105 protein-coding genes and 1 tRNA gene (1 of these 106 running past the window's edge) are annotated in these 115,343 nt (G+C 37.5%); 69 read left to right on the top strand and 37 right to left on the bottom strand.

The genetic code is table 11. From position 1 onward, the window contains the following. The 6 genes in view from DK857_RS13345 to DK857_RS13320 are tightly spaced (at most 51 nt apart) and all read right to left on the bottom strand, a layout consistent with a single transcriptional unit that may run on beyond the window. Nucleotides 1-52, bottom strand: the beginning of a protein-coding gene (locus tag DK857_RS13345; RefSeq protein ID WP_109402433.1) for a type III secretion protein. The gene continues 644 nt to the left of window position 1, outside the view; 52 of the gene's 696 nt are visible here — the first part of the coding sequence; it begins with the start codon at nt 50-52; its stop codon lies beyond the left edge, outside the window. After that, on the bottom strand, nt 33-596 hold the full coding sequence (locus tag DK857_RS13340; RefSeq protein WP_109402432.1) for a type III secretion protein: 564 nt from the start codon (nt 594-596) through the stop codon (nt 33-35). The genes DK857_RS13345 and DK857_RS13340 overlap by 20 nt, the downstream gene beginning before the upstream one ends. After that, nucleotides 577-1,338 (bottom strand): type III secretion system inner membrane ring lipoprotein SctJ, encoded by a 762-nt coding sequence (gene sctJ, locus DK857_RS13335; protein WP_109402431.1) that lies wholly within the window; start codon nt 1,336-1,338, stop codon nt 577-579. Before sctJ ends, DK857_RS13340 begins: the two co-directional genes overlap by 20 nt. Nucleotides 1,339-1,340: 2 nt before the next feature. Further along, nucleotides 1,341-1,625 (bottom strand): type III secretion system inner rod subunit SctI, encoded by a 285-nt coding sequence (sctI, locus tag DK857_RS13330; RefSeq protein WP_109402430.1) that lies wholly within the window; start codon nt 1,623-1,625, stop codon nt 1,341-1,343. Between the two features lie 24 nt (nt 1,626-1,649). Then, nucleotides 1,650-1,904 (bottom strand): EscF/YscF/HrpA family type III secretion system needle major subunit, encoded by a 255-nt coding sequence (locus DK857_RS13325; protein WP_109402429.1) that lies wholly within the window; start codon nt 1,902-1,904, stop codon nt 1,650-1,652. Nucleotides 1,905-1,955: 51 nt separating this feature from the next. Next, complete coding sequence (locus tag DK857_RS13320; RefSeq protein ID WP_109402428.1) at nt 1,956-3,032, bottom strand: hypothetical protein; 1,077 nt, start codon at nt 3,030-3,032, stop codon at nt 1,956-1,958. A 295-nt stretch (nt 3,033-3,327) separates the two neighbouring features. Between DK857_RS13320 and DK857_RS13315 the strand changes: the two genes are divergently transcribed. The 19 genes from DK857_RS13315 to DK857_RS13225 all read left to right on the top strand — a co-directional run bounded on the left by DK857_RS13315 (nt 3,328) and on the right by DK857_RS13225 (nt 22,148). Beyond that, nucleotides 3,328-4,083 (top strand): helix-turn-helix domain-containing protein, encoded by a 756-nt coding sequence (locus tag DK857_RS13315; RefSeq protein WP_109402427.1) that lies wholly within the window; start codon nt 3,328-3,330, stop codon nt 4,081-4,083. Further along, complete coding sequence (sctC, locus tag DK857_RS13310) at nt 4,067-5,779, top strand: type III secretion system outer membrane ring subunit SctC (RefSeq protein WP_109402426.1); 1,713 nt, start codon at nt 4,067-4,069, stop codon at nt 5,777-5,779. The genes DK857_RS13315 and sctC overlap by 17 nt, the downstream gene beginning before the upstream one ends. A gap of 4 nt (nt 5,780-5,783) precedes the next feature. Beyond that, nucleotides 5,784-6,860, top strand: a complete 1,077-nt coding sequence (gene sctW / locus DK857_RS13305) for a type III secretion system gatekeeper subunit SctW (RefSeq protein WP_109402425.1) — start codon at nt 5,784-5,786, stop codon at nt 6,858-6,860. Between the two features lie 16 nt (nt 6,861-6,876). Next, on the top strand, nt 6,877-8,982 hold the full coding sequence (locus DK857_RS13300; protein ID WP_109402424.1) for an EscV/YscV/HrcV family type III secretion system export apparatus protein: 2,106 nt from the start codon (nt 6,877-6,879) through the stop codon (nt 8,980-8,982). An 8-nt stretch (nt 8,983-8,990) separates the two neighbouring features. Next, the gene (locus tag DK857_RS13295; protein WP_109402423.1) at nt 8,991-9,404 is read left to right on the top strand and encodes an InvB/SpaK family type III secretion system chaperone; all 414 of its coding nucleotides are present in this window, start codon (nt 8,991-8,993) and stop codon (nt 9,402-9,404) included. Between the two features lie 3 nt (nt 9,405-9,407). Then, on the top strand, nt 9,408-10,709 hold the full coding sequence (gene sctN / locus DK857_RS13290; protein ID WP_109402422.1) for a type III secretion system ATPase SctN: 1,302 nt from the start codon (nt 9,408-9,410) through the stop codon (nt 10,707-10,709). Then, nucleotides 10,693-11,157 (top strand): type III secretion protein, encoded by a 465-nt coding sequence (locus DK857_RS13285; RefSeq protein ID WP_109402421.1) that lies wholly within the window; start codon nt 10,693-10,695, stop codon nt 11,155-11,157. Before sctN ends, DK857_RS13285 begins: the two co-directional genes overlap by 17 nt. Then, nucleotides 11,135-12,343 carry a synaptonemal complex protein 1 gene (locus DK857_RS13280; RefSeq protein ID WP_109402420.1) on the top strand — a complete coding sequence of 403 codons (1,209 nt, stop codon included), beginning with the start codon at nt 11,135-11,137 and terminating at the stop codon, nt 12,341-12,343. Before DK857_RS13285 ends, DK857_RS13280 begins: the two co-directional genes overlap by 23 nt. After that, nucleotides 12,340-13,257, top strand: a complete 918-nt coding sequence (locus DK857_RS13275) for a FliM/FliN family flagellar motor switch protein (protein WP_109402419.1) — start codon at nt 12,340-12,342, stop codon at nt 13,255-13,257. The genes DK857_RS13280 and DK857_RS13275 overlap by 4 nt, the downstream gene beginning before the upstream one ends. A gap of 4 nt (nt 13,258-13,261) precedes the next feature. Then, nucleotides 13,262-13,921, top strand: a complete 660-nt coding sequence (locus tag DK857_RS13270) for an EscR/YscR/HrcR family type III secretion system export apparatus protein (protein WP_109402418.1) — start codon at nt 13,262-13,264, stop codon at nt 13,919-13,921. Then, nucleotides 13,921-14,175, top strand: coding sequence for a type III secretion system export apparatus subunit SctS (sctS, locus tag DK857_RS13265; RefSeq protein WP_036934456.1), 255 nt, complete (start codon nt 13,921-13,923; stop codon nt 14,173-14,175). Before DK857_RS13270 ends, sctS begins: the two co-directional genes overlap by 1 nt. A 5-nt stretch (nt 14,176-14,180) precedes the next feature. After that, nucleotides 14,181-14,954, top strand: coding sequence for a type III secretion system export apparatus subunit SctT (sctT, locus tag DK857_RS13260; RefSeq protein WP_109402417.1), 774 nt, complete (start codon nt 14,181-14,183; stop codon nt 14,952-14,954). Beyond that, nucleotides 14,947-16,011: an EscU/YscU/HrcU family type III secretion system export apparatus switch protein gene (locus tag DK857_RS13255; RefSeq protein WP_109402416.1), complete on the top strand. Its 1,065-nt coding sequence runs from the start codon at nt 14,947-14,949 to the stop codon at nt 16,009-16,011. Before sctT ends, DK857_RS13255 begins: the two co-directional genes overlap by 8 nt. A 146-nt stretch (nt 16,012-16,157) precedes the next feature. Further along, nucleotides 16,158-16,664 carry a SycD/LcrH family type III secretion system chaperone gene (locus tag DK857_RS13250; RefSeq protein ID WP_109402415.1) on the top strand — a complete coding sequence of 169 codons (507 nt, stop codon included), beginning with the start codon at nt 16,158-16,160 and terminating at the stop codon, nt 16,662-16,664. 1 nt (nt 16,665) lies between these two features. After that, the gene (sctE, locus tag DK857_RS13245) at nt 16,666-18,864 is read left to right on the top strand and encodes a type III secretion system translocon subunit SctE (RefSeq protein ID WP_109402414.1); all 2,199 of its coding nucleotides are present in this window, start codon (nt 16,666-16,668) and stop codon (nt 18,862-18,864) included. 27 nt (nt 18,865-18,891) lie between these two features. Further along, nucleotides 18,892-19,719, top strand: a complete 828-nt coding sequence (locus tag DK857_RS13240; protein ID WP_109402413.1) for a type III secretion protein — start codon at nt 18,892-18,894, stop codon at nt 19,717-19,719. A 12-nt stretch (nt 19,720-19,731) separates the two neighbouring features. Further along, a complete protein-coding gene (locus DK857_RS13235; RefSeq protein ID WP_109402412.1) occupies nt 19,732-19,962 on the top strand; it encodes a hypothetical protein in 231 nt (76 codons plus the stop codon). A gap of 37 nt (nt 19,963-19,999) precedes the next feature. Beyond that, nucleotides 20,000-20,977, top strand: a complete 978-nt coding sequence (locus DK857_RS19265; RefSeq protein WP_109402411.1) for an IpaD/SipD/SspD family type III secretion system needle tip protein — start codon at nt 20,000-20,002, stop codon at nt 20,975-20,977. Nucleotides 20,978-21,107: 130 nt separating this feature from the next. After that, complete coding sequence (locus tag DK857_RS13225; protein WP_109402410.1) at nt 21,108-22,148, top strand: IpaD/SipD/SspD family type III secretion system needle tip protein; 1,041 nt, start codon at nt 21,108-21,110, stop codon at nt 22,146-22,148. Between the two features lie 103 nt (nt 22,149-22,251). On the opposite strand, the gene DK857_RS13220 is transcribed toward DK857_RS13225, so the two are convergent. The 6 genes from DK857_RS13220 to DK857_RS13195 all read right to left on the bottom strand — a co-directional run bounded on the left by DK857_RS13220 (nt 22,252) and on the right by DK857_RS13195 (nt 28,953). Further along, the gene (locus DK857_RS13220; RefSeq protein ID WP_109402451.1) at nt 22,252-24,204 is read right to left on the bottom strand and encodes a TonB-dependent receptor plug domain-containing protein; all 1,953 of its coding nucleotides are present in this window, start codon (nt 24,202-24,204) and stop codon (nt 22,252-22,254) included. Between the two features lie 275 nt (nt 24,205-24,479). Continuing rightward, nucleotides 24,480-25,328 (bottom strand): ModD protein, encoded by an 849-nt coding sequence (modD, locus tag DK857_RS13215; RefSeq protein ID WP_109402409.1) that lies wholly within the window; start codon nt 25,326-25,328, stop codon nt 24,480-24,482. After that, nucleotides 25,325-26,149, bottom strand: a complete 825-nt coding sequence (locus tag DK857_RS13210; RefSeq protein ID WP_109402408.1) for a class I SAM-dependent methyltransferase — start codon at nt 26,147-26,149, stop codon at nt 25,325-25,327. The genes modD and DK857_RS13210 overlap by 4 nt, the downstream gene beginning before the upstream one ends. Further along, nucleotides 26,136-26,930, bottom strand: a complete 795-nt coding sequence (locus tag DK857_RS13205; protein WP_109402407.1) for an ABC transporter ATP-binding protein — start codon at nt 26,928-26,930, stop codon at nt 26,136-26,138. Before DK857_RS13205 ends, DK857_RS13210 begins: the two co-directional genes overlap by 14 nt. Then, on the bottom strand, nt 26,930-27,925 hold the full coding sequence (locus DK857_RS13200; protein WP_109402406.1) for a FecCD family ABC transporter permease: 996 nt from the start codon (nt 27,923-27,925) through the stop codon (nt 26,930-26,932). Before DK857_RS13200 ends, DK857_RS13205 begins: the two co-directional genes overlap by 1 nt. Further along, entirely contained in the window at nt 27,922-28,953 is a 1,032-nt protein-coding gene (locus tag DK857_RS13195; RefSeq protein ID WP_109402405.1) for an iron ABC transporter substrate-binding protein, read from the bottom strand. The genes DK857_RS13200 and DK857_RS13195 overlap by 4 nt, the downstream gene beginning before the upstream one ends. Nucleotides 28,954-29,184: 231 nt before the next feature. On the opposite strand from DK857_RS13195, the gene gntR reads away from it, so the two are divergent. The 4 genes from gntR to DK857_RS13175 all read left to right on the top strand — a co-directional run bounded on the left by gntR (nt 29,185) and on the right by DK857_RS13175 (nt 33,481). Beyond that, complete coding sequence (gene gntR, locus DK857_RS13190; RefSeq protein WP_109402404.1) at nt 29,185-30,180, top strand: gluconate operon transcriptional repressor GntR; 996 nt, start codon at nt 29,185-29,187, stop codon at nt 30,178-30,180. Between the two features lie 323 nt (nt 30,181-30,503). Further along, nucleotides 30,504-31,058, top strand: a complete 555-nt coding sequence (gene gntK / locus DK857_RS13185; protein ID WP_109402403.1) for a gluconokinase — start codon at nt 30,504-30,506, stop codon at nt 31,056-31,058. Further along, nucleotides 31,055-32,392: a gluconate transporter gene (gene gntU / locus DK857_RS13180; protein WP_109394911.1), complete on the top strand. Its 1,338-nt coding sequence runs from the start codon at nt 31,055-31,057 to the stop codon at nt 32,390-32,392. The genes gntK and gntU overlap by 4 nt, the downstream gene beginning before the upstream one ends. A gap of 150 nt (nt 32,393-32,542) precedes the next feature. Continuing rightward, nucleotides 32,543-33,481: a methyl-accepting chemotaxis protein gene (locus tag DK857_RS13175; protein WP_109402402.1), complete on the top strand. Its 939-nt coding sequence runs from the start codon at nt 32,543-32,545 to the stop codon at nt 33,479-33,481. A 69-nt stretch (nt 33,482-33,550) separates the two neighbouring features. Here DK857_RS13175 and DK857_RS13170 read toward each other — a convergent pair whose 3' ends face one another. The 7 genes from DK857_RS13170 to DK857_RS13140 form a co-directional block, all read right to left on the bottom strand. After that, nucleotides 33,551-34,783, bottom strand: coding sequence for an SGNH/GDSL hydrolase family protein (locus tag DK857_RS13170; protein ID WP_109402401.1), 1,233 nt, complete (start codon nt 34,781-34,783; stop codon nt 33,551-33,553). Beyond that, nucleotides 34,758-35,960, bottom strand: coding sequence for an SGNH/GDSL hydrolase family protein (locus DK857_RS13165; protein ID WP_098941820.1), 1,203 nt, complete (start codon nt 35,958-35,960; stop codon nt 34,758-34,760). The genes DK857_RS13170 and DK857_RS13165 overlap by 26 nt, the downstream gene beginning before the upstream one ends. Next, a complete protein-coding gene (locus DK857_RS13160) occupies nt 35,947-37,365 on the bottom strand; it encodes an MBOAT family O-acyltransferase (RefSeq protein ID WP_109402400.1) in 1,419 nt (472 codons plus the stop codon). The genes DK857_RS13165 and DK857_RS13160 overlap by 14 nt, the downstream gene beginning before the upstream one ends. Nucleotides 37,366-37,528: 163 nt before the next feature. Next, nucleotides 37,529-38,323 carry a protein bax gene (locus DK857_RS13155; RefSeq protein ID WP_109394918.1) on the bottom strand — a complete coding sequence of 265 codons (795 nt, stop codon included), beginning with the start codon at nt 38,321-38,323 and terminating at the stop codon, nt 37,529-37,531. A 275-nt stretch (nt 38,324-38,598) separates the two neighbouring features. Then, entirely contained in the window at nt 38,599-39,753 is a 1,155-nt protein-coding gene (locus DK857_RS13150) for a DUF4056 domain-containing protein (protein WP_109394920.1), read from the bottom strand. Next, on the bottom strand, nt 39,753-40,895 hold the full coding sequence (locus DK857_RS13145; RefSeq protein WP_109402399.1) for a BamA/TamA family outer membrane protein: 1,143 nt from the start codon (nt 40,893-40,895) through the stop codon (nt 39,753-39,755). Before DK857_RS13145 ends, DK857_RS13150 begins: the two co-directional genes overlap by 1 nt. After that, nucleotides 40,895-41,878 carry a hypothetical protein gene (locus tag DK857_RS13140; RefSeq protein WP_109402398.1) on the bottom strand — a complete coding sequence of 328 codons (984 nt, stop codon included), beginning with the start codon at nt 41,876-41,878 and terminating at the stop codon, nt 40,895-40,897. The genes DK857_RS13145 and DK857_RS13140 overlap by 1 nt, the downstream gene beginning before the upstream one ends. A 357-nt stretch (nt 41,879-42,235) precedes the next feature. Between DK857_RS13140 and DK857_RS13135 the strand changes: the two genes are divergently transcribed. The 4 genes from DK857_RS13135 (at nt 42,236) to caiF (ending at nt 45,969) form a co-directional block, all read left to right on the top strand. After that, nucleotides 42,236-42,691 carry a regulatory protein RecX gene (locus tag DK857_RS13135; RefSeq protein WP_109402397.1) on the top strand — a complete coding sequence of 152 codons (456 nt, stop codon included), beginning with the start codon at nt 42,236-42,238 and terminating at the stop codon, nt 42,689-42,691. 502 nt (nt 42,692-43,193) lie between these two features. After that, a complete protein-coding gene (locus DK857_RS13130; protein WP_109394928.1) occupies nt 43,194-43,805 on the top strand; it encodes a lytic polysaccharide monooxygenase in 612 nt (203 codons plus the stop codon). A gap of 291 nt (nt 43,806-44,096) precedes the next feature. After that, nucleotides 44,097-44,759 carry a fructose-6-phosphate aldolase gene (fsa, locus tag DK857_RS13125; protein WP_109394930.1) on the top strand — a complete coding sequence of 221 codons (663 nt, stop codon included), beginning with the start codon at nt 44,097-44,099 and terminating at the stop codon, nt 44,757-44,759. An 817-nt stretch (nt 44,760-45,576) separates the two neighbouring features. Continuing rightward, nucleotides 45,577-45,969 carry a carnitine metabolism transcriptional regulator CaiF gene (gene caiF / locus DK857_RS13120; protein WP_088494508.1) on the top strand — a complete coding sequence of 131 codons (393 nt, stop codon included), beginning with the start codon at nt 45,577-45,579 and terminating at the stop codon, nt 45,967-45,969. A gap of 73 nt (nt 45,970-46,042) precedes the next feature. On the opposite strand, the gene caiE is transcribed toward caiF, so the two are convergent. The 6 genes from caiE to caiT form a co-directional block, all read right to left on the bottom strand. Beyond that, nucleotides 46,043-46,636, bottom strand: coding sequence for a carnitine operon protein CaiE (gene caiE / locus DK857_RS13115; protein ID WP_109402396.1), 594 nt, complete (start codon nt 46,634-46,636; stop codon nt 46,043-46,045). 39 nt (nt 46,637-46,675) lie between these two features. Then, complete coding sequence (caiD, locus tag DK857_RS13110) at nt 46,676-47,461, bottom strand: crotonobetainyl-CoA hydratase (protein WP_098941836.1); 786 nt, start codon at nt 47,459-47,461, stop codon at nt 46,676-46,678. Between the two features lie 76 nt (nt 47,462-47,537). Further along, nucleotides 47,538-49,094 (bottom strand): crotonobetaine/carnitine-CoA ligase, encoded by a 1,557-nt coding sequence (gene caiC, locus DK857_RS13105; RefSeq protein WP_109402395.1) that lies wholly within the window; start codon nt 49,092-49,094, stop codon nt 47,538-47,540. Between the two features lie 73 nt (nt 49,095-49,167). Next, on the bottom strand, nt 49,168-50,388 hold the full coding sequence (gene caiB, locus DK857_RS13100) for an L-carnitine CoA-transferase (protein ID WP_109402394.1): 1,221 nt from the start codon (nt 50,386-50,388) through the stop codon (nt 49,168-49,170). Nucleotides 50,389-50,457: 69 nt separating this feature from the next. Further along, nucleotides 50,458-51,600 carry a crotonobetainyl-CoA dehydrogenase gene (gene caiA / locus DK857_RS13095; RefSeq protein WP_023582983.1) on the bottom strand — a complete coding sequence of 381 codons (1,143 nt, stop codon included), beginning with the start codon at nt 51,598-51,600 and terminating at the stop codon, nt 50,458-50,460. A gap of 41 nt (nt 51,601-51,641) precedes the next feature. Beyond that, nucleotides 51,642-53,156, bottom strand: a complete 1,515-nt coding sequence (caiT, locus tag DK857_RS13090; RefSeq protein WP_098941839.1) for an L-carnitine/gamma-butyrobetaine antiporter — start codon at nt 53,154-53,156, stop codon at nt 51,642-51,644. 600 nt (nt 53,157-53,756) lie between these two features. Between caiT and DK857_RS13085 the strand changes: the two genes are divergently transcribed. The 16 genes from DK857_RS13085 to DK857_RS13010 all read left to right on the top strand — a co-directional run bounded on the left by DK857_RS13085 (nt 53,757) and on the right by DK857_RS13010 (nt 71,212). Next, nucleotides 53,757-54,530 (top strand): electron transfer flavoprotein FixA, encoded by a 774-nt coding sequence (locus DK857_RS13085; RefSeq protein WP_109402393.1) that lies wholly within the window; start codon nt 53,757-53,759, stop codon nt 54,528-54,530. Nucleotides 54,531-54,541: 11 nt separating this feature from the next. After that, nucleotides 54,542-55,480, top strand: coding sequence for an FAD-binding protein (locus DK857_RS13080; RefSeq protein ID WP_109402392.1), 939 nt, complete (start codon nt 54,542-54,544; stop codon nt 55,478-55,480). 57 nt (nt 55,481-55,537) lie between these two features. Beyond that, nucleotides 55,538-56,830 (top strand): FAD-dependent oxidoreductase FixC, encoded by a 1,293-nt coding sequence (fixC, locus tag DK857_RS13075; RefSeq protein WP_109402391.1) that lies wholly within the window; start codon nt 55,538-55,540, stop codon nt 56,828-56,830. Beyond that, nucleotides 56,827-57,114 (top strand): ferredoxin-like protein FixX, encoded by a 288-nt coding sequence (fixX, locus tag DK857_RS13070; protein ID WP_023582978.1) that lies wholly within the window; start codon nt 56,827-56,829, stop codon nt 57,112-57,114. Before fixC ends, fixX begins: the two co-directional genes overlap by 4 nt. A gap of 85 nt (nt 57,115-57,199) precedes the next feature. Beyond that, nucleotides 57,200-58,522: an MFS transporter gene (locus DK857_RS13065; RefSeq protein WP_098941843.1), complete on the top strand. Its 1,323-nt coding sequence runs from the start codon at nt 57,200-57,202 to the stop codon at nt 58,520-58,522. 471 nt (nt 58,523-58,993) lie between these two features. Further along, nucleotides 58,994-60,631, top strand: coding sequence for an AMP-binding protein (locus DK857_RS13060; RefSeq protein ID WP_109402390.1), 1,638 nt, complete (start codon nt 58,994-58,996; stop codon nt 60,629-60,631). Between the two features lie 66 nt (nt 60,632-60,697). Continuing rightward, complete coding sequence (locus DK857_RS13055; protein WP_109402389.1) at nt 60,698-61,933, top strand: CaiB/BaiF CoA transferase family protein; 1,236 nt, start codon at nt 60,698-60,700, stop codon at nt 61,931-61,933. Between the two features lie 36 nt (nt 61,934-61,969). Continuing rightward, nucleotides 61,970-62,797, top strand: a complete 828-nt coding sequence (locus tag DK857_RS13050; protein ID WP_109402388.1) for an acyl-CoA dehydratase activase — start codon at nt 61,970-61,972, stop codon at nt 62,795-62,797. After that, nucleotides 62,794-64,035, top strand: a complete 1,242-nt coding sequence (locus tag DK857_RS13045) for a 2-hydroxyacyl-CoA dehydratase subunit D (protein ID WP_109394952.1) — start codon at nt 62,794-62,796, stop codon at nt 64,033-64,035. The genes DK857_RS13050 and DK857_RS13045 overlap by 4 nt, the downstream gene beginning before the upstream one ends. Continuing rightward, a complete protein-coding gene (locus DK857_RS13040) occupies nt 64,035-65,168 on the top strand; it encodes a 2-hydroxyacyl-CoA dehydratase subunit D (RefSeq protein WP_109394954.1) in 1,134 nt (377 codons plus the stop codon). The genes DK857_RS13045 and DK857_RS13040 overlap by 1 nt, the downstream gene beginning before the upstream one ends. An 80-nt stretch (nt 65,169-65,248) precedes the next feature. Then, nucleotides 65,249-66,568: a GntP family permease gene (locus tag DK857_RS13035; protein ID WP_072069069.1), complete on the top strand. Its 1,320-nt coding sequence runs from the start codon at nt 65,249-65,251 to the stop codon at nt 66,566-66,568. A 90-nt stretch (nt 66,569-66,658) separates the two neighbouring features. Continuing rightward, on the top strand, nt 66,659-67,798 hold the full coding sequence (locus tag DK857_RS13030) for an acyl-CoA dehydrogenase family protein (RefSeq protein ID WP_109402387.1): 1,140 nt from the start codon (nt 66,659-66,661) through the stop codon (nt 67,796-67,798). Between the two features lie 53 nt (nt 67,799-67,851). Beyond that, nucleotides 67,852-68,628: a putative electron transfer flavoprotein FixA gene (gene fixA, locus DK857_RS13025; RefSeq protein ID WP_109402386.1), complete on the top strand. Its 777-nt coding sequence runs from the start codon at nt 67,852-67,854 to the stop codon at nt 68,626-68,628. 11 nt (nt 68,629-68,639) lie between these two features. Beyond that, nucleotides 68,640-69,581: an FAD-binding protein gene (locus DK857_RS13020; RefSeq protein ID WP_109402385.1), complete on the top strand. Its 942-nt coding sequence runs from the start codon at nt 68,640-68,642 to the stop codon at nt 69,579-69,581. A gap of 63 nt (nt 69,582-69,644) precedes the next feature. After that, nucleotides 69,645-70,931, top strand: a complete 1,287-nt coding sequence (locus tag DK857_RS13015; protein ID WP_109402384.1) for an FAD-dependent oxidoreductase — start codon at nt 69,645-69,647, stop codon at nt 70,929-70,931. Then, a complete protein-coding gene (locus tag DK857_RS13010) occupies nt 70,928-71,212 on the top strand; it encodes a ferredoxin family protein (protein WP_075673872.1) in 285 nt (94 codons plus the stop codon). Before DK857_RS13015 ends, DK857_RS13010 begins: the two co-directional genes overlap by 4 nt. 73 nt (nt 71,213-71,285) lie before the next feature. Here the strand turns inward: DK857_RS13010 and DK857_RS13005 are convergent, their stop codons facing one another. From DK857_RS13005 to DK857_RS12985, 5 genes are all read right to left on the bottom strand, one after another. Then, nucleotides 71,286-72,251, bottom strand: a complete 966-nt coding sequence (locus tag DK857_RS13005; RefSeq protein WP_109402383.1) for a helix-turn-helix domain-containing protein — start codon at nt 72,249-72,251, stop codon at nt 71,286-71,288. A 708-nt stretch (nt 72,252-72,959) separates the two neighbouring features. Beyond that, nucleotides 72,960-77,894, bottom strand: coding sequence for a DNA repair ATPase (locus DK857_RS13000; protein WP_109402382.1), 4,935 nt, complete (start codon nt 77,892-77,894; stop codon nt 72,960-72,962). Between the two features lie 91 nt (nt 77,895-77,985). Continuing rightward, the gene (locus DK857_RS12995) at nt 77,986-80,181 is read right to left on the bottom strand and encodes a flotillin family protein (protein WP_109402381.1); all 2,196 of its coding nucleotides are present in this window, start codon (nt 80,179-80,181) and stop codon (nt 77,986-77,988) included. Between the two features lie 87 nt (nt 80,182-80,268). After that, on the bottom strand, nt 80,269-80,904 hold the full coding sequence (locus DK857_RS12990; RefSeq protein ID WP_109402380.1) for an OB-fold-containig protein: 636 nt from the start codon (nt 80,902-80,904) through the stop codon (nt 80,269-80,271). Nucleotides 80,905-81,193: 289 nt separating this feature from the next. Next, nucleotides 81,194-81,841 (bottom strand): CPBP family intramembrane glutamic endopeptidase, encoded by a 648-nt coding sequence (locus tag DK857_RS12985; protein ID WP_109394968.1) that lies wholly within the window; start codon nt 81,839-81,841, stop codon nt 81,194-81,196. Between the two features lie 26 nt (nt 81,842-81,867). Between DK857_RS12985 and DK857_RS12980 the strand changes: the two genes are divergently transcribed. Beyond that, nucleotides 81,868-82,203 carry a DUF4225 domain-containing protein gene (locus DK857_RS12980; protein WP_109394969.1) on the top strand — a complete coding sequence of 112 codons (336 nt, stop codon included), beginning with the start codon at nt 81,868-81,870 and terminating at the stop codon, nt 82,201-82,203. A 400-nt stretch (nt 82,204-82,603) separates the two neighbouring features. Here the strand turns inward: DK857_RS12980 and DK857_RS12975 are convergent. From DK857_RS12975 to aspA, 4 genes are all read right to left on the bottom strand, one after another. Continuing rightward, nucleotides 82,604-82,679 (bottom strand) — tRNA-Phe (locus DK857_RS12975). A 296-nt stretch (nt 82,680-82,975) separates the two neighbouring features. Further along, nucleotides 82,976-83,548 carry a division control transcriptional repressor DicD gene (dicD, locus tag DK857_RS12970; protein ID WP_109394970.1) on the bottom strand — a complete coding sequence of 191 codons (573 nt, stop codon included), beginning with the start codon at nt 83,546-83,548 and terminating at the stop codon, nt 82,976-82,978. A 184-nt stretch (nt 83,549-83,732) separates the two neighbouring features. Next, the gene (locus DK857_RS12965) at nt 83,733-85,058 is read right to left on the bottom strand and encodes an anaerobic C4-dicarboxylate transporter (RefSeq protein ID WP_109394971.1); all 1,326 of its coding nucleotides are present in this window, start codon (nt 85,056-85,058) and stop codon (nt 83,733-83,735) included. A 158-nt stretch (nt 85,059-85,216) separates the two neighbouring features. Then, a complete protein-coding gene (aspA, locus tag DK857_RS12960) occupies nt 85,217-86,641 on the bottom strand; it encodes an aspartate ammonia-lyase (RefSeq protein ID WP_109394972.1) in 1,425 nt (474 codons plus the stop codon). A gap of 374 nt (nt 86,642-87,015) precedes the next feature. Here aspA and DK857_RS12955 point away from each other — a divergent pair, with 374 nt between their 5' ends. From DK857_RS12955 to DK857_RS12935, 5 genes are all read left to right on the top strand, one after another. Beyond that, entirely contained in the window at nt 87,016-87,522 is a 507-nt protein-coding gene (locus DK857_RS12955) for an FxsA family protein (protein WP_109394973.1), read from the top strand. Nucleotides 87,523-87,691: 169 nt separating this feature from the next. After that, on the top strand, nt 87,692-87,985 hold the full coding sequence (locus DK857_RS12950; protein ID WP_036914050.1) for a co-chaperone GroES: 294 nt from the start codon (nt 87,692-87,694) through the stop codon (nt 87,983-87,985). Between the two features lie 52 nt (nt 87,986-88,037). Next, on the top strand, nt 88,038-89,684 hold the full coding sequence (gene groL, locus DK857_RS12945; protein ID WP_036934353.1) for a chaperonin GroEL: 1,647 nt from the start codon (nt 88,038-88,040) through the stop codon (nt 89,682-89,684). Nucleotides 89,685-89,995: 311 nt separating this feature from the next. Beyond that, nucleotides 89,996-90,346 (top strand): hypothetical protein, encoded by a 351-nt coding sequence (locus tag DK857_RS12940; protein ID WP_109402379.1) that lies wholly within the window; start codon nt 89,996-89,998, stop codon nt 90,344-90,346. A gap of 324 nt (nt 90,347-90,670) precedes the next feature. Then, nucleotides 90,671-91,015 carry a DUF4156 domain-containing protein gene (locus tag DK857_RS12935; RefSeq protein WP_023582946.1) on the top strand — a complete coding sequence of 115 codons (345 nt, stop codon included), beginning with the start codon at nt 90,671-90,673 and terminating at the stop codon, nt 91,013-91,015. A 104-nt stretch (nt 91,016-91,119) separates the two neighbouring features. On the opposite strand, the gene DK857_RS12930 is transcribed toward DK857_RS12935, so the two are convergent. Beyond that, complete coding sequence (locus tag DK857_RS12930) at nt 91,120-91,758, bottom strand: NAD(P)H-binding protein (protein ID WP_109402378.1); 639 nt, start codon at nt 91,756-91,758, stop codon at nt 91,120-91,122. 223 nt (nt 91,759-91,981) lie between these two features. Next, nucleotides 91,982-93,010: an EF-P beta-lysylation protein EpmB gene (gene epmB / locus DK857_RS12925; RefSeq protein ID WP_109402377.1), complete on the bottom strand. Its 1,029-nt coding sequence runs from the start codon at nt 93,008-93,010 to the stop codon at nt 91,982-91,984. A 44-nt stretch (nt 93,011-93,054) separates the two neighbouring features. On the opposite strand from epmB, the gene efp reads away from it, so the two are divergent. The 20 genes from efp to DK857_RS12825 all read left to right on the top strand — a co-directional run bounded on the left by efp (nt 93,055) and on the right by DK857_RS12825 (nt 114,121). Then, nucleotides 93,055-93,621 carry an elongation factor P gene (gene efp, locus DK857_RS12920; protein ID WP_006536168.1) on the top strand — a complete coding sequence of 189 codons (567 nt, stop codon included), beginning with the start codon at nt 93,055-93,057 and terminating at the stop codon, nt 93,619-93,621. 728 nt (nt 93,622-94,349) lie between these two features. Continuing rightward, nucleotides 94,350-94,826: an RpiB/LacA/LacB family sugar-phosphate isomerase gene (locus DK857_RS12915; RefSeq protein ID WP_109394978.1), complete on the top strand. Its 477-nt coding sequence runs from the start codon at nt 94,350-94,352 to the stop codon at nt 94,824-94,826. A 159-nt stretch (nt 94,827-94,985) separates the two neighbouring features. Beyond that, complete coding sequence (locus DK857_RS12910) at nt 94,986-95,882, top strand: pirin family protein (RefSeq protein WP_109402376.1); 897 nt, start codon at nt 94,986-94,988, stop codon at nt 95,880-95,882. A 319-nt stretch (nt 95,883-96,201) separates the two neighbouring features. After that, a complete protein-coding gene (locus tag DK857_RS12905; protein ID WP_109402375.1) occupies nt 96,202-96,822 on the top strand; it encodes a 4Fe-4S dicluster domain-containing protein in 621 nt (206 codons plus the stop codon). A 1-nt stretch (nt 96,823) separates the two neighbouring features. Then, nucleotides 96,824-98,839 (top strand): hydrogenase 4 subunit B, encoded by a 2,016-nt coding sequence (gene hyfB, locus DK857_RS12900; RefSeq protein ID WP_109402374.1) that lies wholly within the window; start codon nt 96,824-96,826, stop codon nt 98,837-98,839. Nucleotides 98,840-98,851: 12 nt separating this feature from the next. Further along, the gene (locus tag DK857_RS12895; RefSeq protein WP_109394981.1) at nt 98,852-99,802 is read left to right on the top strand and encodes a respiratory chain complex I subunit 1 family protein; all 951 of its coding nucleotides are present in this window, start codon (nt 98,852-98,854) and stop codon (nt 99,800-99,802) included. 6 nt (nt 99,803-99,808) lie between these two features. Then, nucleotides 99,809-101,260: a hydrogenase 4 subunit D gene (locus tag DK857_RS12890; RefSeq protein WP_075673439.1), complete on the top strand. Its 1,452-nt coding sequence runs from the start codon at nt 99,809-99,811 to the stop codon at nt 101,258-101,260. A gap of 12 nt (nt 101,261-101,272) precedes the next feature. Continuing rightward, nucleotides 101,273-101,923, top strand: coding sequence for a hydrogenase 4 membrane subunit (hyfE, locus tag DK857_RS12885; protein ID WP_036934333.1), 651 nt, complete (start codon nt 101,273-101,275; stop codon nt 101,921-101,923). A gap of 4 nt (nt 101,924-101,927) precedes the next feature. Then, on the top strand, nt 101,928-103,496 hold the full coding sequence (locus DK857_RS12880) for a hydrogenase 4 subunit F (RefSeq protein ID WP_109402373.1): 1,569 nt from the start codon (nt 101,928-101,930) through the stop codon (nt 103,494-103,496). A gap of 1 nt (nt 103,497) precedes the next feature. Then, entirely contained in the window at nt 103,498-105,231 is a 1,734-nt protein-coding gene (locus DK857_RS12875) for a hydrogenase large subunit (RefSeq protein WP_075673441.1), read from the top strand. Between the two features lie 11 nt (nt 105,232-105,242). Further along, nucleotides 105,243-105,797 carry a hydrogenase 4 subunit H gene (hyfH, locus tag DK857_RS12870; protein ID WP_075673442.1) on the top strand — a complete coding sequence of 185 codons (555 nt, stop codon included), beginning with the start codon at nt 105,243-105,245 and terminating at the stop codon, nt 105,795-105,797. Then, complete coding sequence (locus tag DK857_RS12865) at nt 105,794-106,576, top strand: NADH-quinone oxidoreductase subunit B family protein (protein ID WP_109402372.1); 783 nt, start codon at nt 105,794-105,796, stop codon at nt 106,574-106,576. The genes hyfH and DK857_RS12865 overlap by 4 nt, the downstream gene beginning before the upstream one ends. Beyond that, nucleotides 106,569-106,979 (top strand): formate hydrogenlyase maturation HycH family protein, encoded by a 411-nt coding sequence (locus tag DK857_RS12860; RefSeq protein WP_088494545.1) that lies wholly within the window; start codon nt 106,569-106,571, stop codon nt 106,977-106,979. Before DK857_RS12865 ends, DK857_RS12860 begins: the two co-directional genes overlap by 8 nt. Beyond that, nucleotides 106,976-107,476, top strand: coding sequence for a hydrogenase maturation peptidase HycI (gene hycI, locus DK857_RS12855; RefSeq protein ID WP_109394985.1), 501 nt, complete (start codon nt 106,976-106,978; stop codon nt 107,474-107,476). Before DK857_RS12860 ends, hycI begins: the two co-directional genes overlap by 4 nt. Before the next feature lie 389 nt (nt 107,477-107,865). Next, complete coding sequence (locus DK857_RS12850) at nt 107,866-108,855, top strand: glycosyltransferase (RefSeq protein ID WP_109402371.1); 990 nt, start codon at nt 107,866-107,868, stop codon at nt 108,853-108,855. A 410-nt stretch (nt 108,856-109,265) separates the two neighbouring features. Beyond that, complete coding sequence (locus DK857_RS12845) at nt 109,266-110,849, top strand: ABC transporter substrate-binding protein (RefSeq protein WP_109402370.1); 1,584 nt, start codon at nt 109,266-109,268, stop codon at nt 110,847-110,849. Beyond that, nucleotides 110,834-111,817 carry an ABC transporter permease gene (locus tag DK857_RS12840; protein ID WP_109394988.1) on the top strand — a complete coding sequence of 328 codons (984 nt, stop codon included), beginning with the start codon at nt 110,834-110,836 and terminating at the stop codon, nt 111,815-111,817. Before DK857_RS12845 ends, DK857_RS12840 begins: the two co-directional genes overlap by 16 nt. Continuing rightward, nucleotides 111,814-112,626, top strand: coding sequence for an ABC transporter permease (locus DK857_RS12835; protein ID WP_109394989.1), 813 nt, complete (start codon nt 111,814-111,816; stop codon nt 112,624-112,626). Before DK857_RS12840 ends, DK857_RS12835 begins: the two co-directional genes overlap by 4 nt. Beyond that, nucleotides 112,620-113,417: an ATP-binding cassette domain-containing protein gene (locus DK857_RS12830; protein ID WP_075673451.1), complete on the top strand. Its 798-nt coding sequence runs from the start codon at nt 112,620-112,622 to the stop codon at nt 113,415-113,417. The genes DK857_RS12835 and DK857_RS12830 overlap by 7 nt, the downstream gene beginning before the upstream one ends. A 59-nt stretch (nt 113,418-113,476) precedes the next feature. Continuing rightward, the gene (locus DK857_RS12825; protein WP_109402369.1) at nt 113,477-114,121 is read left to right on the top strand and encodes an ATP-binding cassette domain-containing protein; all 645 of its coding nucleotides are present in this window, start codon (nt 113,477-113,479) and stop codon (nt 114,119-114,121) included. 79 nt (nt 114,122-114,200) lie between these two features. Here DK857_RS12825 and DK857_RS12820 read toward each other — a convergent pair. Beyond that, the coding region (locus DK857_RS12820) for an autotransporter outer membrane beta-barrel domain-containing protein (protein WP_227003171.1) at nt 114,201-115,343 on the bottom strand (1,143 nt) is incomplete at its 5' end.

Below are 115,343 nucleotides of genomic sequence, written 5' to 3'. Positions count from 1 at the left end.
ATACACCTTCACAAGTGTATGTTAAAAGATCTTTAGGCAGAGAGCGCAGCATAATCTAATACCAAAAGGAAAAGTGAACGAGATAAAAAAAGCGATTGAGGTAGTTCAACTGATAAGGGTTGTGGTGCAAAAAGTAGTGTAAAGCGTTGAGAAAGTGCAATTGAAATTGAATTAATAAAATCAAATAGCAATTGATAGCCGATATTTATTGGTGCGATATTTTTCTGTAGGGTAATTATCTTTTTATCTATATTTAAAACAGGGTAGAGTGATAAAAACGCTTTTAATTGTGGCTCTAGTTGATAGTAATCATCCGATAACAAAAGTGTTTCTCTAGAGTGCAAATAACCTAAAAATAGAGCACAACGAGGAAGTAATGCCCAATGGGTAAAAATTTTTTCTACAATGATATCGATATCACAATCAAGCTGATTAATAAGTTGATATTGCTGAATTAACTGGCGATTAGCTAATTTCTGCCAGATTACACTTTCTTCTTTTGAAGCCAATACTTTGTAATCTGCATGGAGATAACTAAGGGGGTCATACATCACATTAGATATCATTTCGAATTGTTCAGACGTCAGATTTGTCATTATTCTCTTCTTTCAGTGCTTTTTTGCGTCGAAATATTATCAATGAAACTGTAATGATAGCGACGATCACAGCCAATACTAAGCTTAGAAATAACCAAGAATTAAAGAATGAATCAGAATTATTTTGATAATTCTGATTGTTTATCATATTGAATTTATTTATGTTTCTTGGGTATAACAAAACGGTAATATTATCCTCATTCATATCGTTAAAGGCATTATGAATAAAAGCACGAACATCGTCAGTTAGCTGGTTATTATCAAGCATACCCTCTTCATAAAAAACCAATGCTGAAGCATGAGGTGTTGGAATAATACGTTCAGTAGGAGAGATGGGATAACTCACATGAACTCTAGCATCAATAATATGATCAATAGTGAGTAATGATTGTTCTAATCGTTGCTCAATGGCTGAAATTAAACGTGCTTTTTCGGCTTGTGGCGATGATACTAATGCGTCTGATGGAAATAGCTGTGTGACTTCAATTCGAGATAGTGTGGGCAATTGATATTCTTCTAGAATTTGAATTGCAATTCCCATATCTTCTTTTTTAACAGAAACATCAAATAATCCTTTTCCTAATGCTTTACGCGTGCTGGTTATTTGGTGCTTCTGTAAAACAGCTTGAATTTCTGTTGCTTGCCTCTGATCCAAATTAGTGAGTAGTGATTGATCTTTACAACCACTTAATAATGGAAATAGGCAACATAATAATGCCAATAACAAATATCGCATTTTCATTACTATTGAGCCTTGAGTAATGTTTCAACAATATTCAGTGATTTTCTGGCTAAAGTACTCGCTAAATTCATTGTAATTGTATAGTTATTAAGCTTGGTTTGTAGCAGGGTATAACTTTGAACATCATTTAATTGACTTAATATCTTTAGCTTTTCTTGGGTCTGTTTTTCATACTGAAAGCTACTTGTAATCGTATTTATCATCATTGAAGATAAATTATCATCACTATTATTGTTATCATTTGCTAATGTTGTTAAATTCACAGGAACAACAGGGGTAATTGCCATATATTATCTCCATTATATAAAAAATTAACGCATATTCCCGATAATGCTCATTGCTAAATCTTTCACAACTTTGATCGATGTGGATTGAGCATTACGTGTAATATTATATTCAGCAAGCTTGGCTTGATAATCAGCCAATGCAGCAGCATTTGATGTATCTGCTTTCAATGCATCTAGTGCAACTTTTAGTGCATCACTTTGGTTTTTAACTGGCTCTTGAAAATAGTCATCAATCTTATCAATAGAGCTTACATCGTCGGCAACAGGATAGGCTGGCATAATATTATTCCTCTAATTTCAATTTTAAGTTATTGCTTACAATTATCACTATTAACCTTGAGGGAAATAGCGATGTTGATTATCAAGAAAGATATATCCATTATCTTCTTGTAAGGTTGCTTTATTTTTCAATATTGGATTACTTATATTTTCACGGTAAAAGAGAAACTTTCTTCCAAAAATGGCCGTTTGTTTTTTGATATAAGTATCAAGTTTTCCTTTGTTATTTCTGTCTAATACATCATCAAAAATAAAGATTAAACCATTGTTTTTTTCTTCAATGGTATAACCTATTGTTTTTGTTAACTCTAGCGTGTTTATATCATTAATGATGTTTGGAATCGAAATTTCTTTAATTGTAGGATAACAATTTTTAGAAAAATGACTATTTATTGCATCAATGATTTTTAATTTCTCATTATCATTATAGTAAATAAAGTTGATAATGGGTTTAGCTTTATCTTTTAAAATTAAATGTATCTTTTTATTATTATTTCCAATTGCTAAATTTTCTATTTTTCTTTTATCTATATAAAAAACTTTATTTTCTGAGTCACTATTCACTTTGGATGTAACGTATGAATCATCAAAAATACAATAATATCCATTTTCTCCTTGAAAACCTTTAAAATTTAAACTTTTTGATATGATGGGAGTGGTTGACTTTGCTATTGGTTTATTTATATAAAATATAAATACCATGAAAAATGGAATCAATAATGCCAATGATATAAGTATTTTTTTGCTAGTAATCCATCTCTTTTTATTATTTTTAAAATGAGATGGTTCAAGTGGAAAATCACTTTTATTACTGACTAAAAAGATAGGAATATCATTGGAATACACCGGTGTGTTTAGAGGTAATAAATATTCTTTACCGACTTCTTCTGGTATGAAGCTATGCTCAATTATATATTTATTATTTTCACTACTATTTTCATCAAGTATAATAGCGAGCTTTTTTTTACACACCTTATTATCACAAGGAATATAAATTACCATTTTTTCATTTTCTTCTTTCTTATCATTGATTTCTTCATTTTGTAAAAAAAATGAATAGTGATTAGGCGGTAAAGGAACAATGGCTCCTTTTAATGGACCAGAAAGAATATAAATGTAATACAGCATAGATTTAGCCTAATGATAAAATGTTATTAATTCATAATGTAAATATAGTTTAGTAAAATAGTCATTAAATTTCTTTTAAAAAAAAGCACATGTTTTTTATTTGATAGTGGGTATTAATATATTACTAGTACTTTTTTTAAATAATAAACCGAAAAAATTTGTTATTTATCTTTATAGTTAATAATTAGTAATATTATTGTAGTGTTATATAAGATGAAAACATAAGAATAAGTTTGTTGATAGTTTACTATCTTTAACTTTTTATTATTTAACAAGATAAGATGAGGTATTTTTTATGTTAATAAATGATATAAAAATAAGCGGTGATAAAAATATATTACTGGGGAATTCATTATTCTTTTGCATTCCTCTGAAGGATGATTATCCAGTCAAGATATATGATAAAAAAAAGACTAAAATTATAAAAGGAAAGGCTTTTATTTATAATTCAAAAAATGAAGATGTTATTTTTCAATCTGAAAATCAGTCATGGAAAATTGAGAAACGATCATTTTTTATTTGTGCAAGATTATTAGCATTTATTGATTATGCACGCGATTTTTCCAAAATGACGGCAATAGGATCAGAATTTGATATTAATCAGCAGATTTTTTATATAGAAGATACTAATAAATCCCTAGAATACGTATTAATAAATGAAGCAATAAAAGCAGAAAGCCAATTAGAACCTCTATTTGTCACAATAAGACATAGTGAAAGTTATTGGCTTATTTTACATCTTATTAGTTATTTAGATGAGAAGAAAAGTAATATTGCACAAATTGGAGAGCGCTATGGGGTATCAGGTACACATTTTAGACGACTATGTAAACGCTATTTAGGTAATTGTGGAAAAAGTCAATTACGTTCATGGCGTGCGGCATCTTCCATTTTAACCACGCTATCAACTGATGAATCATTAACACAAATTGCCGTCGATAATGGATTTAGCTCAGCGTCTCATTTCTCAAATGAAATCAAGACGCTATTTGGTATTACACCAACAGAATTTCGTCGAATTGGTCAGCATCTTTATGAAAATAAAAAATAAGATTTATTGTGTCATTGGGCTAGTACTTTGTTGTGGTTTTTCTTTTCAAATCCAAGCTGCGCAAGGAAAGGTTATCTATACACATCAGGTAAAAAAACCTGATGTGTTTATCGCTGTTGATACTCGAGTAGAACAGTTCTTTCTTGTGTTATCAGATAAATTAAATAAACCTTTTATTCTGAGTAGTGCTGTAAAAAAGGAGAGAGTAACTGGAAATTTTGATATTTCTTCACCAGAAGAAGCATTTGAATTGATGGTGAAACGTTTGTCATTACTCTATTTTAATGATGGAAAATCAATCTATATCTATGAGAGTAGTGAGATTTTACAAGAACTCTTTCAAGTAAAAAATATAAGCTTAGTCGAGTTAAAAGAGTATTTACAAGATGTGGGATTATATGATCCCCGTTATCCGTTACGTGCTGGGCGAGACCAACGTACTTTCTATATTTCTGGTCCTCCTGTTTATATTAAATTAGTCAAAGCTGCCGCTGAATTTTTAGATAATGATGTACAAGAGCAAATTAATGAAAATACAAATAACCAAGTACCAGTGGGAAGTTCTCGTTATGGTGATGAATTTGTACAGATATTTCCATTAAAAAATACTTTTGTACAAGACAGAACTTATACCTTACGTGATGATAAAGTGGTACTGCCAGGAATTACTACTGTTTTACAGCAGTTATTTATGTCTTCTAGAGAAATAAAAAGAACAACCGTAGAGCCTCGTGAAACCCCAGAAAGTAACGATAGCCAGAAATACGATGAAGAGATAAATGATATTGAAGAAACTAATGCTCCTATTATCACTAAAGTAGGGCAATATAACGTCGAATTAGTGCCTTTACCGGGTTCAAATAGCCTTTTAGTGAAAACAAGTCGGGAAGGTTTGGCATTAATAGGTTCACTTATTGCTCAATTAGATAAACCTAAAAGACAAGTTGAATTGTCATTATGGATAATCGATATCTCTAAAAATAAAGCAGATAGTCTAGGTGTTAATTGGCAAGCAAGTTATGGATCTGGTAAAGGCAGTTTCTTTTTTAATACAGCAAGTTTAAGTGCTGCATCTGGTTTTAACTTTTTAGGCAAAATTAAAGCATTGAGTGAAGATGGCGAAGCTCAAATGGTCTCTCGTCCGATCTTATTAACACAAGAAAATACTCCCGCTATTTTTGATAACAACACGACTTTTTATACTCAAATAAAAGGTGAACGAGTTGCTTCATTAGAATCAACAACATTTGGCACGATGATCAGTGTATTACCGCGTATCGGTAACTCAAATAAAGATATTGAGATGATCATTAATCTTGAAGATGGTGCAGAAAAAAAAGATGACAGCGGTGCTGATGAAAATGTTGAAAAACTACCAGTGATTAATCGTACCAATATTAGCACTGTTGCTCGTGTATCAGAGGGAGGAAGCTTATTAATTGGTGGATATACACGAGAAGATAATGTGAAAGCAGAAAGTAAAGTTCCTTTTCTTAGCGCTATCCCTTTAATAGGCGGAGCATTCAAATATGAATCTGACAATAATAAAAAGATGATACGTATTTTTATGCTACAACCCCGTTTATTAGAAAAAACACAAACTGAATTGTTAGGCTCTATCACTGAAAATCCATTTGAACCGATGGACAACAAAACATCTCAGGCATTAAAACAACTTCAGGCTTTTATGAGGTAATATCATGATTGCACCAATTAATACCTCTACTTTGACACATTCAACACCTAGTAGTATTGGTAAAAAAAGCCAACAAGAAACTGAGTACAAACAACCTAAAGTTAATGAAAATCAAAATTATCAAAATCAATTAATAGAGATATCTGACGATATGTCTATGGTTGCTACTCTTTTTTCTCAACGTTTTGGTCAACTATTAGATAAAAAAGCAAATAGAGGGCAAAGTACATTATATATTGCAGAAGAGGGCGCCGATAAAAAACTTGATAAAGTTATGATGTTATTTAGAAAATCAGGACGAAGTTTGCAAGAATTGCTTCAATATTTACGTAAAATGTTCCCTGATGAAAGTGATCTCGTTATGGTTTTACGAGAATTACTCAGGAAAAAAAAATTAGGGGCGCAATTAGATGCAGGAATTGAGAATGAGATAAATCATCTTCTTGAGGGAGAAAATGGGAAGCAAATTAGAGCCGGCATTAATATTGCTTTGCAAGCAAAAGCATTTGCTAAATTACTTTCTCTCGATGCTTCAACATTAAGAAATCTTTATCGTAGCTATATTAATCTTGATCTTGAGCCTATCTATTTTTTTAAAATGTGGATTGAAGATTATGACCTTAAACAATGTACTATTATTTTAAGTTTTCTAACACAAAGCTTAATTTGTGATATGCAATCACTTATGCCAAGTTGTTCTCAAAGTTCGGAGTTTGGTTATTTTCTTAATAGAGTTAATAAATTACGTATTTTATATAGCTTTATAGAAATAAATATAAAGAGATTAGAAACAAAAGATTTAAAAAATACAATAACTGAAAAAGATCTTTATCAATTGATTTTTTATGGTATGACATTTCCTGATGAAATGGAAAAGTACCTAATTTCTCTTTTAGAAAATGAATGGCTTAATTATTTAGTTAATATAAAAATGAAGTTATTGCAAGGGCTAAAAACAATGTTTAATAAATACCCTGAATCATTGTATTTATCTGATGATTTTAGAGATGAATGCCAAATAATTATACAGAAGTTTATAGATAATTATCTTCGACTAGAACAGTATCAACAAAGAAAATAATTTACGGATAATTTCTATGATTTATAGATTTCTATTGGCAATAAAAAATAGACCAGAGTTAATCGTATTGTCGGTTATGATTTTGGTTATTATTATGTTAATCATACCTTTGCCGACTTATATTGTAGACTTTCTTATTGGGCTGAATATTACTATTTCTTTACTTATTTTCATGAGTTCATTTTATATTACTCGAATATTGAACTTTATGACCTTTCCTGCATTATTACTGATCACAACACTTTTTCGACTTGCTCTTTCTATTAGTACAAGTCGATTAATATTATTAGATGCAGATGCAGGTGAGATAATTACTTCATTTGGTGAGTTTGTTATCGGTGAAAATTTAGTTGTTGGTTTCGTTGTTTTCTCTATTGTCACCATAGTGCAATTTTTGGTTATTACTAAAGGTTCAGAGCGAGTTGCAGAAGTTGCTGCTCGTTTTTCTTTGGATGGAATGCCCGGAAAACAGATGAGTATCGATGCTGATTTAAAGTCTGGCATTATTAATAACGAAGAAGTGAAAATAAGAAGAAAAGAATTAGGACAAGAAAGTCAGTTATATGGTTCTTTTGATGGTGCAATGAAGTTTATTAAAGGTGATGCAATTGCTGGCATTGTGATTATCTTTGTTAACTTAATTGGAGGGATCTCTGTTGGTATGGCTCAAATGGACCTCTCAATTTCACAGGCACTACATACTTATACACTTTTAACCATTGGTGATGGGCTTGTTGCACAAATTCCAGCATTGCTGATTTCTATTAGTGCTGGCTTTATTGTCACTCGTGTTGGCGGTGAAAATAATAATCTTGGTTTTAGCATTATGAACGAGCTACTTGCACAAGATTTTGCTCTATTAGTAACTGCAATCCTCGCTTTTGTCATCGGATTTTTGCCTGGATTCCCAACCCCCGTATTTCTTATCTTATCTGTGATATTGGGTGGATATTTCTTTAAAAAACAATGGAAAAGTAGGAGAAAAGAAACGATAACAGATAATAAAAAAGATAAGAATGAAGATAATGATTCAGATACTGATGGTAAAAAAGGGCTTATTTCAAATTTGTTTTCAAATAAAAATGAGTCAGAAGATGAAAATAGTTTATTAAAAGAGAATATCACATTATCTCAAGCAGAAACATTGCCCTTAATTATTACGATTTCTTCTAAAAAGAAAGCATATCTTTCAAAGCTCGTTTTTGAAAAATGGTTAAAGAAAGAATTTATTTTACAATATGGTGTATTGCTTCCTGATATTATTATTCATTATTCAGATAAAATTGATGATAATAAAATAATTATTTTAATAAATGAAGTTAAGGCAGATGAATTTTATTGTCCTTTCCCATTTATTCATATTGCAAATCCTAATGATGAATTTTTTTCTTTAGGTTTTAAATCGATAAGGATAGAGGATAATAATATTGAACATTATTGGGTTAATAAAAATGATAAAGAAAAGTTAGAATTAATAGGTTATCAATTAGAACTAGCAGAAGATTACTTTTATAAAAAATTCTCTAATTTGATTACGTTGAATATTGTTGAGTTTTTAGGTATACAAGAAACAAAAAATATTCTTGATAAAATAGAAGAGAATTCTCCAGAGCTTTTAAAAGAGTGTTATAGACAAGTTTCTATTCAACGAATTAATGATGTTTTACAACGTTTAGTGCAAGAAAAAATCCCTATTAGGAATATAAAAACTATTATAGGTGGTTTAGTACAGTGGGGAAGTAAAGAGAAGGATCCAATGCTTTTAACAGAACATATTCGTGCTCTACTTTCGCGTTATATTAGTTATTTTTTTTCAAACGATGGCAGACTTAATGCAATTATTTTATCTCATAATGTAGAAGAGATAATTCGAGGTGGAATAAGACAAAGTTCTTCAGGAACCTTTTTAAATTTAGAACCTGCTGAACTTGATATGATCATAGAAAAAATATCTACAGCTGTTGATGAAATTAAATATGTACAAAGTTATATATTTTTAACAGCAATAGATATAAGGCGATTTGTTAAAAAACTAATAGAAACACAATATCCACAATTATCTGTTTTATCTTATGATGAAATTACATCAGATATTGAAATTAACGTTTTACAATCTATTTAGGAGAAGTTATGTCTTTTGATCTAGCAAGTTTAATTATGGATGCTATGAATGTAATTGGGAGAAATGATTTATTCTCAGAAGGGAAATCTGTTGATAATCATTCAACAATCACAATTAGCTTGGGAGATATGCCGGATATAAATTTATTAGTTGTTGATGAAGTTCCGATGGTCTGGTCTGTCCTTGGTGAATATAATGAAAATTTGTTATCACAATGTAGTGCGCCATTATTATTAACTAGCATTAATAATCAAACGGAAAGCTTTTATCCTGGTCAACCTGCTTTAGTGAAAGTTGAATCTGAATTAGAGTTGCGAGCTTCATTTATGCCTATTGCTTTGCAAAATGGTGAGTCAATGGCAAAAGCAATAGATGAGTATTTTCAAATGATGAATACCATCCACCAACAATTCATTAATTAAAAAATGAATAACGTATTTTCAATATTTCATCATGCAGCTCATCCTATACGAATACAAGGCAATATTCTTGAAGTGATGTTGCATGGTGTATTTATTGGAGAAATTTGCCTATTAAAAGATTCTATTATTAATGGGGAAATCGTTGGTGAAGCGATTGTAATTGGCTTTCGCAACGGTATTACGATTTTAAGTATGATGGGAAGCTCACAAGGTTATTCTTTGCAAATAATCGTAGTACCAACTGGTAATGCATTTTCTGTCGCTTTAAGCCCTAATATTTTAGGGAGTATGATTGATATAAAAGGTAATTATTTATTACGCTTCAATGATAAAAAAATGGTAGAGGAAAACTTCTATTCATATTTGCCTATTGATGGTCATCCTCCCTCATTTAGTGATCGTCGCCCTATCACAGAAATATTTGAATCTGGTGTTCGAGCAGTTGATGGTTTATTAAGCTGTGGATTAGGACAGAGAATGGGGATCTTTGCCAGTGCAGGAACAGGTAAGACTATGTTGATGAACATGTTTATCCGTTTCTCTCAGGCTGATATTTTTGTTATTGGACTTATTGGTGAAAGAGGCCGAGAAGTTACCGAATTCGTCGAGGAATTAAAAAAAGACAAACGATGTGAAAAAACGGTATTAATTTGTTCTACCTCCGATCAACCTGCAATAGAACGTTGTAATGCGGCATTAGTTGCCACTACGGTTGCTGAATATTTCAGAGAACAAGGTAAAAACGTCGTATTATTTATTGATTCTATGACGCGTTACTGTAGAGCATTAAGAGATGTAGCTCTTACAGCGGGCGAACTTCCTGTTCGTAAAGGTTATCCTGCTTCTGTCTTTGATAAATTACCCGCAATTTTAGAAAGACCAGGCGTGACTCATCAAGGCTCCATTACGGCATTTTATACTGTCTTGCTCGAAAGTGATGATGAACCAGATGCCATCGGTGAGGAAATCCGTTCTATCCTTGATGGACATATCTATCTTTCACGAAAAATAGCTGCTTCAGGCCATTATCCAGCTATTGATATTTTAGGAAGTGTAAGTCGTATTTTTCAGCAAATAACGGATACTGAACAACAAAAAGCCGCATTAAAAATAAGACAAATATTGATGCGTTTGCAGGATATTAAATTATTACAAGAATTGGGCGAATATCGTGTAGGTGAGAATGAGTTAAATGATATGGCCGTCAATAAGCAATCAGCAATAGAGGCTTTTCTTATTCAGTCATTTAAAGAAAAGGCAGAATATCAACAAACACTAAAGCAACTTTATGCGCTTACCTCTTAATCAGCAATATTTGATAAATGCCATTGCAAAGCGCCAGCAAAGAATAGAGAAAGAACAACAAAAGTATCAAAAATTAATAAAAGAAGCAGAAATTAAAAAAGAAGAACAAGCCTCACTGGCATCGGCATTAGAAAAAGAGATCCCATTTTATGAAAAAGCAGGAAGTTATTCGACGCTCTCTTTAAATCAACAGAAACGTAAACAAGCGATTGTACTAGCTTCGTTAAATATATCTATTACGCAAATTAAAGAAATAGAGCATCAATTAGAAAAGCTAAAAAAAGGGAGTTTATTTTTAAAAAAAGAAAGAGAAGTGGTAATCAAAAAACAAAATAAAATGAAGCGTTATCTTGAAAGAAAAGCATTAGAAAAAGAGTTATATATTGAAAGATTAGAAAAAAATGAAATTCAGGAGATGGTGTTGTATGATATTCATAAAGACAGATAATTTAATATTAAATAGATGTTTAATAAATGAACAAAGTAATGAGGTTAAATCTACTTTTTCTAAAAAATCATCACCATTCTCTATAGTTGTTGAGTTGTTGAATATTGAAAAAGAGAAATTTTCCTCTGAAGAGTTTAGTAAAATAAAACAAAAACTAGATTTTTTTCATAATCTTAATTATAAGAGAACTACTGATATAAAAGAAATTTCAAAAATAAACTCTAATAAATCAGTTGATGAATTAGAAGATAAAAAAGAAAAAAGAGAAGAAAGTGAATATTTGAATATAGAGGGGTTATTATTAACTCAAAGAAAGATATATTCACAAATTTGCTCCTTTGAAAAAGGATGTAAAATAGAAAAAAAAAGCTTATTTCATTATGGAAATAAACCAAATCATGTCGCTAATAATGTTATAATTGAAAATGATTTAAATCTACCGATAAGTTTAAAATCTAAGCAAGAAAAAAAAACTGATATTTCTGCAGATAAAAACGAATTAAAAATAAATCCTAATAATTTAACTCATAGAGCAAAGGACGAAAAAGTTAATCAAAAAGCAGAGAAGCAAAACGAGACTAATAAAATTAATGAGCATATTGAAAATGAACGTTATCCTAATGAATTAAAAACGAAAAAAATTAAGAATAAAATCACATTAAAAATTGAAGAGAATAAATTAAATACTAAAAATGATTTAATTGTTGAAAATAACAATCTCTTTGAAAAAGATAACTATCAGAATAATAAAGAAATAAATAACAAATCCATTAAAAAAGATGTTGAAAATAGAAATTCAAATGTAGAAAATCTAAGTGGCATTCTCCCAGCTAGTTACATAAAACCTGAATTTCAACAAGCTTCATCAGGATCATCATCTTTTAAAAGAATACTTGATATACCCGCCTTTAGTATTCTTTATAAAAAAGTATCCGTAGTATCTCAGCCTCCTAGTATTACTTATGTTTTTAAAAAATGGGGAAGTGAATTTCATCAAATGAAAGTGAATTTTGATATTGACAAAAAGATCCAATTAATTGCTTCTACTGGGCGAGTTTATCAATCTTCTTTAGAAAATTTTAACCAATATCAAGGTCGATTATCTCTTTTATTAGAGAATGATAATAGTCACTGGCATATTAATGCGATAGATCCTTCTTCTGAAAATAAAGAAGATGATAAATGATAAAGTTAGATCTTAAAAATAGTATTAACAAGAAAGAAGATAGCTATTTAATGAATATTTTATCATCTTTATATACATCTCAGTTACCTATTTCTTCGGCTCATTACTTTAAAATAAAGGGTAATAATACATTAGGTTCATTTACAGGTATTGTCGAAGTTAGTCAAGTAATGGATAAAGTTTATCCGGAGAAGAAAATAGATTGGGAGCTTATTCCGGAAGCTTATCTCTATACACTGTTCTCACAAAAATGTTCACAAATATTGTTTCCTTTTTCGAAAGAGCCTGTGTCATTAATCGTTGATAATATCTGTTTAGGAGATCAAGAAAAATCTAGCTATCCCGTTATTAATACTGAAATTGGTGACATATTTATTAGTTCCTTTGATCAATATTATGAATGGATATTGTCATCAAAAAATAAAGTTAGTGCTATTGCTCAATATCAGTTTGGCAAAAGCACAATGTCATTTTCATTATTAAAAACGCTCTCTTTGGGCGATATCGTGCTGATTGATAGCGTGGATTTTTCACTCATTATTGGTGAAAAAAAATGGATGCGTTATCGGTGGCAAGAAGGAGAAAATACTGTGACTTTAGATGAAAAGTTATTTGCTAATGAAGCAGAACATGAAGAGTTAGTTGAAGATACGGAAATTACATTACAAAAAAATATAGAGCTAAAAGCGATTAAATCTATTCCAGTGACTCTCTCTTTTTTGCTTGCAAGTAAAATGATGTTACTTGAACAAATTGAAGAATTAACACCGGGACAACAAATTATTTTACCTGATAATGCATTACGTCATATTACATTAATTGCTAATGGCGTTGCTATTGCTCAAGGGGAATTAATTAAAGTTGGTGAGCGATTTGCTGTTGAAATTCAACGTGCTTATTTAAAGCAAGATTAAAGATATGGAAAGTTCAACAACACTCATTTTAACATTAGCATTAGCCACATTAGCACCTTTCATCATTGCTGCTGGGACTTGCTATTTAAAATTTTCTATTGTGCTTGTTATGACTCGTAACGCTTTAGGGGTTCAACAAGTACCTTCAAATATGGTGCTTAATGCGATTGCATTAATGATGGCTCTATTTGTGATGACGCCAATAGCAAAAAATACCTATCAATATCTTATTGAAAATCCAATTGATATAACTTCTCCGAATTCATTTGAACAATTTTCAGATGATGCGTTAGTGGAATACAAGCGATATTTATACAAATATTCTGAGCCTGAATTATTAGATTTTTTTGAACAAGCACAAGGTAATCGACCTGATAGTTATGGTGATAAAGAAAACATAGAAAACTCGTTATTATCGTTGCTTCCCGCTTATGCATTAAGTGAAATAAAATCTGCTTTTATCATTGGATTTTATCTCTATTTACCTTTTATTGTTATTGATTTGGTCGTTTCCTGCATTCTATTAGCTTTAGGTATGATGATGATGAGTCCAATTACATTATCCGTACCTTTGAAATTAATTTTATTTATCGCTATGGATGGTTGGACTCTTCTGGCTAAGGGATTAATTAATCAATATCTTGACCTCATGGCGGTAAGATAATGGATATGGTCTATGCTGCAAATAAAGCTGTTTATTTAGTGATATTACTTTCAGCTGCACCTATTGCAATAGCAACATTTATCGGATTGGCAATAGGCCTTTTACAAACCATCACCCAAGTCCAGGAACAAACATTACCTTTTGGTGTAAAGCTTGTTGGTGTTTTTGTTTGCCTGTTAGTTACTATGGGTTGGATGGGTGATAAAATATTAGTGTATGCCAAAGAGATGATGACGTTAGGATTAGCAGGATAAATGAAATGTTAATACTGCTAGGGTATATACAGGTTTATTTAGTTGATCTCTTTCTCCTTGTTGCTAGGTTATTTCCTACTTTTCTTTTTATTCCTTTTTTAAATAGTCGGGTACTCAATAGCCAGCTTTTAAAGTATATTATTATTTTTTATATTGCTATGGGAATCAAGCCAAGTATTCTAATTACTGATGAAATAAGAAATACATGGGAAATAATAATTTTAAGTGAGTTAATTCTTGGGATCTTAATTGGACTTCTGTTTGCTACACCTTTTTGGATTGCATCTGCTTTTGGTGAATTTGTTGATAACCAGAGAGGAGCGAGTATCGGGGATACAATTAATCCAACAACAGGAATTGAATCTTCTGAATTTGCTTCATTGACTGGGTTATTTTGTGCGGCTTATTTTTTATCGGTAGGAGGACTAACCTCATTAATGAGTACGATAAAAGATAGCTATGATGTATTTCCACTTGGTTATTTTAATAAAGAGATTGGTTATTCTTTTATTGGTCATTGGCTGAATGACATGATCCGCACTGCAATTATTTTAGTATCGCCAGTTCTTATTATTATGTTTTTAAGTGAAGTTGCGTTGGGTGTTTATTCTCTCTTTTGCCCTCAATTAAATGCTTTTTCTCTGTCATTATGTATAAAAGGAATTATCGCATTTATATCTCTACTTTTGTTCTTTGCTTCAGCAATGACAACAGAGCTGTATGAATTTTTTAATAATAGATATTTTTATACTATTTTCATGAGTATTTATCATGGCTGAAAAAACAGAGAAACCCACCCAGAAAAAACTCGATGATTCTGCAAAGAAAGGGCAAAGTTTTAAAAGTAAAGAATTAACATCAGGGCTTGTTTATCTTATTGGTATTATGTATTTATTTCATCAAGTTAATTTAGATGAATTTAGTCATTTTTATCAATCTCTTTTGCTTCATCCAACAAATATTACGCTAAAAAGTTATATTAATGTAATATCAAAATTATTCTTTGATATTATATTACCAATACTTGCTGTTACTTTTTTATCTGGAGCAATTCCTTCCTTATTTGAGTCGCGTTTTAAGCTTGCTACTGAAGCTATTAAACTGGATCTTAATCATATAAATCCTATCTCTGGATTTAAAAAAATATTTAGCATAAGAACAGTTAAAGACTTTTTAAAAACATTATTATTTATAGTTATATTTTTAGTGACTTGTTATGTTTTTATTATTTTACATGGTTCTGAAATATTTATATTATATCGTACTAATTTAAATATTATTATTGATAAGTGGTGTTCACTTGTCATTAGCTTTATATTTGTTTTTTTTATTCTCTCAATACCTATTCTTATTCTAAATATTATTGCTGATTTTTTTATTTTTATGAAAGATATGATGATGGAAAAACATGAAGTTAAGCAAGAAAATAAGAATATGGAAGGCGATCCTGAAATAAAATCAACACGCCGACAGCTACATCAAGAATTATTGGATGAGCCGATGAAAAAAGTGATCCGTGATTCATCAGCCGTTATTGTTAATCCTACTCATGTGGCAGTAGGTATTTATTTTGATCCCGAAAATGGCATCATGCCATTGGTATCATTAAGTTGTATTAATGATAAAGCATTAGCCGTGAAAGCTTATGCTAAGAAAGTGGGTATACCCGTTATTCGCTATCCTGAATTAGCGAGAAAAATTTATCATAAATATCATTTATTTGAAGTAATGATAGATCAAGATCTATTAGATGTCATGGATATTCTTATTTGGCTTAAGAGAATTGAGATTGACGGATTATTAAGAGAGGAAATGGATTATATAAATCACCAATAAATCCATTGAATGCATTCATAATTTAATTATAAAAATAATATATTTATATTTGTAAATATAGGCGTGTGTTTTATTAAAGAAATTAAATAATGAATAAATTATTATTTAATTATTAATTATTCATCATAGATGAAAGGATTAACATCATGTCAGCATATAAAAAAATGTCAGAAAAAGAGCTTGATCAATTAGCAAGCTATATTGTTTCTATTGCTCAAAACGGGGCTTCACTCAAGGATGAGAGCACGATCTCAGAAGGATTTATGGAAGGAATTTATTCATTTGCATATGACTTTTACCAGAAAGGAAAACTGGATGAAGCCGAAGCTATTTTTAAATTTTTATGCCTCTACGATTTTTATAATGTTGACTATATTATGGGGCTCGCCGCGGTTAAACAATTAAAAAAACAGTATCAAGTCGCCATTGATCTTTATGCATTAGCTTATTTGAATGCAAAGGATGATTACAGACCAGTCTTTTATGCGGGGCAATGTAATTTATCATTAGGTGAAAAAGAAAAAGCTAAATATTGTTTCGATCAGGTGTCAAAAAATATCAATGATCTCTCTATAAAAGAGAGAGCCGATGTTTACTTAGGATCTTTAAAAGATGTGCCTCTTGTTGTTTTGAATACCGAGAAGGAAGAATAGCATGATTAAGGTTTATGATAACACAATATTATCTACACCTTTAACTTCTAAAGAGATAGATAAAATTACTAAAGATAACGTACAGCAAGCACAACAAATTAATGCGGCAAGTGAGCATCTTGTCGCATCACAATTCAAAGAAAAAGAAAATAATTTTTTAGCACCTTCACTTCGTGTGCCATTAGAGCAAAAAAAGAATAATCAAAGAATTAATATTAAAGATGATATTAAATATAAAATAAATGTTTTTTCAGAACAAAATGAAAATAATAATGAGACATTAAATTTTAATGAGATAAATAAAGTTAATAAAAGAAACAAAAAACTTAATATTCTTAGTGAGGAGAAATATCTATATAACAAAAAAGTAGAGGGAAAATTAAATACATATAAAAATAAATCATTACTACCTATACCTTCAGAGCCAATTAAATTAGAAAATAATAAAACAAGTAAAGATTATGATTTTTTATTCTTACAATTATCTTATCAAAATGTGATCCATCAAAATGTTTTAAATAACATTAAAGATCCAGATAAACTTGAGTACTATCTGGATAAGTTAGATAAACTATCTAAAGGCATTGATGGTTTAAAAGAACAAATTAATTCAGTTTTAGATGAAGTAAAAAATACTAAAAATGCTTATGTTGATTATTGGATGGAAATTTATAATCAGCTAAAAGATAATAATTTCAAAACAGAAGCAGAAGTTGAAAAGTTTTTAAAAAACAACAATATCCCAAGCTCATTAATTAAAGAATTACTCTCTGGAAATATTAAATCGAAAGAAGATACGGAAAAGTTACTTGAAAAAGCTTTTCCATTTATGAAGTTGCCTGATGATCTTTCAAAAATGTCATTAGATGAATTAGATAAATTATATGGAAAACTATCTGATTTTTTTGATGAAGCTTTTAAATATATGCCTAACGTGCCTATAAGCGACGATAAGATAAATAAAATTACGTCACATAGAGAAGAATTAAAAGCATTAATAAATAAGAAAGAAAATGAGTCAATTAAAGAAAAGCTGGAACAAATAAAAGATACCTATAGAACATTAACGCTTTCACAAAGTGCATTAGAGCTTGAAATAATGTCTGACTCATTATCAGGAATGGCATTGTTAACTTTTTTGTTGGCGAAAACAAGAGAATTAACATTAAAAGTAATGTTACAGCGAACTGAAAGTGAGCAAAAACTCTTTGAAGAAATGCAGGAAGTCACTGAAAAAACATTAAAAGATAAAATAGAAGATCAAAAAGCTCAAATTAAAAAGCAAGAGGAGATTCAATTTTGGGCTGGCATTGGTTTAAAAATTTTAGGTGGATTACTCGCACTTGTCGCAGGTATTGCTTCTATTTTTACAGCAGGTGCTTCAATGGCATTAATGGCTGTTGCGGTAACATTATTTGTCGCTGATGTGGCGTTAACTGTCGCTGATGAAGTATATCAAGCTATACATGATAAATCGTTTATGGACGAAATAATGGCACCTGTTTCAGAAGCTATTATGAAAGCGATAGATTCCATTGTTGATTTTTTAGCTGATGTAATTAATAGCACTATAGATGGATTAAAGGGATTGGGCTTAGATAAGAAAATGATTGAGGAGATGAAAAATTCAATTCAAGAAAAACTGAAAATGGCACTAAAAATAGCTATTACTGTTATTTTATTTGTTGCTGCAATGGCATTAAGCTTTGTAATTGGTCCTGCAATGAAAGGTATGACCAATGTTGCAAATAAAATATTTAATCAACAACTCAGAGATACATTAAAAAGAATATTGCATGATGCATTAGAATCTATGATGGGAAAAATGATTAAAGAAATCATTGTGCAAGCACTTGAAGAAGTAATGGAGAAAATTAATAAACAACTGACTAAGGATATTTCACAGAAAGCTATCACCATGTTAAATCGTACGGTGGTTATTTCTAAATTGGTAAACTCAACGGCAACAAATGCAGTTAATATTTATAGTAGCATTATTTCTGCAAAAATTTTGCAATCTATGGCAGATAGTAAAAAGTTGGAAGCCATATTAAATCTAATTCAAAAATTGATGGATAAGATAATGGAAAGTTATCATGAAAATATTGATACTTTAACTGAGATTTTAAAAAGCATGAGTGATAAATCTTCAGTGAGTAATAAATTAAAGTCAGATATTATAAAAAATATATCTATTTAATAAAGTCTATTTTTTCGAGGTTTATATATGAATATGAAAGTCAATAATGATGATTTTAAATTATTTAATAACTCTAAATTAGAATCGAGTGATATTAATGAGACTAAAAACTCTCTTAATGAAGAACAGTTACAAAGATTAATTGAACCTAAAGTAAAAGAATTTATAGAAAAAACAAAAGAAAATATAATACCAATTTTGTCAGAGCCAGAAGTAAAAACACCCACTATAAAAGACATATTAAAATCACTTGAAGTAGATAATGATAATGATATTTATGATCATATTAAAACTGAAAGCCTAGGAACGTTTGATTTTTTATCTGATGATATGATGAAATTAATTAATTTAATGGTTAGATATTTAGAAGCAATGATTAAGAAGTTTGAAGCATCTAGAGAAATGGGTGTTATGTTAATGAATGTAGAATTAAATATAGCAGAACAAATAAAAGATAATTTAAATAAAAAAGCAAATATTATGGTAGGTGCAGCCATTACTAGCGCAGGTATTTCAATGGCAATACATGGTATGGGAGCATTTGTTTCAATTAAAGGGATGGGAAAAAATCTAATAGGACACTCTAACCCTACTATGATTACTGGTAATCTAGTGACTACAACAGCAGATCCTTTGGCAAGAGTTGCAGATCAAACGATGCAGTCTCAAGGGATCATACTTGATGGTAAACAAAAAGTATTAGAAGCGAGAGGAAGTATTAACAATCATGTTATTAATAATAATAATGAAATGCAAAGAGAAGTTACTGAAATTATCAAAGCCTTAGTACAAGCTATTGAAGCTGTTATTCATGCTCAGCAAGATGTTGCTTCTGCTATTGCTTCAAAAGTATAAGAGGATAATTTTATGTCTAAAGCTATTGATTCAGGGATGTCTAATATAGCTGAGTATTTGGAAGTATCTTTATCAACGAGTGATGGTATTTCCATTCCTAAACGTAAAATAAAAAATTTCGATGAAATGGAAAGTTTACTTATAAATATAAGACGAGATTATAAAAATTTTGATCTTAATAGCTGGCTGATATGTAATGATTTAAAAGGAAAAACAGAGAGAGAAATATTTATCTCTCTCTGAACAATATAATAAAAATATTATTGGGAATAAAAAATGTTTGAATTCCATAGATAAATTATCACCACTGATAAAAGAAAAACTTTCTAATGATAACTATCCTACTGATTCATTGAGTGATTTCTTTCATGAAGTCAAACAATCCATTATTGTTGGTAAAAATGATTATTTAGATGTATTTAAATCTATTTTTTCTAATTATATGGATTATGTAAGAGAATTAAGAACGGCGATAACATCACTAAGTAAATATACCAAGGCAGGGAAAAAAGATGGGTATATTGCTGTTAATTTCATTGAATTCACAAGAGTATTAGAAAGTTTTAAAAATGAATATAATAGAAAAAATAAAGAGAAATTATTTTTTAACACTAAATTGTTTTTTGAATATCAGTATGATGGTAGTTATATAAGACACTTAAATAATCATAAAATAAATTATTCAAATAAAAAGCAAGTTGATCATGCTTTAAATGCAATAAGTAAATTGTTAATGGATGTAAAAGGAATTATACCAGCGAAAAAAGAAAATTTATTATCAGAGTGGAATAATATTGATGTGGATTTTTTTTATTATATTTCATTAAATGAATTAAATAAGATCTTAGATATAGTTAATGATAAAATAAGTAAAGAAAAAGAAATGACGAATGATGAAATAGAAAGTAAAAGAGAAGGTTTTATAAATGAGTATGTTAATAAATATCCAAAAATGGTTTTAAATTTTATTAATGTGGATAAAAAAACAATTCTAAAACAAGCTGAATTCTATGCTAATGAAAATATAGAAAAATTAAAAAAAGAAAGAGATGAGAAGAGATTTAAAAATATCTTACAAACGGAATTTGATCTATTTAAAAAATCACTTGATGCTTTAGAAAAAAAGATAAATACTAATTTGGATGAACTTTCTAAAAAATATAGTTCAGCAAATAGTAATTATGATAACTTTGTGAAAATTGTCAGCAGTACAATTAATACATTACTAGAGATGGCAAAAGGTTTTTTGCGATTCTAAATTTTATATATTTAAAATTAAAAATTATTTATTAGAGAAAATTGTCCAATAATGCTAACACAGTATGTGATTTTAAATTCCTGTTTAAAATGACTTACTTTATTTAATTAATATTAAGAAGGTTAATGCTATGGATGCTACTATTGATTGTAATTTTTCTAAAAATAATAAAGTATACTTAAATTCTCAATTGTCTAATTTAATAGAATGTAATCAAGATGAATTTTTAATTAATTCTCGTTTATTATTCGAGTATATAAAAAGAGAGTATCAATATTTTTTTCTTAATGATTCTAAAGAAAATAAAAAATTAGAAAATAAATCTCAAAAAGGAAAATATCTTTCTCTTGATGAAGACTATGTGAAAAATTATATTAATAAAAAAAAGTGTTTAGATGAAATTAATGATATCTCTCGAGATATAAAAAATGCTCAATTAAAGAAAAATTATCCAACAGATTCATTGCATGATCTCTTTAATGATGTAAAACAATCCATTGCCGTGGGTAAAAATGACTACTTAGATGTATTTAAAGAAATATTCTCTAAATATATGGATTTTGTAAGAGAGTTAAGAGAAATATTATCTGAATTAGGTAATGCTACTAAGGCTGGAAGTAAAGATGGATATATCAATATAAATATTGATGAATTGCTTTATAAATTGAATGTATTAAAAAGCAAGTTGAATAAACCTGGGTTTTTTAGCGTATGGATGTTTTTTAATAAGGATGATGATGGCCGATTTTTTAGAATAATCAATGGTGAAAAAGTCTATTATGAAAGTAATACCGATGCTGATAACGCTGTGGACGCAGTAGATAAATTACTGAGTCAAATCAAAGGCATTACATCACAAAAAAATGATAATTCAGGAACGACTAGACCTAATATTTCTTTTTTATTTAATGTTGGATTAGATTTATCAGGGCTAGATAAATTAATTGATTATTTAAAACAAATGCCGCAAGGTGAGCATGATATATTACAAACTGAGTTTGATTTATTGAAGAAAACGTTAGATGCCTTTGAAAAAGGTGTTAATACAAATCTTGATGAACTTTCCAAAAAATATAGTGCAGCCAATAGTAACTATGATAATTTTGTGAAAATAGTGAGTAGTACCATGAATACATTATTAGAAATGGCAAGAGGATTTCTTAAATTTTAATTTTATATAAAGTAATTTTATGGAAAGTCAATTTATTTTAGGGATAAGAACGAGCTGATAGAGTATGAATATCAGCTCTTTACTTTATAACGAATGGTTTAAATTAGAATTTATATTCTACACCTAACCAGTAATTACGACCATCTTCCATATAACCTTGAGTATATTCATAAGATTTATCAAAAAGGTTATTAATAGAAGCATTAGCAGAAACGCCATAACCAAATTCATAATCTAAACGAAGATCAGTTTTTACATAACCTGCTAACTTGTCATTTTCATCAATGCGATTATAAGTCCAACCTTGTGCTTCTTCGATAATGGTAAAACGGACTTGTTCAACAGGAATAAATGTCATCCACATATAGGCTTTATGTTTTGGTAAACCTTCAACATGCGCTACTTGTTTTGGATCGCTATGAATATAGCTGTAGTTTAAGCCAAGCTCTAACCAATCAACCACATTACCTTTAGTACCTAAATCAAGACCAACATAGTCAACACGTCCGCTATTTTGGTTTTGGAAGAATGCTTTGCCATTACGATAAACCGTGTGTGCCATAATCGCATCACTGATACGGTTATAGTAAATGCTGGTTTGGTAACCCCATTTATCTGTAATGTGTCCTTCATAGGTTAGGTCGAAAGATAATGCACGTTCAGGATCTAAATCTGGATTGATAATTCCTTTTGATCCATCTTTTGGTTTTTCAGTGGTGTAACGCTCTTTTTGTGTCGGGAAGCGGCTGCGATCAGAAACAGAGAAACGAACGTTATCATTATTGGCTAATGAATATTTAGCCATTATCTCCCAGTTAAAGGCGGTTTGCTTATTATCATCAGCCCCTTTATCAGTATCAACACTGTCACGCCAGTCGTAGCTAATTGCACCTACTAAATCGAGATCATTAGTAGCTGCCCATTGATATTCTGTCGCTAAAGACCATGTTCTGTCTTTATAACGCATCCAATCACCATTTTTTTCTTTTTGAGAACGGTGAACGTCATCTTTCCAGTGTGCAGCAAAAGAGAGGAGGTCACTTTCACGTGTATCTATACCTAACTGTAATGCAGCACCGGTGCTGTAATCGTCATAGTGACTATAGTCTACGGTATTACCTTTTTTAGGGTACATATAGAGGGTATTTTCGAACTTATCGTGGTATGCACGGCTTTGCAGATTAATACCATCAGTGATTTGAGTGATACCGCTATAGTAGTAACTCTCTTTGTTGTAATCTGGCCATGCCCAATATTTATATTTACCTTTTGCATTAGCAGAAGTATTTGGTGGGCTATTTTTTTCACCGTCCTGTTTTACATAAGTCAGGGTATATTCGTCAGAAGCGCGTGGTGTCCAACCCACTTTGATCATGCCACGTTTATCATCAGTTGCCGAATTATCACGACGTCCATGAGTACCCGCAGCTGCATTATTTTCATCAGCACCAGGAATTGGCGTAAAGCGTTGTTTTAATTGACTACCACTGATTTGAATAAAGCCTAGATCATTGCGTGCTCCTAAACGGGCACTCATGTTATGGGCATAATCAGCACCACGAGCAAAACCTTGAGAATAAGCAATGCTTCCTTCTAATGGTTTTTTAGGCGTCGCCGTAGTGATATTAATTGCACCACCCATTAAGTTAGGGCCTTGTAGTAATGAGGTATAACCTTTGTTAACTTCAATACTGGCTAGATCGTTAGTGGTAAAACGCGCTAAGTCTAAGTTGCCATCATAAGGAACATACGTTGGAATACCATCAAAGAATACAGGTACTTGGCGGCTATCAAAGCCACGTACTTTAATGGTGTATTCATTACGATTGCCAGATTTTTGCATAACAACACCGGGTAATGTTGCAATGGCTTGTGCCGCATTCACTTTATTTTGTTCAAGCATCTGCTCTTGTGTTAACACGTCTGGGTTTGCCGCGATAGGACTACTCCAAACGGTTAATAAATCAGGCGTTGATTGCCCATAAGTGGTGTCAGCAAGTGCAATACTAGGCAGTAGAGCAAGAGATAAACAGTAGCATAGAGGTTTTAATTTCATCATTCCAATCTCAGTTTACAATCTATATATAATCTTTTATATAACGATATGTGTAAAAATAAATGAATAAATTGAGTACTAACAAAGTGTTAGTACTCGGTCTTGTTATAAAGTAAAGCAACAGACTCAAACAAAAGATGTTCAGCAAAGATGTTCCTCTATGCCACTACAACTATTCCCTTGTTATAACTTCTTTTACATTGAGTTGATGTTGTCTCTATTTATTGTTGATTAAATATGTAAATACTCACTTACAAATAAATTGCTGTTTTTATTTAATCTTTTGGATAAAGGCGAACTTTAATATCTGTCGGTGATGCATAATAAGGCGCAGACGTTACCATTAAGGTAATGCCTGTTTGTGCATATTTCTCGATAGTATTGAGGTTAATACCGCCAGCTACAGATAAGTGACAATGAGGTGCAATTTGAGGCGCTTCTTGTTGTAACAGTGAGATATCTTCAGTTGAGAATTTATCGAGCTGTAAAATATCAGGCTGTGCTTTTAACGCTTCTCTTGCTTGTTCAATATCGTCGGCTTCTACAACAATGCATTTTTCAGGCGCCGCTTGGCGTAACAGCTTAATGTGTTGTGCCCAATTATCAGGCTCTGATAAAAATCGACGATGATTAGCAAAGAGTAAAATAGTTTCAGAACAGCCTTGGCGATGAATAACACCACCACCTGCAAGTACCGCTTGAGTTGCTAGTAACTTTGTATTAGGGATATTTTTACGTGTACACGCAATTTGCCCTTTAGGTTGATAACGGTGATAGATTTCTAGCATTCTTGCCATATAGTCACTCACGCCACAACTCCACTCAAGCACGTTTTGCACAACTTTCCAGCCTTGGTGTAGTGCATCAGCACGGCCTTCGGCGGTGATTAAGCAATCGCCTTTATCGGCAAAATCACCATCTTGTAGATGTGCTGTTACTACCAATCCTAGTTTTTCTAGTAAACGACAACCTAGTGTGATCCCACTGACACAACCGGGTTCACGACGTGTAAATGTCATTATACCTAGCTGATCACTAATATTGAGTGCCCGACTGGTGAGATCGCCATATTGGATATCTTCCATCAATAAATTATCAAGAAAGGCATCAGGATAATAAATCATAGGTTTAACTCGCTTTCAGGAACGACATCCCAAGAAACCATTGCCCAATCACGAGTTGGTGAAATCAGTGAAACTCCTTTTTCAATACTTTCATGATAGTAATTAGTTAGACGTACAATTTCGTCCTTGCTTAAAGGCCCTACGGAGAAATTAATGCCTTCAATAAATTGCTCGAGGCTATTGAAATTACTCTGGCAATTACGGCTACGGATATAATCTACTTTAGGGTGAATACCCATTTGGTTTAGCATATTCACAGCATAAATGTACGTTGGGAGCGTAGGAACCTCACGACCCAATAAGCGAATAATACGTTGGTCAACGAAGGTTGGAGAAACCGTGTGAGTAGTATAAACACGTAATTTAGCTTGGCGATTCAGTTTTAAGAGTGCGGCTTGTAAATCCATCACTAATGTTGAGCGTGAAGCAACGGCGATATCACATTGAGGAAGTTGGTCCCAGCTATCTTCCCATGAGCAAGTGATAAATTCAGCGTGGTTGATACCTGCTTGCTCAGCTCTGCGTTTAGCAACAGCTAACATACCTGTACTGTAATCAATCCCAATGGTTTTTTTGAATTTATCTGCCACATGAATGCTGATAGAGCCGGGGCCACAACCCACATCTAATAGGGTTTCAGCACCCGTAAAATCCATCATTTCACGAAATTTTATTAAATAAGGATCATTAGGGTTGGCACAAGTTTCTGCCATTTTTTCAGCACGTTTATCCCAATGTTCAGGCTCTTTTTTGGTTCTTTCAGCCTGTACCATGTGGTTTTTATAAAGTTCAGCAAAATCTGTGGTTTCAATAGTGTTCATATTCTTGCCTATAGTCATTTTTATTATCAGAGTAGGCGTGAAAATGCGCCTGAATATCTGTTGGTTGTACACCATAAAGGTGCGCTAAATTATCGGGTGTCAGCAAAACTTCAGGGCTGTTTTGCAAAACAGGGGTATGCGGTGTCAGTAAAATAACATCATCCGCCAAAGAGGCAGCATGTTGAGGGTGATGTGTAGACATAAAAACGCTGATCCCTAAAGCTTTTAGTGCCTTAACTTGGGTAAGCAGTTTGATTTGATTACCGAAATCAAGGCTTGCAGCAGGTTCATCCATGATCAGCAACTTGGGTTGTTGCACTAAAGCACGAGCAATCAAAACCATCTGTTTTTCACCACCACTTAAAGTATCAAAAGTTCGGTGAGCAAGATGAGAAAGCGAGAGCAATTCTAAGGTTCCCATTGCCATCGCTTTATCTTGCGAGCTAGGCATAGAGAAAAAAGAGAGATGTGCACCTCGCCCCATTACAACCATATCGATGACATTAAAAGAAAAGGGGATATGTGTGGCTTGAGGAACATAGGCAACTACTTTGGCAAGTTCGGTTGGTGACCACTCACTTAATGTTTTTCCCGCAATATTGATCTCACCATCAATACAAGGTATTAGCCCTAATAGTGTTCGCATTAGCGTCGTTTTACCGCAGCCATTGGCACCTAATAAGCAGATGATTTGTCCTTGTTCGATGTGGAATGTAAGATCTCTAATTAAGGTTTTGCCTTTATAACCAATGGTGAGTTGCTTTGCATTAGCAATGATCATCAGCCTTTCCTCGTTCTAAGTAACAACATTAAGAAGAATGGCGCACCAATGGCAGATGTTAAAATGCCTAGTGGAAGTTCAATATTGGCAATTGTGCGAGCCAATGTATCTGTAATTAACAACATTATAGCTCCCACAAGTAAGGAAACAGGAAGTTGTTGGCTAAAGTTAGCGCCCACTAACAATCTTGCGATGTGAGGAACAATTAAGCCTAGCCACCCAATAATACCCGCGATAGAAACCGCACTTGCGGTGATTAGTGTGGCTGACAAAATAAAGACAAGTCGGGTTACTTCGACGTTTAAACCTAATGCTCTGGCTTCTTCATCAGATAAACTGAGAATATTCATACGCCAGCGTAATAAAATGAGTGGAATAAAACCAACTAACATTAAAGGTGCGACAGAAACTAAATCAGAAGCAGTAATGGTCGAAAGCCCGCCTAAGAGCCAAAAGGTAATGGAAGGCAATTGAGTATAAGGATCAGCAAGAATTTTCATTAATGAGATTGCTGAGCCACATAATGCACTAATAGCAATACCAACCAACACAAGGGAAAGCACCGGATCGTGTTGTTTCGCAAGCCTCGCAATAAAGTAGACTAGGGCCACTGTTGTTAAGCCGCCAGCAAAGGCAAAAAGCTGGATCGACAACATGGATTGCCCAAGAAAAATACCGAATACAGCACCCACTCCAGCACCTGATGAAACGCCGAGAATATCGGGTGATACCAAAGGATTACGGAACATGCCTTGATAAGCTGCTCCAGCAATCGCAAGTCCTCCACCAATTAAAATTGCCGCCAGAACGCGGGGAAATCTTATTTGCCAGAAGACAGTTTCAGTGCGGTTATACTCTATATTGCCCGTTAATTTATTACTTACCAGTGTCCACAGCTCGTTACCAGTAAGTGAATACTTACCACTAGTAATCGCAATTAACGTAACGATGGAGAATAATGCAAATAAAAGCGTGATGCGTACGGATTGACTCATGAATACCCCAGCAATTGCTGACATAGTTCAGCACTTAATTGCGTATGATAAAAATGAGCAAAGTAATTTTGCAGATCTTGAGCGACTTGTTTTTCTATTCGAGCGTCAAAATGGCTTTGTAAGCGACGCATTCCCATTAAACGGTTGATCCCCGGAGGACCATCTAACCAACCAAATGGTAAGCCTTTAAACAGTAGCACTTTGTTGTTTTTAACGGCTTGAATACTTTTCCATACAGAGTCTTGCATAATTTGCTGATAGGCATTTTCATCTTGTGTGATGATAATTTCAGGATCCCACATCAGAAGCTGCTCTGGTGAAACATCCGTTAATCCAGTGAAATTCGGAATATCTACTACGTTTTCAAAGCCTAATGTTTCAATCGCTTCGGTATGGATAGAGTTTCTTGCACCTGTTTGTAACCCTTTTGCACCACGCGCAAGGTAAAAACGAGGGTTTGTTTTTTGTGTAGAAGCAAATAAGGCAGCATCACTAAGATATTGCTCTGCAATAAGCGCTAATGTTTCTGCTCTTTCTGTAACACCTAATAAAGCACCTGTTTGGCGTAACTGAGCTGGACTATCTTTTAATGTGCCATCAATTAACACATAAGGTACACCCGTTTGATCAGAAACACGTTTCGCTAATGAACGATAGGTTTCATCGACATTGCCACTATCAATAATGAGATCTGGCTCTAACGTCAGTAAAGCTTCTAAAGAGAGTGTACTTCCTCGTCCTGATAAGCGCCCTAAACGCGGTAATTTACGTAGTTCATCTGAAAACAAAGGGCTTTTTTCTAAATTAAGTGAAGAAAAACCCAATAATTTTTCAGGCGCTAATGCAAGTAACAATTGATCAGTAGGAGGCCCTGCACTTATTACGCGATGGATCGCGGTTGATGCTGGAACATGACCGAATTGTGCTGCAATACGTGAGGTTATTGCTGCTCTTACAGAATGCGGAAGCGCTGATAATGTCGCAATTGTTGTGAGGTAAGTTAGAAATTGTCGTCTACGGATCGCCATAAGTTCACACTGTTTATTGTTTTATATTGGTATCGTTGTTTCATTTATTATATAGCGATGAATACTATATTTCCTTTGGCTTAAGTCAAGGGATCATCAGTCAAAATCAAATCTAAGTACACATCTGAAAAACTTTATTCGAAATAGTGTATAACCTAGGGCTATAATCAGCGTTCTTGGAAAATTAAAGCGCGTATTAATACGAGTGTTTTTGGATAGTTGCGATATAAAATGAAGAAAAAACGCCCCTCATTACAGGATGTCGCTTCACGAGTTGGTGTTACCAAAATGACAGTGAGTCGTTTTTTGCGTAATCCCGAACAAGTCTCTGAAGCTTTACGAGAAAAAATTGCGCGCGAATTAGATAGCCTCAATTATATTCCTAATCGTGCCCCTGATATTTTATCGAATTCAACCAGTCATGCGATTGGGGTATTGCTGCCTTCTTTAACTAACCAAGTTTTTGCTGAAGTTATTCGTGGCATTGAATCAGTGACCGATAAATACGGTTATCAAACCATGTTAGCGCACTACGGATATCGTGCTGAAAAAGAAGAAGAACGCCTACTTTCATTACTCTCTTATAATATCGATGGGCTTATTCTCGCTGAAAGAACGCACACACCAAAGACAATGAAAATGTTAGAAACTGCGGGCATTCCTGTGGTAGAAATCATGGATAGCGTTTCGCCTTGTTTTGACTCGGCAGTAGGATTAGATAACGTTGACGCTTCAGAACAGATGGTCAATGAGATGATCAAACGTGGATGCAAACGGGTTATCTATCTTGGTGCTAGACAGGACGAAAGAACCTTAATGCGTTTACAAGGTTATGAAAACGCAATGCAAAATGCGGGTTTACCTATTGGCAATGTGATGACACCAAAAAGCTCATCTTATTCGTTAGGGGCTGAATTATTACATGCTGCACGTAAGCAATATCCTGATTTAGACGGACTTTATTGTACCAATGACGATATCGCAATTGGTGCCATTTTTGAGTGTCAACGTTTAGGCATTTCTGTGCCGGAGGATATTGCGATATCGGGTTTCCACGGGCACGATGTTGGACAAGTGATGACGCCTCGTTTGGCGAGTATCTTTACCCCTCGTGATGAAATGGGGCAACAAGCTGCTGATTTATTGCTTAAGCGAATGAAAGGCAAAATTGCTCGAGGCCAAGTGATTGATGTTGGTTTCCGCATTATTACGGGTGAAAGTATATAATTAATTAACTTGCTGATAATTTTAGAAAATAATATTTTTTGAAGCCCTATTGTTATGTTTGTAACAGTAGGGTTTTTTATTGAAAAGTCTTCTCTCTTTCAGTGTTATTACTCGTAATTTGACTGTGAATAAAAAAGATGTTGGTCAGATATTTTGTTGTCATTTTGTAGATCATCTTACTTTCATTTGAGAGTCGCTTCACATTTTCACTTCTTAGTTGATCTTCGTTGTTGTATTTACCTTGCCACTTCGGATATGTTACCCGTAACAGTTACGGGTAACATTACAAAAAAGACTTAATATCTGCCTTAAAGGAGCATTCTATGAACGATACCCAATCCCTACACCATGTTTTCATCTTAATGGGGGTATCAGGCAGCGGTAAATCTGCGGTCGCAAGTGGTGTAGCACAACGTACAGGTGCTGCATTTTTGGACGGTGATTTCCTCCATCCTCGCTCAAATATTACTAAAATGGCATCAGGCCATGCTTTAAATGATGAAGATCGTAAACCTTGGCTACAAGCATTAAATGATGCCGCATTTGCAATGCAAAGAACCAATAGTGTTTCGTTAATTGTTTGTTCTGCATTGAAAAAACAGTATCGCGATATGTTAAGAGACGGCAATCAATGCCTGCACTTTTTATATTTAAAAGGTGACTATGCGCTGATTGAAAGTCGTTTAAAAGCGCGTAAAGGACACTTCTTTAAACCTCAAATGTTAGTGACACAATTTGAAACCCTAGAAGAGCCAACAACAGCTGAAAACGATGTGTATGAAATTGATATTTCAATGCCACTTGATGATGTGATTGAAAGTGTAATTAATAAGATAAATTCAGTCACTCAAGGGACTTTTGAAGGGGAAATGGTATGAGTACATTAACACTTGTGCTAACGGCAGTTGGCTCTGTTTTATTACTGCTCTTTTTTGTTATGTATGCACGTTTACATGCTTTTATTGCATTAATGATTGTTGCCATTGGTGCGGGTATTTTCTCAGGCATGCCTTTGGAAAAAATCACACAAACCATGCAAAACGGAATGGGAGGTACTTTAGGTTTCCTCTCTATTGTCGTCGCACTGGGAGCAATGTTTGGTAAGGTGCTACATGAAACAGGGGCATTAGACCAAATCGCAGTACGATTATTAAAATATTTTGGTGAGAAACGTGCCAACTACGCATTAGGTATCGCAGGTTTAATTTGTGCTCTACCTCTGTTCTTTGATGTAGCCGTTGTTTTATTAATTGGTGTTGTATTTGCTGTTGCTCGCCGTACAGGTGGCAATGTAGTGAAAATGGCAATCCCTTTATTTGCGGGTGTTGCAGGTGCTGCAGCCTTCTTATTACCGGGGCCAACACCGATGTTGTTAGCTGACCAGATGAACGCAGATTTTGGTTGGATGATCTTAATTGGTCTGTGTGCGGCTATTCCGGGAATGTTATTAGCAGGTCCTATCTTTGGTAACTTTATCAGCCGTTACGTTACCTTAGATTTACCAAAAGATTTGTCTGAACCAAGTTTAGGTCAGAACAAAATGCCTTCCTTTGGTTTCAGCCTTGCATTGGTGTTATTACCTTTAGTGTTAGTGGGATGCAAAACTATTGGTGCGCGTTTCGTTGAGAAAGGTTCAGAGCTGTATAACATTCTTGAATTTGTTGGCCATCCATTTATCGCTATTCTTGTCGCGTGTTTAGTGGCTATTTACGGCTTAGCAATCCGCCGTGGTATGAGTAAAGAAAAAGTGATGGAGATTTGTTCTGCTGCAATCCAACCCGCAGGGATCATTTTACTGGTAACAGGTGCTGGCGGTGTCTTTAAACAAGTGCTGGTAGATTCTGGTGTCGGCCCTGCATTGGGTAATGCTTTAATTGGTGCCGGTATGCCAATTGCAGTCGCATGTTTTATTTTGGCTGGTGCAGTGCGTGTTATTCAAGGTTCAGCAACAGTTGCTTGTTTAACTGCTGTCGGTTTAGTTTTGCCTGTTATCAATGAGCTGGGTTACAGCGGTGCTCAAATGGCTGCATTATCAATCTGTATTGCGGGTGGCTCTATTATTCTTAGCCACGTTAATGACTCTGGTTTCTGGCTATTTGGTAAATTTACAGGTGCAACAGAAGCTCAAACCTTAAAAACATGGTCATTAATGGAAACTATTCTTGGCACAACAGGTGCTGTGATCGGTATGATTTTCTTCACATTCCTTTGATATCTAATCTTTATTTTTCATATTATTAGCGCGTCCTTTGACGCGCTTTTTTCATTGCTATAAATGACTATCAAATATGACAGAAAATACCTTGTGTCTCATTAACCTATAGGTTTCTTTATTCGGTGGGCATATTGGGGTTGTCATATTATGGTTGACTATAATTCGCTTTTTATTAAACACACAGATTGTAATATTCACACAATCACACTTATACGTGATTCGATTTTAGCATCAAGCAATAAGCTACAAGATAAGCTTAATTTGCTCGATGAGATGGAACATCTATTTAGCAAGATGCTGGATAATTCCCGCTTATTAACTCAATTTTTAAATGAGGTTGATACCCATTTTACGCATAGCCGAGAAGAGATAGAAAATTTCTCTAGTTGGTTAAAAAAGATTAAAGAGAGCGCCAGCAATATCGATAGGCTTTCCAGTCAGGCGAATCTTTTATCGATAAATTCAGCGATTGAAGCAGGGCATATAGGGCGAGAAGGCGCGGGATTTTCAGTTTTAGCTCAAGAGATGAAAAAGTTGTCATTAGAAATCCAGAAACAAGCTTCTTCTATTGCCAGCATAAATAATAATTTAGGTGCTCGTTTTATTCCTGTTAAAGAAACGACAGAAAAAAACCAAGAACAGGTTCAACAAATCAAAATACAGGTAGAAGAAGGACATCAAAATTTAACGTCATTGTCAGAACAAGTGAGCGAGCTTAAACATATTTTTACTTTTATTTCGATGCAACAGTTTTTTAATACCGTCAAACTCGATCATGTTTTATGGAAAGAATCTATTTATATTCATTTATTAAATAATGATGATGAGCACTGTGTTAATCAACACACTGAATGCCGATTAGGGAAATGGTATTATCAAGGTGATGGTCGGAAATTTGCTGGTACAGAGGCTTTTCGTCGTTTAGAAGAGCCACATAAATTAGTACATGAATGTGGGCGTTTAGCGCTAAGTGCTAATATAAACGGTGATCAAGAAGCGGTAACTCAATATATAGAGCGAATGGAACAGGCCAGTGTCGATGTTATCAAGTATGTAGATGTTTTATTAAACTCAGTGAGTTACTAATTAGCTAAATAAAAACCAGAAATGCAAAAAGGAGCTTATCGCTCCTTTTTGTGTATTGAAAAGAGAGAACTAGCCTTTGTTCATTAATGTGTTCAATTGGCTATAAAGTGTGTTGGCACTGCTTTCATAACCTTCACGAGAAAGATGAACACCATCAGGTCTTGCTAAATCATACAATGCCCACGCTTTTATAGAGCACTCTCCACCCATATAGTCACGCCAATCCCAGAACAGCGTTTTCTCTTGTTGGGCAACTTCCTTTTGAATTCTGACTATATCACTTAGCCATTGAGGCTGTTGTGAACGGCAGTCAGGGGCTTCTTTATTTTTGATTGAGTCAGACGGCCCAATTAATAAAATAGCGCTATTAGGGGCTTGCTGGCGAATTTGGCGAATTTTATCTGTAAGTTGCTGGCGATAAGCATTTAAATCGAAAGTATCATTAAAGGCTTCGTTTGTACCATAAGCCAAAATAACCATATCAGGATGTAATTGTCCTAACGTTTCAGTCCACTGTACGCCCCATTTATCCATCATGTTAATAGTGGCACCGTTAATGCCTAATGAGGAAAGCATGACGCCAGGTTGTTGATTGGTGATCAACCAACCGCCTAATTTAACCGGCTGATTTTTGCTAACTGTAATGCTGACGGGGAATGTCATGGCTGTTGGATCCGAAAATTGCCATTTACCTTGTGTTTGCGATAGTGAAAGAACTTTACTTGTCGATGACTGTACATTCACTTGCGCTGTCGTTGGTGTTTTATAAAGTGCCTGTAATTGATAGCGCTGCTGAGTTACTGGGTTTTCAGATAACTGTAATTTTGCCCATTTAGCTTGAGGTTCACTAATAAAACCTCCTAATGGGAAATCAGGATCGCTATCTTTCCTGCTTGAAAGCAGTGCCCAAGCTTTTTTGTCACTTTGGTATTGTACGTTCGCAATACGCTGGCCTGCGATATTCGTCGGAGGGATAAAACCAATACCGCCATTACCATAGTCAGCCTGAAAACGTTCACGCAACTTACCACTGAAAAAATCAGCCGCAGTATGAGAATCCCCTAACTGAACGATATGCACAGTTTGGCGACCTTGCTGTAATTTCTTAACAAAGCCCGCAAAATGGGGATCATGGTAGTTATAAAGCTGTCTTGAACCATCAGCAGGTAATACTGTGGGTGTTGGGAGCTTTACTGTTTTTTCAGTGTCTTGGTTACAAGCAACTAAGAGCGAAACTAAAGTCAGTATGATTGAGCTACTGACTAAAGTTTTACGCTCAAGGATGTGCGTTATTTGTTTCATTTACAATAACCGTGTTTTTATCTTTTACATCATCGACTGCATTATCTTCTTTAATTTCTTCTTGAAGATGAATACGTGAGAATACGTGTTGAGCAATAATTTGCTGACCTTTTAAGCTAAAATGAATGCCATCACCGGCTCTTAACTTAACACGACTGCTGCCATCACCCATATAATCAGAATAAATATCTTTTTCATATTTAAACATATCATTGACGGAAAGGTAAATTTCGCCCATCTTCTCAGCTTCTTCACGGTAAAGTTTATCAAGATATGCCATACCTTCAGATAACTTCTGTTTACGCATATTAGGAGGCCCAACCCAAATCACCGTGACATTATTCTGTCTCGCATTTTCTATAATGCCTGCAATACGTGATCGGTAGGTAGATTCCCATGCTTCACTGGCAAATTTTAAGTAGCGTCCTCCGCCATCAGGCGGCATATCCCAAGGATCATTAGGGCCTAAAAAGACCACTAATAATTTGATGGAGTCGTCACTGGCTAAACGTGTCGCAATAGTTTGTGGCCAATTGAAAAAGCGTGGATAAGCAAGTCCTGTACTTTGTTTACTTAAATCGATACTGCTGATGTTGTAATCCGTTTGCAGTTGACGTTTAAGTAAAGGGGCAACACCTTGCATCATTGAATCGCCTGCAAATAACACTTTATCTTCTGGTGATAAGATAATTTCTGTTTTTGGGACGATAGGTTTTAAGGCTTCTAATGCCGCATCAGAGACGTCAGTAACAGAATGGTAAGGTAATCCACCCATTGCTTGTTTGCGCTCTAATAATTGAGGAAAGCGTTGCGTTAATTGAGTCGCTGGGCGTGTGTATCCATTAAAGAAGTGTAAGCCAACAGCAAAGCCTTCAGGAAGCTGCTCAGGGGCTGAGGTTTGCACTATTGGTTTAGCCTGATTATCAGGATGATTAACTTGTAGGTAATCTCCATAGCTTTCTACCGCAACGAATACGCCATCACGCAGTTGTCCACCCACTTGCCAAGCATAATAGTGAGAAAGCCCAGACCAAGGTGCAGGGCGATGATATTGTTGTTGCCAAAAACGCTCTAGTGATGTTTGGTTTAGCCAAATCAGAAAGAGGGTGCTGAATAGCACCATTAAGGCAACTTTTGCTGTCTTTTTTAAGTTTGAGCAGAAATCAAAAGCTGGCATAAATAAATCCTGGCACCCCATCTGGAGACAACATGAAAATAATCGTGAGGATCAACGCAAGTGGTAGTGGATAAACATACCACGGCACTCTTTTTTCAAGACGAGCCACAATATCCCTTAATGTAACAAAACAAGGGTAAAGTAAGAAAAGTCCCCAGAACATAAAGAGGGTTAAGCCTTCAGCTTGTAATGACGCCCAAGCACCTACACTAAAGAGTTGCTGTATTAAAACTAAAGCATCTCCCACGGTTTGGCTGCGGAAAAATATCCAAGCAAAGCAAACAAAGTGGAATGTGATTATCCATGACAACAACATATTTAATGACGATAAAGCACTTGGTGGGGCATTTTTCTTCGCTGGGAGAAGACGGTGTTTAATATTTAATAACACGACTCCAATCCCGTGAATAGCCCCCCAAATAATAAAGGTCATAGCAGCACCATGCCATAATCCAGAAATAACCATCGCGGCAAAGGCATTAAAGTTTTGTCTCATCACCCCTTTACGATTCCCCCCTAAAGGAATATAGACGTAATCACGAATAAAGGTAGATAAACTGATGTGCCAGCGACGCCAGAAATCAGCTAAGTTTATCGCTAAATAAGGCGCATTAAAGTTGCGAGGGACAACAAAGCCCAGCAATAAGGCAATACCTGTAACCAGATTAGTGTAACCAGAGAAATTGAAATAGATATGCCATGCATAGGCATAAATCGCCGTCAGCACTTGTCCGCTTTGCGCTAAATCGGGCGCATTAAATACCGGATCAACATAGTTTGTTGAGAACCAACCACTTAACCAAAAGAGTTTTGCGATAGCTAAAACAATCAGCATTATCGCCCCTTTATAATCAATGATTTTTCGTGTTGGAGCCTGAATTTGTGGAAGAAACTCTTTAGCGCGATTAATTGGCCCCGCGACTATGCTTGGGAAAAAGCATAAATAAAGAACGACATCCAAAAACGGTGCTTTAGGGATCTCTTTTCGGCAAACAGAAACCACATAACTTACCGAATGGAAAATATAGAAAGAGAGTCCTAATGGCGCAAGCAACTCAATAAGAGGCAGCTCAATACTGAGTCCCCATTGTTGGAATGCTTGTGTCAGCGTTTCTTGGAAGAATGAGTAATATTTAAAGGCAGTAAAATAGATCGCAACTAATAATCCTAATAGCCAGTATATAATTTTAGAGGATGTGTACTTAGTTAATATATTCGCCAGTAAATAAATAAAGAGAGTATAACTTAATAAGATAATCGCAGGACGATAATCCGCATAAAAGAGAAAAGCATAACTTACTGTTATCAGTAGGATATTTTGGATCTTAACGTGCTTTTTGAAGAGCCAGTATAGAACAAAAAAACTAACAAAGGCTCCGAGAAACTCGAATGAAAAAAAATTCATAAAGGGCTCTAAGGGTGTGATTTAAAAGTCATACCAAACGTGTTACCCCATATATTATGAATTCTAAGCAGGCTTTCAATCAAAAGATTATCTTGTGATAAATAAAAGCCACTTTTCTCTAGAAAGAAAAGTGGCTTTTTGTCAGATGAAAGCCTGCAAAGGCTTAACTATCTTGTTTCGACTGTAACTGAACTTGGGTGATCAGCTTTTTATTTGAGTCGAACATTTCGGTCAGATAATCGTTATAACTTGAACCCAATTCTGAGTAACCTTTCAAGTCAGTGATTAACTGGCGAGAGTCGAGTTGTTGCTGCGTCATTCTTTGCTGTGCTCTTGAGGAGCGCAATGAATTATAGGCGCGGTGCGTATTAAGATTACGCATATAAGCAATCACTGAGCCTTCAATATCAGGGTAGGCTGCATAGCCTTTGGTTTTCCCTGGAACGTTATTGCAAGACTGACTCCCACATCGCATACCGAATAGATTATTATTTTGTTGTGCCAACTTCGATGTTCCCCAGCCTGATTCCGTTGCAGCTTGCGTTGCGACAAAGTGTGTCGGAATAATATCAACGCGAGTCAGTAACGAATCCCAATTTACTTTTTTAGGGCTGGTACATGTGACGCCATAGTATTGACAGATTTCACGCAGTTTTTTTAAATCTGCGCTGCCCCAGTGCTGGGCTTTACGTTGAGCGGTTAACCACTCACGATCTCTCAAAATCTTATTATTAACATTGTCAATAATAGGAACTATGACATTTAAAAACGCTTTCTTACGCTGTGTTCCCGAAGGGTATCTTTTCAAATCTGGCAACGGTGTTGACGTGCTTTTGAAAGAATACGCCTGCAGTATCTGGGAACTGCTGGTACTGGTTGAAGCAAAACTTACACCAGTAAATAGTAGTGAAATCAAGAAAGCGAAGACGGCACTTGTCCTCATCAATTGAGAGGGCATTGCTTCTCCTCGTTTAACTGGATAAAAATCGAACGAATACTAGCAAATTACTTTTTTCATAGCTACAAAATATCGCCTCACATTAGGATAACTACGAGTGATTTGTTAAATAAATGTATAAGGTTTACTGGAAAGCCACGTTTTATAATCGCTTTTCTCCTTTAACAAAAAATGCTTTTTTGACGTAAACTTAAATTTATCTTATGTAAAAAGGTATGACTTAACCTAAATTTAGTAAAATTAAGCGTTTTTAATGTGTCAATTTTGTTTGTTATTTAGTCATTTTTTGTTGTTTTTGGTCTAGTTTTATTATCAATTTCACGCGCTTTTTCTGTTAAATCAGTAAAATCCACTTCACTCCAGTAGGTTTTAGGATGTGGTAAATTTCCCATTTCCTTTGTTGGCCAAAGCTGAAATTCTGCTAATTGTTCTAAAACGTAACCAGAATAAGCACTAGGTAAAGTGAGGTAGTGAGGGGGCGTTATTTCCTCGAAAGGTAACACTGGATACCGTTGGTCTGAGATATGATAATCACGCAATAAAACTAAGAATTTATCAGGTACACGTTGCTGACTATCCCACCATTGCCCATCAATCACATCAAACCATTGTTGCGTTAATTGGCGAGGTTGAGCCTCTAATTGGTAGAGCGCAGAGGGAATAATACCTTGCATTGATTGATTATATTGTTCAAGGCTGGTGGCATGACCCTTTAAGATAAGCGTAAGAGAAAGCCTTGCCCCAATTAAGTTGGAATAGAGATCTTCGGGTGAAAAGGCAGAAATACCTTCTGAAAAGCCTGGTACAGAGCGAAAACCATACCATTGTGCAATTTCATGCCATACCGCAAGGCGATAACCGAGGTGTGCGGCAAGATAGGCACTTAAGGTGTAACGCTCTAATTCGTTTTTAGGTGGCGTGAATGCGTTAAAGTGGATTTTACGTTGTGCCAACTCATCACTTAGCGTTAGCGTCCACTCTTGCCCTAATTTTGGGTAGATATGGCTAAAAAGATAATAAGTATAATCCGCCGTATCACGAATATGGGCGATATCAAGAAATCCCCCTTTATGAGAATAAATTAAGCCAGATTTTTCACTTCCTAAGCCCAATACTGCACCTGCACCTAACCAAAAACTGTCGTTATAACGATGATTACCCAATGCTGAGGCCTCAACAACGTTATCAATACGATAAAAAGGAATAGGGATTTCGAACGCTTTAACTTTTAAGTCGTAACCAAAGGCGCAACAAGGTCTTAAGCCGTTGGGTGCGGTTAATGGTGTGGGGGTTTGCCAAAGCTGTGTTGCTTCTTCATCGGTAACACTATCAAGATTGGCATGCAGAGATTTTACAGGAGTGACTTGAGTGCAACCTGCAATAAATAAGAAGAAGACAAAGGTGTTGATAAAAAGAAACCGCTTAAACATCAAAATGCTTCACCTACTTGAAAATAGAATCCTGTACTTTCTTTACCTATACCAAAATCGAGGCGCACATTCATACGTGGTTTAAATTCAAATCGATAACCCACACCGACACTCGGTAGCCAATGGCTTTTACCTAAATCACGCGCTTGGTCGCTTAACGTACCACCACCAACCCAAAGTGCAATGCCATGACGCCAATCGAGTTTTTGGCGGTATTCTAATTGGGTTGAAAACACATGATTATCTTGATATCGCCCTTCATAATAGCCTCGCATTTGGTGACCATTACTGAGTTTAGATAATTGGCTCCAAGGCACATCACCTGATGTAAAACGAGCATAACTATCAAATGCTAATACCGCATTATCACTTAAAGGATAATAGTAGTTATATTGTATCTGCGTCGCATTAAAACGATTATTACTGCCCGTATCCGGTGAATAATGGGTATAGCTGATATCAAAAGCCTGACCTTGATAAGCATTAGGCAAAAAGTCACGACTATCATAAGTAAAGCGAGCCGTTATTCCCGAGCTGGTTGAACGTAAAGGTAAATCATGTGCATTCATATAGTTTTTAAAGGGATAGTCGGGAGCGGCAGCTTGTAGATTGGAGTAATCCCACCCTAATCCTATATAGGTGTTTTTGGTAATTTGACGCAATAACGTGGGGGTTAGACGCAATTCTTGAGAGCGAAATTCGCCGAAATGATCTTTTACACGCCCTTCGTGATAACCCTTTCCCCAATAATTAGTGGGGACATTATTTAGTGTTCCAGTGAGATAAAAGCGCCATGTATCATCAGCCAGATAAGTGTAGTTGCTAAAGGTCATACCGAAAGCACCAGTTGATGAACCAAAGCCACTTAACGAAAGAGACGAGATTTTGCTATCAGGGCGACTATCCGCTTGATAAAGACCAACAAGGGCGATACCTACACCCAATTCTAGCTCTGGCGTATAAAATGGGCCCGGTAATACGCCCCAGTCGATAGTTTTACTGCGGTCAAAGTTATTTTCTCCCCCTAATCCAACTAGCCATTGGTCTATTTGTTGTCTATCGGGAAAGAGTTGTGCTTGTGCTGTGTGTGAAGTGAATAGGCTGGCAAATACCAGCCCAAAAATAAAAGGGTATTTAACCATTAAAAACGGAACTCACCTGAAATAAGGAAGCTATTACGATTATTAAAACCTACTTCGGTGATCACATTAAAGTTACGTGTCACTTCTAAACGCGCCCCTAAAATTTGATTCCATTTATGGGCAAGATGCTGTTCAACGTCGAATTTCATTCCATTCATAAAAGGTTTCATCCATGGTTTTTCAATTTCGCCAGGAAGGCTAAGTTTGCTTACATCACCTTTAAAACGCTGGGTAATATCTTGATACATTGCACCCGTCCACACTTGTAATTTGGTATTACCTTGCCCTGTAATTAGCGGTTCAAAAATAAACTCATAACCTACACGAGGCGTGATCACGAGCGCTTTAATATCCCCATCAAGGATATCAAGATTGGTTTTGGTATAGTTTAAGTCAAAAGTACCAAAAAATTGGTTATAACCTCCCGCTAAAGTAAAACCACCACCATAAGATTTACCTTCATAATCCAAATTAAAAGGAACATCTGTTGCAAGAGGAGCGCCAAAACCAATAGATTTTAATTGAGCTGTAGATGTTCCTTTGGTTTTACCATAAATCCCATAAACATTCATAAATGGGAAAACCCAAGTATCGAGTTTTAGCATATGAGATTCATTGCTACTACGCGTATGTCCAACATCAATAAGTAATTGTGAAAGGATCCCCTGTATAACTGCGTTATTAGAACTAAACCCGATTTTATCAACAACCACGTCCTGACGTAGATTCATATAGTTATAACCAATACCAAAAGGCTCTGGAATATCATAACCGCGGGCACGAGCTTCATCGCCCCAAATGGGTAAAACACGAGATTGGCTTGCTGGGGTACGAGTATCTAATGAACCTTCATTATTTAAAGCAGTACCACCGGATTGGCTAACACTTAAAGAAAGCATTGGGCGATCGCTATCCGCGTAAGAAAAGCCAGTCGCAAGAAGAGAGGTGGTTAATACCACCTTATTTAAATTGGAAAAGTTCATACATAACCCACAGAAAATTAAAAAAGTAAGTAGTAAAAGAATAGTCAGAAATTTTAATCTTTTTCTTATTAATGATCACCAGCTATAAGTGCGATATACAGTAATTGATACTTGCATTTCGCATTATTGTAGTATTATTAAGGGATTATTAAGTAAATACCCCTATTTTCCCTAAGAAAACCTTAATAAAACTAGTCGATTAAAATTATAAAAAAGGAATGATAACTCTTCTTTTAATTATTACTGTTTTATTTCTCTCGATATTACTGATGAAATTAACATCGAAATAAGCTATTTCGGTGATAAACCGTTATGATAATAGTTGCCTTATATGGACTCTTTTAATAAAGGAACGTTATGACTTATCAAGAGCTTTATCAGTACGCTATTTTTATGCTGTCTCGTCGTGATTACAGTACAAACGAATTGCAACGTCGAATTGAACGCCGAATTCGTGAAACTGAGAAAGATTCACCGACGGCTCCCGAATGTTTGCCTCAAGTGATCGAACGTTTACTTGAAAGTCAGTATCTCGATGACAATCGAACTATTTATAGTTTCTTTCGCAGTTATTTAAATAAATCCTATGGGCCGTTACGTATTCGCCAAGAGTTACGCCTAAAAGGATTTCCTAGCGAAATTATTGAACGTGTATTAGAAGAAACAGATACTGATTGGTACGCACTTTGCCAAAATCTTAAAGAGAAAAAATTCGGTACAGCTAAACCCAAAGATTTTAAAGAGAGAGCCAAGCAAATTCGCTATCTACAATATCGTGGATTTACCTCTGATTATATCAATTCGCTGTTTTAATTGATTAACGTAGTGTCATTGCAATATCAGCTATTTTTATCATTATGTAAAATAGATATTCTTGTGTATATAAATCAATCGACTTGATGTTTTTATAGGGGGAGTCAAGCGTAAAAAATAAAATAATAAGATCAAACTCTTTTCTTACGGGGTTATTTTCTTATATATATGATATTTAACTTAAGGTGATATTGTTATTAATAAATACTTATTTTAAATTATTTAGGCAATGGAAAGTAATAATTTTTAATAGGGAAATCTATTTTATGTTTAGTCATTTTTTTCTATTTTTAATTTCTTTATTTTTATTTCTACAATAAATTGTATATCTAATAAATATTAAATTACCGTGTTAGTCTCATTTTAATATTAAAATAAACCGCGATATTGCTCACAAATATAAATAAATGCATGTTTAATTATCTTTTTTTGACTAGTATATATTGTGATTGATGCAATCATTATATTTAAAAACACTTATTAATAATTATGAGGCTTTATTATGAAGAAAAATAAACTTATGGTATTCACTGCAACATTATTACTATCATCAGCGGGTTTTATTTCAACAGCGTCAGCTGATGTGACGTTAAAACATGGCTATATTGATGTCCCTCCGAGCAGAGCTTTTCTTTGTTCAGCAAAAGGGAAAAATTTAAATAAAGATTGTGGTCCAATACAGTATGAACCTCAATCAATTGAAGGGCTAAAAGGCTTTCCTAACGATGGGCCTGCTGATGGTCAAATTGCTAGTGGTGGAAAAGAGGCTTTTTCTGCTTTAAATGAACAAAGTGCTGATCGCTGGCATAAAGTAGCAATGAAAAGTGGAGAAAATACCTTTAAATGGACATTAACCGCTAAACACAGTACAGCTTCATGGCAATTCTTTATTACCAAACCAGAGTGGGATGTAAATAAACCACTGACTCGTGCTGATTTTGATTTAACACCATTTTGCCAACAAGATGATAATGGGAAAATACCAACAGCAACCGTAGAATTAAACTGTAATATACCAGAACGTTCAGGTTATCAGGTTATTTTAGGCGTTTGGAATATTGCAGATACAGGCAATGCATTTTATCAAGTCATTGATGCTGACTTTAAAAAATAATCAATTTAACGTAATAGAAGAAATTATTTAATATCAATAATGGTATTGTACTCAATCTTATTTATTTTAAATTATAAATAGATCATAAATCCGAATTCTAAATTTGGATCAGAGTTAGTGTTTTTTATTAACTAGAAACTATAATCATTTATTATTGTTATTTAATTAATAGCGCCTCTACTCGGGCGCTATTTTTATTGGAACCACTAGAAATCCATCGCGCACAATGCTACTTTTTACGTTATACCTATAATTATTTAGCTTAAAAACCAACATTATTGAGGCGCGATTATGGAAATTTATTTAGATACAGCGGATATCGAAGAAGTCAGAAAACTCTCTCAAGTTCTTCCTATTGCAGGTGTCACTACCAATCCGTCTATTATTGCTAAATCAGCACAAGATATTGAAACGTTGTTACCTGAGTTAAAAGCGGCTATGGGTGGTAAAGGTCGGGTATTTGCACAGGTCATTGCCAGTGATGTCGATACCATGATTGAAGAAGCATTGCGTATCGGAAATATTGCGGATAATACCGTGATTAAAATTCCTGTTACAGAAGCAGGGCTTGTCGCTATTAAACAATTAAAGCAAAAAAATATGCTGGTATTGGGCACTGCAATTTACAGTGTGTCTCAAGGGTTAATGGCGGCATTAGCAGGCGCTGATTATATTGCTCCTTATGTGCATCGAATGGATAGACAAGGCTCTGATGGCGTAAGAGTGGTAAAAGAGTTACAAACTCTAATTACTATGCATAATTTACCCACAAAAATCCTAGCAGCGAGTTTTAAAACACCACGACAAGTGGTCGATTGTTTATTAGCAGGCGCTTCTTCAGTGACATTACCGATTGAGCTTGCTTACTCTATTATTCGTTCTCCGGTTGTGGATGATGCGGTAAATAGATTCGCCGATGATTGGCAAACTGCATTTGATCGTCGCCTTCTTTAGTAGGATCTACTTAGATGTTATATGATCAAGCGCTATTCTATTTATATAGCGCTTAATTGATATTTATTTGAGATAAGCGTAAATGAGTCTTATTTGAAATAATATTTCATTATTTTTAAATGAAAATAAATAGATAATCTTTATTGAAATAATCTTCTTTTATTAGTGATTTTAAATAGAGCGATCATCTGCTTATTTTTGCTAATTTTATAGGATTATATTATAGATGTATGATTTATAATTATTATTATCTGGTCTGATTATTGATAATATAATAGATAAATGGGTATTAAAATTAAATTCTTTCCTATCACTCTATTTAATCTTTAATTTTTCTAATGAATATTTTATAGGCCTATCAGCAAGCGAAGATAAACAATTATTGATTTATATCTAATAATAAGCCACCTTTCTGGCAATCTAAATTAAAATCTATTATTATAATCTTAGTCTATAAATGGATTATTAATATAATCTATTTCTTTTTTATTTTGTTGATTAAAATGCTTTTAAAATCAATGTGATAAATCATGTTTTTAATGGTGTGTTTTATATTTTAATATTTAATTGATTTTTTGTTTTTACTCGGTTTAATTGTTATTACTTTTGATTTAATAACAAAATAATAAATTGTGACTGACGTGTTAATTAAAGAGTTTGGTTGTTAAAAATAAACTAAGTATTATTTTGATGAGTCTGTTAACTTATCAAATTAACAGGGAAAACCGATACTCCGCGGTGCAATGATAATTAACATATATAGTTATTATCTTTATTTAGCGATAAATAAAATTTCATTTGTGATATTGGAGTAATTATGTGTGAAGAATACATGAGTAAGCCACTCTATCTGTCAATTGCTGACTGGGTTCAAGAGCAAGAACGTTGGGTAAGTGCAAAGGAAATTGCAAAAAAATTCGATATTCCTCAATGCAATGCAATTAATATCGTTTCTTACATTCTTTCTGATGTAAAAGAAATTGAGTGTGAAACGAAAAGTGTACCTAACCAACTAGAAGGTAGAGGCTGTCAGTGCCAACGGATGATCAAAGTCAGTCATATTGATCCTCAAGTTTATTCACGTTTAAAAGGCCATATTCAAGAAAAAAGTAGTCAAAGTTCTCCTGAAAAATTAGCAGCGATGATCCCTCATGGATTGAACCATGAGCAAAAATGGCAATGGATGTTGTCAAAATCTCAACGTCGCTAATTTACGTGACTTCCTTTCATGCTAAATAATTTGAATAATGACGACAGGCGCTCACAACGCCTGTCGTAGTTTGTTACTGACCTTTCGGCTTTACATCTGTTGTACCGTGTAAACGCGGGCGATTAGGTTCTGGTGCAGTTAATGGCGTAGTTTCAACTAAATTTTGACGACAACGAACAGCCAAGTCTTGATATTCGCGTGTGTTCATACGCTTCCATTCCATGTCATTATCAGTAATATCCCGCACATGTTTTGCAGGGCTACCAATCAGCATTTGCCGAGATTGTCCTTGAAAGCCTGCTTTTACAAAGCTCATGGCGGCAACAATACTTTCTTCGCCAATCACTGCACCATCCATAATCACGCTGTTCATACCCACTAAGCTGTCACGCCCGATAATGCAACTGTGGAGAATTGCACCGTGTCCAATATGCCCATTTTCTCTAACAATGGTATCCATATCGGTATAACCGTGCATGATACAGCCGTCTTGAAGGTTGGCACCTGCTTCAACAATCAAGCGCCCATAATCCCCTCTTAGTGATGCCAAGGGGCCGATATAAACACCCGCACCGATAATCACATCACCAATTAATACAGCAGATGGATGAACATAAGCTGTTGGATGAACCACAGGAATAAGACCTTCAAACGCGTAGATACTCATCAGTTTTCCTCTTTGTTGTATTATCGAGATTAACGATAACTATCGACCTTTCCACTCAGGTGCGCGTTTTTCAGCAAAGGCTAATGGGCCTTCTGTGGCGTCTTCTGAATGTAAAACACTTGGGTAATGTTTTAGCACACCACTGCGCATGAGCTTGTAACCTTCCTCAATAGAAAGTTCGCTGGTAGCGCGGTAAATCTCTTTTAATGCAGCAACAGCCAGTGGGGCACTGTTGGCAATTTGGTCTGCAAGCTCGCGTGCGCTGTCCATAAGTTCAGCGGAGCTGACAACACGGTTTGCAATACCCCAACGCAGCGCTTCATCGGCATTCATGCGACGACCTGTCATCAACATCTCATTGACGATAGCGGGTGGTAAACGTTTAGGTAAACGCAGAACACCGCCGCTGTCAGGTACAATACCTAACTGTGCTTCAGGTAAAGCAAAAGAAGCATTGTCTGAACAAACCATCATGTCGGCAGCAAGTGCTAATTCAAAACCACCACCAAAAGCATAGCCGTTAACCGCAGCAATGACAGGTTTATCCAGATTGAAAAGCTCAGTTAAACCCGCAAAACCACCAGCACCAAAGTCAGCATCAGGTGCTTCACCTTCAGCCGCTGCTTTTAAATCCCATCCTGCAGAGAAAAAGCGTTCACCTGCACCTGTAATAATCGCGACACGTAAGTTAGGATCATCACGAAAACGCAGAAAAACTTCGCCCATTTCATGGCTTGTTTTCGCATCAATAGCATTCGCTTTTGGTCTGTCTAATACAATTTCAAGTACTGAACCACGAGTTGTTAGGTGTAATGACTGGCTCATGTTGTATTCCTTTTCGTCATCAAAAATAAGCATTTATGATTGAGGTTATTAATTTGTGGTTAAACCTACCTATGTCTTATTTCAAATGCTTTTTAATCACTTTTCCTGAGCAGTTACGAGGTAAGCCATCTCTAAATTCAACTTCAGAGGGGACTTTGAATTTCGCCATATTTTGCTCACAGAAATGGAAGAACTCTTCTTTACTCAAGGTCTCATTTTCAACCAGTACAACAAATGCTTTGATCGCTTCATCGCGAATGTTGTCAGGGACACCAATTACAGCCACATCTTGAATTTTAGGATGTGAAGAAATGATGTTTTCAATCTCAACACAAGAGACATTCTCTCCACCGCGTTTGATCATATTGCAGCTACGATCAACGAAATAGAAAAAGCCTTCATCATCACGATAACCATAATCACCAGTATGTAACCAACCATCAGGCTCTAAGGCTTTTGCTGTAGCATCAGGTCGGTTGTAATACTCTTTAAAAATAGTTTTTCCGGGTTCGCCTTTTACGCAAATTTCACCTACAACTCCATCAGGGACTTCATTATTTTGTTTGTCCCTGATTTGAGCTTGATAGCAAAAACCAGGTCTACCAATTGAGGGCCAACGGCGTTTATCGCCGGGTCTGTCACCAATTAAACCAACAATGGTTTCTGTCATGCCATAAGAGGTGAGTAATCGCACGTTAAAGCGTTCAAGGAAGGCATCTTTTTCTTCGTCAGCAAGATTGAGGTAAAACATCACTTCACGTAATTTGTGTTGCTTTTCTTCTGATGAAACAGGTTGAGCCATTAAGGTTCTCATCATCATTGGAATACATTCCGCGACCGTTGCTTGGTATTTAAGGATCTGTTTCCAAAAGGCTCTGGCACTGTATTTTTCTAACAATACAAAGGTGGCCCCCACAGAAAATGCGGCGAGTGATGCAGTGCATTGGCAGTCAATATGAAAGGCAGGCATAACCGTAAGATAAATGTCGTCTTCACGTAATGCGTTTTGCCATGATGAGTAATAACCCGCAAAGCGTAGGTTATAGTGTGTGATAACTACGCCTTTAGGTTGAGACGTTGTTCCTGAGGTAAAAAGAATTTCAGCAGTGTCATCCACACTTAATGGTGTGTGATGATTAAGCGTAACAGGGTGCTTGGCTTTCTCTTTTAAAAAGTCGATAACGCCTTTTTCAGCAGGCAGACTGTTTTCTGTTATTAAAAACAGTTGCGTTAAAGGGCATTGTTCATCCTGCAACATAGGTTGGTAAATAGGATAGAAATTATCGCGAGTGATCACGTAATGAGCTTGGCAGTGATTGATTATCCATGCGCTCTCTTCATACATAAAGCGCGCATTAATTGGCACCATAACAGCGCCAATTTTTGCCAAGCCAAACCAGCAAAAGAAAAACTCAGGACAGTTATCAAGATGTAAGGCAACGTGATCGCCTTTTTTTATGCCACCAGCATGAAAAAGATTTGCGGTTCTATTTATCTCTTCATTTAATTCACTGTAGCTAAATTGTCTCACTTGTCCTTGTGCGGATTCAAAAATTAGCGCTGTTTTTGTACCATAAACCTCTGCCAAATCATCCCACATCTGACGTAAGTTTTGTTTGCCAATCACATCCATTAAACTGTTACCCTATCTTTTGCTGTAAATTCAGACATGCTTTATGCCTACACAAGGCCTGAATTTTACAGTGTTACTTTACGATTTTAGCCAGTCCCTTATCGACCAGCCCCCTGATTTGTTCTTCGCTATAACCGATATTTTTCAAAATCGCGTTTGTATCCATGCCGTGAGATGGCATACCACGCCATATTTTTCCCGGATTATTTTTGAATTTAGGCATCACATTCGGCCCTTTGCAGGTTTCGCCATTCATGGTTTGCCATTCGGTAATCGATTCACGCGCGACATATTGCGGATTGTCTTCAAGCTCTGGAATAGTCAGCACTTTAGCGCTAGCAATATTGAGTTCTGAAAGACGTTTGAGTACTTCTGTGATGGGTTGCTTAGCTAGCCATTCATCTAATTTGTCTTCAAATAATTGACCATGAGGGCAATTAATACGGTGAATAAGTTGAGTGCCTTCAGGCACTTCCGGTGTACCAAGCAGATGAGCAAGTCCGATATCTTTGAAGATTTCTTGAATTTGAGTGATACCGACAACTTCCATCACGATATAACCATCTTGGCAACGGTAAAGCCCACAACCGGCATAGTACGGATCTTTCCCTTTGGTCATACGAGGGCAGATTTCGCCACCATTGAAATAATCCATCATGAAGTATTGCCCCATACGCAACATTACTTCATACATAGCAATATCAATACTTTCGCCTTTGCCTGTTTGTTGAACTTTATACAGTGCCGCTAACGCAGAAGTGGTTGCGGTCATCCCTGAGAAATAGTCTGCGGTATAAGGGAAGGCTGGCATTGGCTGATCTTTGTCACCGTTTTGAATAAGGTAACCACTGAAAGCCTGAGCAATGGTGTTATAAGCGGGTAAGTTGGTATATTGCGGATCGCCATATTGACCAAAACCCGATAAATGAGCGATAACTAATTTAGGGTTATGTTCCCATAATACTTCATCCGTAATACCGCGACGTGCAAAGGCAGGGCCTTTACTTGCTTCGATAAAGATGTCGGTTGTTTCCATTAATTTTAGGAACGCATCACGACCTTCGTCTTTAAAGATATTTAACGATAGTGCATGAAGATTACGGCGAGAAAGTTGAGGGTAGTGAGGTTGAACGCGAATGGTGTCAGCCCATGCAACGTTTTCAATCCAAATCACTTCAGCTCCCCATTCTGCGAACATTTGTCCTGCGAATGGCCCTGCAATTTCAATTCCTGAAAACACAACACGAACCCCTGAAAGTGGGCCGAATTGTGGCATTGGTAAATGTTCTGTCATAGCATCACCTCGTAAGTGGTCTGAGTGAAAACCCTCTCATCATTTGATGAGAGAGTTATTCGTGATTAATTAGCGATACTGTTTAAGTACTGAACGTCCTAATGTCAGGATCTGCATTTCATCAGAACCACCAGATACACGGTCAACACGAAGGTCACGCCAGAAACGAGAAATACGGTGCTCGCCAGCAATACCGACACCACCAAGCACTTGCATTGCACTATCAACTACTTCAAACGCCGCATTTGCACAGAAGTATTTACACATAGCTGCATCACCAGAAGTGATTAAGTTGTTGTCACTCTTCCATGCAGTTTCATATAACATGTTGCGCATTGAATTGAGTTTGATCGCCATATGAGCGAATTTTTCTTGAATAAGTTGGAAACGGCCGATAGCTTCACCAAATTGCACACGTTGGTTGGCATAACGCGCTGCATCTTCAAATGCACACATCGCTGTACCGTAGTTAGTGAGTGCCACTAAAAAACGCTCGTGGTCGAACTCTTCTTTCACACGGTTAAAGCCGTTACCTTCACGACCAAACATGTCTTTTTCTTCAAGTTCAACGTTGTCGAAAGTGATTTCACAGCAGCTATCCATACGTAAACCTAGTTTTTCTAACTTGTTTACTTTGATACCCGGTTTGCTCATATCCACAAACCATTCAGTGAAGATAGGTTTATCTGGAGACGCTGAATCACGGCTCATCACAACAACGTAAGGGGTATAGGCACTACTAGTGATAAAGCACTTGCTACCATTGAGGTAAACTTTGCCATCTTTACGGGTATAAGTAGTTTGTAAGCTACCTACGTCAGAGCCTGCGCCGGGTTCTGTAATTGCAGAGTTCCACATCTGTTTACCCGTACCGCGGAACGCCATAATTTTATCAATTTGCTCTTGAGTCCCTTCACGCAAGACGGTGTTAAATCCACCCGGCAATTGATAAAGCACGTAAGTTGGCGCACCTAAGCGACCTAATTCCATCCAGATTGCCGCAACAGTAACAAAACCTGCATTTAAGCCACCGTGCTCTTCAGGGATAAGCAGATTGTCAATTTCCATATCCGCTAAGGCTTTGACAAAACGTTCTGGGTATTTACTTTCGCGATCACACTGTGCGAAATAAGCTTCCCAGTTTTCACTGGCCATTAATTCGCGGACACCGTCAACAAACAGTTCCTGCTCATCATTCAATCTAAAATCCATGTTAATAACCTCTTAATATGTCATTCTTTGCGTATAGCGGATCAGTCTTTCCAATGTACTTTGGCATCTTTAATAAAGGACAAGGTGACCATGATATTGACGAAAAATAGTGGGCATCCTCCAGCGATAATGGCGGTTTGAATTGGTTTTAAACCCCCAAGTGCGAGCAGAATGATGCCGATAACACCGACCAGCACAGACCAGCCGATACGCACTAATAAAGGTGGCTCAGAGCCTTCTTTCATAGAGCGACAAGTGGACATTGCTAGTGTGTAAGAACAGGCGTTAATTAAGGTGACAGTGGCAATAAAGCAGAGGATAAAGAAGCCCCACATTGTCGCTGTGCTCAACGGTAATGCCGCCCATGTCTCGATGATTGCGCGAGGTACACCGTATTGTTCAATCAGTTGTGGAATGTTGAGGATATTTTGGTCAATCAGTTGTATGGTGTTACCACCAAGAATTGTCCAAATTAACCAAGTTCCTGCGGTTAAACCTGAAACCATCCCTAAACATAATTCACGAACAGTACGGCCTTTAGAGATACGTGCTAAGAAGATACTCATTTGGATGGCGTAAATAACCCACCATGCCCAATAGAAGACAGTCCAACCTTGAGGGAATCCACCTTTACCGATTGGGTCTGTATAGAACAGCATACGAGGCATATACATCATCAATGTACCAACAGAGTCAGTGAAGTAATTGACGATAAAGCTCGCACCACCAACGATAAAGACCCAACCCAGCATTAAGAAGCTCAGGTAAGTACGAATATCACTGGCGATTTTCACCCCTTTTTGCAGACCGAATGCCACGCAAATCGCGTTTAATAAGATCCAGCAAGAGATAATAATGGCGTCTAATTGCAGGGTATGAGGAATACCAAATAAGTATTGAATACATTCAGTAACTAATGGTGTTGCTAAACCAAGGCTAGTTCCCATTGCCAGAATTAAAGCAACAAGATAGAAGTTATCAATAATGGTTCCGACGATCCCATTAACGTGTTTTTCACCAATTAACGGGGTTAAGGTGCTACTTGGACGGATAACTTCCATTTTGCGAACAAAGAAGAAGTAAGCGAATGCCACAGAAAGGAAACTATAAGTTGCCCAAGGTAAAGGACCCCAGTGGAACAAACTGTAAGCAAGACCAATTTCTTTAGCTTGAGTTGAGTAAGCTTCCATTCCAAAAGGAGGACTTGAAATATAGTAGTATATTTCAATCGAACCCCAGAAGAGGACGGCAGCGGATGTACAAGACGCAAACATCATAAAGATCCAGCTTGCGGTACTAAATTCAGGTTTATCTTCCCCAAGGCGTTTATTGGCATAACGACCGAAGACTAACCAAAACCAACCCCCGAACATAATGACCATGTACCATTCGAAGGCCCAACCCCAGACATTGGTAACATAGCTGAATACGGCATTAATCACTTCATTTGAAGCGTCAAGATCACGTACCGTTAGCCAGCATAAAATACCAACAATGATTAATGGCGGAAAAAAAACCTTCGGTTCTATTCCTGCCTTTTTATTATCTTTGCTCATAGGTAAATTTTCCAAATATATTTAACGCAGAAGTTTAAGTAGTGTTAATTCCTAATATCTAATAAAGCATTTGAGTTTATTTATGAGTATTTCGTCTATTGGTGTTTCATCATAATAGATAAATAAACTGATTGGCTAATCCACAAATCGATTAATGATGATGAATAATGGATATTATAAGAAATCCATTCTGTTATTCACTTCACACTATTCTTTTTGTCGATTTTATGTTACGTTTTATAACGTTTCGTTTTCATTATAACTGATTGATAATTATATCTATCTCTTTGTATGTAATAGGGTTGTTATATTCTGTCTTTCAATATTGTTGATCTTGGTGGCAATATTGAACGTTAAATACCGTTATATTTATTATTTTCAATATTGTTGATCGATGTAGCAATATTGAAAGTTGTTCACTTCAATTAAAACTAATTTCAATATTGGTGATATGTTTAGCAATATTGAAACCTATCCGTTATTTATTTAGTAATGTTCAATATTGGTGACCTAGGTTTAATTTTTTAATCTCTTAATTGTGTTAATTCTATATTACATTGCCAGAGCAAATGACATTATTTATTAATTTCAGGAGATGTAATGAATATTATTACATGTTACAAGAGTGTTCCCGACGAGCAGGATATTACAGTAAATAGCGCAGACAGTTCGCTGGATTTTTCTCGTGCTAACACCAAAATCAGCCAATATGATTTAAATGCGATTGAAGCCGCTAATCAGCTTAAGACTCAACTTGATGGCATTCAAATCACGGCAATGAGCGTTGGTGGTAAAGCACTGACAAACGCGAAAGCACGTAAAGACGTTCTTTCTCGTGGTGCTGACGAACTCGTAGTTGTGGTTGATGACCAATTTGAATCCTCTTTGCCTTACCAAACAGCGGTAGCATTGGCGGCGGCGGCGACTAAAAAAGGTTATGACTTAATTCTTTGCGGTGATGGCTCGGCGGATCTCAGCTCACAACAAGTTAGTTTGCTGGTGGGTGAATTCTTAAATGTTCCTGCGATCAATGGTATTAACAAAATTGTTTCTCTTTCTAATGACTCAATTACGGTTGAACGTGAGTTAGAAAATGAGATAGAAACACTGACCATTCCATTACCTGCTGTTATCGCGGTTTCTACCGACATTAACACACCTCAAATTCCTTCGATGAAAGCCATTCTTGGCGCAGCCAAGAAACCTGTTCAGCAATGGAGTGTTGCCGATCTTGGTCTGGATGCGATTACTGTGCGTTCAGAGCAAAAAGTGGCGGCACCAAAACAGAAAGTACGTCAACGCATCATTATTGAAGGTGATGGCGATGATCAGATTGCTGAGTTGGCAGAACATTTACGTAAAATTCTTAAGTAATAGGGGGAGTTATGAGCCAGTTTTCAACTGTTTGGGTATTTAGTGATGCACTTTCCCGTTTACCAGAATTAGTGGGTGGCGCTTCTTCATTAGGACAATCTATCAATGTATTTACATTGAATGATGAACAAAGCGTTGCTGCTTTTAAATTAGGGGCAACAGAGGTTTTCCAATTAGAAGGTAAACCTGACGATCGCATTATTGAAGACTATGCACAGAGCATGGTTGAAACCATCAAACAAAAAGGTGATGCAGGATTAGTGCTACTGCCTAATACACGTCGCGGAAAATTATTAGCTGCACGTTTAGGCCACCGTTTAGAAGCAGTCGTTTCTAACGACGCCCAATCTTTAAAGGCAGATGGTGATGCATTAGTGGCAAAACACATGGTTTACGGTGGCCTTGCCTTTGGTGATGAAAGCCTGAAAACCCCTTACTGTGTGGTAACTGCAAGCGTGGGTGCTTTTGATGTTGCACCAGAAACTGGCGCTACAGGTAATGCACAAAAAGTCGCATGGATTGCTCCAGCTCAAACTATCGTTCGCAATTCAGTTCAACCACGCGCAATCAATGCGGTTGATTTAGATAAAGCGCGCTTTGTTGTCAGCGTTGGTCGCGGTATCGGTAGCAAAGAAAATATCGTTATTGCAGAAGAGTTAGCGAAAGCCATTGGTGCTGAAATCGCCTGTTCTCGCCCTGTTGCTGAAAATGAGAAATGGATGGAACACGAGCGCTATGTTGGAATTTCTAACCTGATGCTAAAACCTGAACTCTATTTAGCAGCAGGTATTTCAGGACAAATTCAACATATGGTTGGCGCTAATGGTGCACAAACTATTGTTGCTATTAATAAAGACAAAAATGCACCTATCTTCCAATTCGCTGACTACGGCATTGTCGGTGATTTAATGAAGATTTTACCTGCATTAACTCGTCAATTATCTAACTGATTTATTTAAGCAGGGAAGGAAACTTCTCTGCTGTTTATCGCAAATTCTGGAGATGTTATGTCCGATTCCGAAGATATTTTCGATGCCATTATTGTTGGCGCAGGATTAGCAGGATCTGTGGCTGCACTTGTTTTGGCAAGGGAAGGCGCACAAGTATTGCTAATAGAAAGAGGTAACTACGCTGGCGGGAAAAATGTAACCGGTGGTCGTCTGTATGCACATACCCTTGAGCGCATCATTCCTGAGTTTGCGCAAGATGCGCCTGTTGAACGCGTGATTACTCATGAAAAATTGTCATTTATGACTGAAACCGGCGCAATGACAATTGATTACCAAAATACGGAAGGAAAGAACCCAAAAACGGCCTCTTGGTCTGTATTACGTGGTGAGTTTGACCAATGGCTAATGGAGCAAGCCGAAAACGCGGGTGCGCAATGTATTACGGGTATTCGTGTTGATAAGCTTGTTGAACGTGATGGCAAGATTGTTGGTGTTGAGGCAGATGGTGATGTGTTAGAAGCCAAAGCGGTGATCCTCGCCGATGGTGTGAATTCTATCTTGGCTGAACAGTTAGGGATGACAAAACGTGTTGCCGCTGAAAATGTGGCCGTGGGTGTAAAAGAGATCATCGAACTGCCTGAAAGTGTCATTAAAGATCGCTTTAATCTAAAAGATAACGAAGGTGTGGCTTGGTTATTTGCAGGTTCGCCTACCGATGGATTGATGGGTGGCGGTTTCTTATATACCAATAAAACCACGCTTTCTTTAGGTCTTGTCTGTGGGCTTCACCATATTAAAGACGCAAAAAAATCAGTGCCACAAATGCTGGAAGATTTTAAACAGCATCCCGTTGTTGCTCCGCTAATTGAAGGCGGAAAAATGGTGGAATATGGTGCACACGTTGTTCCTGAAGCTGGATTAAGAATGCAAAACGAATTAGTACGTGATGGCGTATTAATTGCTGGTGATGCTGCAGGGATGTGTATGAACCTAGGCTTTACTATCCGTGGCATGGATTTAGCGATGGCATCAGGAGAAGCCGCTGCAAAAACCGTGCTCTCTGCCATGGAGAAAAATGATTTTAGCAAGCAAACGCTAAATGAATATCTCAAACATTTAGAAGATGGCCCGTTACGCGATATGAAAGCCTATCAGCGTATGCCTGATTTACTTGATAACCCTCGTATGTTCACCGCTTACCCTGAAATGGTAGTTGGTATTGCAAAAGATCTCTTCACTGTAACGGGTGAAGCGCCAGTACCGATGCGCAAAACCATGATGCGTCATACCAAAAAAGTGGGCTGGATGAATCTGATCAAAGATGGGATCAAAGGAGTAAAAGCAATATGAGTTCTCCCGTAAATGTCGATGTCAAATTAGGCATCAATAAATTTAATGTCGATGAGGAAAATCCACATATCGTCGTTAAAGAGCAGCCTGATATGCAGGTATTGGAAACCTTAGTCAAAGCATGTCCAGCAGGTCTTTATAAAAAGCAAGAAGATGGCACCATCAGCTTTGACTATGCAGGGTGCTTAGAGTGTGGAACTTGTCGAATTCTTGGTTTAGATAGTGCGCTTGAAAAATGGGAATACCCACGCGGAACGTTTGGCGTGGAATATCGTTACGGATGATGTATCGCTACTTTTCTCCCAGTGCTGCTCCGGCCTGGGAGCTTTTCTTTTTTGCTTTATTTAGAAAAAATACCAGGACGCAGTCATGCAACCCAGAAACTTTGATGACATCCGTTTTACCTCTGTGCATCGTCGAGTGATGTTATGGGGGAGTGGCGGCCCTTTTCTTGATGGCTATGTATTAGTGATTATCGGTGTGGCGTTAGAGCAACTCACACCGTTATTACAGCTTGATACACAATGGATTGGTCTGCTTGGTGCGGCAACTTTAGCAGGGCTTTTTATTGGTACGTCACTCTTTGGTTATATTTGTGACAAAGTCGGTCGCCGTAAAATGTTCCTTGTGGATATTGTGGCTATTGCCATTATTTCTATTGCGACGATGTTTGTCTCCACGCCGGTGGGTTTGTTGGTGATGCGATTCCTTATTGGGATTGTGATTGGCGCCGATTATCCTATTGCGACCTCGATGATCACTGAATTTTCTAATAAAAAACAACGCGCTTTTGCTGTCGGTTTTATTGCTGCAATGTGGTATATCGGGGCGACTTGCGCCAACTTAGTCGGCTATCTTTTATATGATATTGCAGATGGTTGGCGTTGGATGTTGGGTAGTGCCTTTATCCCTTGCGTGATTATTTTAATTGGTCGCTTTGATTTACCTGAATCACCGCTGTGGCTAATACGCAAAGGGCGCATTAAAGAGTGTAATGAGATGATGATAAAACTCTTTGGTGAACCCGTAGTATTTGAAGCGGAAGATGCCAAAACAACGCGTTTTATCGAGTTATTTAATAAACGTCACTTCTCTTTTGTTCTGTTTGTTGCGGTCATTTGGACTTGCCAAGTTATCCCGATGTTTGCCATTTATACCTTTGGGCCACAGATTGTCGGTTTATTGGGATGGGATGCGGGAAGAAGTGCGGCACTGGGGAATGTGGTGATTAGCCTGTTCTTTATGTTTGGGTGTATTCCTGCCATGTTTTGGTTAAATCAAACAGGGCGACGTCCACTATTGATTGGTAGTTTTGGCATGATGACATTGGCATTATTGGTGCTAGGGGTTTTCCCTGATTTACCTATCTTATTTGTCATCTTAGCGTTTGCGACTTACGCCTTCTTTTCTGGTGGCCCCGGAATTTTACAATGGCTCTATCCTAACGAATTGTTTCCGACTGATATTCGTGCCTCAGCAGTGGGCATTATTATGTCAATAAGTCGTATCGGTACGGTTATTTCAACGTGTGCTCTTCCTGCCTTTATCGCCACTTATGGTATTAACACCACGATGCTGGTAGGGGCTGCGATCTCTTTATTCGGCATGCTAGTCTCTGTGTTGTTTGCACCAGAAACCAAAGGATTAACACTCAATCAAACCTCAACCATGCCAATGCGACGAGGAAAATAGTCTGTTTAATCGATGATTAATAAAATAAGTTAAGTGATTTAAATTACTTTTTATTTAGATGTTATAAAATTTAATCATTATTGTATTTATTTTTATATTATTTTGATTTAAATTATAACGTCAATGTTTATTGATAAGATTTGTTTATATCTTAAAGTTAGATAAGTATATTTATATTAAAAAGAGAGTGTTTTATTATTTTTATTTAAATAAAACGACTCTCCTTTTTCTTTATTAAAAATAACACCTTTATAACGCCTTGGTTTCAAATTTATCTCATTGTTATTAATTACTCTTCAATTACAAATTATATTTAACCCACCAAATCTAGACCTCAATCACAAATCTCTCTCAGACTATTCAAATGACGAAAAACAGTTCGTTATTTACCAAGAATGAATAATTTCCCCTACCCAGAATAAGGTCATTACAGACGTAAACACCAGCAAAGAAGCGGTTGAGTAGGTATTTATGACCTTATTAGAAACGACAGTTAAAGAATGTCTAAACAATGTAGTAAAGCAACATGCTTTACAAATAGCCTTGATTGAAAGCCAAAGTAAAAAGACACTTTCTTGGCAACAATTACAACAAGAAGTAGAAAGTGTTGCGCGTGGTTTTTTAGCCATTGGTTTAAAAAAAGGTGATCGTTTAGGTATTTGGTCTGCTAATAGTAAAGAGTGGATAATTTGTTTTCTTGCCGCTGCTCAAATTGGTGTTCCTGTTGTTTGTATTAACTTTCATTTTAAGAAAAGAGAGTTATTAGATTTATGTCGATTAACCGGAATTAAAGCACTCTGTTTTTCTGATGGTTTTAAAAGTAATCATTTTATTGAGGTTATTAATTGTCTTTCTAAAAAAGCATCTGAAAATAAAGATGTATTACCCCAGTTATTTATTAGCATGGGAAATGAACATGCAGAAAAAGGTGTCTCTTTATCTCAATTAAAAGAAGTTAGCCAAAAAATATCAGATAAAGAATATCAACATGCGGTTGCACAAGTCAGTGTAAAAGATTTGCTGACTATCCAAATGACCTCTGGCAGTACAGCAATGCCTAAAGGTGTCATGTTAAGCCAATATAATGTCATTAATAATGCCATGCTGTCAGCACAACGCTTAGGTGTTATGCATGACGATGTAATTTGTCTTGCCGTTCCTCTATTCCACTGTTTTGGACTCTCTTCCTGCCTCTTTTTTGCATTAACAACCGGATGTCAATTAGTTCTTCTAGATAACTATTGTGCTGAAGATGTTTTAAAAGTGGTGCAAGACTATCGTTGTACTGTTATGCATGGCGTACCAACGATTTTTAGCCGCTTAATAAAGCACGAGCAGTTCTCTCACTACAATTTATCTAGCCTTGATAAAGGCATTATCGCAGGGGCGAGTTTTCCTCCTGCGTTAATCGATGACATCGAAAATATCCTCGGCATGAAAGGGATCACCGTCTCTTATGGCCAAACAGAAGCTTCACCTTGTTGCACTCAAACTCTCCCTAATGATGCTTTAGAGATCAAACGCAGCTCTATTGGTAAGCCTTTACCTTTTGTTGAAATGAAAATTATCAATCCCAAAACAGGCAAACCGGTGCCAGTGGGCACTTTAGGTGAAATTTGCACGCGTGGCTTCCATGTAATGATGGGTTATGACAATGCGCCAGATAAAACTAAAGAAGCGTTAGACGAAGAGGGTTGGTTACACACGGGGGATATTGGTTATGTCGATGAACAAGGAAATTATCACTATGCCTATCGCATGAAAGAGATTGTGGTACGTGGCGGTGAAAATATCAGTCTTTGCGAAATAGAAGAAGCGATTGCTGAATATCTCGGTGTTGATGCGACAAAAGCATTTGGGATCCCGTCTGCTGATTTAGGCGAAGAAGTGATTGCCACTATTTGTGTGCAAAAAGGCCACAGCATTGGTGAAAGTGAATTACGTGAATTTCTACAAGAGCGACTGGCTCGCTACAAAATCCCCAAAGAACTCCATTTCTTTACAGAATTTCCTCATACCCCTTGCGGAAAAATTGATGTGCAAGCACTGAAATTGCAACTGGGTTATAGCGTTTCAATCAAGGATGAAAAAACCAAAGTAGCGGGTTAAGTGACAACGGATTTATCCACATTCTGACAACAGCAGTATGAAGTCTAAAAATAATTAGGAGAAGAAATGACAAGTCATAAAGCATTGGAAGGCGTCACCGTAGTTGAGTTGGCGACCTTTATCGCAGTACCCGCAGCGGGTCGTATTTTAGCTGATATGGGTGCGAACGTAATCAAAATCGAATCTCCAAGTGGCGATAACTTACGCTATACCGCACCAACAGAAGGTCGCCCATTAGATCAACATGAAAACACCAGTTTTGATTTAGAAAACGCCAATAAACGTGGGATCGTGTTAAATACGAAAACAGAAGCAGGGAAAAAAATCCTGTTTGAACTGTTAGAAAAAGCAGACATTTTCTTAACTAACTGGCGTCCCGGTGCAAGAGCACGCGCAGGTTTAGACTATGAAACGTTAAAACAACGTTTTCCAAAGTTAGTGTACGCTAGCGTGACAGGTTATGGTGATGAAGGCCCAGATAAAGACTTACCAGGATTTGACTACACCGCATTCTTTGCGCGTGGTGGTATTTTAGGCTCGCTGTACCAAAAAGGCACAGTACCTATGAACGTGATCCCAGGACTTGGCGATCACCAATGCGCATTAGGCTTGGTTTCAGGTGTGTTAGCCGCTTATATTCGTGCTAAAAATATCGGTCAAGGTGAGTATGTTTCAACTAACTTACTGCATACCTCAATTTATACCCAAGCAATCATGATCCAAGCGGCACAATACCCTGATTATGGTCAGCCGTATCCAATCGATCGCCGTAATACCACCAGCCCATTTATTCTGGCTTATAAAACAAAAGATGACCGTTTTATTCAAGTCTGTATGCCTGTTTACGATGCTTATTATCCAACCTTTATTTCTTGTATTGGTCGTCCAGATTTAGCTGAAGACGCACGTTATACCCGCCTACAAGAAGTGGCAAAAAATAATCGCTCTCCTGAATTATATGACCTGATTTGGCATCAAGTTGAGCAAAAAACAGCATCGGAGTGGGCAGATATTTTCACCAAAAATGATATCCCATTCAGCATTGCACAAACTTGGGAAGAAGTGTTGGAAGACAAGCAAGCTTGGGCAATCAACACCTTCTACAACATGAAATACAAAAATGGCAGTGAAAAAGCCTTAGTTCGCCCACCAATTGATTTCTTAGAGAGTGGTTTACCTGAATATCGCCGTGGTCCTTTGTTAGGTGAAGACACACCGTCTGTATTAGCTGAATTAGGGTATAGCGCTGAAGAGATAGCAAACCTTGAAGCCAATAAAGATGTGATGACGTGGAAAGAATAATCCACTTACTTTTTTAATTTTCAGGAGAGCAAAGGCATGCAACAAGACATTTTCACAATGGGCGTTGATATCGGATCGTCTGCATCAAAATGTATCATCATGAAAAATGGTGACGCTATTGTCGCGAAGTCGTTGGCATCAGTCGGTGCTGGGACATCTGGCCCTGAAAAAGCGATCAATGAAGTATTGCGCCAATTTGGCGGCGATCTCAGTCAGATCAGCTGGATCTGCGCAACAGGATATGGCCGTAATTCTCTGAAAGAAGCCAATAAAGAAGTGAGCGAACTGAGCTGTCATGCGAAAGGTGCACACTTTCTTTTTCCGGGCGTGAAAACGGTGATTGATATTGGCGGTCAAGACGTTAAGGCACTTCATATGGATGGTGCCGGCCGTTTATTAAACTTTGTGATGAATGATAAGTGCGCTGCTGGTACAGGACGCTTTCTCGATGTGATGTCGCGAGTATTAGAAACCAAAATTTCCGATCTTGCTCAAGAGGGCGCTAAGTCCACTAAAAAAGTCACGATTAGCTCAACCTGTACCGTGTTCTCTGAATCGGAAGTTATCTCCCATCTCGCAAATAACGAAACAATACCCGATGTGATTAATGGTATTCACCGCTCTGTAGCTAGCCGTATTGCTGGTCTGGCAAAACGGGTCGGTGTTGAAGCCCCTGTTGTTATGACAGGCGGTGTTGCCAGTAATTTTGAAGTTGTTCGTTATGTTAGCGAAGAGTTGAACGCCTCTATCTCCACCTCTCCATTATCACAATACAACGGGGCGATAGGCGCCGCCATTTATGCCTTTGAAGCGTACCGCCATCAACTGGAAGACGATGCGTTAACAATAGGAACATCAAAATGAGCAATGTAGATATGAATGCGCCGGATTATATTCCTGCGAAAAAACGACTGCAAAAAATCGCTGCTGATGCTTATCAGCGTGCGTGGGACGCGAAAAACAGCGGTGAAAAAATAGGGTGGTGTGCCTCTAACTTCCCTCAAGAAATCGCTGAAACATTAGGTTTATGTGTGGTTTACCCTGAAAACCAAGCTGCTGCAATTGCAGCGAAAGGTGCGGGTTTAAAAATGTGTGAACACGCAGAAAGCATGGGATATTCCAACGATATCTGTGCTTATGCTCGCATCAGCCTCTCTTACATGGATATTAAACAGTGTGAAGAGATGGATATGCCACAGCCAGACTTCTTGCTGTGCTGTAACAACATCTGTAACTGCATGATCAAATGGTATGAAAATATCTCTTATGAGCTGAATATCCCGATGATCCTTATCGATATTCCTTATAAAAATGACTATGACACCGATGATGTCACGGTGAAATACGTTCAAGCTCAATTTGATGATGCGATTAAACAACTCGAAAAAGTTACTGGCAAAGTCTTCTCCGAAGAGAAATTCAAAGAAGTTTGTGAGATCTCACAACGTACAGGGCGCGCATGGTTAAAAGCGGCAGAATATTGCCAATATGAACCGTCTCCAATGAATGGTTTTGATCTCTTTAATCACATGGCTGTTGCGGTTTGTGCTCGCGGTAAATTAGAAGCTGCACTGGCTTTTGAGCAACTGTGTGAAGAGATGGAACAAAACATCAAAGAGAAAAAATCGACTTATCGCGGAGAAGAAAAATACCGTGTTCTTTTTGAAGGTATCGCCTGCTGGCCTTATTTGCGTGCTACATCGACTCCGTTAAAAGAGCAGGGTATCAACGTTACCGCTACTGTTTATGCGACCGCATTTGGTGTGATTTATCAAAACAGCGACGAGATGATGCGTGCTTACTCTTATGTTCCTAACTGTGTCTCTGTTGAGCGTGCTGCGGATATGCGTATTGACGTTAGTCGTCAGAATAAAGTGGACGGCGCGATTATTCACGTTAACCGCAGTTGTAAGCTCTGGAGTGGCATTATGCCTGAAATTGAGCGCCGTATTCGTCATGAACTTAAGATCCCAACAGTGACTTTTGATGGAGACCAAGCTGATCCTCGTGTTTTCTCTGAAGCGCAGTATGTCACCCGTGTTGAAGCATTGACTGAAATTATGGCTGCTAATAAAGCAGAAATGAAAAAGGGAGACATTTAATGAAAACATTAACGGAGTTGTTTGATGAGTTACAAGCCGTGGTGGATAACCCTGTTGCTCAATTAGAGGGTTTTATTCGCAGTGGCAAAAAGGTTATTGGTTGTTTTCCTGAATATACCCCGAATGAAATTGTCTATGCGGCAGGTATGGTGCCTTTTGGTATTTGGGGTGCAGAAGGACGTGAGATCTCAGAAGCGAAGAAATATTTCCCTCCTTTTTATTGTGCGTTAGCGCTTTCTTCTCTTGAAATGGGATTAGATGGTGCGCTGAATAAACTATCAGCAGCCATAATTCCTTCTTTGTGTGACACCTTAAAATGCTTAGGGCAAAACTGGAAAGCTGGTGTGCCACAAGTGCCTTTTATCCAACTGGTGCATCCACAAAATCGTAAAACCCCAGCAGGTATTGCTTTCTTAACCGAACAATACAAAAAAATTGCACTGCAATTAGGGGAAATTTCAGGTCAGCCTGTGACAGATGATGCACTGAAAAATGCGATTCATCTGTTTAATCTGCGTCGTGCCGCGTTACGCGAATTCTCAGAGATGGCTGCACTTCATCCAAACTTAATCACACCACAACGCCGTAATACCGTGATCAAAAGTGGTTACTTTATGGATGTCGTTGAACATACAAAAGCCGTTGAAGCCATTGTTGCACAATGCAAAACCTTATCCCCAGAACCTTGGAAAGGGCACAAAGTTGTTGTGACAGGCATTATTGCGGATAGCCCTTCTATTCTACAAATTTTGGCTGATAACAAGATGGCGATTGTGGCGGATGAAGTCGCACATGAGTCTCGTCAGTTCCGCCAAGATATCCCTGAAAACAAAGCACCTTATGAAGCGATGGCAGAGCAAATCGCTCAGCTTGAAGGGTGTTCGCTTTTGTATGATCCAGAGAAAAAACGCGGTCGTTTAATTGCCGACATGGTGAAAAACACGGGTGCTGATGGTGTCGTTTATTTGCTGACGAAGTTTTGTGATCCCGAAGAGTTTGATGCCCCTATTGTGAAGAAATTCCTCGATAGAGAAGGCATTCCTTCCATCATTATCGAAATCGATCAGCAAACTAAAACATATGAACAGGCAAGAACGGCACTGCAAACTTTTGCAGATGTGCTTTCTGCTTAACAACGTTAACCAATAGTCACAAAAGACCTGCGTAATGTACGCAGGTCAATTGAACCCTAACACATATAAGTGGGGCAATCATGGGTATTATTTGTTTAATCATCGGGCTAGCGATATTAATGATTATGTGTATGAAAGGCATACATATTTTCATTTCTGTCTTTACCACTAGCCTGTTTCTTGCTGTGACTGCATGGCTTGTATCACCAGATATGCTTAATCCTGTCGATGCACTATTACAAGTGTATACCGGCGGATTAGGTGGTTATTTTGGCAGCTTCTTCTTCATTTTCGTACTCGGTGCGATTTTTGGCAAACTAACCGCTATCAGTGGCGCTGCTGATAGTGTTGCCTCTTTTATTATTGGTAAATTTGGTGAAAGAGCCGTTATTCCTTCATTAGTTGCGGCTTGTGCCATTTTAGCCTATGGCGGTGTTTCAGTGTTTGTTGCACTGTTTACCGTTTATTCAATGATGGTGAGTTTATTCCGCAAAGCGAATCTTCCTCGCAGACTTATTCCGGCTGTTTATTTTGCAGGTGCGGGTACGTTTGTGATGATAATGCCAGGATCACCACAAATCCAAAACCTTATCCCAATGAAATTCTTAGGTACTTCGGCTACTGCTGGTTTAGTACCAGGTATGTTGACTGCACTGTTCCAAGTCACCTTAGTTATTATTTATCTCACTTGGTTATTTAAGCGTGTAAAAGCAAAAGGCGAAGGCTGGGTTGAAGACGAAAAAACTGCAAAAGCAGAGGAAGGTAAGAAAGATCGTCAGCTACCTAATGTGCTAGTCGCATTACTCCCTATGCTTATTCTGCTTGTCGTGCTGAATATCCTGAAATGGGATCCTGCTATTGCACTGTTCTGCGCGATTATTGCCGCTTTAATTGTGTACTTACGCTACCTCGATTGGAAAAAACTCGTCCCTAATTTAGCCGCAGGAACGATGGAAGGGGTGACCTCCCTCTTTAACACGGCGGTTATTGTTGGGTTTGGTGCGTTAGTTATGACCTTACCTGCGTTCAAAGAATCATTCCAAGCAATTGCTCAATCGGGTCTTAATCCACTTGTTGTGACTGCAATTTCAGTCGGTGCCTTGGTATTTATCAGTGGTTCAGGCTCTGGTGCGTTAAGTATTGCTATGCCAATGATTGCGGCAATGTTCCCGGCAACTGTGGTTGATCAAGGCTCCTTACACCGTGTAGCCACAATGGCATCTATGAGTACAACACCTCCATTTAACGGATTGATTATTACTGTCTTTAGCGTCTGTGGTGTCAGCCATAAAGAGGGATACGGTCCTGTGGGTACATTAACCCTCGCTATCCCACTGTTAGCCATGATGTTTATGTTGCTGCTGTACACCTTTTTACCTGCATCTATAGCGACGATGTAGAAATAAACCCATTAATGCGTGCGATAAGACGACAAACGTGAAGTCGCACGCCATAGAGATAACCATAAATATTCTCAGAGGAAAATAAACATGGATTTTCAGCTAACAGAAGAACAAGTCCTGATCCGCGATATGGTCAGAGAGTTTGTTGAAAACGATATTAAACCAATTGCAGGTGCAATTGATAAAGAGCATCGTTTTCCAAGTGAAAGCATCGCCCCGATGGCTGAATTAGGACTCTTTGGTTTCAATATTGATGAAGCTTATGGTGGTACAGAGGCGGATGCAATTAGCTATGTATTAGCAACAGAAGAGATGGCAAAAGTCAGTGCCTCTCACGCGATGATCATGGGTTCACAATGCTCTTTAACGGGCCCAATTATTCAAAAATATGCTAATGAAGAGACTAAAGCACGCATTTTACCGGGCGTAGTGTCTGGCGAAAAATTAGGGTGCTTCTGTTTGTCTGAACCAAGCGCGGGTTGTGATGCTGCGGCTCAAGAAACAACCGCTGTTCGCCAAGGCGATAACTATGTAATTAATGGCTCTAAATTGTGGATCACCGCAGCACCTCAAGGTGCGTTCTTTATCGTATTTGCTATGACAGATAAAAGCAAAGGCGTTAAAGGGATCACTGCATTCTTAGTTGAGCGTGACAACCCAGGTATCAGCATCGGTTTACCTGAAGACAAAATGGGGATGAACGGTTCTGAAACCTGCTCTGTGAGTTTTAGTGATTGCGTTGTTTCAGCCAGCGCCATGTTAGGCGAAGAAGGTAAAGGCTTTAATATCGCGATGGAAACCTTAGATGGTGGGCGTTTAAGTTGTTCTGCGCTTGCATTAGGGATCGCGCAAAGTGCATTAGATGCCACGATTGCTTACACCAAAGAGCGTATTCAATTTGGTAAACCAATTGCTGCTAATCAAGGTATTCAATGGGTATTAGTGGATATGGCAACCCGTGTTGATTGCGCACGTATGCTGGTTTATCGCGCTGCGGCTGCCAAAATGGCAGGTCTTCCTTATACCCGTGAATCTGCTCAAGCCAAACTTTATGCAGCAGAAGCTGCCACTTATGTGACTCAAAAAGCCGTCCAATTACATGGTGGTATGGGTTACACCAAATCCTATCCTGTTGAACGTCTGATGCGTGAAGCAAAACTCACCGAAATTTTTGAAGGCACAAGTGAAGTGCAACGCATGGTTATTGCTAAACATATTTTAGCGTAATGAGATTTGAGCTTATTAATTTGTTGCATTGTGCAAAACGGAGAATGTGAATTATGAAACTTATTGCCTGCTGTAAGGTTGTTCATGACGAACAAGACATCACAACACGGCCTGACCGTACACTCGCAACCGATAATGCGGGTTTAAAAATTAGCTTGTATGACTTGAATGCCATTGAAACCGCAGTAGAAATTGCCTCTACCCTTGGTGATAGCACTGTAACTGCATTAAGTGTGGGTACAGGTGCAATGGTTGAAAACGCGAAGATCAAAAAAGATATTTTATCGCGTGGCCCTGATGCATTAACACTGGTTGCAGATGATGCATGTAGCGCTCTTTATTCAACGGATACTGCCAATATTATTGCGCAAGCGGCACAAAAAGTTGGTTTTGACTTATTAGTTTTCGGCGAAGGTTCTGGTGACTTATACGCTCAACAAACAGGTTTAGCGGTAGGTGAATATTTAGGTTTACCTTGTGTCAACGCAGTAAACAAAATCACCGTTGAAGGTGACAAAATCATTGTTGAACGTGACTTAGAAAATATCACGGAAGAACTAGAGCTGACATTACCTGCCGTTGTGTGTGTCACTTCAAGTATTAACACACCAAAGCTCCCTTCAATGAAAGCCATTTTAGCAGCAAATAAAAAGCCTGTTGAAAAGCTGGGTTTGGGAGATATCGGTATTGATATTTCTGCTCTGACTGTTGTGCAAACACAAGTTTGTGCACCAGAACAGACTGATCGCCTTGGCATTATTTTAGAAGGTGATTCAGATGAAAATATTGCCACTTTTGCTGAACATTTACGCCAAGCGGTTAATCAATAAGGAGATTAAAAATGGCTAGTTTACTACCTACTACCTTTGTTTATGCCGAAAAAGCGGATGATTTAGCAAAGCTGATTGCGTTTGCTCGTGGTCTTGGTGAAAAGGTTAATGTGCTGTTTATTGGTGATGATGAAAGTACGCGTGAATGTGTCAATTTAGGCGCTGACTGTGTTTATTGTTTCGCACCACAAGAAGGTGTAATTGCTGAAGATTATGCAGCCTCTTTTGCCGCCATTATTAAAGAAGCGGGCGCGAATGCACTGGTTCTCCTTGCTTCATCAAAACGTGCAAAAGCGATAGCAGCTCGCCTTGGCGTGACGTTAAAAGCTGGTGTTATCAGTGATGCATTAAGTCTTGCTATTGAAAACAATACCGTGATTGCGACACACCAAGTTTATGGTGGTTTAGCACATGCTAAAGCAGAAATTCGCTCATCTTATGCGATTGCCACTGTGGGCAGTGCACTTGATGTTGAACCCATCAAAGACGCACCCAATGCACCTGTGGTGCAAAGTGCCTTTATCGCCCCCGCACATACATTAAAAGTGTTAGCTCGTAAGCCAAAACAAGGCAGTACCGTTGATTTAGGTAAAGCGCATTGTGTTGTTGGTGTTGGACGTGGTTTTGCTAAGGCAGATGATATTGCATTAGCGTCAGCATTAGCGAAAGCCCTTCAAGGTGAAGTGGGTTGTTCTCGTCCAATCGCTGAAGGTGAAGGCTGGATGGAACACGATCGCTACATTGGTGTTTCAGGCGTGACTTTAGGTGCAGATGTTTATGTTGCTGTCGGCATTTCAGGGCAAATCCAACATATGGTTGGTGTGGATAGAGCAAAAATCATTGTTGGTATCAACAAAGATAAAAATGCCCCAATTTTCAACATGGTGGATTACGGTATTGTTGGCGACCTCTACAAAGTGTTACCTGCATTAACCGCGAAGCTTGGCGGCTAATCACCGTAGGTCGCTTAGTGATAATTTACTAAGCGACCACACATAATAAAAGGATAGGAAAGTATGTCAGACGATATTTTTGACGCCATTATTGTGGGTGGTGGACTTGCTGGTGGTACTGCTGCCTATGTATTAGCACAAGCAGGGTGTGATGTTTTAGTAGTAGAGCGAGGTAATTTCGCTGGCAGTAAAAATATGACAGGTGGGCGTTTATATGCACACAGTCTTGAAAAAATTATTCCCAATTTTGCCCAAGAAGCCCCTGTTGAACGGCTTGTGACACGCGAAAAAATTTCCATGCTAACGGAAACCGATGGAGTCACTTTAGATTATCAACACACTCAGCAAGAAGAGGAAGCCGCGCGCTCTTATACTGTATTGCGTTCTTCATTTGACCAATGGTTAATGGAAAAAGCTGAAGACGCTGGCGCACAAGTGATCACAGGTGTTCGTGTCGATGAAGTGTTGGTAAAAGATGGCAAGGTATGTGGTGTAAAAGCGGGTGATGATGAAATTGAAGCCCACGTTGTTATTCTTGCTGATGGTGTTAACTCATTATTAGCAAAACAGTTAGGTATGACACAAAAAGTTAATCCTCATACCGTAGCGGTAGGGGTTAAAGAGTTATTGGAATTCACGCCACAACAAATGGAAGACCGATTTGGTTGTACTAATGATGAAGGCTTAGCTTGGCTTTTTGCTGGCGCACCATCAGGCGGATATTTAGGTGGCGGATTCTTATATACCAATAAAAACACTGTTTCTTTAGGCCTTGTTTTAGGGCTACATAATGTCGATAAATTTGAAAAAACGGTTCCTCAATTATTAGAAGATTTTAAACAACATCCTGTTGTTGCACCACTTATCAAAGACGGCAAATTATTAGAATATTCAGCGCATATGGTGCCCGAAGGTGGCATGAATATGGTATCTGAATTAGTTAAAGATGGTGTATTAGTTGCGGGAGATGCTGCTGGATTTTGCCTTAACGTTGGTTATACCGTAAGAGGGATGGATCTAGCAATTGCCTCTGGTGAAGCGGCTGCAAAAGCAGTATTAATGGCGAAAGAGCAAAACAGCTATAACCAAAAAGAATTAAGTTGCTACCAATCTTTATTAAATGACAGTTTCGTCATGAAAGATATGAAGTTATACAAAGACTTACCTTCTTTCCTTGATAATACAAGATTCTTTACGGATTACCCGCAAATGGCTGCCAATGTCATGCATGATTTATTCGTGATTAATGGCCCAGAAAAACCTGTGCGTAAGAAAATACTGTCTCAAGTTAAGAAAGTCGGTGTGATGAACTTAATTAAAGATGGATTTAAGGGGGTACGTTCTTTATGAGTCAAGTAAACGTAGACGTTAAATTAGGCGTCAATAAATTTAATGTGGATGAGGAAAATCCACATATCGTTTTAAAGGATGATATCGATCCTGCACAATTTGAAATCTTAATGAAAGCTTGCCCCGCAGGGTTATATAAAAAAGATGAAAAAGGACAATATCTTTTTGATTATGCAGGATGTTTAGAGTGTGGTACTTGCCGTGTTTTATGTGGCGATACAATTTTAAAAAAATGGGAGTATCCGTGTGGCACATTAGGCATTGAGTTTCGTTACGGCTGATGTGATAACTTTTATCTCCTCCCTCTAGAATAACCTCCAAAATGTAAACTAGGGGGGGAGGTAATTAGTTTATTTATCTTAATGAGTGTATTTTCCGATATTCGGAAGGTGTCATAAAAAATTCGGATTTAAATTTTCGACTTAAATTAGAAATATCGCTAAATCCACATTCATAGGCTAACTGTGTAATATTTTTCTCTGCCAAGAGAGGATTCACTAAAGCCGTTTTATAATTCTCAAGACGTTTTTGGTAGATCCAACGAAGTACAGAGGTATTTTGTTCTTTAAATAACATTTGTAAATAGCGCACGGAGATCCCACAAGCATTAGCACATTCATTTACATTGAGATCAGGATCAGAAAGATGTTGCTCAAGATAATGCTGAGCAAAATAAAATAGTGTTGATCTTCCTAAGCTTTGCGGTGGTGTTGCAATACTGTATTCACTGAAAGCAGATGTAATTAAATTCAATAAAATATCAGCAAGTTGCTGTGCATGTTGTGGTGGCATTGAATCTAAGAACGGAATATAGCGCATCACAAAGCTATAAACGAGAGAGCCGGTAATACTATTACCACGTATCGCTCTTGCGGTGAGATTTTGGGTATTACCTAAACGTGATGCCAATTTCTCTCTTGGGATCAAAATTTTAAATAATGAGTAATCGTTATCAAAAGACCATGATACGGGTCTTGCCATATCAAAAATACAAAAGTCGCCTTGCCGTAAAAATGCAGTTCTTCCATCTTGAGTAAGGTGGCTGGTTCCTGAACGCTGTATCTCAATTTGAAAATGCTCTTCTAAGCTCAGTTTATGAGTTAAAGGACGGCTACTCGCCCAATGCCCATTAGACTCTAGCTGAATAAAGCGAATATTTTTCACCTTCTGCTCAACGATATTGGCATAAAATCGAGAATGAGGAGGTAATTCGACTTCATTGCATTCATAAGACGATAAAAAGCGGTCTTTTATTGTATCCCTGAATACGGAAAACCGATCTACGTCAGGGAGTTCCCGAGTCGTAAACATGCTTTTCATAGTACGCCCACTTTTATTGAAAGTATTTTGTTGTGTTGCTACTCGTCAGGTATAAAAATGGCTTAAACCAGACAAAAATAGAATAATTTTTCGATAACTTTAATCTAAAAATTAGAATAGTAAGTTTAAATAATTATTAATGAAGATATCTATTATCTTCCTTGTTAATAAATTGAAGACTATATATTTAAAATTTTTTAATCTATTTAAACTAAAGTCATGTAAATTATAGAGTTAATTTATAGCATTTTTGATGCTATCATTTCTATGCTATTAATCCTAAGTTAATTTTCTATCTTTAGAGAGAGATCTCATAAATAAATTAAGAGTGATTCTTATTAATATCTCGTTTATTTCATTCTTTTCAGAGTGTGAGTTAATATGGATTTTATGTACTGGATATAATCATTTGTTAAATAATATTGTTATTTATTGTTAATCATAGCGTTATTAATTATATAAAATATAATTAAATTTCTATAAATTTAATTATTAATAGAATTCATAATATATATTACAACAATTCTTCCTTTGATATCATGATTTATTAATAGTAAATATATTTAATCTTAACGATGTTCACGCTTTCATTTGTTGTGAACAAATCAATATAGTGAACGTGAAATAGGTTTTTCGATTTATAAAACATTATTTATGTAGTATTTAGCCCACTAAAATAAGTGGGCTAAACATGACTATTTTTTATCTTTAACGTAGACCTTGCACACTTTCCACCAAATTGGCTAACTGTGATACTACGCGGTCGCCAATATCAGCGTTATCACCACCCAATGCTTTATTACGCATAAAGTCTTTCTTGATTTGTGCCCAACGAATGGTGTCTTTTTCGGTTAATTTTCCACGTAACTCAGCAAGTTTTAATAAGTTCTCTTCAGCACCTGTTGTTAGCAGTTGTGCTTCACCAAGATAGTGATCGTCTAGCAAGCGTTCAATTTCTTCATCATTCATTACCGCAGATACTTTCTCACTTAATTTATTCATATTGCGGTAACTACCTTGCAAGCGGAATGCTGGCTCTGTGCGATATTTATCTGATTGAGCAGCGCTGGCAATATATTGCTGATTCACTTTTAAGATAACGTTTCGTAAGGTAATTAAGTGTTTAAGTACCATCACTATTTCGTTAATTTCAGCATCTGAATATGGGTAACTTAATGTGTTGGTAGAAACGGATCTCCCCATTGCTTTATCCACTAAAACATAGAGATCGTTAAGATCACGCAGAGCCAGTGGTGCTAATACCGCATTAGATGTTAGGCTGTTTTCGATATAACTGAGCGCAAAGGCTTCATCCATACCACCTAATACTTCACCTAAGTTATAAATATCAGCACGGTTAGCCAGCATATCAGGAATACGGAAGACTTCGCCTGATTCGGTATAAGGGTTTCCTGCCATCACGACACAGAATTTTTTGCCACGCATATCATAGGTTTTGGTTTTTCCTTTCCATACCCCTTCAATACGTCTTGTTCCATCACACAGTGAGATAAATTTTTGTAAGAATTCAGGGTGAGTATGCTGAATATCATCCACATACAGCATAACGTTATTACCCATTTCTAGCGCTAAGTTGAGTTTCTCAAGCTCTTGTCTTGCTGTTGCGTTGGGCGCTTGCTCCGGATCGAGCGATAGCACGTTATGTCCTAACGCAGGACCATTGATCTTCATAAAAATAAGACCTAAACGTGCGGCTGCATATTCCATTAATGTGGTTTTGCCGTAACCTGGAGGGGAGATCATTAATAATAATCCCATTAAATCGGTGCGCTTACCTTCTCCTAAAGCACCAATTTGTTTTGCCATATTGTCGCCAATAATAGGTAAATAAACATCATTAATCAGCTTGTTACGGACAAAAGAGCTTAACGGTTTGGCTTTAAATTCATGTAGTTTTAAGCGCTCACGTTCATCACTGACTATTTTCTGGCGCAAGGTGAGGTACTGTCGAAATGCAGGAATAAAGTTCTTTCTCTGCCTACGCATTCGACTGAAATAATCATCTAAACTGAGTGATAACGCTTGATTTTCAATCGTTGGGTGAGAGCCTAATAGTCCTGTTACTGTAAAGTATAAATCGGCTTCGCTATAACGGGCTGATGCGACTTTATCTAAAATAATGATAGCGATAGCACCCGGAATATAAGGCGTAAGATCGGTATAATCAGGTAGAGAGCATAACCCTTGTAGCCAATTTTGGATCAGTGCCCAACGCTGTGCGTATCGCGTACCTAAATTTTGTTGTGAACGATTAAAGTCTATCCACATATGGGCTTCTTCTAATCGACTTTGCAGTGCAATCACTAGCTCTTTAGCGTATTTGCTATAAACCAATTCAATGGGTGTTCTCGCCAACGCAAAGCTTAAATATTCAGAGGCTTGTATCGGAATATAGTGTTCGCACTCAATCGGATTATCATGAAGGAATAGGCGTATATCCGCTTCAATTTCAGCTTGCAGGTCGGTTAATGCGTCATCTGTATGGAATAATTGCTGAATATTCAGTGCTGTTCTTGCACGTTCAGGCCACAAGGCAGGGTATTGCTCATTTTGTTTGGTTTCCCAAAATAGTGCGGCTACTGCGCGTGCAGTGGGGTTATAACGTAGAAGATCGGCACTTTCACCTATTGGGATCAGCTTTTTCAATATAGCTATCGCATCGTGATCGTGGATCCCTTTTTCATAGCCTTCTTTATAACGTGGCGTTGCGAAATCACGCACGAGCTTTTCCAGCTTTTCTGGAATAGTGAGTGCTTCTTTTAGCGTTTCGTAATCAAGACCATCTTGACGTTTTGCTGCCGCATAAATAATGGAGTAAGCAAGGTATTCTGCGCGATAAACGGTGTCCGATTCAGACTCAAGTGAAGCATTCCAATAAGGTTGTAATTGGGTAAGTTCTGCATTTTCAATCGGCTCTTGGTAATCCGTTCCTGTCAGGTATAACCAGAGTTTATCTTCTTTAGGTAAGATTGTGAGATCAAGCTCTTGCGTATTAACACTAAAACGATGGCGAGGCCCTAATTTAATGATATTGCCACCGTCTTCAAAAATATCAGTTTTATCGCGCAGAATACGAATAGCCTGATCACGAGAGGATTTTAGACGCGCATCAATATCATCAGCTTTGACGTTATCATTGATTTCTCTTAATTTTTCAATGAGTTCCCGCGTTTTTAATGATAGTGGATCTGATGCAAAGAATGCATTTAACTCATCTTGTGATTGTAAGCGAGAGGTTCGGCGTTGCAGATTTTCCAGCAAGCGATTTGCAGCAGTAAGCAAGCTTTGTGATCGACGTTGACGATCATCAAGCAGTACTTGTTTGTGCGATTCAAAGGTTTCAACTAGCTCTTCACGTTTAGCGAGAATATCATCAAGAAATTCATCATGATGACTAAATTGGCTTTCCAGCTCTTCTAATTGAAGTAATAAGCGGGAAAGTTGCTCGTCACAACGCTCAGGATCGGTTGCAAGGGATAATGCATTGGTGATCCCTTGGCTAAACAAGCGAAATTGTGCGCCAAATTGGGCCACGCTTTCGACACTACTTTGTGATTTGCGTTTTTGTTGTAGTCGAGCGCGGGATTGGTTTAGTTGAGCATAGATCTGTGAAATCGCATCAATAATATGCGTTTGTTGAGTGACATCTTGGAATGTTAAAGATGCCATTAAATTCGAAAGCATATCCAAATCAGTAGACATTTTTTCCATGTCATTCATCGGGATATCTAATTGTCCGCTGTTTTGTGCTTTTTCAATGAGATTTTCAAAGGCAACAAGCTGAGTTTTAAACGGTTGTAATGCTTTATCACTGGCAAGAAAAAGCGCTGTAGCTTGAGAAACGCGTTGCTGAGTTTCCGTAATTTCCGTTTCCATTGCGCTAAGTTTGGTTAAATCCATATAACGGAATTCACGCAATGAAATCAGATGCCCACGATGAGCATTCAGTGAATTTAAGCCATCAACAAATTGTTGTATATCAGTCCAGCTATCAGGCAGTGTTAAGGTGAGTAGTGATTTTTGACGATTAATCGCTTCAATCATGGATTTCTCAGATTGCTGACGAATACTTTCTACTTTCTCATATTCATCAAGCACCAATTCGCTGGTTTGAGCGATATCTTTGAGGAGTTTTCCAATACCTGAACAGTGTTCATCATTAAACCAATAATAGAGATCTAATAAATTTTTAGGTTGTGAACTGAGTTGCTCATAACGAGCAATAGAAATTTGATTACCTTCAATTTCTTTTGCGACATGCAATATTTCAGAGATCCCTCGTACTAAATCGGCATTACCAATTCTTCCATAGAAACCATTACGAGGCGGTTGTTTATCGGCAAATTCTTCAGAATAGAAGGGAGTTTGCCAAACTTGCATTGGATGAACGCGTGTTGCTTCTTCGCCTTCACCTTCAAAGAGTACCATTTTTCCGTCTTCTAACATCGCATAGCCGTGGCCAACTAAAGGCACAGCAAGTTTGCGCTCAATCATATTGTAATTGAAAAGTGCGAGGCGACCTTGTGAAGGCGAGTAGAAAACATATAACACGTCTTCACCATTAGGTGAACGGCGTAGACGGCGGAAATACATACCTTCCATCGGTTGATCAAAGGTTTTGTATTCACCATTTTGCAGGTAATAACCGCCTGGGAAAATAATGCCATGATCTTCAGGTAGTTGAACACAAGCTTGTCCAATTGCATCAATGCGTTGGACGGTTTGCGCCAAAATGTTGTAGACCAAATAACGCCAATTTTCTTCTCGATACGGTAAGATTTTTAACAGAATTAAACTGCCTGTTTGAGCATATTCAATTTGTGCATCATCGAGAGATTGGTTTTTATCTAATACGGCTTCACGATAAATACCTAAACCATCTTCCGTATTATTTTCACATTTGACCGTTAGATCGCCACCGGTTGTTTCGACAAAAACGGTATCAAGAATATTGATATGAGGAAAACGACCATTGACCGTATCTTCACGTTGGGTTTTCGTCCATTCAAAATCATAAGCAGGGGGAAGAGCGATATCTCGCTCACCACGATTATCAATATATTCAATATGTTGCTTATCACTTGAAATTGACCAACGAAAAACACGCACATCAGTAATACGAGCACCGATCTGGAAACTGGCGAGTAACTTTCCGTCACGCTCAACTAGCTGTAATAGTTGCGTATTTTTATAGTAAGTATAGAGCTCAGTAAAATCTTGAATAAAGCGATTGTCGTTTAAGAATGTATTTTCATAAGGTACGGCTTCAACATCAAACTCGCCCTCATTTTCAATTAAACGATAAAGTGAAAAAACATCTTCAAGATGAATTTCACGTTTTAATCCAAGGAAAACGTTATAACCAAATAGTAACCAACCACCTACACGAACAATATCTCTGGCTTGGCAGTTATTTTCAGTGCGAATACGAATGCGGCCAATAATATCCATTTGGCTTTGACCAAATTCATCTAAACGATGCTGATTGAGCTCAGTGGCTTTTTGATGAAGTTGTTGACCTTGCTCAGTGAGGCGTTTGCGTAAAATTTCATACGCACCACCTTGTGCAACGGCGCTATCGAGTATTTCCTGCTCGCGATTCGTATCCAGAATGTCAGACATGGTATAACGGATTTCCTTGGCTTAAACGATAAAAAACAAAAGAAAAGACACAGAGATAAACGCTATGTCTTTTCACCTCCTTTAAATGAAATTATTCTTCTTTAGAGGCGTCTGATTGAGTTGTCACATCTTTAATTAGCTGATTGGCGCCTTTTGTTGCCATAAATCCATTAATTAAATCTTGGACTTCAGGATTTTTTAATAAAGAATCGATATCGAGTTTTTTATCTTGTTGAGTACGGTTAATCAGCTTTTCAACGTTCTCTTTGGCAAAACTGCTTTTATCCATAAAACCATCGACAGCTTTACCCAAGCTTAATGCTTTAGAGAAGGTATTAAAGAAGTTGCCATCACCGCCCACAATTTCAATATTGGTTTTGCTTAGAGCTGCTGCCAATACATCAGCTTGTTCGCGTGCAATTTCTTTGTTGGCTTCAATAGATGCCATTGCTTGTTCAAATTGTTTTTCAAGACGCATACGGAATTCTTCGTGCGAACGAGCCGTATCGCTAAGGTGATCCATCGATTTAAATTTATCAGTTAAACCATCGGCTTCTGCTTTCAAGCGTTGGCGAATAACTTCGGCTTGTGCTGAACCTAATTGGCCTTCACCGCGTGCTTGAGCTGCGAGTTTTTCTTCAAGGATCTTAGCATCCGCTAAACCTAACTTCTCTTTTGCATGGGCTTGTTGTTCTTCACCACGTGCTTGAGCGGCTAATTTTTCTTCCAAGATTTTCGCTTCTGCAAGGCCTTGTTGTTGCTGGGCTTGTGCTTTAGCTTCCATCACTTGCGCTTCAGTTAAGCCTTTTTCTTTCATGCCTCGTGCTTCCGCCAATAGTTTTTCAGCGGTGACATTAGCAAGCACTAAGCCTTCTTTCTCTTCAGCTTCCGCAGTTGCTTGGCGTACACGTGCTTCAGCAAGACCTAATGCTGCATGCTCTGCTTCAATACCTTCAGCTAAACGCTTTTTCGCTTCAGCTTGTTTTACTGAGGCTTCTAATTCCGCTTTCGCCATGGTGCTGATTTCTTCAGCTTTGTGTTTAGCACTAGATTCATCGGCTTCAGCTCTTTTCACTTGGCGAACTAGAGATTCTTCTGCTTCCGCTTGTGCATTAATCACAGTGACTTGGCGCATACGTTCAGCTTCTGAGACTTCACGTACTTCTTTAATGCGTTCTTCTTCTTGAGCTACGGTTTTTTCTACGGCAACACGTTCGCGGATCACATTAGAGATATTTTTACGCTCTTCTTCTAACGCTTTTTCTTTCTCAATACGTTGCAATTCAACTTCACGTTCACGAGCCACAATTTCTAACTCACGCGCACGATTCACACGCTCTTGTTCAATAGTGACTGCGCGAGTACGATTTTGTTGTGCAACTTCCACTTCGCGCATACGATTTTCTTCGCGGATCTCAATTTCTTGTTGAGTCTGAATACGAGCCTGTTCTGCTTTAAGACGCTCTTCTTCTTGAACGCGTAGCGTTTCTGAAGATTCACGAGCGCGAATATTGTCGATTTCTCGTTTCTGGCGTGCTTCTGCATCGGCTTGTTGGCGCTCTAAAGCCAGACTTGCTTCGCGAGTTTCGACATTTTTCTTTTGTATAGCGAGTTCTTGATCGCGCTCTTTTTGGTTGGTTTCAATATTATGAATGGCGGTAATTTCCGTGATTTTACGAATACCTTCAGAGTCAAAAATATTATTAGGATCAAGCGCTGATTTCGGGGTTTGTTCTAAATAGTCGATAGCAACGTCTTCTAATGCATAGCCGTTTAGATCTTTACCGATGACATCAACAATGCGATCTCGGAAATTTTGTCTATCTTCAAAAAGCTTCGACAGTTCAAATTGTTTACCTACGGTTTTTAATGCTTCAGAAAATTTGGCACTAAAAAGAGTACTGACTGCTTGATGATCTGAAGCTCTATCAACACCAATGGCTTTCGCGACTTTTAGTACGTCTTCGGTGGTTTCATTAACACGTAGATAGAAAGCAACCGTGATATCTGCACGTAAGTTATCCTGACAAATCAGACCATCTTTGCCACGACGGTCTACTTCTAACGTTAAAAGAGAAATGCGCATAAACTCTTTTTTGTAGATAACAGGATAAACCAATGCACCCGTAAAATGGACTTTAGGTTGTGAGGTCATATCGTTGACAATTAAGGCTGTACCTTGAGGCACCTTAATATAGAAAGCCTTAAATAATCCAAATAGCCCTAAAATAATTAGGATTGCGAAACCAACGACAGTTAAGAAAGGCATAACGAAAGCCAAATCCATACTTTTTTCTCCATAAGTTCAGACGATACCGTCATTTTTTAATAGTGTTTGTCTGCTAACTAAATTGTATTTCATCAAATGTGGATATTAGCGATGAAATTCATCTTCCGTTACGACTTGATAGCTGTGAGTGGATGCGTCATAACTAATAATAATGACGCTATCACCTCGTTTAATATTTTCTGTTTCAGGAGCTCTAATTTGCAAAATTAAACCCGCACCACCGTCTTCTAAAACGGCTTCACCTTTATTTTCTGCAACATGTGCTGAACGCACTATGGCTAACTTACCTACCAATTGGTGTACTGATTTAGGCTTATTACGTGACATCAGTTTTTTACGAATGGGTTTTAAACATATCGCAGTAAGATTAAGTGCAATAAAAGAAGTAATGATTAAGGCAATAAAGCCCGTTAAATAACGAATAAAGCTTGTTTCAATAGCATTGATAATCCAATAATTAGTAAAATAACTGATAAACCAGCCAAAAAGGGTAAAGAAAGTTAAAATAATGGTGACAGGAATACCCGCTAATCCTAATTTAGTTAACCAACCTGCAAGCCCTGTTGCATCAACATTGATATCTAATTCACTATCAATATTAAATAAATCAATATCTAATAATCCAAATGCAGCACAGAGCCAATAAAAAGAGATAATAATAAGTAATGCACTAAAAATAATGCTAGGAAAAGCTAAGCTATTTTGGAAAAACAAATTCATAAAGGTTCTCTTAATTAAGAAAATAGCAATATTGTTGTTATATTAATATTGCTTATCATATGTTAACTCATTGAAAGTACATGTCGTTATAATCACATTCTTCTTTTATATTTTTTATATATACTTAATATAACCTATTGAGATCATTATAAATAATATTCGATATTGTTGTATATAGAATCAGACCATTCTCTAAAAAACAATAAAAATATTTTCATCTAATTATTGTCATTTATTTTTAGTGGATAAGTGTTTTGTTATAAAAATAGAAATTTATTAAATAAAAACGCTATAAAATTAAAAAAATAATACTGATTGTGTTGTGTATTCCATGTAGCAATATCGGCGCAATTAATGAACGAGTTCCTATTCTGATTTGGCAAAAAATAACACCCACAACAAAAATAAGGATAAACGTAGTAATTGACTCATATTGAGTGTGCATCGCTGCAAATAGAAGTGACGAGATAATAATCGCTATCCATTTGCCTATATTGCCATACCACATACCTGCATTTAGTAGAAAACCTCTAAAAATGATTTCTTCAGTAATGGGGGCGATAAAGATAACAGAAAGGGCAAATAAGAAGAAGGCAAAGCCTGAAATAGACTCAATCTCTGTAATCCATGAATCATCTTCAGAGCCTAAAAATAGGCTAATAAAATATAATCCCACTAAGGCTAAAAAAGGGGCCTTTAGTGTGCTCCATTGAAGATGGCCTAACGGCATTAATTTAATATTTTTTTGATAAGCAAACCAAATAATCAAGCAGTAGGGGAGGTAAATAAAAAAACTTACCAATGAGATGATATAAGGTGATTGAAATAGTGCAACAGGAGAGGGAGTCAGTAATAGACTAAACGATGAGAAAAAATAACCTACAAAGGCAAGTACGCAAATAAAGGAATGAGAGAGTCGGTCTTTGGGAAATTCCATTTTTGTTGATCCTTGGGACTATACTGATGAAGTCGTTCTATTTTTATAATGGTTCAAATTATAAAGGTTTTGTAAGAAAAGAGCATGAAGGAATATTTGAATTATTAAGATATAAGAAAATACTTAGAAGTTTAGTTTATGGGGAATTGCTTTCTGGTTATAAATTATATATGGGAGTTCTACGTAAAGATGTCTGGAAATTGTTTTATTATATAAATACTGACAATGTTTATAACCATCAACAAGCGAGTGGTTTTCCTTTGTTTTTTATAAACACAAAGGATTTATATCTTAATATTGGTGTGAAAGAGAAACAAAGGATAGCTATAGTAATGAGAAATGCCATTATTAAACTAGCATGAGTGTTATCTGAATTAAGATAAATAGCCAAGAATAGTGTGAATATGGTAATAAAAAATAGAAAGATTAGTCTAAAAAAACATTTCCCAGATTGAATACTTCAGTTTGAATACTATTACTTGATCTTTTTGAGAATTTTTTATTCTATAAATATCTTTTAGAGTGAATCCACTTTTTAGCATCAATGCTTCAATTCCATTTTTCATAATCTATCTTCCTTATCCTTATATGAGGTAAATAAATTTGAACTAGCATATTATTAATAGTGTTTATCTATTTTGATCTGCTTTCTAATAGATAGGAATGAGGTAGGTAGAAAAGGGAAGCGGTATTTAGTAAGAATAACAATTAGTTTAGTCTATAAAAGCAAAAAACCAGCCCTAAGGCTGGTTTTTCTAAAGATGGTGCCCGAACTCGGAATCGAACCAAGGACACGGGGATTTTCAATCCCCTGCTCTACCGACTGAGCTATTCGGGCTAACGAGGCGCATTAAACCGTATTCAGCGTGATGCGTCAACGTCTTTTTAATAAAAAATTCAAAAATAAGTTTGTTTGCTTTCTTTTTATTCTATTCGAGTTTAAATTTTCATCACAAGCTATTTTTTAGTAAAAAATGCTTAAATAACAATCAGTAAAGATATTCACTTTTTTGCATATCAAAGAGAAAACTTTCTCTTTTTTTGATGATTTAATTTATTTTTCACTACTCAACAGATAGAAATTGAGTACAAGCGAAAAAATAACTCATTTCTTTCGTTTTCCAACACTCAAAACTAACTTAGTGCACCATTTTTACGGCATTGAGCAATCTTAAGAATATCTTCCGCCAATAATTTTGCTGTAATAATATCATCAGCGTGATGATTCACCATTAAACGGCTTAAACAGCCTTCTAAGATGAGTTCCATCTGTTTAGCAACTAACTCACTATCTTCGATATCAAGCTCGCGTAGTAGCGTTCTAGAGTAATCAAATGAGCTTTGCTTTTGGCGTTGGCTTAATTGGTGAATTTGAGAGTGCTCATCAGGATATGCGCTACAAGCCGCTACGAATAGACAACCGGGAAAACGGTTTTTCTCTAAACGCATCGCCAGTTGATCATAACGAGCCAGTAATTTTTGTTCGATAGTCAGTTCTTCATCTAGCATGACTTGGCGTTGCCAAATATCAATTTGCTGTCCGTGGTGGCGAAGACAATCAAAAATCAATGCGTCTCTATTAGGCCAGAAAGGGTGAAGGTCAGATTCATTGATACCCGAATTTTGAAGAAGCTCAGGTAAAGTCGCCGCTAAGCCATATTGCTCTAGCTGGATAAGTACGTGGTCTAATAACGCTTCACGTTGCACGGAAATCTCCTTAAATCACGTTGTCGCGAAAACATCATAATTAGCAGACTTTAACTAAAAATGAAAGCAAGGAGCGAGAGGGGAAAAAGAAAATACCCCATCTTACGACAGGGTATTTTCTTGTTTTTTTATTTCTTGTAAGCGCTAGGCGCTTTTTTGCAATGTTTTAATTTTTTACTTCAAACTACAGGATCATACCGCCGAAGAGGAAACCAAATCCGACAGCTAATACCACACCAATTGTACCTGGAATAAAGAATGGGTGGTTGAAGACTAATTTACCGATACGAGTTGTACCTGTGTCATCCATTTGAACTGCCGCAACCAGTGTTGGGTAAGTTGGTAGGATGAACAGACCAGAAACCGCAGAGAAAGAAGCAATTGCAGTTAATGGAGTTACACCTAGAGCTAAAGCCATTGGCATCAATGCTTTTGCTGTTGCTGCTTGTGAATATAACAGTGCAGAACAGAAGAAGAAGATAACCGCTAATAACCAAGGATGGCCAGTGATTAAATCACCTGCAGTCAGTTTGATCCAATCAATGTTACTTGAAACGAAAGTATCACCTAACCATGCAACACCCAGAATACAGATACATGCACTCATACCTGCTTTAAAAGTACTTGAGTTGAGGATAGTATCCGTTTTCACTTTACAGAAGATAGTGATAAGGGTTGCAACACTCAGCATGATGATAAGAATGGCGTTAGTGGTATTCATTAACGGCTCTTTCACGATACCTAAACTTGGGCTGTTGATAACAGCATAAGTTACAACGCCGATAACACCCAATAAGAACAGCATTACAGACGATTTAGCACCAGGTAATGTTTCTCTACGTTCTTGGCTACCACGTAATTCAACCAGACCTTGTTCTAAACGTTCACGATAAACCGCATCATCTGATAGTTTTGAGTTAAATACCCAAGAGATGATGAAGGACATCAGAATGATTGCAAGGAAAGTTGCTGGTAATAAGATAGATAGCAAAGTGATGTAGCTTACTGTATTACCTTCACCGACCATTGCTGGGTTTTCCATGACAGATGCCATGTAAACAACAGCAGCAGAGATTGGAGATGCAGTAATACCGATTTGAGCTGCAACAACACCAGTTGATAAAGGACGGCAAGGTTTGATGCCTTGTTCTTTTGCAACTTCTGCAATAACTGGCAGTGTTGCTAAAGAGATGTTCCCTGTACCTGCAAATAGAGTTAAGAAATAAGTCACAATTGGCGCAAGAATTGTGATGTATTTTGGATTACGTCTTAACAGTTTTTCAGTTTGGCCGACAAGGTAATCCAAACCACCAGCAACCTGCATCGCAGAGATTGCGGCAATAACAGCCATAATGATGGAGATAACATCAAAAGGGATTGAACCAGGTTTAACACCGATAGCAGCTAAAACTAAAACCCCTAAACCACCGGCAAACCCGATACCAATTCCCCCAAGTCTCGCACCGAGGAAAATGGCCAGCAGAACGATAATCAATTCTACGGCTAACATAGCGTTTACTCCTTGAGATAATTAAAAAAATGAGAAAGATAAGTTAAATTTTTGTTTTTACAATCAAGTAAAAAGGCACGTCTCTTAAAGAGTCCGTGCCTTGTGTTTTTAAGAGCTCATTCTTATGTTTAACAGTGTCATGTTATAAAACACAATTATTAATCATCGAAGCGTTTTGCTTTGTAAGCCGGGTTTTTTAAGTTCTCAACAGAGAAGATATCATCCAGTTGTTCTTCGGTTAATAAACCGCGTTCTAGAACAACTTCACGTACACTCTTACCTGTTTCAGCACAAATCTTACCAACGATGTCGCCGTTATGGTGACCGATGAATGGGTTCAGATAAGTAACGATACCGATTGAGTTGAATACGAAGTGTTCACAGATTTCTTTATTCGCAGTGATACCATCAACACATTTTTCTACTAAGTTACGGCAAGCGTTACTTAACAGAGAGATTGATTCGAACATTGCTTGACCGATTGCTGGTTCCATTACGTTTAATTGTAATTGACCTGCTTCAGCAGCCATTGTTACACATGTGTCATTACCGATAACTTTAAAGCAAGCTTGGTTAACAACTTCTGGAATTACTGGGTTTACTTTAGCTGGCATGATTGAAGAACCTGCTTGTAGTTCTGGAAGATTGATTTCTTTCAGACCTGCACGAGGACCAGAGGACAGTAAACGTAAGTCATTACAGATTTTAGACATTTTCACAGCTAAGCGTTTTAATGCGCCGTGAACCATTACATAAGCACCACAGTCAGAAGTTGCTTCAATTAAGTCTTCTGCTGGAACACAAGCTAAACCAGTTACTTCTGCTAGTTTTTCAACAGACAGTTTTTGGTAACCCGGTGCTGTATTCAGACCAGTACCGATAGCTGTTGCACCTAAGTTCATTTCTAACAGTAACTCAGCAGTGCGTTTCAGGTTTTTGATTTCTTCTTTCATCAGTACAGAGAAAGCGTGGAATTCTTGACCTAAAGTCATTGGTACAGCATCTTGTAATTGAGTACGACCCATTTTCAGGATATCTTTGAACTCAATCGCTTTTCTATCAAAACCTGCTTTCAGCAGTTCGATAGATTCGGTTAATTTGATAACAGAGTTATAAACCGCTACACGGAAACCACAAGGATAAGCGTCGTTTGTTGATTGGCTCTTATTGACGTGGTCATTTGGGTTTAAGTATTGGTATTCACCTTTTTGATGGCCCATTAATTCCAGACCGATGTTTGCGATAACCTCATTGGTATTCATATTTAATGAAGTACCAGCACCGCCTTGGAATACATCAACTGGGAATTGATCCATGTGTTTACCTGTTTCTAATACTACGTCACAGGCTTTGATAATCGTATCAGCGATTTCACGAGGAATAGTGTGAAGTTCTTTGTTTGCTAATGCAGCAGCTTTTTTCACCATTACCATACCGCGGATGAATTCTGGAACATCATTGATGGTACGATCACTGATGTAGAAGTTTTCAATTGCACGTAAAGTGTGGACGCCATAGTAAGCATCAGCAGGAACTTCTCTTTTACCTAACAGGTCTTCTTCGATACGAGTTTTATTTGACATGAGAACCTTCTTATTAAAATTTTAACTGTCTAGTTATGCGCTTGTTAATAAAATATATCGTTAACGGTTAATAATGTAATATAACTTACCGTTTTGCTTGGTACTGACACGATCATATTCGGGTTGTGAACAAATACCTTTAAGCTGGATCACTTTATAAGTAAATAACGTCTAAATATTTTATTTTTGTGATCTATCTCATGGATTTTACAGTTCTACTTCTCTTTTTAACGCCCCTTGAAAAGGAGTGTTAGGCTCCCCATTATTATGTAGATAAACTAAGAAAAAGCGAGTTCGTAAACCATCACCTTAGATGTAGTTCACACTCCTTTCTATTAATAATATGAATCTTTTTTTATAAAAAGGAGAACCAAGTGCGTTGGCTCCCATTAATTGTTATCTGCCTTCTTATCTATGTAGAAGCTGTTATTTTCGTCAATGTGGCATCTTCTATTGGCGTTCTTACAACACTATTCCTTGTGGTGCTAACTTCTTGTGTTGGTGTCTCACTGGTAAAAAATCAGGGCGTAAAAAATATTGCTTCAATGCAACAAAAACTCGCAGTAGGTGAAGTCCCCGCAGCAGAAATGGTGAAAAGCATTTCGTTGATACTGGCGGGTATTTTATTGTTGATCCCTGGCTTCTTTACGGATTTCTTGGGCTTGCTGTTGTTATTACCACCATTGCAAGCGCTATTAGTGACGAAACTGATCTCTCGAATTCGAGTTTATTCAGCAAGTCATGGTCAAAGTGGATTTTCTTCTAATCAGAATGGAACAACATTCGAAGGCGAATTTCAGCGTAAAGAGGATTCACCGAGTAACCAGCTGAATAATAAGGCTGAAGATCAGGATAACGACCATTTTTCTGACAAAAAATAATTAGCCCAAAGCATAATCAACTGAAATGGGGAAAATTTGAAAAAAAATCACACTTCTCCCCTTGAAGTTTTACCGGATGCCCCCACCTGTATCGTCATGGTACTGGTTCATCTTGGGCACTGGTATCAACCTTAATCCTGATATGGACTTTTTTATAGGAGCACTATTAATGAAGATTCGTCCATTACATGACCGTGTTATTGTTAAACGTAAAGAAGTCGAAGCTAAATCAGCAGGCGGTATCGTACTGACTGGCACAGCGGCGGGTAAATCTACTCGTGGCGAAATTTTAGCCGTAGGTCAAGGCCGTATTATGGAAAACGGCGACGTTAAACCGCTGGATGTTAAAGTTGGCGATATCGTAATTTTTAACGACGGTTATGGCGTTAAAACAGAAAAAATTGATAACGAAGACGTGCTTATCATGTCTGAAAGCGACATTTTAGCAATTGTAGAAGAATAATTTTTCTCTTTTAAGATCTTCTTAAACTGAACGAATTCAAAGGAAATATACGATGGCAGCTAAAGACGTCAAATTCGGTGTAGATGCTCGTAATAAAATGTTACGTGGTGTTAATGTTCTTGCAGATGCAGTTAAAGTAACTTTAGGTCCTAAAGGTCGTAATGTTGTTTTAGATAAATCTTTCGGCGCACCTGTTATTACTAAAGATGGTGTATCTGTTGCACGTGAAATTGAACTCGAAGATAAATTCGAGAACATGGGTGCACAGATGGTGAAAGAAGTTGCTTCTAAAGCCAATGATGCGGCAGGTGATGGTACTACAACTGCAACAGTATTAGCACAATCAATCATTGCTGAAGGCTTAAAAGCAGTTGCTGCTGGCATGAACCCAATGGATCTGAAACGCGGTATCGATAAAGCTGTTATTGCAGCAGTCGAAGAATTGAAAAAACTGTCTGTTCCATGTTCAGATACTAAGGCGATTGCTCAGGTTGGTACAATTTCTGCTAACTCTGATGAAACTGTCGGTACTCTGATCGCGCAAGCAATGGATAAAGTAGGTAAAGAAGGTGTTATCACCGTTGAAGAAGGTACTGGCTTAGAAGATGAGCTAGACGTTGTTGAAGGTATGCAGTTTGACCGCGGTTATCTGTCTCCTTACTTCATCAACAAACCAGAAACAGGTACAGCAGAATTAGAAAACCCATTCATTCTGTTAGTTGACAAAAAAGTTTCTAACATCCGTGAATTACTGCCTGTATTAGAAGCCGTTGCTAAAGCTAACAAACCTCTGCTTATCATTGCAGAAGATGTTGAAGGTGAAGCACTAGCAACATTAGTTGTGAACAACATGCGTGGTATTGTTAAAGTTGCTGCTGTTAAAGCACCTGGCTTTGGTGATCGTCGTAAAGCAATGCTGCAAGATATTGCAACATTAACTAACGGTGCTGTGATTTCTGAAGAAATCGGCATGGAGTTAGAAAAAGCGACATTAGAAGACTTAGGTCAAGCAAAACGCGTTGTTATCAACAAAGACACAACAACGATTATTGATGGTTTAGGTGATCAAGACGCAATCAGCGGTCGTGTATCTCAAATCCGTCAACAAATCGAAGATGCAACTTCAGATTATGACCGTGAAAAATTACAAGAACGCGTTGCTAAATTAGCTGGCGGTGTTGCAGTAATTAAAGTTGGTGCTGCAACTGAAGTTGAAATGAAAGAAAAACGTGCTCGTGTTGACGATGCTCTGCATGCAACTCGCGCAGCAGTTGAAGAAGGCGTTGTTGCTGGTGGTGGTACTGCTCTGGTTCGTGTTGCTAACGCTCTGCGTGAGATGGTTGGTGATAACGAAGAACAAACAGTAGGTATCCGCGTTGCATTACGTGCAATGGAATCTCCAATGCGTCAAATCGTTGCTAACGCAGGTGAAGAGCCATCTGTTGTTGTAAACAACGTGAAAGCGGGTGAAGGTAACTACGGTTATAACGCTGCAACTGATGCTTACGGCGATATGATTGATATGGGTATCTTAGATCCAACTAAAGTTACTCGTTCTGCACTGCAATTTGCTGCATCTATCGCAGGTCTGATGATCACAACAGAAGCGATGATCACCGATTTACCTAAAGACGACAAAATGGATTTAGGTGGCGCTGGTGGTATGGGCGGCATGGGTGGAATGGGCGGCATGATGTAATTCATCAGCTAACTGTTTTACATAAAAAACCCGAGCTTAGGCTCGGGTTTTTTTATGCCATTTTATTTCAGAATTATCAGATAATTTATTTTTTCTATAATTAGAAATAACTTATTCTTTATAACTAGACAACAAATCGTTTTTATTGCCCGCTTAAAAAATATTTAAATAAATTGGGATGTTTACCATGTCTGTTGTCGCCATTGTGATTATCTTTCTTTTTGCTGTGATTGTGAGTGTATTTATCTCTTGATTGCTATTAATCATACTGTTCACCTTTCCCAACCTGTGATCCCGCTATCTTTATTGCAATGGGTGTTATTCTCTGTTCATTATTGATAGCCACGATTGCACATGTTAATGAGTTAATTAACCAGACTTGTGAAGATCTTGATGAGATGTCACTACGCAATGAAGCCGGTTCGCATTTATTAGAAATTTATAGTCGTTGTCTTGATAGTGAAGATAGTGTGCAAGAAGGCGCTTTTGATCTGAAACGCTTGTTTAGCATGGAACGCCAGTTGTCACGCAGTGCGTTAAAAATGGAGCGTGATACATTACAGCAGTTACGTAAATTACGTCATACTAGCGAGCATATTTTTCATTGTTTACGCCATGAATTAGATTTAAAAGAAGAAACGTTGAATCATCATTTGAGTTAATTTGACCAATATCATCTTCAGATAGTGGTTTTCTGTCTGAAGATTTTTAAAAAATGAACGAATTATGTGTTCATTCTCGCACTGTATAGACCAAAAATAAGCCAGATCGTTTTAAAAGCATAAAAGCGGTGTAGAATAGAGGCATTGTTGCTTTGTCTATCTCAAAGCCGAATTTGTACGTTAAAATAAGTTTGAAGCGAAAATAATATCTTAAGGCTATTGGCTAATGTGAGATAGTAATGATGATTTATTTTTGCGCATAAGAGGGATGACAAGGTATATTGTTGTCTTGACTAAACGGACACTCAAATAAATGAGGGGATCATGCGAATTAAATTGTTATTGGGAGCTGCTGCAGCGTTATTACTAGCAGGCTGTTCTGCAACAAACACATTAAGCACTGCTGGCTCACAGGTACAAATCACTGATACGCAACCAGGCAGTGAATGCCAATTATTAGGAACAGTGACAGGTGTTCAAAATAACTGGTTATCAGGTTCCCGTACTGAAAGCCAATCACTGCGAGGTGCTGCTAACGACTTACGTAATAAAGCAGCCGCAATGGGTGGTAACGTTATTTTTAACGTTGGTACTGGCGCAGGTAGCTTTGTTGATAGCTTTGCACCATTAGATAGCAAAATGAGTGGGCAAGTTTATAAGTGTCAGTAATTGAATACGTGGTTACTTTTTAAGTACCAAGACCTGACCTCAATACTTTTTTCTTTGGGGTCAGGTTTGTTTTTTTTATTATTAAGGGCAGCTCTATTGAGTATTTAGATCTGCTTAATAACCTCTTTTATCTCGATATCACCATCTAATATTGGAATACATTTTTTAAAGGTGTTCTTCTTATCTAAAATTTCAGCAAGCGTTAACGCTACATTATCAATAGATATTTTGCCATCAGCGGGTATTTCTTCTTTTTTTGTACAGATCTTATGTGTTCCTGAATGTTCAGTTAAATAACCAGCTTGAATTATTGTGTAATCGAGGTTGGTCTGATTGATCAGATAAAGATCTGCAAAATATTTAGCAGTAAAATAATCAATTAATGTGGTCCATTTATCAGGTAATAAAGAATTTACTGCACTAAGCATGATATATCTTTTTATACCTTTCTCCATGGCAATTTGCATGGTTTTTACGGCACCATGTAGATCAACTTGTAATAGATCTTCCCCTCTAGAACCTGTTGTAAAATAGATGGCATCTAAATGTTCAGGGAATTTATGAGAAATGGAAGACAAAGGTTTTGTGATATCTAGTTCAATTTCACGATAATGTGAATCTTTGATTTTAGATGAGTGTGAGATTTTTCTGGTAGTTCCGATGACATGGTGTCCATTAGCTAATAATGTCCCAACTAATTTATGCCCAACTCGTCCTTTTGCACCGATTACCATTATGTTCATATTTTCTCCTCAATACTATTTAAGTGTTCACTGATTTAAAAGACAAAAAAGCACCCAATAAGGTGCTTTTTCATAATGAAAGAAAGTGAACATAACTTAATTAGATAAATGATTTTTATGAAAATCACCACCAAACCTATCTTTATAGTGTAGTCACTTTTGTGTGATTCTGTTGGGTTAATTATATAATCTAAACATAAATAGTATCGGTTAACATCAGGGATCACTCTTGACGTAACCCTAAATCAAGTAACGTCTTACTCGGTTCACCGCCAATTTCACGCGTGAGTTTGGGCACCATATAACCGGAAACTAAACTCATCAGTGCTTTCATAATTTCTCTCGCTTCACTATCTGGCACCATAAAGTGAGCAGCACCTTGTACTTTATCTAGAACGTGTAAGTAATACGGCATAACACCTGCATCAAATAGTGCACGACTTAAATCCGCAAGGACTTCAGCACTGTCATTGACACCGCGTAATAACACACCTTGATTCAATAAAGTGACATTGGCATTTTTTAGCTTTGCACAGGCTTCTCTCAATGCGTCATCAATTTCATTAGCGTGATTGATATGCAGTACCATGATATTTTGCAAACGTGATTGTTGTAAGCGCTGACATAGTGCATCAGTGACGCGAGCAGGAATAACCACAGGTAAGCGAGAGTGGATACGTAAACGTTTAAGATGAGGGATCGCTTCTAGGTGTGTTATTAACCAATCAAGCTCATCATCTTTCGCCATAAGGGGGTCTCCCCCAGAAAAGATGATTTCATCGAGTTTTGGGTTATTTTTGATATACTCTATTGCCTTTTGCCAATTAGCTTTGTTTCCTTTGTTATCTTCATAAGGAAAATGACGACGAAAACAGTAGCGACAATTGACAGCGCAACCACCTTTGACCAGAAGCAATGCACGATTCTGATATTTATGTAATAAACCTGGCACCGCATTTTGTTGCTCATCTAACGGATCCGTAGAAAATCCTGGTGTTATGGTAAATTCAGCATTTGCAGTTAATACTTGCAAAAGTAATGGATCGTTAGGATCGCCTTTTTTCATGCGTGCAACGAATTCACGGGGAACCCGTAGCGGAAAAAGCCGTCGCGCCTGAGCCCCTTTTTGGAGATCAGCGTGATGTTCCAATGCTAAAAGTTGGAGTAATTCAACAGGATCACTGATTGCCTGCGCGAGTTGTGTTAACCAGACTTCTCTGGTGGGGTGATTATGAGTTACAATGTGTGCCATTTTTTGGCTATGCCATTTTAAATTAAAAAAGTTAGAGGATATTCATGGCTTCTTATAATACCAACGATTTTCGTTCAGGTCTTAAAATCATGTTAGATGGCGAGCCAGCCGTCATTACTGAATGTGAATTTGTTAAACCAGGTAAAGGTCAGGCATTTGCTCGTGTACGTCTGCGTAAACTGATCTCTAACAAATTACTGGAAAAAACATTTAAATCTACTGATTCAGCAGAAGGTGCTGATGTCATGGATATCAACTTAACTTACCTGTACAACGACGGTGAGTTCTGGCATTTCATGAACAACGAAACTTTCGAACAATTAGCAGCAGACGAAAAAGCTGTTGGCGATAATGCTAAATGGTTGATCGACCAAGCTGAGTGTATCGTAACACTGTGGGATAATCGTCCTATTGCTGTTATTCCACCAAACTTTGTTGAATTAGAAATCGTTGATACTGATCCAGGCCTGAAAGGTGACACCGCAGGTACAGGTGGTAAACCAGCAACATTAAGCACTGGTGCTGTTGTTAAAGTTCCACTGTTTGTACAAATCGGCGAAGTTATCAAAGTTGATACTCGTTCAGGTGAATACGTATCGCGCGTAAAATAATCGAGTAAATTATTTTACTGAGTGCAACGTTAAGCACAATAAATAATTACCGCAGATAATGTTAAATATCTGCGGTATTTTTTTATTTTAATTTATAAATATTGATTAATAGGTAGTATTTTATTTCTAAAAATTTGAGTGATTTGTATTACTATATTATTTAATTTTTTGTGTTATTATTTTGTTTCTGATTTATTTATCCCTTCATTATTTCTGATGCCCAAATAGAATACCGTATTCAATATTGGAATTGCTAAAAAATAACCGTTTTCTTAAAATGGGGGTGTAGGTTATTTAGGTAAAGATAATCCACAGCAATATTTATTTAAGTTATTTTGACTTTCCTTTAAGAGATATTGAAGAGTATAGATAAAAACATTAATCCTGTAATATTATTGATCTTTATTTTATATTTTAGTTGTACTAGGGAAACCCTTTCAATATAGACATTTACTTTGATATATCTCTTTTGTTTTTTTATTAATTCAATTTATTACATAATAAGTTTAGCTTATTTTATAGGCTAAATACCTTTTTATGGAATGAATTTCCATTTCTTTATTTCTTCTTTTTTTGTAAATCCTCCATACTTAAACACAAATAATAGAATTTTAATCTATACTTTATTTAGGTTAAATATAAATAATATTCTTTGAATTTATTTTAAATTTGAATGTTATCAATTAGTTATATTTAACAGTGGTGCTTGAGTTATTTTAGGAGGCTATATGGAAAATAGAACGATTATTATGGGCGCTGATCCTTCAGGATTTGAACTTAAAAATACGATTAAATCGTATTTGTTAGAAAAAAATTACACAATAAAAGATCTCACAGAATCAGGCCCTATTGGCTATTGTGATGTAGGTGATAAAGTTGGTTCAATTATTTCTGAACATCCTGAATATATTGGCTTTGTTTTCTGTGGTACAGGAATGGGGGTGAGTATTAGTGCGAATAAACATAAAAATGTTTATTGTGGTGTATGTGAAAGTGTCACGACAGCCCGTTTTTGTAAGGTCATTAATAACTGTAATATGATGGCAATGGGCGGCTTATTAATAACACCGTTTAAAGCTAAAATGATGGTTGATGCTTATTTATCAGCAACCTTTACAGAAGGTTTTTCTGAAGCAACACCAGAAGATTTACAATCTGGCTTAAATTCAATGAGACAAGTAGAAAAGAAAATTTATAAAATTTAAGTCATTATTATTATTCACTTTTATAAGCCTGAATTATCAGGCTTATTTTTTTACTTAAGTGATATATTTTGCTTATTAAATAGATAAAGGTTTAGTATCTATACTAGATAATAAATAAAGCATTTTATGGCTTAACAATGAATGAAAAGTAGGTGAACAATGGAACATCAACACTCTGATGCAGTAAATGCCCCATTACGTATTACCTCTAAAACCCGTGATGTTGGAGGGATTGAGACTTATCGTGCTTTACCTGATAAAAAACAACGATTAGTTGGACCTTGGTGTTTTCTCGATCATTTAGGCCCCACTGTTTTTAATGATACTGTCGATAGATTAGCTATTTCTCCACATCCCCATATTGGCTTGCAAACTTTTACTTGGATGTTAGAAGGGGAGATTTTGCATCGCGATAGCCTCGGTTTTCAGCAAGTTATTCGACCTCAACAAGTAAATTTAATGACAGCAGGTCACGGTATTAGCCATTCAGAAGATAGTCACGGCGATAAAAAAGAAGTCCATCTGGCACAATTATGGATAGTGCTACCAAAGGATAAAAGAAATATGCCACCGCGCTTTGATCACTATCCTGCTCTCCCTAAATGGCAAGCTGATGGCGCTGACTTCACGTTACTAATCGGTGATTACCAAAACTACAATTCCCCCGTATTATGTTTATTACCCATGGTTGGCATGGATATTATGGCAAAACATGCCACTCGCATTCCTTTATCATTAAATCCTAAATATGAATATGGGCTTTTTGTCTTAACTGGAGAAATGACAATAGAAGGGGAAAGTTTTGCTGCGAATGAACTTGCTTATATTGGAATACAAAACTCTGAATCATTAACGATTGAACTAAGTGATAACGCTCAAATTCTTTTCTTAGGTGGCGAACCTTTAAATGAAAAAATTTTGATGTGGTGGAATTTTATTGGTCGTAGCAAAGAAGAAATTCAACAAGCAATCACTGATTGGAATGCCGGCAGTGAGCGTTTTGGTAAAGTGGTTAATGATGAAAGAACACCTCTGGTATCGCCTTTAATGCCTTAATTTTATGTTATAAAAGAAATATTAATATTACGTATTTGAACTTAGCTGAGTTATCTAAAGATAATTCAGCTATTTTTTCTCTATGCTCCGCCATTTTTGATATCTAATCATAGTGACGACAAAATTGTTGTTTAGAACTCACCACTTACTGTCAACGTCATTATTGTCGATACGTCATTCCTAATCCCTTCTTATATTTCTATCTCAATGATTTTTATCGTAAATAAATTAGATCCTCTCTTGGCATGAAATATGCTTCATCTAAAGAAAAATTGACGACAGTAATGCTGTTAAACGTTTTTCTCGGAGGATGTGGCGAATGAATCGCTTTGTAATTGCAGAGCCACAACGATGCATAGGGTGTAATACCTGTATGGCAGCTTGTTCAGAAGTTCACCAAGCTGTGGGTTTACAGGCGCATCCGCGTCTTACAGTGGTAAAAGTGGAGGATCAGACAGCACCGATGCTTTGTCGGCACTGTGAGGATGCTCCTTGTGCTCGCGTGTGCCCAGTCAATGCCATCACTCATGAAGATAATATGATCTTTCTTAATGAGAGCCTGTGTATTGGTTGTAAGTTGTGTGGTCTGGTTTGTCCTTTTGGTGCAATTACACCGTCAGGTAGCAAACCCGTTAATTTACCGGCTGTTTTTGATTATTTTGTGCCTGAAGAAATGTTGGCAGATGTACCAGCAAGTCTTCCAACCACCAATCCATTCCTTGCATGGAATGTGGGTGTCCGCGCAATTGCAGTAAAATGTGATCTATGTGCTTTCTCTGATGAAGGCCCTGCTTGTGTCAACGTATGTCCAACTGATGCATTGCATTTAGTTGAAGAAGACAAACTTGAAGAGCAGATGAAAACGCGTCGCTTAGGCTCAGTAATGGAACCAATTACGGGTCTTGACGATTTATCTACTTTGACACAGGAGCGGAAGTAATATGGAACCTCTTCAGTTACTGCTGTGGTCAGTCATCCTGTATGTTGTTGGTGGCGTTATTGCACTGTTTTTGAAAAAACAGGAAGGGTTGGCAATCCTTATTTCAGGGATCAGCGCAATCATTGGTGGTGTCTTAGGTATTTTAAGTGCATTACCGGTTATTTTTGGTGGCGAAATCGCGACTTTTACCACCGCAGGGCCTTTCGATTTTGCTGCCTTCGTGGTGCGTATGGATATGTTAGGCGCCTTTATGGTGTTCGTCATTTCATTACTGGTCAGTGTGTGTGCACTTTATTCTCTTGCTTATGTACAAGAATATAAAGGACGTGGCGCTTGGAGCATGGGATTCTTTATGAATCTGTTTATTGCTTCTATGGTTGGCTTAGTCGTGATGGATAATGCGTTCTACTTTATTATCCTATTCGAAATGATGTCACTGGCTTCTTGGTTCTTAGTTATTGCCGATCAAGATGACGAATCTATCCACGCTGGTCTACTTTACTTCTTTATCGCTCACGCAGGCTCCGTGTTAATCATGATTGCCTTCTTCTTGATGTGGCGTGAAAGTGGTAGCCTTGATTTTGATTCATTTCGTCAACTCTCTCTTTCTCCTGCAATGGCCTCTGTGGTGTTCTTACTGGGTTTCTTTGGTTTTGGTGCCAAAGCCGGTATGTTGCCTTTACACAGTTGGCTACCAAAAGCTCACCCCGCAGCACCTTCACATGCATCAGCATTAATGTCAGGTGTGATGGTCAAAATTGGTATCTTCGGGATAATCAAAGTCGGTATCGATTTATTAGGTGCCACAGAAATGTGGTGGGGAATTGTTGTTCTTGGGTTTGGAGCTGTTTCTTCTGTATTAGGTGTTATGTACGCCTTAGCAGAGCATGATTTAAAACGTTTACTTGCATGGCATACCGTTGAAAATATCGGCATCATCTTAATGGGTGTTGGTGTTGGCATGGTAGGAATGGCAACAGACCATCCTGTTATTGCTGCACTTGGCCTGTTAGGTGCTTTATATCACTTATTAAACCATGCAGTGTTCAAAGGATTATTATTCCTTGGTGCTGGCGCCATTATTAACCAAATTCACACTCGTGATATGGATAAGATGGGTGGGTTAGCCAAACTGATGCCTTACACTGCAACGGCATTCTTAATTGGTTGTATGGCGATTTCCGCGTTACCACCATTAAACGGTTTTGTGAGCGAATGGTATACCTATCAGTCTCTATTCACTATGAGTTACGAAGGTAACTTTGTGATGCGCTTAAGTGGTCCTATTGCCATTATTATGTTGGCAATTACAGGGGCATTAGCGGCAATGTGTTTCGTTAAAGTTTATGGTGTTAGCTTCTGTGGTGGTCCTCGTAGTGAGCAAGCAACAAAAGCTAAAGAAGTGCCACTACCAATGACGATTGCGATGGGTTTATTAGCGCTTTTCTGTGTTGTGTTAGGTGTGGGTGCTGCGTTTGTTGCACCAATTATTGCCAATATTGCAATGTCTCTTAGCGAAACCAGCGCATTAACTGTAACTCAAGGCTCAATGCTTGTTCCTGATGCTGCATCGCAAGCAATGTTCTCTCCAGCATTAACATTTGTTTTATTAATTGCTCTACCGCTTATCCCATTCCTGATTTACCTCGGCCTGAAAGGCAATCAACCTGCGTTTCGTCGTAAAGGTAATCCTTGGGCGTGTGGTTATGTGTGGGAAAAAGATATGGCAGTGTCAGCAGGTGGCTTTACTCAAGCATTACGTAGCATGTTTGCACCACTTTATCGTATGCGTAAACAACTTGATCCATCTCCATTGCTGTCTCGTGGTTTTAATAAAACACAGCTCGGTGCTGAAAAGGTCGAACCATTCTGGGATGAACGCATTATTTATCCTCTGGTTCGTGGTATCCAACGATTTGCAAAACGTATCCAATGCCTACAAGGCGGGGATTTCAGACTCTATTGTCTATACGTTGTCGCAGCGTTGGTCATCTTGCTTTTAGTCATCGCAGCGTAAGGAGAGGGACTTATGACTTTCCAAGAAGCACCTACGTTAATGATGGGAATATTCGCGCTAATACAAGCACTCTTTTTGTTAGCGATAACCCCATTATGTACAGGTATTTCGCGCACAATTCGCGCCAAGATGCATTCGCGTCGAGGCCCCGGAATTCTGCAAGATTATCGAGATATCTTTAAATTATTTAAACGTCAATCAGTAGCACCTGAGCAATCTGGTGTGATCTTCCAAGTGATGCCATATGTGTTACTCGGAAGCATGCTGGTGGTTGCTATGGCACTGCCTGTCTTTACAGCAACATCACTGTTTGCAGGTGCGGCGGATCTTATAGCACTGATTTATCTGTTTGCTCTTTATCGTTTCTTCTTCTCTTTATCTGGTTTGGATTCAGGAAGCCCATTTGCTGGTATTGGTGCTAGCCGTGAATTAACACTGGGTGTGTTAGTTGAGCCTATCTTAGTGTTATCACTAATTGTGGTGGCTTTAATTGTGGGTTCAACCAACGTTGGTACTATCAGTGCAACACTGGCTCAAGGTTGGATATCTCCAACTGCAACACTGTTAGCTTTATTAGCTTGTGCTTTTGCCGCATTTATCGAAATGGGCAAAATGCCATTCGACGTTGCGGAAGCCGAACAAGAGTTACAAGAAGGGCCATTAACTGAGTATTCAGGCTCTGGTTTTGCGATGGTGAAACTGGGTCTTGGTTTAAAACAAGTGGTAGTGGCTGAACTGTTCTTAGCCATATTTATTCCTTTCGGTAAAGCAACAGAATTCACCTTTATTGCATTGATCATTGCGCTAGTTTTAATGGCAGTGAAATTGTTAGTGGTGTTTGTATTAGCGTCATTGGTTGAAAACAGTTTAGCGCGTGGTCGCTTCTTACTGACTCACCATGTGACATGGTTAGGATTCGGTGTTGCGGCACTGGCTCTTGTTTTCTATTTAACCGGTCTATAAGGAGCGATGATTACAATGGAAAATATAGCTCTTGCGACCTTACTCATCCCATTTGCGGGGGCGTTGATTACGTCCTTAATGCCAAATCGGATGGCGAAGTGGTTATGTACACTATTCGCTTTATTAGCCACATTAGGAACGGTTGTTTTAGGTTGGCAGTTCCTCGCTGAAGGTAAAGTCGATACCACAATTACGCTAGTACAATATGGTGATGTTGCGCTCTTTGGTTTTACCATTGACCGTGTCAGTACATTGATTGCTTTCGCTGTTGTGTTCTTAGGATTGTTAGTGAGTTTTTACTCTACTGGCTATCTGACCAATGGCAACCGTGAGCATCCACATGATGGTACTCGTCGCTATTATGCCTTCTTGCTGATTTTTATTGGTGCAATGGCGGGTTTAGTCCTTTCATCGACTATTTTAGGTCAACTCCTGTTTTTCGAAATCACAGGGGGATGTTCTTGGGGATTAATCGGCTACTACCAATCTGAAAAATCACTTCGCTCAGCAATGAAAGCGTTGTTGATCACTCACGTTGCTTCAATCGGTCTTTATCTTGCGGCAGCAACCTTGTTTGTGAGTACAGGTACCTTTGAGTTAACCGCAATTGCAACCTTAGATGAACCAACCAAATTGATTGTGTTTGGCGGAATTCTCTTTGCTGCTTGGGGTAAATCAGCTCAATTACCACTGCAAGCTTGGTTACCTGATGCGATGGAAGCACCAACTCCTGTGAGTGCTTACTTACACGCAGCATCAATGGTAAAAGTCGGTGTTTACATCTTTGCTCGTGCGATTATGTCAGCAGATGGTAATGTCCCTCATCTTATTGGTTGGGTGGGTATTACCATGGCGGTTATCACGTTGATTTATGGCTTTATGATGTATCTGCCACAAAAAGATATGAAACGCCTGTTAGCATGGTCAACCATTACTCAGCTCTCTTATATCTTTCTTGCATTATCTATTTCTATCTTTGGACCGCGTGAAGCGTTTGAAGGCGGTATCGCTTATATCTTTAACCATGCCTTCGCTAAAAGCTTGTTCTTCTTAGTTGCGGGTGCGTTGAGTTATAGCTGTGGTACTCGTATGTTGCCTCGCTTAAAAGGGTTAATTAACAAATATCCATTATTGGGTGTGGGTTTCTGTGTTGCCGCATTGGCAATCGCAGGTGTTCCACCAATGAATGGCTTTTTTAGTAAATTCCCAATTTTTGCCGCAGGTTTTGAACTGTCGAGTGTTTTCTGGGTGATGACACCAATTATGGTGCTAGTACTGATTGAATCTGTTGCTAGCTTCACTTGGTTTATCTACTGGTTTGGTCGTGTTGTTCCTGGCAAACCAAGTACAGAAGTTGCACAAGGGCAACCTGTTCCTATGGCAATGCAAATTGTGATTGGAATACTAATTGTGATGTCCTTTGCATCCAGTGTTATCGCAGTCACTTGGCTAGGATAAGGGAGATAAATCATGACTGGAGCACTTATCGTAAACAATTTGGCGGGGTTAATGATGATCACCTCGCTACTGGTAATTGGCGCTAAAAAGCCGATTGCTTCATGTTGGTTCTATGCATTGCAATCTTTCGTTTTAGTGATGATCTTCGTCACTTTAGCCAATACATTAGATGCTCACCAACTCACACTTTGGGCGATTACCGCCTTCTTTACTAAAGTTCTGCTTGTGCCACTTATTTTAGGATTTGCATTCCGTAAGTTATCCGATCCTAGTGCGAATATCAGTGTTATTAGCCCTGCACTTTTAATGTTGTTGGCTGCTGTTATCGTTATTTTAAGTTGGTTTGTGGTTGAGCCAATTCAAATACCAATGGTTGTTGATTTGAAACCTGCACTCGCAGTTTCTTTAGGACACTTTATGTTGGGTCTGCTTTGTATCGTGACTCAACGAAATATCCTAAAACAAGCTTTTGGTTACTGCTTAATGGAAAACGGCTCTCACTTAACACTGGCACTATTAGCGTGGAGAGCACCAGAACTGGTCGAAATCGGTATCGCCACTGACGCCATCTTTGCTGTGATTGTTATGGCAGTGTTGGCTCGTAAGATTTACCGCACGCTCAACACACTGAACGTGGATCAACTGACCGCGCTGAAGGGGTGAGGAGATGAACCAAACAACCATGTTAACAATTTTAATGTTTGCACCGTTGGTATTTTCAATACTGGCGTTTCTAAGTCCGTTATTAAAAGCGGGTGCGCGTCCTGTTGTGACGGGTATTCATGCTATTGGTATCACCGTATTGTTAATCGCTGCATTAGGGACTGTGGCAGATGTCATGTCTCATGGCGAAATATTGGCTGCTGCTAATTGGGTTCATTTAGATAGCCTAGGCGCATTATTCCTTACCATCTTAGGTATTATCGGCTTTTTAACGGGGCTTTATTCTATTGGCTATATGAATCACGAAGTGGATGAGGGTGAAATCTCAGTACGCACTTTGTGTAACTACTATGGATTCTTCCACCTCTTTTTATTCACCATGTTATTAGCAATCACGAGTAATAACTTGATCTTAATGTGGGCGGCCATTGAAGCAACAACCTTAAGCTCTGCATTCTTAGTCGGAATTTATGGTCAACGTTCTTCTCTGGAAGCTGCGTGGAAGTACATCATCATTTGTAGTGTGGGTGTGGCGTTTGGTCTTTTCGGTACTATTTTGGTTTATGCCAATGCCGCAAGCTTTATGCCTGATCCAGATCAGGCCATCTTCTGGACTGAAGTGTTGAAATATACAGACCAGTTAGACCCAACACTAATGCATTTAGCTTTTGTCTTTATTTTAATCGGTTTCGGTACCAAAACGGGTTTATTCCCAATGCACGCATGGTTACCCGATGCGCACAGTGAAGCGCCAAGCCCAGTCAGTGCGCTGTTATCAGCTGTACTACTGAATTGCGCGCTGTTAATCATCATTCGTTACTACATTATTATTGATGCGGCAATCGGTACTGAATTTACTCGTAACTTACTGTTAATCTTTGGCTTCCTCTCTGTTGCTATCGCGGCATTCTTTATTCTTATTCAGCGCGATATGAAACGTCTTTTAGCGTATTCCAGTGTGGAAAATATGGGATTAATTGCCGTCGCGTTAGGAATTGGCGGACCAATTGGCATTTTGGCTGCTTTATTCCACACCTTAAACCACAGTCTGGCGAAAGCACTGTTGTTCTGTGGCTCCGGTAACGTGTTATTGAAATACGGTACTCGTGATTTAAATGTCGTGAAAGGCATGTTTAAAGTGATGCCATTAAGTGCAGCTCTTTTTGCTGGTGGTGCTTTAGCGTTAGGCGGTATGCCTCCTTTCAACGTCTTTATCAGTGAATTTATGATTGTTGTAGCAGGTTTAGCTTCTCAGCACATTGGCTTAACTATCCTATTATTATTGTTATTGACTGTAGTATTGGGTGGGTTAGTTCGTATGGTGGCTAAAACAGTCTTTGGTCCAAAACCTGATGTTGTTGCTAAAGGTGAACTGGGAATTTTAACCACATTACCAATGGTCATTCTGATTGCTCTTATGCTGTTAATGGGAACTCACATTCCTAAGCCTGTCAGCGAGCTGTTAGAAAATGCCGCTAATATCGTGATGAATATTGATAAAAGTGAGTCACCTACTTATGCATGGCCAACGGCTTTAATCAGCAATCCATCCACATCGGTTCAGGAGATGTAACGTGAGCTACCAAAATTATGTCAGTAGAAAAGAGGGAAAAGAACTAGGTGGAGATTATGTTGCCAAAGTTCGTGAAAAGTTCCCATCAGCTGTTCTTGATGAAGAGCGACAAACCGCTGATCAATTGACGATAACAGTAAAAACGGAATCACTTCCTGAAGTGGTGGAATACCTGTATTACGGCTTAGGCGGTTGGTTACCTGTTTTATTTGGTAACGACGAACGTAGTTTAAACGGGGACTATGCTGTTTACTACGCATTATCAATGGAAGAGGGTGAAAAATGCTGGGTTGTTGTAAAAGCCCACGTTAGCCCAATCACTTTAGAATTCCCGTCAGTGACACCGCGTGTACCCGCTGCAGTGTGGGGGGAACGTGAAATCCGTGATATGTATGGTCTTATCCCAGTTGGTTTACCTGATGAACGCCGTTTAGTACTTCCTGATGACTGGCCTGAAGAGATGTATCCACTGCGTAAAGATGCGATGGATTATCGCCAACGTCCAGCACCAGCGACCGAAGTCGAAACTTATCCTTTCTTGAATGAAGGTAAGCAAGATGCGCGTGTTGTACCAATTGGCCCTATGCACATTACCTCAGATGAACCGGGACACTTCCGCTTATTCGTAGACGGTGAAAATATTGTCGATGCTGATTACCGCATGTTTTATGTTCACCGTGGTATGGAAAAACTCGCTGAAACCCGCATGGGTTATAACGAAGTCACATTCTTATCAGACCGTGTGTGTGGTATCTGTGGTTTTACTCACAGCGTGGCGTATGTGACTTCTGTTGAAAATGCGTTAGGCATTGAAGTGCCTCGTCGTGCGCATACTATTCGTTCTATCTTATTAGAAGTTGAACGCCTTCATAGCCATTTATTAAACATTGGCTTAGCTAGCCACTTCACTGGTTTTGATACTGGCTTTATGCAATTTTTCCGCATTCGTGAAAAATCAATGCAGATTGCAGAAATGCTGACTGGTGCGCGTAAAACGTATGGCTTAAACCTAATTGGTGGTATTCGTCGCGATATCTTAAAAGATCAGCGCCTGAAAACAATTCAATTAGTTAGAGAAATGCGTAAAGAAGTCACTGAATTAGTGGATATACTTCTGTCAGCGCCAAATATGGAACAACGTACTGTCGGCGTAGGTATCTTAGATAAGAAAGTTGCTCGTGATTTTAGCCCAGTAGGTCCAATGATCAGAGCGAGTGGCTTTAAACGAGACGTGCGTTTTGACCACCCATTTGCAGATTATGGCAATCTTCCACTAACTCTCTTTAGTTATGAAGGCGGCGACGTATTCTCTCGTGTGATGGTGCGTATTAAAGAAGTCTTGGATTCAATGGCAATGATTGAATATGCCTTAGATAATTTGCCTGAAGGCCCATTATTAACCGAAGGCTTTACTTATCAACCCTATAAATTTGCACTAGGCTTTACTGAAGCGCCACGAGGCGAAGACGTTCACTGGAGTATGTTGGGTGATAACCAAAAATTATTCCGCTGGCGTTGCCGTGCTGCAACTTATGCTAACTGGCCTGTATTACGCTATATGTTGCAAGGAAATACAGTCTCTGATGCACCGTTAATTATCGGTAGTCTTGACCCTTGTTATTCCTGTACTGACAGGGTAACGCTCGTCGATGTGAAAAAACGTAAATCTAAAACAGTTTCTTATAAAGAAATTGAACGTTACAGCATCGAACGTAAAAATTCGCCGCTCAAGTGAGGGAATGAACGATGTTAAAATTGTTTAAAACCATAATCAAAACAGGCGAAGCAACGACCAAATATCCATTTAAGCCTCTGGATTTACCTGATGGTTTCAGAGGAAAGCCTGAATATGATGCACAGCAATGTATTGTCTGTGGTGCTTGCACCGCAGCTTGTCCTGCTAATGCGTTAACGATGGAAACGAATTTGGAAACAGGCGAGCGTCATTGGCAATTATTTATTGGTCGCTGTATTTACTGCGGTCGTTGTGAAGAAGTTTGCCCAACAAGAGCGATTGTTTTATCCGATATGTTTGAAACGGCAGTGACTAAAAAGTCAGATCTTTATATTAAAGGGACTTTTAAATTATTGAATTGCCGTGAATGCCATCAACCATTTACGCCTAGAAAATCAGTTGAATATGCGATGGAGCTATTAGTGCAATCAGGTTGGGATGAGCAAACTGTAGAAGCGATGCGCCCACAATTTGAAACTTGCCCTGAATGTAAGCGTAAACATAACTTGTTATCTGATGGTCGTGAAAATATTAGTGTGGGCGAAATTGGGAGTACAATAAAATGAGTCTACCAGAAATTCCCATTAATCATCATGTTAGCCAACCGATCACCCTTGATGATCAGGTACAAAAGCTAAAACAGACATTGTTGAAAGATATTCAGCGTTCAGCTTATGTTTATCGTGTTGACTGTGGTGGTTGTAATGGTTGTGAGATTGAAATTTTCTCCGCAATTACACCAGTTTTTGATGCTGAACGTTTTGGTATCAAAGTGGTAGCCTCACCTCGTCATGCTGATATTTTATTATTCACTGGCGCAGTAACGCGCCAGATGCGAGTTCCTGCATTACGTGCTTATGAATCAGCGCCAGATCCAAAAATTTGTATCTCTTATGGTGCTTGTGGCTGTGGTGGCGGTATTTTCCACGATCTGTATTGCGTATGGGGTGGTAGCGAATCTATCGTGCCTATTGATGTGTGGATCCCTGGTTGTCCTCCAACGCCAGCAGCAACGATTTATGGTTTTGCTGTTGCATTGGGTTTGTTAGATCAAAAATTAAAAGGCGAATCACACATTGAAGTAGAAAATGAGAAAGCATCTCTAATTCTACCTTCTATTCCTCTAGATGCTCGAGTAATGATTGAGCGTGAAGCACGTCGTCTTGCTGGTTATTATCAAGGAAGACAAATCAGTGATCATTTTCTTACCTTATTAGAAGGTGCCACTATTCAAGAAGTGAATGGACGTGTTGATGAATGGCTACGACAAGCTAACGATCCTCGTTTATCAGAGATTGTAAAACGTCTGGTCTATTCATTAAGCCAAGGAGGAATTTATGCCTGATGACGCTAAAGTTTACTTTTGGTCACTAAGACAAAAGTTTGTTGATAGCGATGATGATATTCCTGAGCAAGCGCAACAGGTGATGTACTATTCGCTCGCGATTGGTCACCACGTGGGTATGATTGATTGTCTAAAAACAGAACTAGTCTGTCCTTTAGAAAAATATAAAGCATGGATTGATTTATTACCTGAAGGCGAAGCAAAACGCAAAATGCAGGGATTGCTGACATTTGGTGAAATCAATATTAACTCGGAGCATACTCACTTATTAGCGTTAGCATTTGATCCTATTATTAAAAATGACGATCCTATTTTTAGTGAATGGAGTCAAACGCTGATTAAATTACTGGGTGAGATCCACGCAGAACCTGCTATTTATTTGATTGTGAAGAGAAAACCATGAGTAAAGCAATGACAGCACCTAAAGTGGTATTAACGGTTGGCAACAGCATGATGGGCGACGATGGAGCTGGTCCTCTACTTGCTGAGTTAATGGAAGCAAACCCAATTGATGGATGGATTGTTATCAACGGGGGAAGTGCACCTGAGAATGTTTCTTACCAAGTAAGAGAGTTACAACCACAATGTGTTGTTATTGTTGATGCAGCTGATATTGGTCTGAACCCCGGTGAAATTAGGGTGATAGATCCTGATTATATAGCGGAAATGTTTATTATGAGCACCCATAATATGCCGCTGAATTTTCTTATTGATCAATTAAAAGATGATATCCCTGATATTACTTTTCTAGGGATCCAACCTGATTTAGTCGGTTTTTACTACCCAATGACGGAAGCCGTAAAAAATGCCGTTGACGAAGTTTATCAAGGTATCAAGTTTTGGCGAGTTGATTACTTTCCGGAGCTTGAAGTTTGTGATGAAGAAGATATCGAAGAATAAAAATAGAACAAGTATCCAAAGATTATAGATAAAAACTAAAACATCCGCTTTGCGGATGTTTTTCGTTAATGACACCTATATTACTCATTAAGAAGTAAGGTTGTGGCTAATAACATGCTTTTTATGCGCTAACCTTAATTTTTCCTTTAGTAATTTCTTTTAAAAAACAATCCTGCTTAACCTGTTCTTCATAGGGTATCTTAAAAGTTAATTATACTTATTCTTTATTAATAATGATTTTTACTTCAAATTAGCAAAAAAGTAACTTTTTACTTAGGCATAACGAGTGAATAGCAAGAATAGCTCCATATTGAGGCTGGTATCTTTGCTATCCTTGCCCAATATGTTCAGAACGAAAGTTGCTTATTAGAAAGAATAAAAGGTTGGTTATGTCTTCTTTTGTACCTCAATTAAGTATTGTGGTCGCCGTTTATAATGGCGAGAAGTTTTTATCAGAATTTTTTAATTATTTACAAGCGCAGAAACTACCAAGTTGGGAGCTTATTCTTGTTGATGATGGTTCTAACGATAATTCATTAAAATTACTTTATGAATGGAAGGATAAATTTCCTGATGTCACTATTTTGACACAAGAAAACCAAGGTGTTTCCGTTGCTCGAAATACAGGGTTTAAAATAGCTCGTGGCCAATATGTGGCGTTTCCTGATATTGATGATGTCATTGATGCCAGAATGTATCCACGTCTACTTGAAATCGCGCTTGCTGATGATTTAGATATTGCAACTTGTAATGGTAATTATGTCTATGCAGATGGGCGCCCTTCACGACCTATATTTCCATCTAACCGCTTACAGACAACAGATGTTTTAACGGAGCCTCAATGGCTTGAGCGTGCTCTTGAATCGAAAAAGTTTTTACATGTAACTTGGTTAAATATTTATCGTCGCGATTTTCTACTTGCTCATGGTTATTATTTTGAGCCAGGTTTACATCATCAAGATATTCCATGGACAACAGAAGCATTATTAACCGCTAAACGTGTTAAATATATTGATGAGCGTTACTACGACTACTTTATTCACTCTGAATCTGTTTCTCATAAAACACCTAATGATACTATTCATGTTAGAACAATTCATAATTACATGAAGATATTAGAGATGCTTGATGCTATTAATCAAAAGCATAAGGAAGCCACTAAAAATATCAATGCATGTTATTGGCAAATTGCAAAAGAAGGTTTAGGAATTATTCACTCAATCGGTTCTATTCAATCTATTGAAATTAAAAAACAAATAGTTAAAGAGTTTTTTGATAGAGGGATTTGGACACTTATCTGGCAGAATGCGAAAGATTTTAGATTGCGTTGGCGTTTAGGACGACGCTATTTCAAATTAAAAAGAATATTAAATACATGATCACAAGAGGGCACAATAATGTGCCTTTTTTATTTTCAGTATAGATTAAATAAAAAGAAATAATTTAATTTCGTTAAAAAGTCACTTTATTTCGTTTTACGCTCACTAATAGATTCAATGATAAATATATAACTTATTTATTAGAAAAATACTGTGCACTTGCTAGAAGTTTGCCATAATGAGTATTACTGCTTAATAAAAGTTTATGTAAAATCAATAAACTGTCGAATATTATTCGAGTTGAATAAAAAAAATTATTATGATGCCACTGGTTTAGCCTTTATTTGTATTATCTGTACCAAGTTGCAGAACATCATAATTATCATTGTTATTTATCTTGTTTCAGCCTCTTCATCTTATTTAGATAGAGACTGATGATAAGTCGTATCTAAAAAATCGGAGAATGTTTTATGTCTATTCGGTTTGGTTGGCGTCAATCATTAGTAACGTTAACTTGTTTAGCCGCGTTAAGCGTCCCTTTTGCAACATCTGCTCAAACGTTGAAATTAGCGATTGGTGAAGAGCCAACGGAGGGTTTCGACCCAATGCTGGGCTGGAGTCATGGCAGTTATTTACTTCTTCATAGCCCATTGTTAAAGCAAAATGCGGATCTCTCTTGGTATAGCAATATGTTAAGTGACTATCAGCCAAGTGAAGATGGTAAAACATGGAAATTAACGTTAAAGCCAGATTTAAAATTCTCTGATGGTCTGCCACTTACAGCAAAAGATATCGCCTTTACCTATAACAATGCAGCTGCAAGTGGCGGTAAAGTGGATATGGGTAACTTCCTTTCTGCAAAAGCCGATGATGACTTACATGTCACTATTACATTAAAAGCACCGCAAAGTACTTTTGTGAACGTACTAGGCTCTTTAGGTATTGTTTCTGCTGATAAGTATGATGAAAAAACCTATGCACAAAAGCCAATTGGTGCAGGCCCTTATCGCATGGTCAGCTTCCAACCAGGTCAGCAATTAATTGTTGAGGCTAACCCCTATTATGCGGGACAGAAAAACGATTTTGAAAAACTGATTTTTGTTTTCCTTGATGAAGATGCCGCCTTTGCTGCTGCTCAAAGTGGGCAATTAGGCATTGTGCGCATTCCACCAGCAACGGCTGCAATCGCTAAGAATTTGCCCAATACCAAATTGTGGGAAAGAGCAAGTGTTGAAAACCGCGGTATTGTTTTCCCAATGGTAAAATCAGGTGAGAAAAACACCTTAGGTTATGATATTGGTAACGATATCACAGCAGATATCGCTATTCGTAAAGCGATTAACTATGCTCTTGATCGTAAATTGCTGTCAGAACAAGTCCTCGATGGTTATGCGGTTCCCGCGTATACCGGTGTAAAAGGACTACCTTGGGATCAAACTGAGACAGCATTTAAAGATGGTGATATTGAAAAGGCAAAACAAATTCTTGAAGATGCGGGTTGGAAACTGAATAAAAGCGGTATTCGTGAAAAAGACGGTTTAGAAGCAAAACTGACCTTATGGTATACCAGTGGTGATGCAACTCGTCGTGATTTAGCTGAGTCAATTCGTGCGTTAGTGCAACCTATTGGCATTCAAATGGATCTTAAATCAGGAAGTTGGGATACAGTAGAACGTTATATGCACTCGAATCCGACTTTATTTGGCTGGGGCAGCCTTGATCCAATGGAGCTCTATCATCATTACAGTGCTAATGCTGCCGGCGTTGGTTATTATAATCCGGGTTATTATAAAAATCCTGAAGTCGAAAAACATCTACAAGCTGCGCTTGATGCTCATACATGGCAAGAAGCGGTTCCTCATTGGAAAGCCGTTGAGTGGGATGGTAAAAATGGCGTTGGTGTAAAAGGTGATGCTGCTTGGGCTTGGCTGATGAATGTACAACATACTTACCTAACTAACCCTTGTGTTGATCTGGGTACAGGAACACCTGAAATCCATGGTTCATGGTCATTATTAAATAGCGTAGATACTTGGAAGTGGACTTGTCAGTAATACGTCAAAGTGCGGGTTTTTTCCTGCGATTACTCTGCCTGCTGTTGGTGACAACAGCAGGTGTTTTTATTTTATTAAGTTTTTCACCGATTGATCCCATTAAGGCCTATATCGGTAGTGATCTACTGAATGTTCCTCCAGAGCAATATCCTTTAATTGCGGCGCGTTGGGGAATTGATCAGCCTTTATGGATGCGATTTTGGCTTTGGTTTAGCCAAATCATTCAAGGGGATTTTGGCTATTCCATGTTGTATAACATGCCTGTTATTGATGTTATTCGTGAACGTGCAGGACCTTCGTTTATCTTGCTTTTTTCAGCATGGGTATTTTCAGGTGTTATTGGCGTTGTGATGGGATTAGTCGCAGGTCGATATCTTAATCGTTGGCCAGATAGAATTATCTCTACTTTATCTTATCTATTAGCCGCATTACCGACGTTTTGGGTGGGATTACTGCTGCTATCTCTGTTTTCTGTCACCTTACATTGGGCACCAATTTGTTGTGCATGGCCGATGGGAAGTAGTGCTGAAACAGCAACATTAAGCCAGCGTTTTTCTCATCTTATCTTACCTATGATTGCGCTTGGATTATTAGGTACCGGGAATATCGCTTTGCATACTCGTGCGAAAGTCGCTGAAGTGATGGGCAGTGAATTTATCCATTTTGCTAAAGCTCAAGGTGATAAAGGTTGGGCTATGATGCTATTTCATGTTCTACGTCATGCCATTACGCCAGCACTTTGCTTACAGTTTGCATCAATTGGTGAATTACTTGGTGGCTCTCTTTTAGCTGAAAAAGTATTTGCTTATCCAGGCTTAGGGCAAGCAACGGTTGATGCTGGATTACGAGGTGATATTCCTCTGTTAATGGGGATTGTTGTTTTCAGTACTATTTTGATTTTCTTTGGTAATAGTATTTCTAACATATTATTAAGACGTATTAATAAAGGAATTTTACGAGACTCATGATTTACGATCCGAACAAGCCTTTGCTACGACTTTTGTTAGTCACCCTCGCGTTAATTGGGTTAGTTGCATATGGTTTTTCTGTTTCTCACACTGATATCGTAATGGACTTTTTGGCTAGAAATCAGGCTCCGTCAGATCAATATTGGTTCGGTACTGATAACTTAGGCCGCTCTTTGTGGCTACGTTGTTTCCAAGGCATGTTAAGTAGTTTAAATATCGGTGTGACGAGTGCGGTTGTGAGTGGTGCAATTGCCTTAATTTTTGCAGGTATCTCCTCAATTAATCGTTATTGTGATTTTTTTGTAAGAGGCGTTGTTGATGCGCTTTTAGCATTACCTCATTTATTACTGTTGATTTTAATTTGTTTTACCTTAGGTGGTGGGCAACAAGGGGTGATTTGGGCTGTGGCATTAACCCATTGGCCTAAATTAGCTTTAATTTTACGAGGTGAAATTCAGCGTATTAGAGAAGCTGATTATGTGATGTTATCGCGTCGTATTGGTAATACGCCTTTTGAGTGTGTGAAAAAACACTATATTCCTATGCTGTTACCTCAGTGGATCGTAGGAACCTTATTAATGTTTCCTCATGCAGTATTGCATAGTGCAGCGTTGAGTTTTCTTGGTTTTGGTCAGGCAGCTCATGAACCTTCACTCGGCTTATTACTGGCCGATGCACTACGTTATTTAAGTACAGGCTCTTGGTGGATGGTGGTGTTTCCAGGGCTGATTTTGATGTGCTTAGTATTGATTTTTGATCAATTTGCTAAAGCAATGCAACAATTATGGTTAAGAGGGGCAGGATGTTAAGTTTTGAACAACTTTCCATTGATATCGCGCAATTTCGTTGGTTAGGAAAACGAAATTGGCAGCCGTTGCTAAAATCAATCTCACTGGATATTAAACCCGGAAAAATGCTGGCATTAGTGGGGGGCAGTGGTGAAGGAAAAAGCCTGTTATTACAAAGTGCGTTAGGACTTTTACCTGCCAACATGCGAGTTCGTGGTGCGATTAAATTGAATGGGCACACACTAAGTGAACGGGAACTGATTGCTTATCGTGGGAATACCTTTTGTTACATTCCTCAAGGTGTCAGTGCTCTCAATCCGTTGATCTGTATTGGTGATCAATTAAGTCGCTCTGCGCGTTTAAGTGGTGCAGATGTTTCGTCTGATGATATTGTACAACAGTTAGGGCTTTATCATCTTTCAGGCTCTTTGGTAAAAACGTATCCAGCAAAATTGTCTGGTGGAATGGCAAAACGCGTATTAGCCTGTAATGCAACACTCTCTAATGCACAGTATATTTTGGCGGATGAGATCACCTCATGGCTTGATGATGAACATGCATGCTTGTTATTAGGTCATTTAAGAGAGTTATGCAATCAAGGTAAATCAGTGCTTTGGGTTACACATGATTTAGCCTTAGCCGCAAGGTTTGCGGATACTATAGCGGTGCTTAATCAGGGGGAAGTTAACGAAGTCATTCCTGCTAATGTGCTTAATCGTCATGAAGGTAGTGAGTGGTTAAAGACACTCTGGAACGCATTACCTGAACAACAATTTATCAATACAAAAGAAGCATCACTTAATCCATTATAATATTGAGTTCTCAAGTTTTATTTTTATACATTTCATTTGTTATTTTTGGAGTTATCTTTATGCCACTTTTAGAGTTAAAACAATTATCTGTGGAGCAAGCAGGTAAGATGTTATGGCAAGATCTCTCCTTTTCGTTAGATGCGGGAGAGCGACTCGGTATTTCAGCGCCAAGTGGCACAGGGAAAACGACATTAGGTCGCGTTTTAGCGCAGTGGCAAGCACCAACTCAAGGTTCAATTCTTATTAATGGCAAACCATTATCTAACAAGGGTTATTGCCCTATTCAATTAGTTCCTCAGCACCCTGATAAATGTTTTAATCCCTTTCGAACAACAGGAGATAGCCTCCGAGATGCTTGGACGCCTGATGAAAGTTGGTTTGAAAAATTACGGATAAAGAAAGAATGGTTAACGCGTAGACCTAATGAATTATCCGGTGGAGAGCTTGCTCGTATTGCGTTATTGCGCGCGTTAGATCCTCGTACTCAAATATTGATTGCAGATGAAGTCACGGCACAGTTAGATGCACAAATTCAAGCTGATATTTGGCAAGTATTGATCGATGAAAGTCAGAAGCGCCCTTTAAGTTTGGTTATTTTTAGTCACAATAAAGCACTACTTGAGAAGGTTTCTACCAAAGTGTGGTGGGTTAATGAAGAAAAAAACAATTCTATTATTTCAAATTTGAATTATTCAATCAGTTAATAAAAAAGAGCTTCCTATATATTTTTATAGGAAGCCAAATAATACAGCTAAAATAAATTCCAAATGTAACAATAAGGAACTAGAAGCGATAAGTGTAACTTACACCAATTTGCATATCGTGATTGCGATAGGTTGTCATTTCCCAATTTGCTGATGTATTGACGGAAGATTGTTTATCAAACTGGTAAGTGACTCCAACATTGGCAAATGGGCGTTGTTTTACCTGTTTTTTATTTTCTGAATAATCAATTTGTTGTTGACCTAAATAGTCAATATGACTACGAAAATCCCCTTGATAATGCGATAAGTTCCACAGTAAGCCTGCTTTTGTATTAAGTATGAAAGAAGAACCTAATAAATGCTCCACACCCAATCCTATTTTGGCGAACAATGAATGCGTTTTAAGGGCATCATAGTGTGCTGCAAATTGGGCATTTTGAGTTTCACTATAAGCTGAACGTGAGATTTGATTAAAAGTAAGTCCTACAAATGGCGTTAACAGTAAGTTATTTGTTAATGAATATGGATAATAAGCTTTCAAATCAATATGATAACCTGAAATCTTAGCATTGCCTTTACCTGATTCAGTATTTGCTAATGCTGCTCTTTCAATAGAAACTTTACGATTTAAATAAGCACCTTTTAAAGAGAAATGCAGTGCATTATTATTTAGCTCTGCATTCAATGACGGCATTAAATCTAAACTAAAACCAATTAAAGGTAATGCATAGCCTTGATATTGATAACCTTTAGGTAATGAAGAATAGACATCAGTATCAATGGCAAGCCCTACAACTAATGGAATATGATTAATATCAAAACGATAAGCACCACTTAACCCAGTTTGTGTTGCATTGGCTTTATTTACATTTTGATAGTGTGTAAAACCACTAATACACGCTTTTTCAGTACCTACAGAGCAAGTTGCAGAAGCTAGGTAACGCAATTGACCTTGTTGCATATCTATAAGCTTATAGCCGTTTTCAGCCATTAATTGCATTGATTTATAAGTGCTTTCAATGTCGATAGGTTTGCTGATAATGATCGATGGTTTTGTTATTTCTTTCTCTTTTGCTCGTAGTTCTAATTCATCTTCTACTGGGATTAGTTCTTTGGCTTTTTCTTCGGCAATGTCCTTAGACTCTTCTTGAGTTTTCGCTTCTTTGGCCAAACGTTGTTTTTCTCTGGCTTCATCAGCCAAACGTTGTTGTTCTCTGGCTTC

The sequence above is a fragment of the Proteus terrae genome, assembly GCF_003144325.1.
In the GTDB taxonomy this organism is placed as follows: domain Bacteria; phylum Pseudomonadota; class Gammaproteobacteria; order Enterobacterales; family Enterobacteriaceae; genus Proteus; species Proteus terrae.
This window is presented reverse-complemented; position numbering and strand designations above follow the sequence as displayed.

Excerpts from the sequence above, each read along its gene's own strand:
- hycI (WP_109394985.1), top strand. The coding sequence starts at position 106,976 with ATGAGTAAAGCAATGACAGCACCTAAAGTGGTATTAACGGTTGGCAAC.
- caiD (WP_098941836.1), bottom strand. The coding sequence starts at position 47,461 with ATGAGCCAGTCATTACACCTAACAACTCGTGGTTCAGTACTTGAAATT.
- DK857_RS12905 (WP_109402375.1), top strand. The coding sequence starts at position 96,202 with ATGAATCGCTTTGTAATTGCAGAGCCACAACGATGCATAGGGTGTAAT.
- fixA (WP_109402386.1), top strand. The coding sequence starts at position 67,852 with ATGAAACTTATTGCCTGCTGTAAGGTTGTTCATGACGAACAAGACATC.
- DK857_RS12950 (WP_036914050.1), top strand. The coding sequence starts at position 87,692 with ATGAAGATTCGTCCATTACATGACCGTGTTATTGTTAAACGTAAAGAA.
- DK857_RS12880 (WP_109402373.1), top strand. The coding sequence starts at position 101,928 with ATGAACCAAACAACCATGTTAACAATTTTAATGTTTGCACCGTTGGTA.
- DK857_RS13140 (WP_109402398.1), bottom strand. The coding sequence starts at position 41,878 with ATGAACTTTTCCAATTTAAATAAGGTGGTATTAACCACCTCTCTTCTT.
- DK857_RS12935 (WP_023582946.1), top strand. The coding sequence starts at position 90,671 with ATGCGAATTAAATTGTTATTGGGAGCTGCTGCAGCGTTATTACTAGCA.
- gntK (WP_109402403.1), top strand. The coding sequence starts at position 30,504 with ATGAACGATACCCAATCCCTACACCATGTTTTCATCTTAATGGGGGTA.
- DK857_RS13155 (WP_109394918.1), bottom strand. The coding sequence starts at position 38,323 with ATGCCCTCTCAATTGATGAGGACAAGTGCCGTCTTCGCTTTCTTGATT.
- DK857_RS13315 (WP_109402427.1), top strand. The coding sequence starts at position 3,328 with ATGTTAATAAATGATATAAAAATAAGCGGTGATAAAAATATATTACTG.
- aspA (WP_109394972.1), bottom strand. The coding sequence starts at position 86,641 with ATGTCAAATAAAACTCGTATCGAAGAAGACCTGTTAGGTAAAAGAGAA.
- DK857_RS13050 (WP_109402388.1), top strand. The coding sequence starts at position 61,970 with ATGCAACAAGACATTTTCACAATGGGCGTTGATATCGGATCGTCTGCA.
- DK857_RS13080 (WP_109402392.1), top strand. The coding sequence starts at position 54,542 with ATGAGCCAGTTTTCAACTGTTTGGGTATTTAGTGATGCACTTTCCCGT.
- caiC (WP_109402395.1), bottom strand. The coding sequence starts at position 49,094 with ATGGATGTGATTGGCAAACAAAACTTACGTCAGATGTGGGATGATTTG.
- DK857_RS13030 (WP_109402387.1), top strand. The coding sequence starts at position 66,659 with ATGGATTTTCAGCTAACAGAAGAACAAGTCCTGATCCGCGATATGGTC.
- groL (WP_036934353.1), top strand. The coding sequence starts at position 88,038 with ATGGCAGCTAAAGACGTCAAATTCGGTGTAGATGCTCGTAATAAAATG.
- DK857_RS12940 (WP_109402379.1), top strand. The coding sequence starts at position 89,996 with ATGGGTGTTATTCTCTGTTCATTATTGATAGCCACGATTGCACATGTT.
- caiA (WP_023582983.1), bottom strand. The coding sequence starts at position 51,600 with ATGGATTTTAGATTGAATGATGAGCAGGAACTGTTTGTTGACGGTGTC.
- hyfH (WP_075673442.1), top strand. The coding sequence starts at position 105,243 with ATGTTAAAATTGTTTAAAACCATAATCAAAACAGGCGAAGCAACGACC.
- DK857_RS12850 (WP_109402371.1), top strand. The coding sequence starts at position 107,866 with ATGTCTTCTTTTGTACCTCAATTAAGTATTGTGGTCGCCGTTTATAAT.
- DK857_RS13065 (WP_098941843.1), top strand. The coding sequence starts at position 57,200 with ATGCAACCCAGAAACTTTGATGACATCCGTTTTACCTCTGTGCATCGT.
- fixX (WP_023582978.1), top strand. The coding sequence starts at position 56,827 with ATGAGTTCTCCCGTAAATGTCGATGTCAAATTAGGCATCAATAAATTT.
- DK857_RS13015 (WP_109402384.1), top strand. The coding sequence starts at position 69,645 with ATGTCAGACGATATTTTTGACGCCATTATTGTGGGTGGTGGACTTGCT.
- DK857_RS13250 (WP_109402415.1), top strand. The coding sequence starts at position 16,158 with ATGTCAGCATATAAAAAAATGTCAGAAAAAGAGCTTGATCAATTAGCA.
- caiE (WP_109402396.1), bottom strand. The coding sequence starts at position 46,636 with ATGAGTATCTACGCGTTTGAAGGTCTTATTCCTGTGGTTCATCCAACA.
- DK857_RS13325 (WP_109402429.1), bottom strand. The coding sequence starts at position 1,904 with ATGCCAGCCTATCCTGTTGCCGACGATGTAAGCTCTATTGATAAGATT.
- DK857_RS13000 (WP_109402382.1), bottom strand. The coding sequence starts at position 77,894 with ATGTCTGACATTCTGGATACGAATCGCGAGCAGGAAATACTCGATAGC.
- DK857_RS13340 (WP_109402432.1), bottom strand. The coding sequence starts at position 596 with ATGACAAATCTGACGTCTGAACAATTCGAAATGATATCTAATGTGATG.
- DK857_RS13205 (WP_109402407.1), bottom strand. The coding sequence starts at position 26,930 with ATGATCATTGCTAATGCAAAGCAACTCACCATTGGTTATAAAGGCAAA.
- DK857_RS13220 (WP_109402451.1), bottom strand. The coding sequence starts at position 24,204 with ATGAAATTAAAACCTCTATGCTACTGTTTATCTCTTGCTCTACTGCCT.
- DK857_RS13150 (WP_109394920.1), bottom strand. The coding sequence starts at position 39,753 with ATGTTTAAGCGGTTTCTTTTTATCAACACCTTTGTCTTCTTCTTATTT.
- DK857_RS12965 (WP_109394971.1), bottom strand. The coding sequence starts at position 85,058 with ATGTTAGCCGTAGAATTGATTATCGTTCTGCTGGCCATTTTCCTCGGT.
- fsa (WP_109394930.1), top strand. The coding sequence starts at position 44,097 with ATGGAAATTTATTTAGATACAGCGGATATCGAAGAAGTCAGAAAACTC.
- gntU (WP_109394911.1), top strand. The coding sequence starts at position 31,055 with ATGAGTACATTAACACTTGTGCTAACGGCAGTTGGCTCTGTTTTATTA.
- DK857_RS13005 (WP_109402383.1), bottom strand. The coding sequence starts at position 72,251 with ATGAAAAGCATGTTTACGACTCGGGAACTCCCTGACGTAGATCGGTTT.
- DK857_RS13035 (WP_072069069.1), top strand. The coding sequence starts at position 65,249 with ATGGGTATTATTTGTTTAATCATCGGGCTAGCGATATTAATGATTATG.
- DK857_RS13235 (WP_109402412.1), top strand. The coding sequence starts at position 19,732 with ATGTCTAAAGCTATTGATTCAGGGATGTCTAATATAGCTGAGTATTTG.
- hyfE (WP_036934333.1), top strand. The coding sequence starts at position 101,273 with ATGACTGGAGCACTTATCGTAAACAATTTGGCGGGGTTAATGATGATC.
- DK857_RS12865 (WP_109402372.1), top strand. The coding sequence starts at position 105,794 with ATGAGTCTACCAGAAATTCCCATTAATCATCATGTTAGCCAACCGATC.
- hyfB (WP_109402374.1), top strand. The coding sequence starts at position 96,824 with ATGGAACCTCTTCAGTTACTGCTGTGGTCAGTCATCCTGTATGTTGTT.
- sctS (WP_036934456.1), top strand. The coding sequence starts at position 13,921 with ATGGATATGGTCTATGCTGCAAATAAAGCTGTTTATTTAGTGATATTA.
- DK857_RS13210 (WP_109402408.1), bottom strand. The coding sequence starts at position 26,149 with ATGAACACTATTGAAACCACAGATTTTGCTGAACTTTATAAAAACCAC.
- DK857_RS13010 (WP_075673872.1), top strand. The coding sequence starts at position 70,928 with ATGAGTCAAGTAAACGTAGACGTTAAATTAGGCGTCAATAAATTTAAT.
- efp (WP_006536168.1), top strand. The coding sequence starts at position 93,055 with ATGGCTTCTTATAATACCAACGATTTTCGTTCAGGTCTTAAAATCATG.
- DK857_RS12825 (WP_109402369.1), top strand. The coding sequence starts at position 113,477 with ATGCCACTTTTAGAGTTAAAACAATTATCTGTGGAGCAAGCAGGTAAG.
- DK857_RS13200 (WP_109402406.1), bottom strand. The coding sequence starts at position 27,925 with ATGAGTCAATCCGTACGCATCACGCTTTTATTTGCATTATTCTCCATC.
- modD (WP_109402409.1), bottom strand. The coding sequence starts at position 25,328 with ATGATTTATTATCCTGATGCCTTTCTTGATAATTTATTGATGGAAGAT.
- DK857_RS13145 (WP_109402399.1), bottom strand. The coding sequence starts at position 40,895 with ATGGTTAAATACCCTTTTATTTTTGGGCTGGTATTTGCCAGCCTATTC.
- DK857_RS12930 (WP_109402378.1), bottom strand. The coding sequence starts at position 91,758 with ATGAACATAATGGTAATCGGTGCAAAAGGACGAGTTGGGCATAAATTA.
- DK857_RS13020 (WP_109402385.1), top strand. The coding sequence starts at position 68,640 with ATGGCTAGTTTACTACCTACTACCTTTGTTTATGCCGAAAAAGCGGAT.
- DK857_RS13085 (WP_109402393.1), top strand. The coding sequence starts at position 53,757 with ATGAATATTATTACATGTTACAAGAGTGTTCCCGACGAGCAGGATATT.
- DK857_RS13195 (WP_109402405.1), bottom strand. The coding sequence starts at position 28,953 with ATGGCGATCCGTAGACGACAATTTCTAACTTACCTCACAACAATTGCG.
- DK857_RS13270 (WP_109402418.1), top strand. The coding sequence starts at position 13,262 with ATGGAAAGTTCAACAACACTCATTTTAACATTAGCATTAGCCACATTA.
- epmB (WP_109402377.1), bottom strand. The coding sequence starts at position 93,010 with ATGGCACACATTGTAACTCATAATCACCCCACCAGAGAAGTCTGGTTA.
- sctT (WP_109402417.1), top strand. The coding sequence starts at position 14,181 with ATGTTAATACTGCTAGGGTATATACAGGTTTATTTAGTTGATCTCTTT.
- DK857_RS12895 (WP_109394981.1), top strand. The coding sequence starts at position 98,852 with ATGACTTTCCAAGAAGCACCTACGTTAATGATGGGAATATTCGCGCTA.
- fixC (WP_109402391.1), top strand. The coding sequence starts at position 55,538 with ATGTCCGATTCCGAAGATATTTTCGATGCCATTATTGTTGGCGCAGGA.
- DK857_RS12985 (WP_109394968.1), bottom strand. The coding sequence starts at position 81,841 with ATGGAATTTCCCAAAGACCGACTCTCTCATTCCTTTATTTGCGTACTT.
- DK857_RS13060 (WP_109402390.1), top strand. The coding sequence starts at position 58,994 with ATGACCTTATTAGAAACGACAGTTAAAGAATGTCTAAACAATGTAGTA.
- sctE (WP_109402414.1), top strand. The coding sequence starts at position 16,666 with ATGATTAAGGTTTATGATAACACAATATTATCTACACCTTTAACTTCT.
- DK857_RS12995 (WP_109402381.1), bottom strand. The coding sequence starts at position 80,181 with ATGGATTTGGCTTTCGTTATGCCTTTCTTAACTGTCGTTGGTTTCGCA.
- DK857_RS13320 (WP_109402428.1), bottom strand. The coding sequence starts at position 3,032 with ATGCTGTATTACATTTATATTCTTTCTGGTCCATTAAAAGGAGCCATT.
- DK857_RS13225 (WP_109402410.1), top strand. The coding sequence starts at position 21,108 with ATGGATGCTACTATTGATTGTAATTTTTCTAAAAATAATAAAGTATAC.
- sctC (WP_109402426.1), top strand. The coding sequence starts at position 4,067 with ATGAAAATAAAAAATAAGATTTATTGTGTCATTGGGCTAGTACTTTGT.
- sctJ (WP_109402431.1), bottom strand. The coding sequence starts at position 1,338 with ATGAAAATGCGATATTTGTTATTGGCATTATTATGTTGCCTATTTCCA.
- DK857_RS12990 (WP_109402380.1), bottom strand. The coding sequence starts at position 80,904 with ATGAATTTGTTTTTCCAAAATAGCTTAGCTTTTCCTAGCATTATTTTT.
- gntR (WP_109402404.1), top strand. The coding sequence starts at position 29,185 with ATGAAGAAAAAACGCCCCTCATTACAGGATGTCGCTTCACGAGTTGGT.
- DK857_RS13255 (WP_109402416.1), top strand. The coding sequence starts at position 14,947 with ATGGCTGAAAAAACAGAGAAACCCACCCAGAAAAAACTCGATGATTCT.
- DK857_RS12845 (WP_109402370.1), top strand. The coding sequence starts at position 109,266 with ATGTCTATTCGGTTTGGTTGGCGTCAATCATTAGTAACGTTAACTTGT.
- DK857_RS13170 (WP_109402401.1), bottom strand. The coding sequence starts at position 34,783 with ATGAAACAAATAACGCACATCCTTGAGCGTAAAACTTTAGTCAGTAGC.
- DK857_RS13295 (WP_109402423.1), top strand. The coding sequence starts at position 8,991 with ATGTCTTTTGATCTAGCAAGTTTAATTATGGATGCTATGAATGTAATT.
- DK857_RS13300 (WP_109402424.1), top strand. The coding sequence starts at position 6,877 with ATGATTTATAGATTTCTATTGGCAATAAAAAATAGACCAGAGTTAATC.
- DK857_RS13160 (WP_109402400.1), bottom strand. The coding sequence starts at position 37,365 with ATGAATTTTTTTTCATTCGAGTTTCTCGGAGCCTTTGTTAGTTTTTTT.
- DK857_RS13045 (WP_109394952.1), top strand. The coding sequence starts at position 62,794 with ATGAGCAATGTAGATATGAATGCGCCGGATTATATTCCTGCGAAAAAA.
- DK857_RS12980 (WP_109394969.1), top strand. The coding sequence starts at position 81,868 with ATGAAGTCGTTCTATTTTTATAATGGTTCAAATTATAAAGGTTTTGTA.
- DK857_RS13055 (WP_109402389.1), top strand. The coding sequence starts at position 60,698 with ATGACAAGTCATAAAGCATTGGAAGGCGTCACCGTAGTTGAGTTGGCG.
- DK857_RS12910 (WP_109402376.1), top strand. The coding sequence starts at position 94,986 with ATGGAACATCAACACTCTGATGCAGTAAATGCCCCATTACGTATTACC.
- DK857_RS12860 (WP_088494545.1), top strand. The coding sequence starts at position 106,569 with ATGCCTGATGACGCTAAAGTTTACTTTTGGTCACTAAGACAAAAGTTT.
- DK857_RS13240 (WP_109402413.1), top strand. The coding sequence starts at position 18,892 with ATGAATATGAAAGTCAATAATGATGATTTTAAATTATTTAATAACTCT.
- caiT (WP_098941839.1), bottom strand. The coding sequence starts at position 53,156 with ATGAGCAAAGATAATAAAAAGGCAGGAATAGAACCGAAGGTTTTTTTT.
- sctI (WP_109402430.1), bottom strand. The coding sequence starts at position 1,625 with ATGGCAATTACCCCTGTTGTTCCTGTGAATTTAACAACATTAGCAAAT.
- caiF (WP_088494508.1), top strand. The coding sequence starts at position 45,577 with ATGTGTGAAGAATACATGAGTAAGCCACTCTATCTGTCAATTGCTGAC.
- DK857_RS13040 (WP_109394954.1), top strand. The coding sequence starts at position 64,035 with ATGAAAACATTAACGGAGTTGTTTGATGAGTTACAAGCCGTGGTGGAT.
- DK857_RS13285 (WP_109402421.1), top strand. The coding sequence starts at position 10,693 with ATGCGCTTACCTCTTAATCAGCAATATTTGATAAATGCCATTGCAAAG.
- DK857_RS12835 (WP_109394989.1), top strand. The coding sequence starts at position 111,814 with ATGATTTACGATCCGAACAAGCCTTTGCTACGACTTTTGTTAGTCACC.
- DK857_RS13165 (WP_098941820.1), bottom strand. The coding sequence starts at position 35,960 with ATGCCAGCTTTTGATTTCTGCTCAAACTTAAAAAAGACAGCAAAAGTT.
- caiB (WP_109402394.1), bottom strand. The coding sequence starts at position 50,388 with ATGACAGAACATTTACCAATGCCACAATTCGGCCCACTTTCAGGGGTT.
- DK857_RS13135 (WP_109402397.1), top strand. The coding sequence starts at position 42,236 with ATGACTTATCAAGAGCTTTATCAGTACGCTATTTTTATGCTGTCTCGT.
- DK857_RS12830 (WP_075673451.1), top strand. The coding sequence starts at position 112,620 with ATGTTAAGTTTTGAACAACTTTCCATTGATATCGCGCAATTTCGTTGG.
- DK857_RS13280 (WP_109402420.1), top strand. The coding sequence starts at position 11,135 with ATGATATTCATAAAGACAGATAATTTAATATTAAATAGATGTTTAATA.
- sctW (WP_109402425.1), top strand. The coding sequence starts at position 5,784 with ATGATTGCACCAATTAATACCTCTACTTTGACACATTCAACACCTAGT.
- DK857_RS13175 (WP_109402402.1), top strand. The coding sequence starts at position 32,543 with ATGGTTGACTATAATTCGCTTTTTATTAAACACACAGATTGTAATATT.
- DK857_RS13275 (WP_109402419.1), top strand. The coding sequence starts at position 12,340 with ATGATAAAGTTAGATCTTAAAAATAGTATTAACAAGAAAGAAGATAGC.
- sctN (WP_109402422.1), top strand. The coding sequence starts at position 9,408 with ATGAATAACGTATTTTCAATATTTCATCATGCAGCTCATCCTATACGA.
- DK857_RS12890 (WP_075673439.1), top strand. The coding sequence starts at position 99,809 with ATGATTACAATGGAAAATATAGCTCTTGCGACCTTACTCATCCCATTT.
- DK857_RS13130 (WP_109394928.1), top strand. The coding sequence starts at position 43,194 with ATGAAGAAAAATAAACTTATGGTATTCACTGCAACATTATTACTATCA.
- DK857_RS12915 (WP_109394978.1), top strand. The coding sequence starts at position 94,350 with ATGGAAAATAGAACGATTATTATGGGCGCTGATCCTTCAGGATTTGAA.